The sequence below is a fragment of the Micromonospora sp. NBC_00898 genome, assembly GCF_045207895.1.
Classification (GTDB): Bacteria; Actinomycetota; Actinomycetes; order Mycobacteriales; family Micromonosporaceae; genus Micromonospora.
In genome coordinates this window covers 4,328,438-4,442,053 of record NZ_CP108775.1, presented here as the reverse complement: position 1 = coordinate 4,442,053, position 113,616 = coordinate 4,328,438, and the positions used below count along the sequence as shown (strand labels likewise).

Annotated in this window: 107 protein-coding genes, 3 tRNA genes and 6 pseudogenes (1 of these 116 running past the window's edge); 73 read left to right on the top strand and 43 right to left on the bottom strand. The window is 73.8% G+C overall.

All coding sequences use genetic code 11. From position 1 onward, the window contains the following. The 5 genes from OG799_RS21565 to serA form a co-directional block, all read left to right on the top strand. Positions 1-1,035, top strand: partial view of a putative bifunctional diguanylate cyclase/phosphodiesterase gene (locus tag OG799_RS21565; protein ID WP_406046365.1) — the final stretch only. 1,410 nt of this gene lie to the left of the window's left edge; 1,035 of the gene's 2,445 nt are visible here — the last part of the coding sequence; its start codon lies beyond the left edge, outside the window; its stop codon occupies positions 1,033-1,035. A 188-nt stretch (positions 1,036-1,223) separates the two neighbouring features. Beyond that, positions 1,224-3,158, top strand: coding sequence for an acetolactate synthase large subunit (locus OG799_RS21560; protein ID WP_406036947.1), 1,935 nt, complete (start codon positions 1,224-1,226; stop codon positions 3,156-3,158). An 81-nt stretch (positions 3,159-3,239) separates the two neighbouring features. Continuing rightward, on the top strand, positions 3,240-3,755 hold the full coding sequence (ilvN, locus tag OG799_RS21555) for an acetolactate synthase small subunit (protein ID WP_406036946.1): 516 nt from the start codon (positions 3,240-3,242) through the stop codon (positions 3,753-3,755). Positions 3,756-3,845: 90 nt separating this feature from the next. Next, positions 3,846-4,859, top strand: coding sequence for a ketol-acid reductoisomerase (ilvC, locus tag OG799_RS21550; RefSeq protein ID WP_406036945.1), 1,014 nt, complete (start codon positions 3,846-3,848; stop codon positions 4,857-4,859). 257 nt (positions 4,860-5,116) lie between these two features. Then, on the top strand, positions 5,117-6,715 hold the full coding sequence (serA, locus tag OG799_RS21545) for a phosphoglycerate dehydrogenase (protein WP_406036944.1): 1,599 nt from the start codon (positions 5,117-5,119) through the stop codon (positions 6,713-6,715). Between the two features lie 66 nt (positions 6,716-6,781). Here the strand turns inward: serA and OG799_RS21540 are convergent, their stop codons facing one another. Both OG799_RS21540 and OG799_RS21535 read right to left on the bottom strand, forming a co-directional pair. Beyond that, complete coding sequence (locus OG799_RS21540; protein ID WP_406036943.1) at positions 6,782-7,138, bottom strand: hypothetical protein; 357 nt, start codon at positions 7,136-7,138, stop codon at positions 6,782-6,784. 369 nt (positions 7,139-7,507) lie between these two features. Continuing rightward, complete coding sequence (locus tag OG799_RS21535; protein ID WP_406036942.1) at positions 7,508-8,383, bottom strand: FAD:protein FMN transferase; 876 nt, start codon at positions 8,381-8,383, stop codon at positions 7,508-7,510. A gap of 222 nt (positions 8,384-8,605) precedes the next feature. On the opposite strand from OG799_RS21535, the gene OG799_RS21530 reads away from it, so the two are divergent. Together OG799_RS21530 and OG799_RS21525 are read left to right on the top strand one after the other, a co-directional pair. Then, positions 8,606-9,637 (top strand): 3-isopropylmalate dehydrogenase, encoded by a 1,032-nt coding sequence (locus OG799_RS21530; RefSeq protein WP_406036941.1) that lies wholly within the window; start codon positions 8,606-8,608, stop codon positions 9,635-9,637. 218 nt (positions 9,638-9,855) lie between these two features. Continuing rightward, positions 9,856-10,953 (top strand): branched-chain amino acid aminotransferase, encoded by a 1,098-nt coding sequence (locus OG799_RS21525; protein WP_406036940.1) that lies wholly within the window; start codon positions 9,856-9,858, stop codon positions 10,951-10,953. A 1,010-nt stretch (positions 10,954-11,963) separates the two neighbouring features. Here OG799_RS21525 and OG799_RS21520 read toward each other — a convergent pair. From OG799_RS21520 to OG799_RS21505, 4 genes are all read right to left on the bottom strand, one after another. Beyond that, entirely contained in the window at positions 11,964-12,704 is a 741-nt protein-coding gene (locus OG799_RS21520; protein WP_406036939.1) for a tyrosine-protein phosphatase, read from the bottom strand. Positions 12,705-12,764: 60 nt separating this feature from the next. Beyond that, positions 12,765-13,223: a PRC-barrel domain-containing protein gene (locus OG799_RS21515; RefSeq protein WP_406036938.1), complete on the bottom strand. Its 459-nt coding sequence runs from the start codon at positions 13,221-13,223 to the stop codon at positions 12,765-12,767. A 95-nt stretch (positions 13,224-13,318) separates the two neighbouring features. Beyond that, positions 13,319-13,849, bottom strand: a complete 531-nt coding sequence (locus OG799_RS21510) for a carboxymuconolactone decarboxylase family protein (protein WP_406036937.1) — start codon at positions 13,847-13,849, stop codon at positions 13,319-13,321. A gap of 1 nt (position 13,850) precedes the next feature. Further along, complete coding sequence (locus OG799_RS21505) at positions 13,851-14,411, bottom strand: peroxiredoxin (RefSeq protein ID WP_406036936.1); 561 nt, start codon at positions 14,409-14,411, stop codon at positions 13,851-13,853. A gap of 364 nt (positions 14,412-14,775) precedes the next feature. Here OG799_RS21505 and cimA point away from each other — a divergent pair, with 364 nt between their 5' ends. Continuing rightward, positions 14,776-16,356: a citramalate synthase gene (cimA, locus tag OG799_RS21500; RefSeq protein ID WP_406036935.1), complete on the top strand. Its 1,581-nt coding sequence runs from the start codon at positions 14,776-14,778 to the stop codon at positions 16,354-16,356. 3 nt (positions 16,357-16,359) lie between these two features. Here cimA and OG799_RS21495 read toward each other — a convergent pair whose 3' ends face one another. Further along, complete coding sequence (locus OG799_RS21495; RefSeq protein WP_406036934.1) at positions 16,360-17,352, bottom strand: endonuclease/exonuclease/phosphatase family protein; 993 nt, start codon at positions 17,350-17,352, stop codon at positions 16,360-16,362. Between the two features lie 251 nt (positions 17,353-17,603). On the opposite strand from OG799_RS21495, the gene OG799_RS21490 reads away from it, so the two are divergent. The 7 genes from OG799_RS21490 to OG799_RS21460 all read left to right on the top strand — a co-directional run bounded on the left by OG799_RS21490 (position 17,604) and on the right by OG799_RS21460 (position 23,002). Then, a complete protein-coding gene (locus OG799_RS21490) occupies positions 17,604-18,653 on the top strand; it encodes an AAA family ATPase (protein ID WP_406036933.1) in 1,050 nt (349 codons plus the stop codon). Then, positions 18,650-19,660 carry a DUF58 domain-containing protein gene (locus OG799_RS21485; RefSeq protein WP_406036932.1) on the top strand — a complete coding sequence of 337 codons (1,011 nt, stop codon included), beginning with the start codon at positions 18,650-18,652 and terminating at the stop codon, positions 19,658-19,660. Before OG799_RS21490 ends, OG799_RS21485 begins: the two co-directional genes overlap by 4 nt. Continuing rightward, on the top strand, positions 19,657-20,616 hold the full coding sequence (locus OG799_RS21480) for a VWA domain-containing protein (protein ID WP_406036931.1): 960 nt from the start codon (positions 19,657-19,659) through the stop codon (positions 20,614-20,616). Before OG799_RS21485 ends, OG799_RS21480 begins: the two co-directional genes overlap by 4 nt. A 55-nt stretch (positions 20,617-20,671) precedes the next feature. Next, complete coding sequence (locus OG799_RS21475) at positions 20,672-21,529, top strand: S1C family serine protease (protein WP_406036930.1); 858 nt, start codon at positions 20,672-20,674, stop codon at positions 21,527-21,529. 112 nt (positions 21,530-21,641) lie between these two features. Continuing rightward, a complete protein-coding gene (locus tag OG799_RS21470) occupies positions 21,642-21,944 on the top strand; it encodes a hypothetical protein (RefSeq protein WP_406036929.1) in 303 nt (100 codons plus the stop codon). A gap of 9 nt (positions 21,945-21,953) precedes the next feature. Beyond that, on the top strand, positions 21,954-22,379 hold the full coding sequence (gene arfB, locus OG799_RS21465) for an alternative ribosome rescue aminoacyl-tRNA hydrolase ArfB (protein ID WP_406036928.1): 426 nt from the start codon (positions 21,954-21,956) through the stop codon (positions 22,377-22,379). A 47-nt stretch (positions 22,380-22,426) separates the two neighbouring features. Next, on the top strand, positions 22,427-23,002 hold the full coding sequence (locus OG799_RS21460; protein ID WP_406036927.1) for a GNAT family N-acetyltransferase: 576 nt from the start codon (positions 22,427-22,429) through the stop codon (positions 23,000-23,002). A 220-nt stretch (positions 23,003-23,222) separates the two neighbouring features. On the opposite strand, the pseudogene OG799_RS21455 reads toward OG799_RS21460, so the two are convergent. From OG799_RS21455 to OG799_RS21440, 4 genes and pseudogenes are all read right to left on the bottom strand, one after another. Next, positions 23,223-23,478: pseudogene (locus tag OG799_RS21455) on the bottom strand (3-methyladenine DNA glycosylase); the annotation flags it as partial. Between the two features lie 23 nt (positions 23,479-23,501). After that, positions 23,502-23,966 carry a barstar family protein gene (locus tag OG799_RS21450; protein ID WP_406036926.1) on the bottom strand — a complete coding sequence of 155 codons (465 nt, stop codon included), beginning with the start codon at positions 23,964-23,966 and terminating at the stop codon, positions 23,502-23,504. A gap of 34 nt (positions 23,967-24,000) precedes the next feature. After that, positions 24,001-24,891: a 3-methyladenine DNA glycosylase gene (locus OG799_RS21445; protein ID WP_406036925.1), complete on the bottom strand. Its 891-nt coding sequence runs from the start codon at positions 24,889-24,891 to the stop codon at positions 24,001-24,003. A 34-nt stretch (positions 24,892-24,925) separates the two neighbouring features. Then, positions 24,926-26,286: pseudogene (locus OG799_RS21440) on the bottom strand (hypothetical protein). 182 nt (positions 26,287-26,468) lie between these two features. Between OG799_RS21440 and OG799_RS21435 the strand changes: the two are divergent. The 6 genes from OG799_RS21435 to OG799_RS21410 all read left to right on the top strand — a co-directional run bounded on the left by OG799_RS21435 (position 26,469) and on the right by OG799_RS21410 (position 28,502). Beyond that, the gene (locus OG799_RS21435) at positions 26,469-27,272 is read left to right on the top strand and encodes a fumarylacetoacetate hydrolase family protein (RefSeq protein ID WP_406036924.1); all 804 of its coding nucleotides are present in this window, start codon (positions 26,469-26,471) and stop codon (positions 27,270-27,272) included. A gap of 106 nt (positions 27,273-27,378) precedes the next feature. After that, positions 27,379-27,450, top strand: a tRNA-Gln gene (locus OG799_RS21430). An 88-nt stretch (positions 27,451-27,538) separates the two neighbouring features. Next, positions 27,539-27,611 (top strand) — tRNA-Glu (locus OG799_RS21425). A gap of 233 nt (positions 27,612-27,844) precedes the next feature. Then, positions 27,845-27,920: transfer RNA gene (locus tag OG799_RS21420), tRNA-Glu, on the top strand. A gap of 13 nt (positions 27,921-27,933) precedes the next feature. Next, on the top strand, positions 27,934-28,188 hold the full coding sequence (locus tag OG799_RS21415) for an IS200/IS605 family accessory protein TnpB-related protein (RefSeq protein ID WP_406036923.1): 255 nt from the start codon (positions 27,934-27,936) through the stop codon (positions 28,186-28,188). Further along, positions 28,113-28,502 carry a zinc ribbon domain-containing protein gene (locus tag OG799_RS21410; protein ID WP_406036922.1) on the top strand — a complete coding sequence of 130 codons (390 nt, stop codon included), beginning with the start codon at positions 28,113-28,115 and terminating at the stop codon, positions 28,500-28,502. Before OG799_RS21415 ends, OG799_RS21410 begins: the two co-directional genes overlap by 76 nt. Here OG799_RS21410 and OG799_RS21405 read toward each other — a convergent pair. After that, a complete protein-coding gene (locus OG799_RS21405; RefSeq protein WP_013284529.1) occupies positions 28,471-29,157 on the bottom strand; it encodes an IclR family transcriptional regulator in 687 nt (228 codons plus the stop codon). The two genes, OG799_RS21410 and OG799_RS21405, sit on opposite strands and share 32 nt — an antisense overlap. Before the next feature lie 49 nt (positions 29,158-29,206). Between OG799_RS21405 and leuC the strand changes: the two genes are divergently transcribed. From leuC to OG799_RS21385, 4 genes are all read left to right on the top strand, one after another. After that, positions 29,207-30,649, top strand: a complete 1,443-nt coding sequence (gene leuC / locus OG799_RS21400; RefSeq protein ID WP_406036921.1) for a 3-isopropylmalate dehydratase large subunit — start codon at positions 29,207-29,209, stop codon at positions 30,647-30,649. A gap of 17 nt (positions 30,650-30,666) precedes the next feature. Next, on the top strand, positions 30,667-31,254 hold the full coding sequence (gene leuD, locus OG799_RS21395; RefSeq protein ID WP_406036920.1) for a 3-isopropylmalate dehydratase small subunit: 588 nt from the start codon (positions 30,667-30,669) through the stop codon (positions 31,252-31,254). Between the two features lie 172 nt (positions 31,255-31,426). Further along, positions 31,427-32,104 carry an HU family DNA-binding protein gene (locus OG799_RS21390; protein WP_406036919.1) on the top strand — a complete coding sequence of 226 codons (678 nt, stop codon included), beginning with the start codon at positions 31,427-31,429 and terminating at the stop codon, positions 32,102-32,104. Positions 32,105-32,248: 144 nt separating this feature from the next. Further along, positions 32,249-34,237 carry an endonuclease/exonuclease/phosphatase family protein gene (locus tag OG799_RS21385; RefSeq protein WP_406036918.1) on the top strand — a complete coding sequence of 663 codons (1,989 nt, stop codon included), beginning with the start codon at positions 32,249-32,251 and terminating at the stop codon, positions 34,235-34,237. 134 nt (positions 34,238-34,371) lie between these two features. Here the strand turns inward: OG799_RS21385 and OG799_RS21380 are convergent, their stop codons facing one another. Genes OG799_RS21380 through cofC form a run of 4 tightly spaced genes read right to left on the bottom strand, consistent with a single transcriptional unit; the run spans position 34,372 to position 38,552 of the window. Next, on the bottom strand, positions 34,372-35,253 hold the full coding sequence (locus tag OG799_RS21380; RefSeq protein ID WP_406036917.1) for an NUDIX domain-containing protein: 882 nt from the start codon (positions 35,251-35,253) through the stop codon (positions 34,372-34,374). 40 nt (positions 35,254-35,293) lie between these two features. Continuing rightward, on the bottom strand, positions 35,294-37,630 hold the full coding sequence (locus tag OG799_RS21375) for an RNA degradosome polyphosphate kinase (protein WP_406036916.1): 2,337 nt from the start codon (positions 37,628-37,630) through the stop codon (positions 35,294-35,296). Positions 37,631-37,683: 53 nt separating this feature from the next. After that, positions 37,684-37,881, bottom strand: coding sequence for a cold-shock protein (locus OG799_RS21370; protein ID WP_406036915.1), 198 nt, complete (start codon positions 37,879-37,881; stop codon positions 37,684-37,686). Between the two features lie 23 nt (positions 37,882-37,904). Further along, complete coding sequence (gene cofC, locus OG799_RS21365; RefSeq protein ID WP_406036914.1) at positions 37,905-38,552, bottom strand: 2-phospho-L-lactate guanylyltransferase; 648 nt, start codon at positions 38,550-38,552, stop codon at positions 37,905-37,907. Positions 38,553-38,666: 114 nt separating this feature from the next. Between cofC and OG799_RS21360 the strand changes: the two genes are divergently transcribed. The 4 genes from OG799_RS21360 to OG799_RS21345 all read left to right on the top strand — a co-directional run bounded on the left by OG799_RS21360 (position 38,667) and on the right by OG799_RS21345 (position 42,626). Further along, the gene (locus tag OG799_RS21360; protein ID WP_406036913.1) at positions 38,667-39,392 is read left to right on the top strand and encodes a lysophospholipid acyltransferase family protein; all 726 of its coding nucleotides are present in this window, start codon (positions 38,667-38,669) and stop codon (positions 39,390-39,392) included. 76 nt (positions 39,393-39,468) lie between these two features. Further along, positions 39,469-40,476, top strand: coding sequence for an NAD(P)H-dependent glycerol-3-phosphate dehydrogenase (locus OG799_RS21355; RefSeq protein WP_406036912.1), 1,008 nt, complete (start codon positions 39,469-39,471; stop codon positions 40,474-40,476). A gap of 7 nt (positions 40,477-40,483) precedes the next feature. Next, a complete protein-coding gene (locus tag OG799_RS21350; protein ID WP_406036911.1) occupies positions 40,484-41,599 on the top strand; it encodes a cystathionine gamma-lyase in 1,116 nt (371 codons plus the stop codon). 235 nt (positions 41,600-41,834) lie between these two features. After that, positions 41,835-42,626, top strand: coding sequence for a putative protein N(5)-glutamine methyltransferase (locus tag OG799_RS21345; protein WP_406036910.1), 792 nt, complete (start codon positions 41,835-41,837; stop codon positions 42,624-42,626). A 149-nt stretch (positions 42,627-42,775) separates the two neighbouring features. Here the strand turns inward: OG799_RS21345 and OG799_RS21340 are convergent, their stop codons facing one another. After that, the gene (locus OG799_RS21340; protein ID WP_406036909.1) at positions 42,776-44,128 is read right to left on the bottom strand and encodes an RNA-guided endonuclease InsQ/TnpB family protein; all 1,353 of its coding nucleotides are present in this window, start codon (positions 44,126-44,128) and stop codon (positions 42,776-42,778) included. Positions 44,129-44,310: 182 nt separating this feature from the next. Between OG799_RS21340 and OG799_RS21335 the strand changes: the two genes are divergently transcribed. Continuing rightward, positions 44,311-45,366 carry an ROK family protein gene (locus OG799_RS21335; protein WP_406036908.1) on the top strand — a complete coding sequence of 352 codons (1,056 nt, stop codon included), beginning with the start codon at positions 44,311-44,313 and terminating at the stop codon, positions 45,364-45,366. Positions 45,367-45,412: 46 nt separating this feature from the next. Here OG799_RS21335 and OG799_RS21330 read toward each other — a convergent pair whose 3' ends face one another. The 5 genes and pseudogenes from OG799_RS21330 to OG799_RS21310 form a co-directional block, all read right to left on the bottom strand. Next, the gene (locus tag OG799_RS21330; RefSeq protein ID WP_406036907.1) at positions 45,413-45,598 is read right to left on the bottom strand and encodes a DUF397 domain-containing protein; all 186 of its coding nucleotides are present in this window, start codon (positions 45,596-45,598) and stop codon (positions 45,413-45,415) included. A gap of 5 nt (positions 45,599-45,603) precedes the next feature. Next, a pseudogene (locus OG799_RS21325) lies at positions 45,604-45,903 on the bottom strand (Scr1 family TA system antitoxin-like transcriptional regulator); the annotation flags it as partial. Between the two features lie 23 nt (positions 45,904-45,926). Then, positions 45,927-47,186 carry an ATP-binding protein gene (locus OG799_RS21320; RefSeq protein WP_406036906.1) on the bottom strand — a complete coding sequence of 420 codons (1,260 nt, stop codon included), beginning with the start codon at positions 47,184-47,186 and terminating at the stop codon, positions 45,927-45,929. Between the two features lie 37 nt (positions 47,187-47,223). Then, positions 47,224-48,057, bottom strand: a complete 834-nt coding sequence (locus OG799_RS21315; protein ID WP_406046364.1) for a hypothetical protein — start codon at positions 48,055-48,057, stop codon at positions 47,224-47,226. Positions 48,058-48,201: 144 nt separating this feature from the next. Continuing rightward, positions 48,202-48,351: pseudogene (locus tag OG799_RS21310) on the bottom strand (tetratricopeptide repeat protein); the annotation flags it as partial. A 261-nt stretch (positions 48,352-48,612) separates the two neighbouring features. On the opposite strand from OG799_RS21310, the gene OG799_RS21305 reads away from it, so the two are divergent. Then, entirely contained in the window at positions 48,613-49,713 is a 1,101-nt protein-coding gene (locus OG799_RS21305; RefSeq protein WP_406036905.1) for a D-alanine--D-alanine ligase family protein, read from the top strand. A gap of 41 nt (positions 49,714-49,754) precedes the next feature. Here the strand turns inward: OG799_RS21305 and OG799_RS21300 are convergent, their stop codons facing one another. Together OG799_RS21300 and OG799_RS21295 are read right to left on the bottom strand one after the other, a co-directional pair. Next, on the bottom strand, positions 49,755-50,372 hold the full coding sequence (locus tag OG799_RS21300) for a DUF3515 family protein (RefSeq protein ID WP_406046363.1): 618 nt from the start codon (positions 50,370-50,372) through the stop codon (positions 49,755-49,757). Positions 50,373-50,381: 9 nt separating this feature from the next. After that, the gene (locus OG799_RS21295) at positions 50,382-50,615 is read right to left on the bottom strand and encodes an Lrp/AsnC ligand binding domain-containing protein (RefSeq protein WP_013284547.1); all 234 of its coding nucleotides are present in this window, start codon (positions 50,613-50,615) and stop codon (positions 50,382-50,384) included. Between the two features lie 174 nt (positions 50,616-50,789). Here OG799_RS21295 and OG799_RS21290 point away from each other — a divergent pair, with 174 nt between their 5' ends. Both OG799_RS21290 and OG799_RS21285 read left to right on the top strand, forming a co-directional pair. Continuing rightward, positions 50,790-51,737 (top strand): thiamine-phosphate kinase, encoded by a 948-nt coding sequence (locus OG799_RS21290; protein ID WP_406036904.1) that lies wholly within the window; start codon positions 50,790-50,792, stop codon positions 51,735-51,737. A gap of 61 nt (positions 51,738-51,798) precedes the next feature. Beyond that, positions 51,799-52,266 carry a GNAT family N-acetyltransferase gene (locus OG799_RS21285; protein WP_406036903.1) on the top strand — a complete coding sequence of 156 codons (468 nt, stop codon included), beginning with the start codon at positions 51,799-51,801 and terminating at the stop codon, positions 52,264-52,266. Positions 52,267-52,386: 120 nt separating this feature from the next. On the opposite strand, the gene rpmB is transcribed toward OG799_RS21285, so the two are convergent. Next, positions 52,387-52,578, bottom strand: a complete 192-nt coding sequence (gene rpmB, locus OG799_RS21280; RefSeq protein ID WP_091671657.1) for a 50S ribosomal protein L28 — start codon at positions 52,576-52,578, stop codon at positions 52,387-52,389. A 231-nt stretch (positions 52,579-52,809) separates the two neighbouring features. Between rpmB and OG799_RS21275 the strand changes: the two genes are divergently transcribed. Both OG799_RS21275 and recG read left to right on the top strand, forming a co-directional pair. After that, positions 52,810-54,432 carry a DAK2 domain-containing protein gene (locus tag OG799_RS21275; RefSeq protein ID WP_406036902.1) on the top strand — a complete coding sequence of 541 codons (1,623 nt, stop codon included), beginning with the start codon at positions 52,810-52,812 and terminating at the stop codon, positions 54,430-54,432. Further along, on the top strand, positions 54,432-56,630 hold the full coding sequence (gene recG / locus OG799_RS21270) for an ATP-dependent DNA helicase RecG (protein WP_406036901.1): 2,199 nt from the start codon (positions 54,432-54,434) through the stop codon (positions 56,628-56,630). The genes OG799_RS21275 and recG overlap by 1 nt, the downstream gene beginning before the upstream one ends. A gap of 577 nt (positions 56,631-57,207) precedes the next feature. Here recG and OG799_RS21265 read toward each other — a convergent pair. Then, entirely contained in the window at positions 57,208-58,365 is a 1,158-nt protein-coding gene (locus OG799_RS21265) for an LPXTG cell wall anchor domain-containing protein (protein WP_406036900.1), read from the bottom strand. Between the two features lie 319 nt (positions 58,366-58,684). On the opposite strand from OG799_RS21265, the gene rsmD reads away from it, so the two are divergent. The 9 genes from rsmD to OG799_RS21220 all read left to right on the top strand — a co-directional run bounded on the left by rsmD (position 58,685) and on the right by OG799_RS21220 (position 66,397). Next, positions 58,685-59,248, top strand: a complete 564-nt coding sequence (rsmD, locus tag OG799_RS21260) for a 16S rRNA (guanine(966)-N(2))-methyltransferase RsmD (protein ID WP_406036899.1) — start codon at positions 58,685-58,687, stop codon at positions 59,246-59,248. Further along, positions 59,245-59,733 carry a pantetheine-phosphate adenylyltransferase gene (gene coaD / locus OG799_RS21255; RefSeq protein ID WP_406036898.1) on the top strand — a complete coding sequence of 163 codons (489 nt, stop codon included), beginning with the start codon at positions 59,245-59,247 and terminating at the stop codon, positions 59,731-59,733. The genes rsmD and coaD overlap by 4 nt, the downstream gene beginning before the upstream one ends. Positions 59,734-59,869: 136 nt before the next feature. After that, a complete protein-coding gene (locus tag OG799_RS21250; RefSeq protein ID WP_406036897.1) occupies positions 59,870-60,367 on the top strand; it encodes a hypothetical protein in 498 nt (165 codons plus the stop codon). A 109-nt stretch (positions 60,368-60,476) separates the two neighbouring features. After that, positions 60,477-61,040, top strand: a complete 564-nt coding sequence (locus OG799_RS21245; RefSeq protein ID WP_406036896.1) for a YceD family protein — start codon at positions 60,477-60,479, stop codon at positions 61,038-61,040. A 5-nt stretch (positions 61,041-61,045) separates the two neighbouring features. Further along, the gene (gene rpmF / locus OG799_RS21240; protein WP_088646032.1) at positions 61,046-61,219 is read left to right on the top strand and encodes a 50S ribosomal protein L32; all 174 of its coding nucleotides are present in this window, start codon (positions 61,046-61,048) and stop codon (positions 61,217-61,219) included. Between the two features lie 132 nt (positions 61,220-61,351). Then, positions 61,352-62,302 (top strand): phosphate acyltransferase PlsX, encoded by a 951-nt coding sequence (locus OG799_RS21235; protein ID WP_406046362.1) that lies wholly within the window; start codon positions 61,352-61,354, stop codon positions 62,300-62,302. Beyond that, a complete protein-coding gene (gene rnc, locus OG799_RS21230) occupies positions 62,299-63,093 on the top strand; it encodes a ribonuclease III (RefSeq protein ID WP_406036895.1) in 795 nt (264 codons plus the stop codon). Before OG799_RS21235 ends, rnc begins: the two co-directional genes overlap by 4 nt. Next, positions 63,086-63,943, top strand: coding sequence for a bifunctional DNA-formamidopyrimidine glycosylase/DNA-(apurinic or apyrimidinic site) lyase (gene mutM, locus OG799_RS21225; RefSeq protein WP_406036894.1), 858 nt, complete (start codon positions 63,086-63,088; stop codon positions 63,941-63,943). Before rnc ends, mutM begins: the two co-directional genes overlap by 8 nt. 234 nt (positions 63,944-64,177) lie before the next feature. After that, the gene (locus OG799_RS21220; RefSeq protein WP_406046361.1) at positions 64,178-66,397 is read left to right on the top strand and encodes an MMPL family transporter; all 2,220 of its coding nucleotides are present in this window, start codon (positions 64,178-64,180) and stop codon (positions 66,395-66,397) included. Between the two features lie 125 nt (positions 66,398-66,522). Here the strand turns inward: OG799_RS21220 and OG799_RS21215 are convergent, their stop codons facing one another. Continuing rightward, positions 66,523-67,392, bottom strand: coding sequence for an endo alpha-1,4 polygalactosaminidase (locus OG799_RS21215; protein WP_406036893.1), 870 nt, complete (start codon positions 67,390-67,392; stop codon positions 66,523-66,525). A gap of 140 nt (positions 67,393-67,532) precedes the next feature. Next, positions 67,533-68,663 (bottom strand): CAP domain-containing protein, encoded by a 1,131-nt coding sequence (locus OG799_RS21210; protein WP_406036892.1) that lies wholly within the window; start codon positions 68,661-68,663, stop codon positions 67,533-67,535. A 373-nt stretch (positions 68,664-69,036) separates the two neighbouring features. Here OG799_RS21210 and OG799_RS21205 point away from each other — a divergent pair, with 373 nt between their 5' ends. The 3 genes from OG799_RS21205 (at position 69,037) to OG799_RS21195 (ending at position 73,782) form a co-directional block, all read left to right on the top strand. After that, the gene (locus OG799_RS21205; RefSeq protein ID WP_406046360.1) at positions 69,037-69,231 is read left to right on the top strand and encodes a hypothetical protein; all 195 of its coding nucleotides are present in this window, start codon (positions 69,037-69,039) and stop codon (positions 69,229-69,231) included. 319 nt (positions 69,232-69,550) lie between these two features. After that, on the top strand, positions 69,551-73,162 hold the full coding sequence (smc, locus tag OG799_RS21200; protein ID WP_406036891.1) for a chromosome segregation protein SMC: 3,612 nt from the start codon (positions 69,551-69,553) through the stop codon (positions 73,160-73,162). Beyond that, complete coding sequence (locus OG799_RS21195; RefSeq protein ID WP_406036890.1) at positions 73,162-73,782, top strand: HAD family hydrolase; 621 nt, start codon at positions 73,162-73,164, stop codon at positions 73,780-73,782. Before smc ends, OG799_RS21195 begins: the two co-directional genes overlap by 1 nt. 66 nt (positions 73,783-73,848) lie before the next feature. On the opposite strand, the gene OG799_RS21190 is transcribed toward OG799_RS21195, so the two are convergent. The 6 genes from OG799_RS21190 to OG799_RS21165 all read right to left on the bottom strand — a co-directional run bounded on the left by OG799_RS21190 (position 73,849) and on the right by OG799_RS21165 (position 80,955). Then, on the bottom strand, positions 73,849-74,379 hold the full coding sequence (locus OG799_RS21190; protein WP_406036889.1) for a DinB family protein: 531 nt from the start codon (positions 74,377-74,379) through the stop codon (positions 73,849-73,851). Positions 74,380-74,481: 102 nt separating this feature from the next. Further along, the gene (locus tag OG799_RS21185; protein ID WP_406036888.1) at positions 74,482-74,973 is read right to left on the bottom strand and encodes a universal stress protein; all 492 of its coding nucleotides are present in this window, start codon (positions 74,971-74,973) and stop codon (positions 74,482-74,484) included. Between the two features lie 3 nt (positions 74,974-74,976). Beyond that, the gene (locus tag OG799_RS21180) at positions 74,977-76,596 is read right to left on the bottom strand and encodes an MDR family MFS transporter (protein ID WP_406036887.1); all 1,620 of its coding nucleotides are present in this window, start codon (positions 76,594-76,596) and stop codon (positions 74,977-74,979) included. Positions 76,597-76,716: 120 nt separating this feature from the next. Continuing rightward, entirely contained in the window at positions 76,717-77,154 is a 438-nt protein-coding gene (locus OG799_RS21175; protein WP_406036886.1) for a MarR family winged helix-turn-helix transcriptional regulator, read from the bottom strand. Between the two features lie 14 nt (positions 77,155-77,168). Further along, the gene (locus tag OG799_RS21170; protein ID WP_406036885.1) at positions 77,169-78,881 is read right to left on the bottom strand and encodes an alkaline phosphatase D family protein; all 1,713 of its coding nucleotides are present in this window, start codon (positions 78,879-78,881) and stop codon (positions 77,169-77,171) included. Positions 78,882-78,969: 88 nt separating this feature from the next. Further along, a complete protein-coding gene (locus OG799_RS21165; protein WP_406036884.1) occupies positions 78,970-80,955 on the bottom strand; it encodes a zinc ribbon domain-containing protein in 1,986 nt (661 codons plus the stop codon). Positions 80,956-81,171: 216 nt separating this feature from the next. Here OG799_RS21165 and ftsY point away from each other — a divergent pair, with 216 nt between their 5' ends. From ftsY to OG799_RS21105, 12 genes are all read left to right on the top strand, one after another. Then, entirely contained in the window at positions 81,172-82,362 is a 1,191-nt protein-coding gene (ftsY, locus tag OG799_RS21160) for a signal recognition particle-docking protein FtsY (protein WP_406036883.1), read from the top strand. A 6-nt stretch (positions 82,363-82,368) separates the two neighbouring features. Beyond that, positions 82,369-83,232 (top strand): aminoglycoside phosphotransferase family protein, encoded by an 864-nt coding sequence (locus tag OG799_RS21155; RefSeq protein WP_406036882.1) that lies wholly within the window; start codon positions 82,369-82,371, stop codon positions 83,230-83,232. Between the two features lie 245 nt (positions 83,233-83,477). Beyond that, positions 83,478-84,875 carry an ammonium transporter gene (locus tag OG799_RS21150; RefSeq protein ID WP_406036881.1) on the top strand — a complete coding sequence of 466 codons (1,398 nt, stop codon included), beginning with the start codon at positions 83,478-83,480 and terminating at the stop codon, positions 84,873-84,875. A 25-nt stretch (positions 84,876-84,900) separates the two neighbouring features. Beyond that, positions 84,901-85,239 carry a P-II family nitrogen regulator gene (locus OG799_RS21145; RefSeq protein ID WP_170285500.1) on the top strand — a complete coding sequence of 113 codons (339 nt, stop codon included), beginning with the start codon at positions 84,901-84,903 and terminating at the stop codon, positions 85,237-85,239. Positions 85,240-85,253: 14 nt separating this feature from the next. Then, the gene (locus OG799_RS21140) at positions 85,254-87,530 is read left to right on the top strand and encodes a [protein-PII] uridylyltransferase (protein ID WP_406036880.1); all 2,277 of its coding nucleotides are present in this window, start codon (positions 85,254-85,256) and stop codon (positions 87,528-87,530) included. A 135-nt stretch (positions 87,531-87,665) separates the two neighbouring features. Then, positions 87,666-88,568, top strand: a complete 903-nt coding sequence (locus OG799_RS21135; RefSeq protein WP_406036879.1) for an ABC transporter ATP-binding protein — start codon at positions 87,666-87,668, stop codon at positions 88,566-88,568. Continuing rightward, entirely contained in the window at positions 88,558-89,379 is an 822-nt protein-coding gene (locus OG799_RS21130; protein WP_406036878.1) for an ABC transporter permease subunit, read from the top strand. Before OG799_RS21135 ends, OG799_RS21130 begins: the two co-directional genes overlap by 11 nt. 23 nt (positions 89,380-89,402) lie before the next feature. After that, positions 89,403-90,524: a sensor histidine kinase gene (locus OG799_RS21125; protein WP_406036877.1), complete on the top strand. Its 1,122-nt coding sequence runs from the start codon at positions 89,403-89,405 to the stop codon at positions 90,522-90,524. Beyond that, positions 90,521-91,177, top strand: coding sequence for a response regulator (locus tag OG799_RS21120; protein ID WP_406036876.1), 657 nt, complete (start codon positions 90,521-90,523; stop codon positions 91,175-91,177). The genes OG799_RS21125 and OG799_RS21120 overlap by 4 nt, the downstream gene beginning before the upstream one ends. Before the next feature lie 174 nt (positions 91,178-91,351). Then, entirely contained in the window at positions 91,352-92,908 is a 1,557-nt protein-coding gene (gene ffh, locus OG799_RS21115; RefSeq protein ID WP_406036875.1) for a signal recognition particle protein, read from the top strand. Between the two features lie 67 nt (positions 92,909-92,975). Then, on the top strand, positions 92,976-93,554 hold the full coding sequence (locus OG799_RS21110; protein WP_406036874.1) for a Uma2 family endonuclease: 579 nt from the start codon (positions 92,976-92,978) through the stop codon (positions 93,552-93,554). 18 nt (positions 93,555-93,572) lie between these two features. Beyond that, complete coding sequence (locus OG799_RS21105) at positions 93,573-94,652, top strand: amidohydrolase family protein (RefSeq protein WP_406036873.1); 1,080 nt, start codon at positions 93,573-93,575, stop codon at positions 94,650-94,652. A gap of 12 nt (positions 94,653-94,664) precedes the next feature. On the opposite strand, the gene OG799_RS21100 is transcribed toward OG799_RS21105, so the two are convergent. Both OG799_RS21100 and OG799_RS21095 read right to left on the bottom strand, forming a co-directional pair. Continuing rightward, the gene (locus OG799_RS21100; protein ID WP_406036872.1) at positions 94,665-95,261 is read right to left on the bottom strand and encodes a TetR family transcriptional regulator; all 597 of its coding nucleotides are present in this window, start codon (positions 95,259-95,261) and stop codon (positions 94,665-94,667) included. 32 nt (positions 95,262-95,293) lie between these two features. Then, entirely contained in the window at positions 95,294-95,860 is a 567-nt protein-coding gene (locus OG799_RS21095; protein ID WP_406036871.1) for a hypothetical protein, read from the bottom strand. A gap of 112 nt (positions 95,861-95,972) precedes the next feature. Between OG799_RS21095 and proS the strand changes: the two genes are divergently transcribed. From proS to OG799_RS21035, 12 genes and pseudogenes are all read left to right on the top strand, one after another. Continuing rightward, complete coding sequence (gene proS, locus OG799_RS21090) at positions 95,973-97,379, top strand: proline--tRNA ligase (RefSeq protein WP_406036870.1); 1,407 nt, start codon at positions 95,973-95,975, stop codon at positions 97,377-97,379. A gap of 69 nt (positions 97,380-97,448) precedes the next feature. After that, a complete protein-coding gene (locus OG799_RS21085) occupies positions 97,449-98,096 on the top strand; it encodes a DUF402 domain-containing protein (RefSeq protein WP_406036869.1) in 648 nt (215 codons plus the stop codon). Between the two features lie 243 nt (positions 98,097-98,339). After that, complete coding sequence (gene rpsP / locus OG799_RS21080; RefSeq protein WP_406036868.1) at positions 98,340-98,879, top strand: 30S ribosomal protein S16; 540 nt, start codon at positions 98,340-98,342, stop codon at positions 98,877-98,879. After that, positions 98,854-99,114 carry an RNA-binding protein gene (locus OG799_RS21075; protein ID WP_172836435.1) on the top strand — a complete coding sequence of 87 codons (261 nt, stop codon included), beginning with the start codon at positions 98,854-98,856 and terminating at the stop codon, positions 99,112-99,114. The genes rpsP and OG799_RS21075 overlap by 26 nt, the downstream gene beginning before the upstream one ends. Then, a complete protein-coding gene (gene rimM, locus OG799_RS21070) occupies positions 99,114-99,671 on the top strand; it encodes a ribosome maturation factor RimM (protein WP_406036867.1) in 558 nt (185 codons plus the stop codon). The genes OG799_RS21075 and rimM overlap by 1 nt, the downstream gene beginning before the upstream one ends. 18 nt (positions 99,672-99,689) lie before the next feature. Beyond that, complete coding sequence (gene trmD / locus OG799_RS21065; protein ID WP_406036866.1) at positions 99,690-100,478, top strand: tRNA (guanosine(37)-N1)-methyltransferase TrmD; 789 nt, start codon at positions 99,690-99,692, stop codon at positions 100,476-100,478. A gap of 143 nt (positions 100,479-100,621) precedes the next feature. Beyond that, on the top strand, positions 100,622-100,981 hold the full coding sequence (gene rplS, locus OG799_RS21060; protein ID WP_130332913.1) for a 50S ribosomal protein L19: 360 nt from the start codon (positions 100,622-100,624) through the stop codon (positions 100,979-100,981). Between the two features lie 187 nt (positions 100,982-101,168). Further along, positions 101,169-102,034 (top strand): annotated as a pseudogene (lepB, locus tag OG799_RS21055) (signal peptidase I). A 9-nt stretch (positions 102,035-102,043) separates the two neighbouring features. Next, on the top strand, positions 102,044-102,679 hold the full coding sequence (gene lepB / locus OG799_RS21050) for a signal peptidase I (protein ID WP_406036865.1): 636 nt from the start codon (positions 102,044-102,046) through the stop codon (positions 102,677-102,679). Positions 102,680-102,727: 48 nt separating this feature from the next. Continuing rightward, the gene (locus tag OG799_RS21045; RefSeq protein WP_406036864.1) at positions 102,728-103,213 is read left to right on the top strand and encodes an NUDIX hydrolase; all 486 of its coding nucleotides are present in this window, start codon (positions 102,728-102,730) and stop codon (positions 103,211-103,213) included. After that, positions 103,207-104,019 (top strand): ribonuclease HII, encoded by an 813-nt coding sequence (locus OG799_RS21040; RefSeq protein WP_406036863.1) that lies wholly within the window; start codon positions 103,207-103,209, stop codon positions 104,017-104,019. Before OG799_RS21045 ends, OG799_RS21040 begins: the two co-directional genes overlap by 7 nt. Beyond that, positions 104,016-104,339, top strand: coding sequence for a DUF2469 domain-containing protein (locus OG799_RS21035; protein WP_007075222.1), 324 nt, complete (start codon positions 104,016-104,018; stop codon positions 104,337-104,339). The genes OG799_RS21040 and OG799_RS21035 overlap by 4 nt, the downstream gene beginning before the upstream one ends. Before the next feature lie 60 nt (positions 104,340-104,399). Here the strand turns inward: OG799_RS21035 and OG799_RS21030 are convergent, their stop codons facing one another. Both OG799_RS21030 and OG799_RS21025 read right to left on the bottom strand, forming a co-directional pair. Then, positions 104,400-105,506, bottom strand: coding sequence for a sulfite oxidase (locus OG799_RS21030; protein ID WP_406036862.1), 1,107 nt, complete (start codon positions 105,504-105,506; stop codon positions 104,400-104,402). 34 nt (positions 105,507-105,540) lie between these two features. Beyond that, positions 105,541-106,191 (bottom strand): class I SAM-dependent methyltransferase family protein, encoded by a 651-nt coding sequence (locus OG799_RS21025; RefSeq protein WP_406036861.1) that lies wholly within the window; start codon positions 106,189-106,191, stop codon positions 105,541-105,543. A 151-nt stretch (positions 106,192-106,342) separates the two neighbouring features. Here OG799_RS21025 and OG799_RS21020 point away from each other — a divergent pair. Further along, positions 106,343-106,969: pseudogene (locus tag OG799_RS21020) on the top strand (murein hydrolase activator EnvC family protein); the annotation flags it as partial. A 6-nt stretch (positions 106,970-106,975) separates the two neighbouring features. On the opposite strand, the gene OG799_RS21015 reads toward OG799_RS21020, so the two are convergent. Together OG799_RS21015 and OG799_RS21010 are read right to left on the bottom strand one after the other, a co-directional pair. Then, the gene (locus tag OG799_RS21015; protein WP_406036860.1) at positions 106,976-108,157 is read right to left on the bottom strand and encodes an aminotransferase class V-fold PLP-dependent enzyme; all 1,182 of its coding nucleotides are present in this window, start codon (positions 108,155-108,157) and stop codon (positions 106,976-106,978) included. Between the two features lie 107 nt (positions 108,158-108,264). After that, complete coding sequence (locus tag OG799_RS21010; RefSeq protein ID WP_406046359.1) at positions 108,265-109,326, bottom strand: tyrosine-type recombinase/integrase; 1,062 nt, start codon at positions 109,324-109,326, stop codon at positions 108,265-108,267. Between the two features lie 557 nt (positions 109,327-109,883). On the opposite strand from OG799_RS21010, the gene OG799_RS21005 reads away from it, so the two are divergent. Continuing rightward, a complete protein-coding gene (locus OG799_RS21005; RefSeq protein ID WP_406036859.1) occupies positions 109,884-110,225 on the top strand; it encodes a hypothetical protein in 342 nt (113 codons plus the stop codon). A 177-nt stretch (positions 110,226-110,402) separates the two neighbouring features. Here OG799_RS21005 and OG799_RS21000 read toward each other — a convergent pair whose 3' ends face one another. The 3 genes from OG799_RS21000 to OG799_RS20990 form a co-directional block, all read right to left on the bottom strand. After that, positions 110,403-111,635, bottom strand: coding sequence for a DNA-processing protein DprA (locus tag OG799_RS21000; protein ID WP_406036858.1), 1,233 nt, complete (start codon positions 111,633-111,635; stop codon positions 110,403-110,405). Then, positions 111,632-113,152 (bottom strand): YifB family Mg chelatase-like AAA ATPase, encoded by a 1,521-nt coding sequence (locus OG799_RS20995; RefSeq protein WP_406036857.1) that lies wholly within the window; start codon positions 113,150-113,152, stop codon positions 111,632-111,634. The genes OG799_RS21000 and OG799_RS20995 overlap by 4 nt, the downstream gene beginning before the upstream one ends. Before the next feature lie 95 nt (positions 113,153-113,247). Continuing rightward, positions 113,248-113,607: a YraN family protein gene (locus tag OG799_RS20990; RefSeq protein ID WP_406036856.1), complete on the bottom strand. Its 360-nt coding sequence runs from the start codon at positions 113,605-113,607 to the stop codon at positions 113,248-113,250. Positions 113,608-113,616 lie beyond the last annotated feature (9 nt).

Here is a 113,616-nt window from a genome sequence, read left to right as displayed (position 1 = left end):
AAGCTCGAACACGAGCTGCGCGGGGCGATCGAGCGCGACGAGCTGCGGCTGGCGTTCCAGCCGGTGGCGTCGCTGCCCTCGGTGCGTCCGGTCGGTGCCGAGGCGCTGCTCCGCTGGCACCACCCGGAGCTGGGCAACGTCCGGCCGGACGAGTTCATCCCACTCGCCGAGGAGTGCGGGATGATCGCCAAGCTGGGGGCCTGGGTGCTGCACCAGGCCTGCTACCAGCTCTCCCGCTGGTTGGCCGACGGTCACGACGTCTGGGTCTCGGTGAACGTCTCCCCGCGCGAGCTGCACGCCCCGGAGTACGTCGTCCAGGTCGCCGAGGCGCTGCGCGCGCACCACGTGCCGCCGCAGCGGCTGGTGCTGGAGGTCACCGAGCACGCGGTCGCCACCGACCTGGACGAGTTGATCCGGCGGCTGACCGCGCTGCGCCTGACCGGGGTCCGGATCGCGCTGGACGACTTCGGCGCCGGGTACTCCTCACTGGGGCAGTTGCGCCGGCTGCCGATCGACATCCTCAAGATCGACCACAGCCTGGTCGCCGAGCACGAGCCGGTGCGTCCGGTCGGCCGGGACGGGCCGGCGTTCGCGCCGATGGTCGACATCGTCATGCGCCTCGGTCACCAGCTCGGGCTGGAGGTGATCGCCGAGGGCGTCACCAACCCGACGGAGCTGGCCGCGGTGGTCGCCGCCGGCTGCCGGTTCGGGCAGGGGGCGCTCTTCGGCTGGGGGGTGCCGGCCGAGCACCTGGAGGCGATGCTGGAGGCGGCGACGTCGCCGGGCGCGCGCCCCACGCCGCTGCCCCCCGGTCCGCCGGTCGCCCCGCCCCGTCCCGCCCCTTCGCCGCTGCTGCCGCGCCTGCGGTCGAACCCGCCGGCGTCGCCGCCCGCGGTGCCCGCGCCGCGCCCTCCGCAGGAGGATTTCCCGCAGGTGGGAGGGGCCAGGGATGCCACGTCCGGGTACGACACGCCGACGTCCGTGAACCAAAATGTGGGATCAGTTGACTCATCGCGTGAGATGCGTCAGGCTTAGCCGCATGTCGTCGAACCGGTCGCTGCGAGTACTTACCTGAGCGCACTCTCCCTCATCGAGAGTGCGCTGGCCCCGTGCATCTGCACGAGGGCCGTTTTTATTGCCGTCGGACCCATCGGGAGCGGGCCCCGCCCGCGTAGCCCTTTCTGAACGAGCCTCACCCACTCCAGCCGAAGGCCTGAACCGCCATGACGAGACCCACGCCAGAGACCCTCGCCCACTCCGTCCGGCGAGCCCGCCCGGCCTCCGAGCCGGCGAGCGACGTCGACCACGCCCCCACCCCCCGCACCGGGGCCACCCCGGCCGCCCCGGCGGGTGGTGGCCGGGGCGTCCCGGCCGGCGCGGACGGACGCACCGCGACGGTAGGGCGGCCCGCGCCGGCGCAGGTCTCCGGTGCCGGTTCGCTGGTGCGGTCGCTCGAGGCGCTCGGCGTCGACGTCGTCTTCGGCATCCCGGGTGGCGCGATCCTGCCGGCGTACGACCCGCTCTACGACTCCACCGTCCGGCACATCCTGGTCCGCCACGAGCAGGGCGCCGGGCACGCGGCCACCGGCTACGCGCAGGCCACCGGGAAGGTCGGCGTCTGCATCGCCACCTCCGGCCCGGGCGCGACCAACCTGGTCACGCCGATCGCCGACGCGTACATGGACTCGGTGCCGATGGTGGCGATCACCGGCCAGGTCGCGCGGCCCTCGATCGGCACGGACGCCTTCCAGGAGGCGGACATCCAGGGCATCACCCTGCCGATCACCAAGCACAACTTCCTGGTGCAGACCGCCGAGGAGATCCCGCAGGTCCTGGCCGAGGCGTTCCACCTGGCCTCGACCGGACGGCCCGGCCCGGTGCTGGTGGACATCCCCAAGGACGTCCTGCAGGCGCCGACCACCTTCGCCTGGCCGCCCACCCTCGACCTGCCCGGCTACCGGCCGACCCTGCACCCGCACGGCAAGCAGATCCGTGAGGCGGCCCGCCTGATGACCAACGCCCGCCGCCCGGTGCTCTACGTCGGCGGCGGCGTGCTCAAGGCCGGCGCCACCGACGGGCTGCGCCGGCTGGCGGAGCTGACCGGCATCCCGGTGGTCACCACGCTGATGGCGCTCGGCGCGTTCCCCGACTCGCACCGGCAGCACCTCGGCATGCCGGGCATGCACGGCACCGTCGCCGCGGTCTACGGCCTGCAGAAGGCCGACCTGATCGTGGCGCTGGGGGCCCGCTTCGACGACCGGGTCACCGGCAGGCTGGACTCGTTCGCGCCGGACGCGACCGTGGTGCACGCCGACATCGACCCGGCGGAGATCGGTAAGAACCGGCACGCGGACGTGCCGATCGTCGGCGACGCCCGGCACGTGATCGACGAGCTGATCGCCGCGGTCACCGCCGAGCGGGGCGCCCACCCGGCCAGCGACCTGGGCGACTGGTGGACCCAGCTCGACGACCTGCGCGAGCGCTACCCGCTCGGCTACGAGGAGCCGGCCGACGGCACCCTCTCCCCGCAGTACGTGATCAAGCGGCTGGGCGAGATCGCCGGCCCGGACACGATCTTCGTGGCCGGCGTGGGGCAGCACCAGATGTGGGCCAGCCAGTTCATCTCGTACGAGAAGCCGTACACCTGGCTGAACTCCGGCGGCCTCGGCACGATGGGGTACGCGGTGCCGGCGGCGATGGGCGCCAAGGTCGGCAAGCCGGACACGGTGGTCTGGGCGGTGGACGGCGACGGCTGCTTCCAGATGACCAACCAGGAGCTGGCCACCTGCGCGCTGGAGGGCATCCCGGTCAAGATCGCCGTGATCAACAACGGCAACCTGGGCATGGTCCGGCAGTGGCAGACCCTCTTCTACGGGGAGCGCTACTCCAACACCGAGCTGGGCACCCACAAGCACCGCATCCCGGACTTCGTGAAGCTCGCCGAGGCGCTCGGCTGCGTGGGGCTGCGCTGCGAGAACGCCGCCGACGTGGACAAGACCATCGAGGCGGCCATGGCGATCAACGACGCTCCCGTGGTGATCGACTTCGTGGTCGGCAAGGACGCCATGGTCTGGCCGATGGTCGCCGCCGGCACCAGCAACGACGAGATCATGTTCGCCCGGGGTGTCCGCCCCGCCTTCGACGAGGACGAACTCTGACATGAGCGAGCGCAGCGAGCGAATCATCAAACTCAGCCCCATGTCGCGTCATGGCGCGACCGAGCGAAGCGAGGTCGTGGCATGACTCTGCACACCTTGTCCGTGCTGGTGGAGAACAAGCCGGGTGTCCTGGCCCGGGTCTCCGGCCTGTTCTCCCGCCGCGGCTTCAACATCGACAGCCTCGCTGTCGGCGAGACCGAGAACCCGGACGTCTCCCGGATCACCATCGTGGTCAATGCCGAGTCGTCCCCGCTGGAGCAGGTCACCAAGCAGCTCAACAAGCTGGTCAACGTACTCAAGATCGTGGAGCTGGACCCGCAGGTCTCGGTCGCCCGGGAGCTGCTGCTGGTCAAGGTCCGCGCGGACCGCAACGCCCGCGCGCAGGTGCTGGAGACGGTCAACCTGTTCCGGGCCCGGGTGGTCGACGTCGCGCCGGACACGCTGACCATCGAGGCCACCGGCACCCCCGACAAGCTCGACGCGTTGCTGCGCGACCTGGAGCCCTTCGGCATCAAGGAGATGGTCCAGTCCGGCACGGTGGCGATCGGGCGCGGCTCGCGTTCCATCACCGCCGGGCCGTCACTGCGCGCCGCCTGAACCGCGACCGCGCCGGCGCTGAGCGCCGCCTGAACCGCACCGCACAAGTCCACGACGGGCCGCTCGGACCGCCGTACGAAAGGGAAGTCAATGAGCGTTGAGGTGTACTACGACGACGACGCCGACCTGGGCCTGATCCAGGGCCGCAAGGTCGCCGTGATCGGGTACGGCAGCCAGGGCCACGCCCACGCGCTGTCGCTGCGCGACTCCGGGGTCGACGTGGTGATCGGCCTGCCGGCCGGTTCGAAGAGCCGGCCGAAGGCCGAGGAGCAGGGCCTGCGGGTGCTCACGCCGGCCGAGGCGGCGGCCGAGGCCGACGTGATCATGATCCTGGCGCCGGACACCGCGCAGCGGGCCCTCTACGCCGACTCGATCGCCCCGAACCTGGCCCCCGGGAAGGCCCTCTTCTTCGGCCACGGTTTCAACATCCGGTACGGCCTGATCACCCCACCGGCCGACGTGGACGTGGCGATGGTCGCCCCGAAGGGCCCCGGCCACCTGGTCCGCCGGCAGTACGTCGACGGCAAGGGCGTGCCCTGCCTGGTCGCCATCGAGCAGGACGCCAGCGGCACCGCGTTCCAGCTCGCCCTGTCGTACGCCAAGGGCATCGGTGGCACCCGGGCCGGCGCGATCCGGACCACCTTCACCGAGGAGACCGAGACCGACCTCTTCGGCGAGCAGGCGGTGCTCTGCGGCGGCGCGGCGGCACTGGTGCAGACCGGTTTCGAGGTGCTCACCGAGGCCGGCTACGCCCCCGAGGTGGCCTACTTCGAGTGCCTGCACGAGCTGAAGCTCATCGTCGACCTGATGTACGAGGGCGGCATCGCCCGGATGCGTTACAGCGTCTCCGACACCGCCGAGTACGGCGACCTGTCCCGCGGCCCCCGGGTCATCGACTCCCGGGTCAAGGAGGAGATGCGCAAGATCCTCGGCGAGATCCAGTCCGGCGAGTTCGCCCGGGAGTGGGTGGCCGAGGACGAGGCCGGCCGGCCGAACTTCGCCAAGTGGCGGGCCGAGGGCGCGGCGCACCCGATCGAGGAGACCGGCCAGAAGCTGCGCGCCATGATGAGCTGGGTGGACCGGCCGATCACCGAGACCGCCTGACCCGCACGGCGGCGGGTCCGGCGCTCTCCCCGGCGCCGGGCCCGCCGCCGCCTGCGTTCCGCCCCCGTTCGGCCCCGGGACATGTCGGGTTTGTGAGGGCACTCACCCCGCCGTCCCGGACACGCCGGCCGGCCCGCGCCCTACGATCCCAGGTAGGTGCGTAGCCGGCACCTGACGGCCATGGCACGGCTCACCGCAGGGCGCAGCGCGGCGCCCCCCGCCGCAGCCGACCGCTCTGACGACATCTACGAGGACCGATGAATCCTGTCGTACTGATCGCCGAAGAACTCGCTCCCGCCGCCATCGAGGTGCTCGCGCACGACTTCGACGTCCGCCACGTCGACGGCACCGCCCGCCCGGCCCTGCTCTCCGCCCTCTCCGAGGCCGACGCGGTGATCGTGCGCAGCGCCACCCAGATCGACGCCGAGGCGATCGCCGCCGCGCCGCGCCTGAAGGTGGTCGCCCGGGCCGGCGTCGGCCTGGACAACGTCGAGGTGCCGGCCGCCACCGCGCGGGGCGTCATGGTCGTCAACGCCCCCACCTCCAACATCGTCTCCGCCGCCGAGCAGGCCGTCGCGCTGCTGCTCGCCGTCGCGCGGAACACCGCCGCGGCCAGCGCCGCGCTGAAGGCGGGGGAGTGGAAGCGGTCCAAGTACACCGGCGTCGAGCTCCAGGGCAAGACCGTCGGCGTGGTCGGCCTCGGCCGCATCGGTGTGCTCTTCGCGCAGCGGATCGCCGCGTTCGGCACCCGGCTGATCGCGTACGACCCCTACATCCAGCCGGCCCGCGCCGCGCAGCTCGGCGTCCGCCTGGTCGGGCTGGAGGAGTTGCTGCGGGAGGCCGACTTCATCTCCATCCACCTGCCCAAGACCCCGGAGACCGTGGGTCTGATCGGCGAGAAGGAGCTGGCGATCGTCAAGCCGGGCGTGCGGATCGTCAACGCCGCCCGCGGTGGCCTGGTCGACGAGCAGGCCCTGGCCGACGCGATCGCCGAGGGCCGGGTCGCCGGTGCCGGCGTCGACGTGTACGCCAAGGAGCCCTGCACCTCCTCGCCACTGTTCGCCTTCGACAACGTGGTGGCCACCCCGCACCTGGGCGCCTCCACCCACGAGGCGCAGGACAAGGCCGGCCTGGCCGTCGCCAAGAGCGTCAAGCTGGCGCTCCAGGGCGAGTTCGTGCCGGACGCGGTGAACGTGCAGGCCGGCGGCGTGGTCGCCGAGGACGTCCGCCCGCTGCTGCCGCTGGCCGAGAAGCTCGGCCGGGCGTTCACCGCCGTGGCCGGTGGGGTGGCCGCCAGCGTCACCGTCGAGGTACGCGGCGAGATCGTCAACCACGACGTCTCGGTGCTCAAGCTCGCCGCCACCAAGGGGCTGTTCAGCTCGGTGGTCGAGGAGCAGGTCACCTACGTCAACGCGCCGCACCTGGCCGCCGAGCGCGGCGTCGAGGTCACCCTCGCCACCCTGGCCGAGACGGTCGACCACGCCAACCTGGTGACCGTCCGCGGCGCGCTGCCGGACGGCCGTACGGTCAGCGTCTCCGGCACGGTGACCAGCACCGGCACCCGGGACGTCATCAAGCTGACCGAGGTGGACGGTTTCGACGTGGAGATCGGCGCGGAGGGCATCCTGGTCTTCCTGCGCTACGTCGACCGGCCGGGCGTCGTCGGCACCGTCGGCACCCTGCTCGGCGAGGCCGGGGTCAACATCGCCGCGATGCAGGTCGCCCGCCGGGAGGCCGGCGGCGAGACGCTGATGACCCTCACCGTCGACCAGGCGCTCGGCGCGGACCTGCTCACCTCGGCGGCCGACTCGATCGGCGCGGTCGCGGCCAGCGCCGCCGACCTGCGCGACGAGTAGTCCACGCACGACACATCGGGGGCCCGGCCGACACGGCCGGGCCCCTCGTCGTACCGGGGCCGCAGGTCAGCCGGTGACGCGGGCGGGCGGTGGGTAGACCGAGCCGTCCTGGGCGTCGAAGAGCATCAGGTTGTGCTCGCCGGCCAGCCGCTCGATGTCGAGCAGGACCTGGTCCTCGCACGTCGGGACGAGGTTCAGCTCCACGTGGTCGGCGGCCGCGTGCAGCGGGGTGACCTCCCACGGGCTGCCCGGACCGGCCGGCCGGTCGGGATAGCTGGCGGTGATCGCCCGGTAGAAGCCGACCACCCTGGGATCGGGGTGCCGGTCGCCGTGCCGCCCCTCGCGGCACCGCTGTACCGCTGCCCGCACCTCGGCGGGCGTGGCCCCTTCCAGCAGGGCCCACACGCTCAGATCGAAACTCACGGCGGACAGCGTGCCATCCCCGGTGCCCGCCGTCACCCCTACCCCGCCGCAGGCCAGTGGCGGATCGGTCGATCCGGGGATCGTGACGGTCCGCAGTGGAGACTCTTGCGTCGAGTTGCGTCGATTCGCTAGCGTACCGGTGCGGTCGCTGGCGGAGTCGCGACGTCGGCCCGTCTTCGGGTGGCGTGGTCGGACGTCCGGCCCACCGGTCCGCACCCCTCGATTGCGCGAGCCACGCGCACTCGTCGCTGACCGGCCTCCACGGTCGTTGCCGAGACCGTGGGGGCCGATCGCGGCGCCCCGCCGCCGCCACGGGCGGCCGTGATGCGAGAACGGCCGGCCGATCGGGTGGGAGTGCGCCGCGGACCGTCAGCGGCGGCGGTGGGCGAAGAGCGCCCGGTAGTCCGAGCCGTTACGGAACCAGGCCAGCCCGGTCGGGCCGGCGGCGTAGAGCGCGGTGGCGTAGGCGTCGGCCACGGCGAGGTCCGGGCCGACGACGGTGGCGGCGACCAGTTGGTCGGCCGGCTCGCCGGTGTGCGGATCCACCACGTGGCCCCGGCGGCCGGTGACCCCGGAGGTGCCCACCGCCCCGGCGGTCATCTCCAACACCAGCGGGGCCCGGTGGGCGTCGGTCGGATGGTGCACCGCCACGCGCCAGGGCCCGCCGTGCGCGGCGTTGCCGCGTACCACCAGGTCCGCGCCGCTGAGCACGGCGTAGTCGTGGATGCCGGCGGCGCGCAGCCGGGCCGCGGCCCGCTCCACCGCCCAGCCGCCGAGCAGGCCGCCCGGGTCGAAGCCGCCGGGCACCGCCCAGGCGTCGAACCAGCCGTCAGTGGCCGCGCGCATCGCGGCGCAGCGGTCCACCAGGTCGGCCAGCGGCGGGTACGACTCGGGGCTGATCTCGCCCCGCCGCAGCTTGGAGACCAGGCTGTCCGGCCGGGACGGCCCGTAGGTGAGGTCGATGGCGCGCAGCTCGGCCACGGCGTCCCGGAGCGCCTCCCCGACGATCCGGCGGCCGAGCCAAACGGGGGCGTTGAGCAGCAGGGAGTACTCGGAGGTGGAGGTGCGGACGGTGTGCTGGGCGGTGATCCGGTCGGCGGCCGTCCCGCCGGCCCGATCCAGCCGGTGGCTGCGGGTGCCGAGCCGCAGGTCGGGCCGGCGGCTGCGGAATGCGTCCTGGTCCACCCACCGGGTCCGGGGCTGCTCGTCGACCCATCGGGCCCGTGGCTGCTCGTCGATCCGCATCACACCTGCTCCCTCGCTGACGACGCCGCAGCGCCGCGGCGAAGCCGGTCACGGGCCCCCGTGACCCGTTCCCCACCGACCCTAGGCAGTGGAGATGACCGCACCATGAATGCCACCTGGGAGCCTCCTGAGCATTCCGATTTCCCGCATTCTGGAAGACGCGTACCGGGAGGCGGGACGTCGACGTACCGTTCACGGGGACGACGAGGTGAGGAGCGCCAGGTGGCACGGATCGCGGTGGTGGCCGGGGACGGGATCGGACCCGAGGTGGTCGCGCAGGCCCGCAAGGTCCTCGACGCCGTGCTGGCCGGGGTCGAGGCCACGGAGTACGACCTCGGCGCCGCACGCTACCACCGCACCGGCGAGGTGCTGCCCGACTCCGTGCTGGCCGAGCTGGCCGGGCACGACGCCATCCTGCTGGGCGCGGTCGGCGACCCGACCGTCCCGCCGGGGGTGCTGGAGCGGGGGCTGCTGCTCAAGCTCCGGTTCGCCTTCGACCAGTACGTCAACCTGCGTCCGTCCCGACTCTGGCCGGGGGTGTCCGGGCCGCTGGCCACCGTCAAGCCCGGCGAGGTCGACCTGGTGGTCGTCCGCGAGGGCACCGAGGGTCTGTACGCCGGCGCCGGCGGCTCGCTGCACCGGGACACCCCGGCCGAGGTGGCCACCGAGGAGAGCCTGAACACCCGGCACGGGGTGGAGCGGGTGATCCGGGACGCCTTCGCCCGGGCCCGCCGCCGCGAGCGCCGCAAGGTGACCCTCGTGCACAAGACCAACGTGCTCACTCACGCCGGTTCGCTCTGGGCCCGCGCCTTCGCGGCCGTCGCCGCCGAGCACCCCGACGTGACCACCGAGTACCAGCACGTCGACGCCGCCGCGATGTTCCTGGTCACCCAGCCCCAGCGGTACGACGTGGTGGTCACCGACAACCTCTTCGGCGACATCCTCACCGACATCGCCGCCGCGGTCACCGGCGGCATCGGCCTGGCTGCGAGCGGCTGCATCAACCCCACCGGCAGGTACCCGTCGATGTTCGAGCCGGTGCACGGCTCCGCGCCGGACATCGCCGGCAAGGGCGTCGCCGACCCGGTGGCCGCGGTGCTCTCCGCCGCGCTCCTGCTCGACCAGCTCGGCCACGCCGACGCCGCCGCCCGGGTCACCGCCGCCGTCGCCACCGAGCTGGCCGGCCGCATCCCCGGCGCGCCGCTGCGCACCGAGGAGGTCGGCGACCGGCTCGCCGGGTACGCCGTAGCCTGATCCGGGCCGTCCACCGGCCCGGATCCGGGCCGCCAGACCCGCTCCGGGTCCACCCCGCGACGTCGTCCGTGGTGGCGCGACCGTGATCGTTCCCGCCATTTGGCGCCTTCGATCTGCCGGGGCGGAACTATCCGCTGAACGACCGTTCGGGGTAAGTTTCTGGCACCAGATCCGGCGTGCGGTCCCGCATGTCGTCAACCCGCAGGGAGGTCAGCGCGATGAGCGGTGGTGACAAGCTCGATTTCGAGATCCGTCCGAATCCCGCGCCGGTATCCGCCGCCGATCGGGCCGCCCTGCTGGCCAACCCCGGTTTCGGCCGGGTGTTCACCGACCACATGGTGACGATCCGGTACGCCGACGGCAAGGGCTGGTACGACGCCCGGGTCGAGGCGCGTGGTCCGATCCCGATGGATCCGGCGAGCGCGGTGCTGCACTACGCGCAGGAGATCTTCGAAGGGCTCAAGGCGTACCGGACCGCCGAGGGCGCGGTGACGATGTTCCGGCCAGAGGCCAACGCCGCCCGCTTCGCCGCCTCCGCCCAGCGGCTGGCGATGCCGGAGCTACCGCAGGAGACGTTCGTCGAGTCGCTGCGCCGGCTGGTGGAGATCGACCAGGACTGGATCCCCGACCACGAGGACGCGAGCCTCTACCTGCGGCCGTTCATGTTCGCCAGCGAGGTCTTTCTCGGCGTGCGTCCGGCCAACGAGTACCTCTACGTGGTCATCGCCTCGCCGGCCGGGGCGTACTTCTCCGGCGGGGTCAAGCCGATCACGGTCTGGGTCTCCCCGGACTACACCCGGGCCGCGCCGGGCGGCACCGGCGCCGCGAAGTGCGGCGGCAACTACGCCGCCTCGCTGGTGGCGCAGGCGGAGGCGATCGAGGCGGGCTGCGACCAGGTGGTCTTCCTGGACGCGGTGGAGCGCCGCTTCGTCGACGAGCTGGGCGGCATGAACGTCTTCTTCGTCTACGACGACAACACTCTGGTCACCCCGCCGCTGACCGGCACCATCCTGCCGGGCATCACCCGCGACGCGATCCTCACCCTGGCCGCCGAGGCCGGGCACCGGATCGAGGAACGGCCGATCAGCTTCGCCGACTGGCAGGCCGACGCGGCCAGTGGCCGGCTCCGCGAGGTCTTCGCCTGCGGCACCGCCGCGGTGATCACCCCGATCGGTCAGGTGCGTTTCCCCGACGGGGAGTTCCTCGTCGGCGGGGGCGAGCCGGGTCGGTCCACCATGGCGCTGCGGCAGCAGTTGGTGGACATCCAGCGCGGCCGGGTCGAGGACCGGCACGGCTGGGTGCAGCGGGTGCTCTGACCCGCCCGTCACCTCCCGCGTTCATCGCGCAACGGCCGGCACCGCACGACGGCGCCGGCCGTTCGGCTGTCCGAGGTCACCGCGGCGGTGCCGGGACCGGCTGTGTCGCCGAGCCCCGGACGACGGCCCTGCGGCACGGCGCTTGCGGATCGGGTGCGCCTGCGGCCGTGGGTGCGGTCGGCAGGTTGCTCCTGACTCCCTATGGAGCTGATATCGCAAACGATTCACCCGGCGGCGGACAGCGGCCGACGGTGCCCGGCGGCGCCGCCGAGCCGTGCCGGATCCGCGCCGGTTCCGCCCCGCGCCGTGCCGACTTCGCGCCGGGTCCGCGCCGCGCCGCGCCGTGCCGCGCCGGGTCCGCGCCGTGCCGGCCGGGTCCGCGCCGCGCCGGGTCCGCGCCGTGCCGCGCCGGGTCCGCGCCGCGCCGTGCCGGGTCCGCGCCGTGCCGCGCCGGGTCCGCGCCGCGCCGGCCGGGTCCGCGCCGCGCCGGCCGGGTCCGCGCCGCGCCGGCCGGGTCCGCGCCGCGCCGGCCGGGTCCGCGCCGCGCCGTGCTAGATCAGTGCCGCGCCGTGCTGGATCAGTGCCGGTTTCGCGCCGAGCCGTGCCGGATCCGCGTCGGTTTCGCGCCGCGCCGGGCTCCGTACCGCGCCGCCGGGACGGGTCCGTGCCTGCTGCTCCGCGCCGCATCCTGAATCGTTTACGTCATCAGCTCCATAGGGAGTGCGGGGACCATCCGTTGTCGCCGCTGGGGGCGTCATCCGTCCCGTGAGGGTTGCGCGAGCATCGAAGCGTCACGGCTCAGGCGTCGTCCGCCCCGACCAGGTGTGGTGCCCGCCCGGGCCACCGCCCGAAGCGTCATCGGCTCCGTAGCGAGCGCCATTCACCGCCACCGCCGGCCCGGTGCCGTGGCTGAGGACTGACCGAACCGGTGCAGGCGACCTCGCGGAGGAACGGCGTGGGACAGCACACGGACCGACCCGACGAGCGGCACCGGTGCCCCGGCGGCGCTGTCAGTTGAGCAGGTGGTCGCGGAGGGCGGCGAGCTGCGCCTCGGTGACCCCGGCGTGGCGGAGGTAGCCCTCCGCCGAGCCGTACCCGGCACGCAGCTCGGTGAGGAAGAGCGCCATCGCCTCGGCGGGGGAGGCGAGGAACGGCGGCGGCAGCTCCTCGGCCGCGGGCGTGGTCGCGGCGAGCCAGGCGCTGAACCGCGCCGACGCCTCGGTGCTCAGCGCGTAGTCGGCGGCGATGTCGGCGTCGGCGACGCCGAGCACCGAGAGGGTGAGCGCGCAGACGATGCCGGTGCGGTCCTTGCCGGCGAGGCAGTGCACCACGACCGGCGCGTTGGCGCTGTCGGCGATCAGCCCGACGGCCTCGGCCAACCCGGCGGTGCCGGTCTCGGCCAGGTCGGCGTACCGGTCGGCGAGCCAGCGGGCCAGGCTCTGCGCCGGGTCGTACCGGACCTCGGTCCAGTCCCGGTGCTCCGGGTGGATGTTCCGGTAGGCCAGCCCGTCGTACGCGGGCACCCGGCCGTCGCGCGCCACCTCGGACGAACGGCGCAGGTCGATGACGGTACGGATGCCGAGGGCGGCGAACGCCTCCCGGTCGGCCTCGTCGATCCGGTGCAGCGAGTCGGAGCGGTACAGCCGTCCCCAACGGACGGTCCGCCCGTCGTGGCCCGGATATCCGCCGACATCGCGGAAGTTGAACGTGGCGGAGAGCTGGATCCGGCGACTGGTCTCGATGGCGTCCACCCTGACACGGTAACGGCCGGTGGGGCGATGCCCCACCGGCCGTCGGTGCAGGTTCCTCCGTTACCGGGCGGTACCCGGCGGGATCGACGAGTACGTGTCGTCGTAGTAACCGCCGAGCTTGTCCCGGTAAGCCGGATCCGTGCCGAAGCTCTCGTCGTACTCGGGCGCGGCCTTGATCTGGTCCTTGCTCCGGTCGACGTAGACCTTCCGCTCGTCGTGGTCGACGTGGTTGACGGTCCCGGCAGGCAGCATGACCTTCTTGCCGAAGATCCACGGCCCGGTGTCGACCACGAGGTAACTGGAGTTCACCTCGTGGCTGGCCCGGTCCACCTTGCCGATGCCGCCGTCGCTCGCCTCCACCTTGTAGCCCACCAGGTCGGCGCCGGTAATTACGGCCTCGTCCCGGTAGCTCCACGGATCGAAGCGCCCCGCAGGCGTGTCGCCCGCGAAGGCGCCCTCGCCACCGTTGGTGAGCGGGTCCGGCGTCCCGTGGGTCGTTCGAGGGTCGAGCCGGTCCATGGCTTTCACTCCTCTTCTCGACTTTCTCGGGGGATGTTGCCCTGTCGAGCGGTTTCCTACCCGGTGTGGTGATCCCTACACCACCGTGTCCGAAATCAGCTCAGCGCGGCCTCCGCGTCGAGGGCGACCGCGGCGGCGTGCACGACGCTGGCGATCCGCAGCCCCTCGTGCACCTGCTCCCGGGTGAACCCGGTCCCGCGCAGGGTCTTCTCGTGCGACTCCAGGCAGACCCCGCAGCCGGTGATCGCCGAGACGGCGAGGCACCAGAGCTCGAAGTCGGCCTTCTCCACGCCGGGTCGGGCGATGATCTGCATCCGCAGCCGGGCCGGCATCGAGGCGTACTGCTCGTCGCCGATCAGGTGCTTGGCCCGGTAGTAGATGTTGTTCATCGCCATGATCGTGGCGGCGCCCTTGGCCGCCTCGATCGCCTCCGGAGTGAGGTGACCGGCTGCCTCGGCGGCGATCTCCTTCAGCACCATCGGGTTGCGCGCCGCGACCGCGCAGGCCAGGGCGGTGCCCCAGGCCTGCTCCGGCTTGAGCGTCGAGGTGGCGATGGTGGAGCCGAGGTTGAGCTTGATGTCCTTGGCGTACTCGGGCAGGGCCGCCTTGACCGCGTCCAGACCCATGTCAGGCCCCGGCACCGGCGAGCAGCGCGTTGGCGTCGAGGGTGGCGCCACCCTTGTTCCAGTTGCACGGGCAGAGCTCGTCGGTCTGCAGCGCGTCGAGCACCCGCAGCACCTCGGAGACGTTCCGGCCGACCGAGCCGGCGGTCACCATGGCGAACTGGATCTCGTTGTCCGGGTCGACGATGAAGGTGGCCCGCTGGGCGACGCCGTCCTCGCCGAGCACGCCGCAGGCGGCGGTCAGCTCGCGCTTGATGTCGCTGAGCATCGGGAAGGGCAGCTCGCGCAGGTCCGGGTGGTCCTTGCGCCAGGCGTAGTGGACGAACTCGTTGTCCACCGAGACGCCGAGCACCTGGGCGTCGCGGTCGGCGAACTCGCCGTTGAGGCGGCCGAACTCGGCGATCTCCGTCGGGCAGATGAAGGTGAAGTCCTTCGGCCAGAAGAAGACCACCCGCCACTTGCCCTGGTGGGACTTGTGGTTGATCGTCTCGAACGCCTTGTCGGCGTCGAGCGACACGCAGGCGGTGAGTTCGTACTCAGGGAAGCGGTCACCGACAGTGAGCACGGGTCCTCCTTGACAGCGGCTTGTCAGCGGCGCGAGGCCGATAACTGGATCGGTTCCAGATACTTCCGCAGCGAGGTTTCCGCCTGGTGGCGGCCGGTCGACTTGTGAAGTCGATCACCAGGGGCGGGTTCTGTCCGGATCCCGGCCACCGATCGGGTGACGGCCACCCAGCGTCACCGTCCCGATATGTGGATTCTGCCTCCCAAAACCGGGGCCAGGGTGGCAAAGTACCGATCGTGACCAGCTCCGTCCTGATTATTGGCAGCTAGCGCGCCGGCTTCCCTCTCGCCGAGCGCGCAGACCTCCCGCATCCCGCGGGGGGTCTTTTTGTTGCTCCCCGCCGTGGTTCGAGAAGAGGACTTCCATGACCTTCCAGGTGTACGACACGACGCTGCGCGACGGCGCCCAGCGCGAGGGGCTCACCTACTCGGTGGTCGACAAGCTGGCGGTGGCCCGCCTGCTCGACGACTTCGGGGTCGGCTTCATCGAGGGCGGCTGGCCGGGCGCCGTGCCGAAGGACACCGAGTTCTTCCGCCGGGCGCGTACCGAACTGGAACTGCGGCACGCGATCCTGGTGGCCTTCGGGGCGACCCGCAAGGCCGGCGTCGCCGTCGACGCCGACCCGCAGGTGCGCGGCCTGCTGGACGCGCAGACCCCGGCGGTCGCCCTGGTGGCCAAGGCGGACCTGCGGCACGTCGAGCGGGCGCTGCGCACCACCGCCAAGGAGAACCTGGCGATGATCCACGACACGGTCACCCACCTGGTGGCCGAGGGGCGCCGGGTCTTCGTCGACGGCGAGCACTTCTTCGACGGTTACCGGTACGACCCGGCGTACACCGCCGCGGTGTTGGAGACGGCGCTGGCCGCCGGTGCGGAGCGGTTCGTGCTCTGCGACACCAACGGCGGGATGTTGCCGTCCCAGATCACGGCTGCCATCGCCGACGTCACCGCGCGCACCGGGGTCGCCCCGGAGCTGCTCGGTATCCACTGCCAGAACGACACCGCCTGCGCGGTGGCCAACACCATCGCCGCCGTCGAGGCCGGTGTCCGGCACTTCCAGGGCACCGCCAACGGGTACGGCGAGCGTCCCGGCAACGCCGACATCTTCGCGGTCGTCGCCAACCTTCAGCTCAAGCTCGGGCTGCCCGTCCTCCCCGACGGCTGCCTGGAACAGATGGTGCGGGTCTCGCACGCCATCGCCGAGATCGCCAACATCGCCCCCGACACCCACCAGGCGTACGCCGGGGCCGCCGCCTTCGCCCACAAGGCGGGGCTGCACGCGAGCGCGATCAAGGTCGACCCGTTGCTCTACAACCACGTGGACCCGTCGGTGGTGGGCAACGACATGCGGATCCTGGTGACCGAGATGGCCGGCCGGGCCAGCGTCGAGCTCAAGAGCCGCGAGCTGGGCCTGGACCTGGCCGGCCATCCGGAAGCCTTGTCGAGGGTCACCAACCGGGTCAAGGAGCTGGAGGCGGGCGGCTGGTCGTTCGAGGCCGCCGACGCCTCGTTCGAGCTGCTGGTCCGCTCGGAGCTGCCGGACCGGGCCGTGCCCCGGCCGTTCGCCCTGGAGTCGTACCGGGTGATCGTCGAGCACCGGGAGGATGGCGCGGTCGTCTCCGAGGCCACCGTCAAGATCCGGGTACGCGGCGAGCGGGTGATCGCCACCGCCGAGGGGAACGGCCCGGTCAACGCCCTCGACGAGGCGCTGCGGGTCGGGCTGGCCCGGCACTACCCGGAGCTGCGCGACTTCGAGCTGGCCGACTACAAGGTCCGCATCCTGGAGGGCAGCCACGGCACCGGCGCGGTGACCCGGGTGCTGGTGGAGACCGCCGGCGCCGGCCGGGACTGGACGACGGTGGGCGTGCACCCCAACGTGGTCGAGGCCTCCTGGCACGCCCTGGTCGACGCCCTCACCTACGGCCTGGACCGCGCCCGGGTGTGACGGTCAGCCGGCGGGCAGGCGGAGTTCGGCGAGCACTGCGCGGTGGTCGCTGCCGGGGAGGGCGTGCACGGTGACCGACCGGACGGCGATGCGGCGGTCGGCCAGCACGTGGTCGATGGTGACCGGCGGGATCGGGTCGCCGTCATAGGGGCCCCAGGTGCCGGCCAGGCCGGCGCCGGCCTGCTCGGCAGCGTCGACGTACCCGGTGCGGATCAGGGCGCGCAGCGGGGCGTGGTCGAGGGTGGCGTTGAAGTCCCCGGCCAGGATGCTCAGCCGCCCGTCCGGGGTGGCCGGCGGCTGCGCCCGCAGGTCGGTCCACCAGTCCGGGACCACCTCGACGGCGTACGGGGCGGCCGGGTGCGCCGACTCGACCCGTAGCGGCGGCGCGCCCGGCACGGTGAGGGTCCCGTACGCCTGGGTGAAGAAGAAGCCCTGGTTGCGGCGCACCCCCACCTCGGTGATCGGGAACCGGGCGTAGAGGCCCGAGCCGGTGGTCCCGACCACGGGGTTGAGCTGCCGGTAGGGCAGCAGCTCGGCCAGCCCCGACCGGTCCAGCTCGGCGGCGATCCCCGGGGTGAACTCCTGCACGGTCAGCACGTCCACCCGGTGGGCGCGGACCAGGCCGACCAGGGTGGCCGGGTCGGCGCTGCCCTTGAGCAGGTTGGCGGTGAGCAGCCGCAGGGTGGGCCCGCCGACCGCCGGCTGCCCGGAGGCGACCGCGCGGGGCGCCACCACGCCGATCATCGCCAGGGCCGCGACGGCCGCGACGACCGCGGGCCAGCGGCGTCGCAGGGCGAGCGCCAGCACGAGCGGGGCCAGCGCTCCGACCGCGACGTACGGAGTGAAGGCGACCGCCTGCACCAGCGGTCCCCGTTCCAGTCCGGCGAGCCGGAGCGCCGCCCAGGCCGCCCCGGGCCCGGCGGCGAGCCAGCAGGCCGTCGTCACCGTCCGGTGGCCCCGCCAGCCGACCCGCGTCCGACTCGTCTCCGTGGTCACCGCGTCCACCGTAGTGGTAGGTACGTGACGGCGTTGCCCCAACCGATCGTCATCGCCAACCGAGCGGCGCCTCGCACGTGCTGGCCCCGCCCCGGCGGGGGCCAGTGCCGTTCGGGCCCACCTGCGTCGGGGCGTACCGCACGTGCCGTTGCGGACCGGTCGGGTGAGGTGTCCCGATCCGGGCGGCAAAGGGCCGCCGAGGGGCTGATAATCCGACGTTTGTCCTACCGTCGGCACGGGAAGCAAGCACCGTGACGGACATCTCGGACACCCTGGCCAGCGTGCCCAGCCCGGTCGATGCCGACGCGAGCGGCGTCGAGCTGGAACAGACCCTCTTCGAGGTCAAACGCGTGATCGTCGGGCAGGATCGCCTCGTCGAACGCCTGCTCACGGCCCTGATCGCTCAGGGCCACTGCCTCCTCGAGGGAGTGCCCGGCGTCGCGAAGACGCTCGCCGCCCAGACCCTCGCTCAGGTCGTGGGCGGCACCTTCTCCCGGATCCAGTTCACCCCCGACCTGGTGCCCTCGGACATCGTCGGCACCCGCATCTACCGGGCCTCCACCGAGACCTTCGACGTCGAGCTGGGCCCGATCATGGCCAACCTGTTGCTCGCCGACGAGATCAACCGAGCCCCGGCCAAGGTGCAGTCGGCGCTGCTGGAGGCGATGGCCGAGCGGCAGGTCTCGATCGGTGGCCGGAGCTGGCCGGTGCCCGACCCGTTCCTGGTGCTCGCCACCCAGAACCCGATCGAGTCCGAGGGGGTCTACCAGCTCCCCGAAGCGCAGCGCGACCGGTTCCTGATGAAGGTCGTGGTCGACTACCCGAGCGACGCCGACGAGCTGGCCATCCTCTACCGGATGAGCACCGACCGGCCCAAGCCCCGGCAGGTGCTGGACCCCGCGCGGCTGCGCGAGCTCCAGCGACGGGCCGGCGACATCTTCGTGCACCACGCGCTGGCCGAGTACGTCGTCCGGCTCGTCCTCGCCACCCGGGACCCCGGCCGGTTCGGGCTGCCCGAGCTCGCGCCGCTGCTCGCGTACGGGGCGAGTCCCCGGGCCACCCTCGGGCTGGTCGCCGCCGCCCGGGCCCAGGCCCTGCTCCGCGGCCGGGAGTACGTGCTGCCGGAGGACGTCCGGGAACTGGCGGTGGACGTGCTCGCCCACCGGCTGGTGCTCTCCTTCGACGCGGTCGCCGACGGGGTCGCCGCCGAGTCGGTGGTCCGCCGACTCATCGAGGCGGTGCCACCGCCCCGGATCGTCACCGGCCATCCGGAGGCGGCGCCCGACCTGGCGGCGGCATGAGGCGCCGTGCCGCCCCGCCGTCCCACCAGGACGAACCCGGCCTGGCCGACCTCGCGCCCGACCTGCAGCTGCGCCGGCTGGAACTGATGGTGACCCGGCGGCTCGACGGGCTGCTGCACGGGCAGCACCGGGGCCTGCTGCCCGGTCCGGGCAGCGAGATCGCCGGCAGCCGGGAGTACCGCCCCGGCGAGGACGAGGTACGCCGGATGGACTGGGCGGTCACCGCCCGGACCACCGTCCCGCACGTACGCGAGGTCGACGCCGACCGGGAGCTGACCACCTGGTTGCTGGTCGACGCCAGCCCCAGCATGGAGTACGGCACCGCCACACTGGACAAGCGGGAACTCGCGGTGGCCGCCGTCGCCGCGGTCGGCTTCCTCACCGCCGGCGTCGGCAACCGCCTCGGCGCGCAGGTGCTCGGCCCGGACGGCCTGCGCCGGTTCCCGGCCCGCAGCGGACGTACCCACCTGCTGGGGCTGCTCCGCGCGCTGCTGGGCGCCCCCCGCGCCGGCGGGTACGAGGAGGAGAGCGCCCCGCTCGCCCCGGCCACGCTTTCCGACGGGCTCGAGGGTGTGCAGCGGGTGGGCACCCGGCGCGGCCTGGTCGTGGTGGTCTCCGACTTCCTCGACGGGCTGCCCGACGACCCGGACGGCGCCCCGCCCTGGGAGGCCACCCTGCGCCGGATCTCGGTCCGGCACCAGGTGCTCGCGGTCGAGGTGACCGACCCGCGCGAGCTGGAGCTGCCGGACGTCGGCCTGATCACCCTGGTCGACCCGGAGACCGGCCGGCGGCGCGAGGTGTGGACCGGCGACCGGGCCCTGCGGCAGCGGTACGCCGAGGCCGCCGCCGCCCAGCGCGACCAGGTACGCCGCGCGCTGCGCCGGTCCGGGGCGACCCACCTGGCGCTGCGTACGGACCGGGACTGGAGTGCCGACATCGTCCGGCACGTGCACGCCCAGCGCCGGCTGGCCGCCGCGCCGGCCGCGGCCCGGGGAGGTGCCGCGTGAACTGGCAGTCGCCCGCCCGGCTCTGGCTGCTCCTCGGCGTGCTCGCCCTGGTGGTGGGCTACCTGGCGATGCAGCGCCGGCGCAGCCGGTACGCCGTCCGGTTCACCAACCTGCGGCTGTTGGACCGGGTCGCGCCGCAGCGGCCGGCCTGGCGCCGGCACGTCCCGGCGGGGCTGTTCCTCGCCATGTTGGCGCTGCTGGTGGTCGGCTTCGCCCGGCCCAGCGCCGAGGTACGGGTCCCCCGGGAACGGGCCACGGTGATGGTCGCGGTGGACGTCTCCACCTCGATGCTCGCCAACGACGTCGACCCGGACCGGCTGAGCGCGGCGAAGGAGGCCGCCCGACGCTTCGTCGACGGCCTGCCGGAGGAATTCAACGTGGGGTTGGTCGCGTTCGCCGGCAGCGCGGCGGTGCTGGTGCCGCCGAGCACCGACCGGGAGGCCCTGCACGAGGGGATCGAGCGGCTGAACGAGGGGATCACCGGGGTCCAGGGCACCGCGATCGGCGAGGCGATCACCACCTCGCTGGGGGCGGTGAAGAGCCTGGACGGCAACGCGGCCAAGGATCCGCCGCCGGCCCGGATCATCCTGCTCTCCGACGGGGCGAACACCTCCGGCATGGACCCGATGGAGGCGGCCGCGCAGGCGGTCGCGGTCAAGGTGCCGGTGCACACCATCTCGTTCGGCACCCCGTCCGGCTCCGTTGACCGGGGCGGCCGGGCCATCCAGGTGCCGGTGGACGGGCAGACCCTCAAGGCGGTCGCCGAGGAGACCGGCGGCCGCTTCCATGAGGCGTCCACCACCGGCGAGCTGCAGGCCGTCTACGAGGATATCGGCAGCTCGGTCGGCTATCGCAAGGAGCGGCAGGACATCTCAGCCCGGTTCATCGGCCTGGGACTGGTCTTCGCCATGGGCGTCGCGGCGGGGTCGCTGCGGTGGTTCTCGCGCCTGCCCTGACCGCGGCACGGACACGTGCTGACCGCAAGCCGCACGACACGTGAGGAGCGCACGGATGGCAGTGCAGACCGGACTGGGGGAGCCACGCGGTCCCTGGTTCATCTCCCCGGATCTCGATCCGGACGGGCGCGGAGGCTGGGGCGTACCGGGATCGGACCGGGATCCGGGGCGGCGCCGGCCCGGCCGGTGGCTGACGGCGCTGGCGGTGGCGGCCCTCTCCAGCGTCTCCGGCGCGGCGGCCGGCGGGTGGGTCGCCGGCCGGGACGCGCCCGGGCCCGCCGCGGCCTCGGCGGCGCCGGTCCCGGCGGAGCTGGTCACCGCCGCCCAGAAGACGGTGCCGGGGGTGGTGTCGGTGATGGCCGGGTCGGCCGCCGGGTCGTCCGCCACCGGCTCGGGCTTCGCGATCGACGACCAGCAGCACATCGTCACCAACGACCACATCCTGGCGCGGGGCGGCGGGGGACCGGTGACGGTGGAGCTGCCGGACGGCCGGCGGTTCAGCGCCGAGGTCATCGGGCGGGAGCCGCGCAGCGACCTGGCGGTGCTGAAGGTGCCGGCGTCGGCGGGGCTTCCGCCGCTGCCGCTGGCGAAGCCGAACTCCGTCCGGGTCGGCGAGCCGGTGCTCGCGGTGGGGTCCCCGCTGGGGCTGGCCGGCACGGTGACCGCCGGCATCGTCAGCGCGCTGAACCGGCAGGTGCGGATCGGTTCGGGCCGGCACACCGCGGTGCAGACCGACGCGTCGATCAACCCGGGCAACTCCGGTGGTCCGCTGGTCAACGCCCGCGGCGAGGTGGTCGGGGTGAACACGGCCATCGCCACCATCGACGGCAGCGGCTCGATCGGTATCGGCTTCGCCATCCCGATCGACCAGGTGCAGCAGACCGCCGACACCATCATCGGCAAGGGCGGCTGACCGGCCCGGCGGTCCAGGCGGGCGGAGCCAGACGGATCGGGGAAGTGTCGGATATCCGGCGGGGGGTCATCGGGGCATGGAAATATTACGCTGAGTATGGATACTGGCGTGGGTGGAGCAAGCTGTCATCGCGGCCCTCCTGCTGGTGGGCCTGCTGATCGGGTGCGGAGTCGGCGCGGCGTACGCGCGCGCGAAGCGCGGGTGGTCGGACTACCGAACCATCAAGAACTCGGTGCCGGGCGCCCGTCGGACCGCCTGGCTGGCGATCCGCGCGGTCCTCACCAAGGCCGGGGTGATCGCGCTGCTGCTCATCGGCGCGGCCGCGTACGCGGCGACCAGCTCGGACCACGAACGGGCGGGCCCCGCGCCCACGCCGACCGTGACCCCCGCCCCGACCCGCTCGGCGGGACGTTAGCCTCGGGGAATGGACGACGGACTGCGGGTAACCGACCGGCTGGTGGTCCCCGCCGCCGAGTTGCGGGAGCGGTTCTCCCGCTCGTCCGGCCCGGGCGGGCAGGGCGTCAACACCACCGACTCGCGGGTGGAGCTCAGTTTCGACCTGGCCGCCTCGCCCAGCCTGCCCGAGTCGCTGCGTGCCCGGGCGCTGGAGCGACTGGCCAACCGGCTGGTCGACGGCGTGCTGACCGTCGCCGCCAGCGAGCACCGGGCGCAGCTGGCGAACCGGGAGGCGGCCCGGGAGCGGATGGTCGCCCTGCTGCGGGAGGCGGTCGCCCCGCCGCCGAAGCCGCGCCGGCCCACCCGCCCGTCTCGGGGCGCCAAGGAACGACGCCTGGCCGAGAAGAAGCGCCAGTCCCAGCGCAAACGCGACCGCCGCGTCGACGGCGACTGACCGGAAAACCGCGTGCGGGCGGCCGGGTCGCCACTGACAATCGCCCGGTGTCCGTCGAATTCGCTGTCAAGCCCACCCTCACCGGCGAGCGCGTCCAGTTGCGACCGTTCGTCGACGACGACGTGGCGGCCTTCCAGATCGTTCTCGCTGACCCGGAGGTGGTCCGCCTCACCGGCAGCCCGCCGGATGACGAACTCGACCTCGCACGGCTGCGCGCCTGGTACGGCAGCCGCAACGCGCAGATCGACCGGCTCGATCTGGCGGTGGTGGACCGGGCCACCGGGGCCTGCGTCGGCGAGGTGGTCCTCAACGACTGGGACCCCCGCAGCCGCAGCTGCAACTTCCGCACCCTGATCGGCCCGGCGGGCCGCGACCGGGGGCTCGGCACCGAGGCGGTCCGGCTGATCGTCGGGTACGGCTTCGAACAGCTCGAACTTCACCGGATCTCGCTGGAGGTGTTCGCCTTCAACCCGCGCGCCCGCCGCGCCTACGAGAAGGTCGGTTTCGTCGCGGAGGGCGTGCTGCGGCAGGTGCTGCGCGACGGCGACGGCTGGGTGGATGCCACCGTGATGTCGATCCTCGCCCCCGAGTGGGCGGCACACCGCGGCCACCCGCGCCGCTGACCGGGCGCCGGCACGACGCCCGGCCGTCGCCGACCTCCAGATCGAGCATTCGCTGGTGGCCCGGGGGATCGAGGACGAGATCCTGCCCACCGCGCGGGAGTTGGGCGTTGGCCTCACCGTGTACGGCGTGCTCTCCCGCGGCCTGATCAGCGGCCACTGGTCCGCCGAGGGCCGGCAGCTCAGCCGAGGGCCGGGCAAGCTCAGCCGAGGCCCGGCAAGCTCAGCCGAGCTCGGCCAGCAGCCGGGTCCGCAGCGTGCCGGCCCGCTCGGCGAAACCGCGCTGCGCGACGGCGTACTCGGCCCGCCCCTCCGGGGTCTCCACCCGCACCGGCGGGTACCCCCGGGTCGGCGAGGTCGTACGGGCTGGCCCGCATGTCCAGCGTGCGGATCTCCCGGGCCAGCGCGAAGCAGTCGGCGACCAGCTCGCTCGGCACCAGCGGGGAGAGCTTGTAGGCCCACTTGTAGAGATCCATGTTCCCGGCGTGCGGGTGCACCTCGCTCACGCCGGGCGATCGAAGTCCGGACCAGTCCCGATCACGAACACATCCAGCGACACGGACGACCCGGCGGTCGGATCGACCGCGGGTTGGTAACTGTGGGAGGCCTCCAAGAGTGCCCAGCCGACCTCGGCGGTCGTCGCCGGGGCGGCCATCGCGGCTGCGTCGATGCCGGTCCAGACGATTGCGATCCGGGCCCCGCTGTTCTCGATGACGTAGTCCCCGAAGCAGTCGTTGAACGCGTCCCAGTTCTTGCCGTAGTAACCCGGGAAGCCGAAGGCCCGGCTGAGTTCTGTGTGCGCCCCGATGCGGGAGACCATTCGCCGCCCGTCTAGGTCGACCCGCTGGTACGACCACCGCTGCAGAAACGCATCCAGTGCCGGGACCGCCTCCCGGTGGATACGGAACAGCGGACCCGAACGGATCCAGGGGAGTTCACCGCGCACCCAGGGCCGATCGCCGGTCATGGGTCCGCAGCCTACGCCCGCGCGAAACGTCGGCTCACCGCTCGGACGCGGAGAGAAGCCGGTCGCAGTCCGCGATGAGGCGGGCGCGCAGCGGGGCGGCCCGCTCCGCGAACGAGCGTTGCGCCTGGACGTACTCGTGCCGACCCTCGACGGTCTCAATCCGGACGGGCGGGTAGCCAAGTCTGGAGAGGTCGTACGGCGAGGCCCGCATGTCCAGGGTCCTGATCTCCCTCGCCAGCGCGAAACAGTCCGCAACGAGGTCCGAGGAGACCAGCGGCGAAAGCTTGTAGGCGTGCTTATAGAGGTCCATGTTGGCGTGCAGGCAGCCCGGCTGCTCCAGCGCGTGCTGGCTGTCCCGGGTCGGGGTGAGCAGGTTCAGCGGCCGGGCCGGCGCGGTGAAGAACCGGTACGCGTCGAAGTGGCTGCACCGCACGCCCCGCTCCTCGACCACGGCGGCGGTCGCGGCCGGGCTCAGCCGCAGCGGCCAGGCGTTGTGGCGTACCTCGTCCTGGGTCTGCCGGTAGACCATCGCCCACTCGTGCATGCCGAAGCAGCCGAGCTGGGCCGGGCGGCCGGCGGTCGCCGCGAGCAGCGTACGGATCCACTCGACCGACTCGGCGCGGCGCGCGCGGACCCGGTCGGTGTCGAGGGTGCGACCGGCGGCGGTGGCGTGATAGTCCCGGCCGAACTCGGCCGGGTCCGCGTCGCGCAGCACCACCCCGGCGCCGGGGTGCCAGCGGCGCAGCTGGGCGGGGCGCTGCGAGTAGTAGGTGAAGAGGAAGTCCTCCACCGGGTGCTTGACCCCGGTGCGCCGGCGGGCCAGGTGCGGCGTCAGCCAGGCGTCCACCCGCTGCTCGTGCGCCCGCCGGCGGGCCTGCCAGTCGGCCACGTCCAGCGTGGCGGCAGGGGCGAGGGCGGCGGTCACGGACCCCAGGGTACGACCGCCGCCCGACCGCCGGTCAGGGCACGTCCACCCGGACCCCGGCGGAGAAGACCCCGCTGCGCAGCTCCAACTGCTTCGGCGGTTGGCTGCCGTTGACGGTGAAGACCAGCGGCAGCACCACCCGGGTGCCCGCCGCGACCGGCTGGGCGAACACGTCCCGCCCGAGGTTGGCGACCCGGGTCGCGGTCTCGTCGGTGCTGACCCAGTTGCCGTCCGGCAGGTACGCCCGCTGCAGCTGGCTGTGCCAGGTCTGCTGCTCCGGGGTGAGGTTGCGCACCCCGACGGTGGCCTGGCACTGCCGGCCGCCCGCCGCGCCCGCCACCTGACCGCCGGTCCCGCAGGCGACCCGGTAGACGGTGAACTCGAACGCCGTCTCGCGCAGCGGCACGCCCACCTGACCGGTGACGCTGCGCCCCATCCAGGCGCCGCTGGTCGGCTGTTTGGTCGTGTCGATCGCGGCGACCCGCTGGGTGGCCGTCCAGGCCGCCGCGCCGACCACCCCGGCCAGCACCGCCGCCGCCACCCCGACCAGCAGCCAGACCGGCGGCCTGCGGCGCCGTCCTCCCGCCGCGGGCAGCACCGCCCGCGGGTAGACCGTCCCGCCGCCCGCCGGGCGGCCGGCCCGGGGGCCGCCCCGCCCGTTGCCGCGGCGGAGCCGGTCGGCGCCACCCCGGAGCGCCGGCGGCGGCGCTGCCACCACCACGCGAGCGCGCCGACGGTGACGACCAGGAGCGCGGCCAGCGCCCCGAGCAGCACCGGCGGCCGGCGCCAGGCCGGCGCCGCAGTCACCTTCGCCGCCGGGACCGGGGCCGCGTTCCAGGTGGCGGTGGCGCAGTCGTACGGCCGGGTGCCGTCGGTGCCGTAGGCGCAGGCCGGCGCGGTGACCGGCCGGCCCGGCGGGGTCATGGCCAATGCGGTGTTCAGGGTGGTGGTGCTCCGCGCCGGCAGCCTCAGCCGCCAGGTCACCTCGCTGGCGGACGCCCCCGTCGGTCGGATGGCCCGCCCGCCGGCGGTGACGGTGGTCGCGGACGAACCTGCCGGCAGCTCCTGCCGCACGGTGGTCTCGACCATCGTGTTCCCGGCGTTGCGCACGTGGATCCGGTAGGCCGGCGCCGGCGTGTTGGCCGGGGCCATCGCCACGGTCACCGGTGACGCCGACCGTGGGATCGGCGCCGCGCTGGCGGGCGGCACCGCGGGCGGCGCCGCGGGCATGCCGGTGGCCATCGGGGTGGGCTGCGTGACCGCCCCCGGCGCCGGTCCGGCGGGTGCCGCCGCCGCGCGGGGCGCCGCGGGTGGCAGCGCCGGTACGGCGGCGAGGATGCCGAGGCAGTTCACGATCACTGCGAGGGCTCTGTGGTGTCGTCTCGATGCAGGCATACGAACGAACCTCCGGACCCGAAGCTATGGGGCCGGGACCGCCGTGCGGGTACGAAGTCGGCATTTTCGCCCCGCCGGCCGGCCGAACGCGTACCCTGCCGCCGACCGCTCCGGTCCGGCCCGCGACGTGCCGGTGGTCGCAGGCGGCGTGGATCGGCCGTGGTCGGGGATAGATTGGCCGGGTGCGTATCGCTCGTTTTGCTCATGCCAAGGGAATGTCGTTCGGGGTCGTCGAGGGCGAGCCGGAGGCCGGGCCGCAGGGCCTGACCATCGCCGAGATCGACGGGCACCCGTTCGGCCAGGTCCAGTTCTCCGGCGCCCGGTGGGCGCTCTCCGACGTCCGGCTGCTCTCGCCGATCCTGCCCAGCAAGGTGGTCTGTGTCGGCCGCAACTACGCCGAGCACGCCGCCGAGCACGGCAGCGAGGTGCCCAAGGAGCCGCTGCTCTTCCTGAAGCCCTCCACCTCGGTGATCGGGCCGCGCGACGCGATCCGGCTGCCGATCTTCTCGAAGCAGGTCGAGCACGAGGCGGAGCTGGCCGTGGTGATCGGCGCCCCGGGGGCGCGCCGGGCCGACCGGGCCGCCGCCGAGCGGGCCATCTTCGGCTACACCTGCGCCAACGACGTCACCGCCCGGGACCTGCAGCGCTCGGACGGGCAGTGGACGCGGGCCAAGGGCTTCGACTCGTTCTGCCCGATCGGTCCGTGGATCACCACCGGGTTGGACGTCTCCGACCTGGAGATCCGCTGTGAGGTGGGTCGCAACCCGGAGGAGATGGAGGTACGCCAGCTCGGCCGGACCAAGGACATGGTCTTCGACGTGCCGGCCCTGGTGTCGTACATCTCGCACGTGATGACGCTGCTTCCCGGCGACGTGGTGCTGACCGGCACCCCGGCGGGGGTTAGCCCGCTCACGGAGGGGGATACGGTCACCGTGCGGATCGAGGGGATCGGCGAGCTCACCAACCCGGTGGTCCCGGTCGCCTGATGCGTCCTACGCCTCGTTTCCGCAGCTCAGGTGCGGTTCGGGGGGTTGGATTTGGCCTGTCGGCACCGGGAGGGTAAAGTTCATTCCCGGCGCCGCAAGGGGCCAATGGGGTATGGGGTAATTGGCAGCCCGACTGATTCTGGTTCAGTTAGTCTAGGTTCGAGTCCTGGTACCCCAGCGCAGCCGCGGATTCGCGAGAATCCCGGTCGCTGGACTCTGATAGAGTGCAGCTTCCTCGCCACCAGAGCGGGGAAGCAGGAAGTTCTGGCCCCGTCGTCTAGCGGCCCAGGACGCCGCCCTCTCAAGGCGGTAGCGCCGGTTCGAATCCGGTCGGGGCTACAGCGCTGACAGCCCGTCCCACCTCGGTGGGGCGGGCTTCTTCGTGTCCGAACACCGCCGCGTCCGCCGGGGCTTTCCGCCGGCCCGGCGCTGCTCCGGTTTCCCCGCTCCCCGGCGCGCGCCTCCGGCTGTTCCGTGCTCGGCAGCGCCCACCCCGTCCTCGGTGCCGGGAGCCGGTGTCGCTAGAATAATGCCGCACCGCTCGCCAGGGCGGTGAAGCAGGAAAAGTGCCTGGCCCCGTCGTCTAGCGGCCCAGGACGCCGCCCTCTCAAGGCGGTAGCGCCGGTTCGAATCCGGTCGGGGCTACCACTCGCACGTCCGGGTGGCGAACCTGCGCCGCGACGGCCTGCACAAACTCACTACCCGATTGGCCCGTGAGCATGGCACGGTCGTGGTCGAGGATCTGAACGTGGCCGGGATGCTGCGTAACCGGAGGCTGGCTCGGCGCATCGCCGACGCCGGGTTCGCCGAACTGCGCCGGCAGGTGGCCTACAAGACCGGATGGAACGGCGGCCGGCTCGTCGTGGCCGACCGGTGGTATCCGTCGTCGAAACCTGCTCGGGCTGTGGCGCGGTGAAAACCAAGCTGGCTCTGTCCGAGCGCACCTACACCTGCACCACCTGCGGCCTTGTCCTCGACCGGGACCTCAACGCCGCCCGCAACCTCGCCGCACTCGCGGCTGAGGTCGACACCGCCGGGAGTGGCCCGGTGGCCGGACGTGGAGCCGACCGTAAGACCCGCCACGGCGGGCCGGTGGCCGCGAAACGTCAACCCGGCACCGCTGCGGCGGGTAAGGCCGGGACCGCCCCGCCGCAAGGCAAGGGCTGCGTGAGCGCCTATGAGTGCTCACTTGCAACGGTTAGAGGCCGGAGAGGCGTTGGCCGGCTCTGACCACGGCCATGGCGTGGCGTTCGCCGGGCCGGCGGCCGAGGCGCTCGATGGGGCCGGAGATGCTGATCGCGGCGATCACCCGGCCGGTGCGGTCGCGGATCGGGGCCGAGACGCTCGCCACACCGGCCTCCCGTTCGGCGACGCTCTGCGCCCAGCCACGGCGGCGTACCTCGGCCAGGGTGCGGCCGGTGAACTTCGAGCGGGGCAGCAGTGGCATGACCGCCTCCGGCGGCTCCCAGGCGAGCAGGATCTGCGCCGCGGAGCCCGCCGTCATCGGCAGCACCGAGCCGACCGGCACGGTGTCCCGCAGGCCGCTGGCCCGCTCGGCGGCGGCCACGCAGATCCGCTCGTCGGCGCGGCGCAGGTAGAGCTGCGCGCTCTCGCCGGTGGCGTCGCGCAGCGCGGCCAGTAGCGGCTCGGCCGCGGTCAGCAGCACGTCCGGCGCGGCGTTGGCGAGCTCGCCGAGCCGGGGCCCGGGGCGCCAGCGCCCCTGGGTGTCCCGGACCAGCATCCGGTGGATCTCCAGCGCCTGTGCCAGCCGGTGCGCGGTGGCCCGGGGCAGCTTGGTGCGTTCAACGAGTTCGGCCAGGCTGGCGCCGTCGACACAGGCGGCCAGGATGACCACCGCCTTGTCGAGAACGCCGACACCGCTCATACTGTGTCCCACAAGCCGAAACTTACCTCCCAGAATTTAGGATGTCCAGATGGTGGGAGTCACTCAACCGAGGACCCTGGCCGAGAAGGTCTGGGACGCGCACGTGGTGCGGTCCGTCGAGGGCGAGCCGGATCTGCTCTTCATCGACCTGCACCTGCTGCACGAGGTCACCAGCCCGCAGGCCTTCGACGGGCTGCGGCTGGCCGGCCGCCGGGTCCGCCGTACCGACCTGACGATCGCGACTGAGGACCACAACACCCCGACCGGGTACGCCGACCCCGCGTTCCGCTCCCGGCGCGGCGACCTGCTCACCATCGCGGACCCCACCTCCCGCACCCAGATCGAGACGCTCCGCCGCAACTGCGCCGAGTTCGGCGTACGGCTGCACCCGCTGGGCGACGAGAACCAGGGCATCGTGCACGTCATCGGCCCGCAGCTCGGCCTCACCCAGCCCGGCATGACCATCGTCTGCGGTGACTCGCACACCGCCACCCACGGCGCGTTCGGCGCGCTCGCCTTCGGCATCGGCACCAGCGAGGTCGAGCACGTGCTGGCCACCCAGACGCTGCCGCAGGCCCGCCCGAAGACCATGGCGGTGAACGTCACCGGCCAGCTCGCCCCGGGCGTCACCGCCAAGGACCTGGTGCTCGCGCTGATCGCCCAGGTCGGCACCGGCGGTGGGCGCGGCCACATCGTGGAGTACCGGGGCGAGGCGATCCGGAACCTCTCCATGGAGGGGCGGATGACCATCGCCAACATGTCCATCGAGTGGGGCGCCAAGGCCGGCATGATCGCGCCGGACGAGACCACCTTCGCGTACCTGAAGGGGCGGCCGAACGCGCCGCAGGGCGCGGACTGGGATGCCGCGGTGGCGTACTGGAAGACGCTGCCCACCGACGAGGGGGCGACCTTCGACGCCGAGGTGACCCTCGACGCGAGCTTGATCACCCCGTTCGTCACCTGGGGCACCAACCCCGGTCAGGGCGCCCCGCTGGGCTCGGCCGTGCCGGACCCGGAGGAGTTCGTCACCGAGTCTGAGCGGACCGCCGCCCGACGCGCCCTCGAGTACATGGACCTGACGCCCGGCACGGCGCTGCGCGACCTCGCCGTCGACGTGGTCTTCGTGGGCTCCTGCACCAACGGCCGGCTGGAGGACCTGCGCGCCGCCGCCGACGTGCTGCGCGGCCACCAGGTCGCCGACGGCGTACGGATGCTGGTGGTTCCCGGCTCCGCCGCGGTACGTGAGGCGGCCGAGGCGGAGGGGCTGGACAAGGTCTTCGCCGACGCCGGCGCGGAGTGGCGCTTCGCGGGCTGCTCCATGTGCCTGGGCATGAACCCCGACACGCTCTCCCCGGGCCAGCGCTCGGCCTCCACCTCCAACCGGAACTTCGAGGGCCGTCAGGGCCGGGGCGGGCGTACCCACCTGGTGTCCCCGCCGGTCGCCGCCGCCACCGCCGTGGTCGGCCGGCTGGCCACCCCCGCCGATCTGTAGAAGGGCAGCTGCTCCCGATGGACAAGTTCACCACCCACACCGGCACCGCCGTGCCGCTGCGCCGCTCCAACGTGGACACCGACCAGATCATCCCCGCCGTGTACCTCAAGCGGGTGACCCGGACCGGTTTCGCGGACGGGCTCTTCAACGCGTGGCGGGAGGACCCGGCATTCGTCCTCAACGATCCCGCCCATTCCGGCGCGTCGATTCTCATCGCCGGCCCCGAGTTCGGCACCGGCTCCTCCCGGGAGCACGCGGTCTGGGCGCTGCGGGACTGGGGCTTCCGCGCCGTCATCTCGCCCCGCTTCGGCGACATCTTCCGCGGCAACGCCCTCAAGGAAGGCCTCCTCCCGGTCGAGCTGGAATTGAAAGCCGTCGAGGAACTGTGGGGTCTGGTGGAATCCGACCCGACCACCCCGGTCACCGTCGACCTCACCGCCCGCCAGGTCCGGGCCGGGGACGCCAGCTGGATGTTCCCGCTGGACGACCACAGCCGCTGGCGGCTGATGGAGGGCTTGGATGACATTGGACTCACCCTCCGGCACGCCGCCGAGATCAGCGCCTTCGAGGCGTCCCGGCCGTCGTTCCTGCCGTCGGTCGCATAGCCGTACACCCGAGGACACATCGGTTTTCGCCCCCACCGGCCCGGCCGGTGGGGGCGAATCCGTTACGACACAAGGGCTTTTTTCCATCGAATGTTTGTGTAGCGGCAGCACAGGGCATACCGTGCGCGCAGAATGGCTCGCGTCGAGTCAGTTGCACAATCGGGAGGAAGTCGTGAACAAGGCCGAGCTCATTGAGGCGCTCGCCGTTCGCCTGGGGGACCGGAAGACGGCGACGGCCGCGCTCGACGCGGTCCTCGCTGAGGTCCAGGGGGCGGTTACCAAGGGCGAGAAGGTGGCGATCACCGGATTCGGAGCGTTCGAAAAGCGCGTCCGGGGTGCCCGAACAGCGCGCAACCCGCGGACCGGCGAGGCGGTGAAGGTCAAGAAGACCTCCGTCCCGACCTTCCGTCCGGGCGCCGGTTTCAAGGAGATGGTGGCCAGCGGCAAGGCGCCGAAGGCCACGGCCGCCGCCAAGAAGACCACCACGGCCGCCGCCAGGACCACCGGGGCGAAGGCGGCCGGGGCCAAGGCGGCCGGGGCCAAGGCGGCCGGGGCCAAGGCGGCCGGGGCCAAGGCGGCCGCCGCGAAGAAGACCACCACGGCCGCCGCCAAGAAGACCACCGCGGCAAAGGCCGCCAAGACCACCGCGGCCACCAAGAGGGCCGCCCCGGCGAAGAGGGCCGCCCCGGCGAAGAAGACCACCGCGGCGACCAAGACCGCCGCGGCGAAGAAGACCACCGCGGCCAAGAAGACCACCGCGGCCAAGAAGACCACCGCCGCCAAGAGCACGGCGGCCAAGAAGGCGCCCGCGAAGAAGGCTCCGGCCAAGAAGGCGGCCGCCCGGCGCTGACCGGCCCGACCCGAAAGGGCGCCCACCGTCGTGGTGGGCGCCCTTTTCGCGTACGACCACAGCGTCCCGCCGTTGACCGGCGACCCGGGCCGCACGCACAATCGCCGTGCCGAACACCCCCGTCGGTTCCGAGGAGAGGCGCCGGTGCGCCACCGCCACCTCATCACCGCCACGCTCGCCCTCGGCGTGGTGGTCCTGCTGGACGTGCTGCGGGTCTGGCTGCCGTCGATCATCACCATCTTCGGGCAGGCCGCCGCCACCCCGGCCGAACTGCTCGGGGCCTTCGCCGTCTCCTGGTTCCTGCTCGCCCTCGCCGCGCCCGCCCTGGTACGCCGCCTCGGCGCCCGCCGCGTTGGCCTCGTCGCGGCCGGGGCGCTGGCCGGCGTGCGGCTCGCGCTGACCGCCGCGCCGGGCGGCCAACTCCAGCTCTGGCTGGCCTGCACCGGTCTGCTCGCCGGCCTGCTATGGCTCGCCGCGACCGCCGCCGTCGTGGCCCGGCCCGTACCCGGCCTGGCCCTCGGCCTGGTCGCCGCCGCCGTCGGGCACGCCCTGCTCGGCACGGAGGACCTGGTCTGGCGGGGCGGCTGGCCGGCGTGGACGCTCAGCCCTCTGCTGGCCGCCGCGTTCCTGACCGGGGAGTTCCTGGCCGCGAGGGTGCTGACCGGGAAGGTACTTGCCGGGAAAGCGCTGGCCGCGGCGTTCCTGGTCACGCGGGCACTCGCCACCGGGACGAACCGGGCGGTGGCGTCAGGCGGCGCACGGGGCTGGCTGCTTGCGGGTCCGGCGACGCTGCTGGCCGGTCAACTGGCGCTCCCCCCAGCGGTGTGGAATGCCGCGGCCTCCTACCGCCACGGCTCGCCAGGCCTTGCCGGGCTTGGCGTTCCGGCGGAGCACGTACCGGCCCTGCCGATGCTCGTGGTGGGGCTGTTCCTGGTGGCCACGTTCACCCGCCCGCCGAGGTGGCTCGCCCGGGTGCTCTGGCCGGCCGCGCTGCTGGCGGGGGCGGTGCTCTTCGCCGCCGACCGTCCCGGCTGGCTGGGACCGGCGTTCCTGCTCGCCGCCGCCGGCCTCGGCGGTTGCCTCGCCCTCGCCGACGCGGACTCCGGCCCCGGCTCCGGCCCTGGGACCGGCACGAGCGACGGCTCGGCGATGTCCGGGCGTCGTGGCTACGTCGCCGTCGGCGGGATGCTGGTCTTCGCCGTCGCGTCGATCGCCTACTACGCGGCCTACGACCTCGGCTATCCGAACGGCTGGGTGCCCGTGGCGTTGGCGGTGCTCGTCGCGGTGGTCGCCGTCGCCGGGCCACCCGCCGCCGCGTCCGTCCTCCCGGAAACGGCGCTCGCGTGGACGGTCATCGGGCTCATGCTGCTGACCGGGGTGGCCGGCGGGATCCACCGCCCGGTGCCGGCGACCGGGCCGAGCGCCGCGACACCGGGCAGCGTACGGGTGGTGGCCTACAACATCCGGATGGGTTTCGGGCTGGACGGGCGGTTCGACCTGGACGGCCTGGCCCGGGCGGTCACCGGGAGCCGGCCGGACGTGGTGGTGCTCAGCGAGGTGGACCGCGGCTGGCTGCTCAACGGCGGCCACGACACCCTCGCGCTGCTGGCCCGGCGGCTGCGCATGCCGTACGTCTTCGCGCCGGCCGCCGATCCGGTGTGGGGCGACGCGGTGCTCAGCCGTTGGCCGGCGCGCTCCGGCGAGACCCGTCCGCTGCCGGCCGTCGGGGCACCCACGGGGGCGCAGGTCCTCGGCGTGACGCTCGACCTCGGTGGCGGCGCCCGACTGGCCGTGGTCGCCACCCACCTGCAACCCCCGCCCCGACAGGGCCCGGTGACCCAGGCCCGCGCGGTCGCCGCCTTCGCCACCCGGTACGCCGCCGGCCGTCCGCTGGTGCTGGCCGGCGACCTGAACACCGAGCCGGGCGATCCGGCGTTCGCCGAGTTCACCCGCGCCGGCCTGGTGGACGCGCTGGCGTCCGCCCGGCCGTTGCCGACAGGCCCCGCCGACGAGCCCCGCGAGCAGATCGACCACGTCTTCGTCTCGCCGGGCCTTGGGACGGCCGACGTCGCCGCGCCCCGCGTCACCACCAGCGACCACCTGCCGGTCGCGGTGACCCTCACCCTGCCCTGACCGCGCCGCCCCGGCTGCCGCAGGCACCGGCCGCCCTGACCGGCACCGCCAGTGTCGGCCGCCAGGGGCCGCCGCCGCGTTCGACGTGCCGGCGGCTGCCGCTACCGCCGGCCCTGCGCGGGACCCCCGCGCCGCTACAGCCGGTCGGCGGCGAGCAGCCGGTCGCCGCTGAAGGCGAGCAACCAGCCACCGCCCTTCGGGGTGGTGAAGTCGCCGGCCCGCCCGGCCAGCCGTTCCAGGGCACCCGGCAGCACCTTGCCCTGGCTGCACACCGCCACCCGCTCCCCGGCGGCGCCCAGCGCGGCCAGGTGGGCGGCGGCGGCCAGCGCGCACTCGTCCTGCTGCTGGCCGGGTTTCGGCTCGTCGAAGTCGCCGACCACCTCGATCGGCAGGTCCAGCAGGGCGGCGGCCGGGTCGAGGGTCTGCACGCAGCGGCGGGCCGAGGCGGACAGCAGCCGGGCCGGGCGGACCAGGGCCACCAGCTCGGCCAGCGCCTGCGCCTGCGCCCAGCCGGTGGCGTCCAACGGCCGGCCGGTGTCCGGCCCGGACCAGGTGCCCCGCCTGCCGGCGTGCGCGTGCCGGACCACCAGCACCGTGCCCGTCACCGGCGGCAGCGCCGCGAACGCGGCGAGCACCTCGGCGTCGTGCGGGTAGCTCACCAGGCGTACCGCGTCGTCGGCGGGGAGCCAGCGCACCTCGTCGACCTCGGTGTCCGGCTGGAAACCGCCGTCGGCCACCGCCCGCATCGACCAGTAATCCACCCGCTTCGGGCGGCCCTCGCTGCGGTAGCGGACGGTGGGCAGCCGGACCTGGGGCACCGCCCGGGCGTCGGTCTCCTCGGCCACCTCGCGGACCGCCGCCAGCAGCGGGTGCTCGCCGGACTCCAGCTTGCCCTTGGGCAGCGACCAGTCGCCGTAGCGGGGGCGGTGCACGAGGCAGACCTCGACCCCCCGGGCACCCGGCCGCCAGGCGACCCCACCCGCCGCCCGGATGCCCGGCGGCTCCTCGTCCGTCATCCGCTCACCGTAAGCCCGGCCGGTGCCCGTGGTGGCCCGCTCAGCCGGCCGTCCCGCCGACCCGCCGCAGCAGCAGCTCCTGCAGGTGCGTCAGCGGCGCCTCGTCGGTGCCGGTACGCCGCGTCCAGGTCCCGTCCCCGGCCAGCTCGAACGCGTCCACCTCGGGGCTCATCGCGGCCGTCAGCACGTGGTCCAGCTCGGCCCGGGCGACCGGGTCGCTCACCTGCACCAGCGCCTCCACCCGACGGTCCAGGTTGCGGTGCATCAGGTCGGCCGAGCCCATCCAGAACTCGGCCTCGCCGTTGTTGCCGAACCGGAAGATCCGCGAGTGCTCCAGGAACCGGCCGAGGATCGAGCGGACCCGGATGTTCTCCGACAGCCCCGGCACCGCCGGGCGCAGCGTGCACATGCCCCGGATCAGCAGGTCCACGTGCACGCCGGCCCGCGACGCCCGGTAGAGCGCGTCGGTGATCTCCTCGTCCACCAGCGAGTTCACCTTGAACTGCACCAGCCCCGGCATGCCCAGCCGGACGTGCGCGATCTCCCGCTCGATCCGTTCGACCAGACCGCTGCGGATGCCCTGCGGGGCCACCAGCAGCCGCCGGTACGCGGTCTGCCGGCTGTACCCGGTGAGGACGTTGAACAGGTCGGTTAGGTCGGCGCCGATCTCCGGGTCGGCGGTGAGCATCCCGAAGTCCTCGTAGAGCCGGGCCGTCTTCGGGTGGTAGTTGCCGGTGCCGATGTGGCAGTAGCGGCGGATCTGGTTGCCCTCCTGGCGCACCACCAGGGCGGTCTTGCAGTGCGTCTTGAGCCCGACCAGGCCGTAGACGACGTGGCAGCCGGCGCGTTCCAGGGTCCGGGCCCAGCCGATGTTGGCCACCTCGTCGAAGCGCGCCTTCAGCTCCACCAGCACCACCACCTGCTTGCCGGCGGCGGCCGCGTCGACCAGCGCGTCCACGATCGGGGAGTCGCCGCTGGTGCGGTACAGGGTCTGCTTGATGGCGAGCACGTCCGGGTCGGCGGCGGCCTGCTCGATGAAGCGCTGCACGCTGGTCGCGAACGAGTGGTACGGGTGGTGCACCAGCACGTCCCCGTCCCGCAGCGTGGCGAAGACGCTGCGCGGCACCTCGCCCTCGGCGAGCCGGGGATGGGTGGCCGGCACGAACGGCGGGTCCTTCAGGTCGGGCCGGTCGGCCTCGCCGTACACCTGCCACAGCGCGGAGAGGTCGAGCAGGCCGCGGACCCGCAGCACGTCGTGGCCGTCCATGTCCAGCTCGCGGACCAGCAGCTCCAGCATGTGGTCGGAGATGGAGGCGGCGACCTCCAGGCGTACCGGTGGGCCGAACCGCCGCCGGGCCAGCTCCCGCTCCAAGGCCTGGAGCAGGTCCTCGTCGCGGTCCTCGTCGACCTCCACCTCGGCGTTGCGGGTGACCCGGAACAGGTGGCACTCCACCACCTGCATGCCGGAGAAGAGCTGCCCGAGGTGCACCGAGATCAGGTCCTCGACCGGCAGGAACCGCACGCCCGGCTGGTCGCGGGCCACCCGGACGAACCGGGGCACGTTGTTCGGCACCTTCACCCGGGCGAACAGCTCCGACCCGCCGTCGGGGTCGCGGACCGACACGGCCAGGTTGAGCGACCGCCCCGAGATGTACGGGAACGGGTGCGCCGGGTCGACGGCGAGCGGGGTGAGCACCGGGAAGATGTGCTCCCGGAACCAGGTGCGCAGGCGCTCCCGCTCGGCGTCGTCCAGGTCGCTCCAGCGCAGGATCCGGATGTCCTCGGCGGCCAGCTTCGGCAGCACGTCGTCGACGAAGCAGGCGGCGTGCCGGGCCACCAGGTCGACGGTCCGCTCGGTGATCAGCCCCAACTGGGTCCGCAGCGGCAACCGGTCCCCGCCGCGCACCGGCAGGCCGGCGGAGAGCCGGCGCTTCAGCCCGGCCACCCGCACCATGTAGAACTCGTCCAGGTTGCTGGCGAAGATGGCGAGGAACTTCGCCCGTTCCAGCAGCGGGGTGCGCGGGTCCTCGGCGAGCGCCAGCACCCGGGCGTTGAAGTCGAGCCAGGACAGCTCCCGGTTGAGGAACCGGTCCTCGGGCAGCGGCGCCGCCGCCGGCGGCTCGTCGTCGACGGCGAAGCCGGTCGGCGGGCGGTGCTCCGGCCCGGTGACCGGGTCGAGCACCTCCTCCAGGCCGGCGGAGGCGGCCGCGGCGTCGGCGTCGGCGCCGGGTGACCCCGGATCCCGGGGCGGAGTCTCCTCCGGGGCGCGGACGGTGCGGAAACGGCCGTCAGCGCTGCGGGTGCGGGCGCCGTTGCGGGGCTCGGCCGGGTCGGTGGCGTGCGGCGGGCGGTCGGGGTGCTTGCGAGGGGTGCTCACCTGCTCATAATCACCCGATTCCGGTTAACGCAAAATGAACTTGGCCCGGGTGATCAGGCCATCGTCGGCAACGTCACCCGGACCACGGCGCCCGTCGCATCGACGTCGAGGCGTACCCGCTGGCCGAGTCGGAGCAGGCGCAGCCCGGAGGCGTCGAAGGCGCGGGCCGGGAAGGCCAGCTCGGTGCCGTCGTCGAGGAGCAGCACCCCGCTGCGGGTCGACGCGTCGTAGGTGGCCACCGTGCCCTGCATGCCAGCACCGTACACCGGACGGGTCAGGCGGGGGCCGCGGCGGCGCCGGCCCCGAGCAGCGCCGTGGTCCGCGGGCCGAGACCGATCCGGGCGGCCGCGACCAGGTCGGCCGGGGTGTCCACGTCCCGGCGCAGGCTGGGCCAGTCGCCGGCCAGCGGCAGCGCGCCGCTCGCCGCGTGCGCCGCCGCGGAGCCCACCCCGAACCGGGGCTCCAGCGGCACCCCGGCCGGCGCCGCGAGCAGCACCGTGCCGTCCCCCGGGGCGTCGGCCACGAACCGGCGTACCCCCGACGGGCCGGCCGCGACCACGGACAGCGCCGCCGCCAGCTCGGCCGGGCGCAGCGCCGGCAGGTCGGCGGTGAGGCCGATCACCCGGGCGTGCCGGCCGGCCGTCGCGGCCCCGTGCCGGAAGGCGGCGTTCAGCCCGGCGTCCGGCGCGTCCGGCACGATCCGGGCGCCCGCCGCGGCCAGCTCCGCCGCCACCCGGGCGTCGTCGGTCACCACGAGGACCCCGGCCACCGCCGGGCACGCCAGCACCGCGCGGACCGTGTCGGCCGCCAGGGCCAGCGCCAGTTCCTCATGCGGTACGGCCGGCAGCGCCCCCCGCAGGCGGCTCTTCGCCGCCGGGAGACGCTTCACCGGCACCACCACGGTCCAGGACGGCTCAACCACGTGACAATCCTGCCAGTCGGGCGGCGGTACCCTCACTGGCCGGACCGGGGGCGAGCAGGCATGATTTCGTCGCGGGACGTGGGCGCGCGGGTCGGGGCACGACGAGGAGGCAGGGTGGCACGGCGAAGGCTGGGGTTCTGGCAACGGTTCGCCGTGGTGCTGGTCAAGCCGGTGATGAACGTCTGGACCCGGCGCACCTGGCGGGGGGCGGAGCAGTTGCACCGCCCCGGCGGCATCATCATCGTGCCCAACCACATCTCGCACGCGGACCCGCTGGTGGCTGCGCACTTCATCCACGACGCCGGGCGCTGGCCGCAGTTCCTGGGCAAGGCCAGCGTGTTCCGGGTCCCGGTGATCGGCTGGATCCTGCACCGGTGCCGGCAGATCCCGGTGGAACGCGGCACCGTCGACGCGGTCAAGTCGCTGGACAAGCTGGTGGCCGCGCTGGCCGACGGCGGCGCGGTGGTGATCTACCCGGAGGGGACCACCACCCGCGAGCCCGAGCTGTGGCCGATGAAGGGCAAGACCGGCGCGGCCCGGCTGGCGCTGGCCACCGGCGCGCCGGTGATCCCGCTGGCGATGTGGGGGCCGGAGCAGCTCTTCGACCCGCGGACGACCAGGTTCGGACTGCGGCCCCGGATCCCGGTGACCGTCGTCGCCGGCCCGCCGGTCGACCTCAGCCGGTGGGCGGGGGCCACCCCGACCAGGGCGGTCCTGGACGAGATGACCGACGCCATCATGCTGCGGCTGCGTGACATGGTCGCGGAGATCCGCGGCGGCACACCGCCACCGCTGTGGGCACGTCCCGCCCGTCCGCGCACTCCCGAGGTGACCGAATGACCGAGCGGAGCGAGCGAATCAGCCGGCTCAGTCCGGTGGCGCCGCACGGCGTCGCCGACCGAAGGGAGGCGGCGGCATGAGTGGCCATGTGGCGGTGCTGGGGGCCGGTTCGTGGGGCACGGCGTTCGCCAAGATCCTCGCCGATGCCGGCCGGGACGTGACGATTCTGGCCCGGCGGCGGGCGGTCGCCGACGCGATCCGGTCCCACCGGCACAATCCGGACTACCTGCCGGAGGTGCGGCTGCCCGACCGGGTCACCGCGACCGGGGACGCCGAGGAGGCCATCGCCGGGGCCGAGGTGGTGGTGCTCTCCGTACCGTCGCAGACCCTGCGCGGCAACCTGGCCGAGTGGACCGGCCACCTCGACCCCGACGCCACCCTCGTCTCCCTGATGAAGGGGATCGAGCTGGGCACCACCAAGCGGATGAGCCAGGTGATCACGGAGACCGCCGGGGTGCCCGCCGACCGGGTGGTGGTGGTCTCCGGACCCAACCTGGCCCCCGAGATCGCCGCCGAGCAGCCGGCCGCGACCGTGGTCGCCGGCACCGACGCCCGGCGGACCGCCCTGGTCCAGTCGTCGATCCGGACGCCGTACTTCCGGCCGTACACCAACGACGACGTGATCGGCTGCGAGCTGGGCGGGGCGGTCAAGAACGTGATCGCCCTCGCGTACGGCATCGCCACCGCGATGGGCTTCGGCGACAACACCCGGGCGATGCTGATGACCCGGGGACTGGCCGAGACCGCCCGGCTGGGCGTGGCCCTCGGCGCGGACCCGATCACCTTCGCCGGCCTGGCCGGCATGGGCGACCTGGTCGCCTCCTGCTCGTCGCCGCTGGCCCGCAACCGCACCTTCGGCGAGCACCTCGGCCGGGGCGAGACGCTGGAGCAGGCGCAGGCCGCGACCCGGCAGACCGCCGAGGGCGTGAAGAGCTGTCTGGCCATCCGTGACCTGGCCCGGGCGCACGGGGTGGAGATGCCGATCACCGAGCAGATCGAGCGGATCTGCCACGAGGGGATGGACCCGCGGCTGGCCGTGGACGCCCTGATGAGCCGGACCGCGAAGCCCGAGTCGTACGAGTGAGGCGGCCATGACCGAGTGGGGGGACGGCACCCGTAGCGTGCACGCGGGGCTGCCCGAGCCGCAGCCGGGGCAGCCGTTCCTGCCCGGACCGGTCTTCGCCGCGCCGTACCACCTGGACCCGTGGCGGGGGCCGGCGGCGACGCCGAACGGGTACGGCCGTCCGGACAACCCCACCCGGCGGCTGCTGGAGGCGGCCATCGGGGAGCTGGAGGGCGGGGACTGCCGGGTCTTCGCCAGCGGCCAGGCGGCCATCACCGGGCTGCTGCTGGCCCTGCTGCGCCCCGGCGACACCGTGCTGCTCCCCGCCGACGGCTATTTCCCGGTGCGTGCGTTCGCCACCGCCACCTTGGAGGGCATCGGCGTCCGCGTCGGCTTCGTGCCGACCGCCGGGCCGTACCCCTCGTTCGACGGCGTACGGCTGGTGCTGCTGGAAACCCCGGCGAACCCCGGCCTGGACGTGGCCGACGTGCCGGCGCTGGCCGCCGCGGCGCACGCCGCCGGGGCCCTGGTCGCGGTGGACAACACCACCGCCACCCCGCTGGGGCAGCGCCCCCTGGACCTCGGCGCCGACGTGGTGGTCGCCTCCGGCACCAAGGCACTGACCGGCCACTCCGACCTGCTGCTCGGGTACGTGGCGACCCGCTCCGCCGCGCTGATGGAGCCGGTGACCGCATGGCGGACCACCACCGGCGGGGTGCCCGGGGCGTTCGACTGCTGGCTGGCCCACCGTTCGCTGGCGACCATCGACCTGCGGCTGGCCCGGCAGTCCGCCAACGCCGAGGCGCTCGCCCGGCTGCTGGCCGAGCGCGCCGACGTCACCGGCCTGCGCTGGCCCGGACTGCCCGGGGACCCGGCGTACGCGGTCGCCTCGGTCCAGATGCGACGGATGCCCGGGGTGCTCTCGTTCGACCTGGGCGACGCCGACCGGGTGGCCCGCTTCCTCGACGCGTCCCGCCTCGTGGCCGCCGCCACCTCGTTCGGCGGCCTGCACACCACCGCCGACCGGCGGGCCCAGTGGGGCGACGACACGGCCCCCGGCTTCGTCCGGCTCTCCTGCGGCATCGAGGACCCCGCCGACCTGGTGGCCGACGTCGCCGCCGCGCTCGACGCCAGCCCGGCCTGACCGGCCTGGTCGGCGTCCGGACGGCCGGACACCGGCCCGCCGCCGTGCCCGGGGACGCCGGGACGGATCGACGCCGCCGGCTCCGCTATCGTGACGGGCAGCCACGGCCCGCGTGGGCCCGACCGGAGGAGGTGAGACCGATCCACCAGCAAAGGACCGGCGCTCCCTCCGAGTCCGCGCCGCCCCAGGGTTAGGCGACGCCGGGAGCGCCGACGAGCGTCTCCCGGAGGATCCCATGGCACCAACCCTGTTCTCTCCCGACCGTCCCGCCCTCGTGCAGCGGCTGCGCGCCGCCGGCTGCGTCTACGCCGAGGACGAGGCGGAGCTGCTGATCGCCGCGGCCGACTCGGCCGCGGCGCTGACCGACCTCGTCGACCGCCGGGTCGCCGGCCTGCCGCTGGAACACCTGCTCGGCTGGGCCGAGTTCTGTGGCCTGCGGGTGGCCGTCGACCCCGGCGTCTTCGTGCCGCGCGGGCGGACCGCGCTGCTGGTCGCCGCCGCCGCGGCCCTGGCCGGTCCCGCGCCCGCCGTGCTGGACCTCTGCTGCGGCTCCGGCGCCGCCGCCCTGGTGCTGCACGCCCGGCTCGCGCCCCGCTGGCTGGCCGCCGCCGACGTCGACCCGGCGGCGGTGGCCTGCGCCCGGCGCAACCTCACCCCGCTGGGCGTGCCGGTGTTCGAGGGGGACCTGTTCGCGCCGGTCCCGTCCGAGTGGCGCGGCCGGCTCGACCTCGTGCTGGCGAACGCTCCGTACGTGCCGAGCGCGGCGGTCGCGCTGATGCCGTCGGAGGCGCGGCTGCACGAGGCCCCGGTGGCGCTGGACGGCGGCGTGGACGGGCTGGCCGTGCTGCGCCGGGTGGCCGTCGGTGCGGTGGATTGGCTCGCCCCGGGCGGGCACCTGGTGGTGGAGATCAGCGAGGGACAGGCCGACGCGCTCTGCGCGGCGTACGCCGCCCTCGGCCTGGAGCCGACGGTGGTGCGCGACGACGACCTCGACGCCGCCGCCGTCACCGCCCGCCGACCGGGCTGAGCAGAGCCGCGGCGAGGACTTCCGATCGTGCCGGGCATGCGGCGCCCCGAGCGCTCGGCTCGGGACCCTTCCCGCCGCCCCGGCATCCCGTCGGCCGGGCTCTGTTCGTCCGCCGGTCGGTGGTGAACGTGGAACTAGTGCGGTGTCCTCTAACGTTCACCGGGTAGCCGGTGGGTGTTGTGGATCCTCGCCGTGTGGGCGAGCGACTCCCCACCGGGTGGTGGGGCGGGCCTCCGCGGGCCAACTGATCCTCGCGCCGCCCGTGGTGGGCGGCGGGGATCACGCCGGGACCAGCCGACACCCGGCAGGTGCCGGCCGGCTCGACGGTGCGTGACCACCTCCGGCAGCACGACGGCTGCCGGGGTGGTGGATCCGCCGCCCGGGGTGCGGGTGGCGATGATGGCGGCCGCGACCAGGTCGCGGTGCCCGGAAAATGCGCAGTGCGGGCAGGACAGGGTTCGCCCGCGGGGTTTCGGCACCCGCCTTCCGCAGGCGGGGCAGGTGGAGGAGGTGCCGCGTTCGTCGACCAGGTGGACGGTGATGCCGGCCAGGGTGGCCTTGTCGGTGAGGACCTGCAGGAGCCGGCCGATCTGCCACTGCCGCAACCGCAGGTTGTGCCGCCGCCCCGCCGCAATGTCGAGCACCCCGCGGGGATCACCCACGTGCAGCACACCGACCCGCTGCTCCACCGCCCAGGACACGACGCCGCGGGCGGCTTCGTGCTGGGTTTGACGGACCCTGCGCCTGTGCCGGCCCTCCACCAGGCGTGCCCGGCGCCGGTACTTGCGCCACCGCCGCGACCCCTTCTCACCAGGCTTCGGCGCCCGCCGAGCCACGGCGCGGCGGCGGGTTTTCGTGTCGGCGAGGTGCATGCGGTGCTCGGCGCGGATCGCCCGCCCCGACACCAGCAGCCCCTTCCCGTCGGGTCCGGACAGGGCGTAGGGGTGAATGATCCCGAGGTCGACCCCGGCGACCTTGGCTGAGTCTGGTTGTTCCCCGGGCGGGTAAACGGCCACCGGCACTTCGGCCGTCACGTCGAGGAACAGGCGGCCGCCCTCGCACAGCAGGGTGATCGAGCGGACCTGCTCGGCGGGATACGGCACCTCCCGCGCCAACCGGACCCACAACGGGGCAGCGCCTTTCGCGGTCGGGATCCGCACCCGGCGGCCGTCGAGGGTGAACGTGCCGTGATACCACCGCACCGGCACCAACCCTCGCCGACGACGCGGGAACCGCGCCGACAGGTCACCGTCCTTGCGGCGTTTCGCCGCGCCGAACCAGGCGTCGGAGAACCGCCGCAACACCGACCGCGCACCAACTGAGTTCAGGTCTCCGAACGTGCGTGGCCCCGACGCGGCTAGCTCCCGGCACAACTGCTGATAGCCGGCCAGCGGCGCGTCGTGGCGGCGGCGCCGCCACGTGTTGACCTCCAACACACACGCCCACACATCGGCGGCCGAGCGCAGCAGCCCGAAACACCGCCGCCGCTGGCCCGGCGTCACCCGCACAGCAACCCGGGCTGTGCGATGCACGACCCGCGGCAAGGCGGGATCCCGACGACGAGGCACGAACCGAAGCCAACACCACCCCTACGACACATTCCCCAACCCGACCAACGCGGCGAACGTCTGTGCCAAAGGATTACCCTCACGTCGAGACGGGATCGGCGGGAGGCGGTGGCGGGGTGGGCAGCGCGGGTGTGCCGGTGGTGGTGGGTCTCGACAACGGCGGGAACAGCAACAACGCGACCGTCCTGACGGTCGACGGCCGGTTCCTGGTGGACGGTCTGGTGGAGATACCGAGTGAGGTGCAGGCCGGCCCCGAGGCGGCGATCGAGGCGTTGGCCCGGGCGCTGGACGGGGTGCTGGCGCTGACCGGCGTGCCGCGCGAGCTGGTCCGCGCCGTCGGTCTGGACACCCCGGGTCCGGCGAGCGCCACCGGGGTGATCTCCTCGCGCGGCTCGACTAACTTCGCCCAGCCCGCCTGGCGGGGGTACGACGTGCGCAGCGCGCTGGAGCACCGGCTCGGCCTCCCGGTGATCTACCACAACGACGGCAACGCGGCCGCCCTCTACGCCCACCACGTGCACTTCGGGGCGGACGCGCTGCGCCGCTCCTCGGTCGCCGCCATCGTCGGCACCGGGCTCGGCGGCGGGGTGGTGGAGAGCGGCCGGGTCGTCTCGGGGGCCGCCGGGATGGCGGGGGAGTTCGGGCACGTGCACATCCCGCTGGACGGGGTGCTGGGGCCCGGTCAACCAATGCCGATCTGCGCCTGCGGCTTCCTCGCGGACGCCGAGAGCGTCGCGTCGCTGACCGCGATCGAGCGGAACCTGCTGCCGTACTGGCTGGGCCGGTACCCCGGCCACCCGCTGGCGGCCGAGGAGCCGGGCCGGGCCGCGAAGCTCGTCCGCGGGTACGGCGAGCGCGGCGACGCGCTGGCCCGGGCGGTCTTCACCCAGCAGGCGATGGCACTGGCCCGGCTCTTCACGATCGCGGCCAACTTCACCGACCCGCACGCGTACTTCATCGGGGGTGGGGTGGTGGAGGCGGCGCCGGAGTTCCGCGACTGGTTCCTCGCCACGGTCGCGGAGCACACCGTGCTCCGCGCCGAGCAGGCCGCCGTCGCCACCTTCGAGCTGGTGCCGGACCGGGACATGGCCGGGGCCCGCGGGGTGGCCATCGCGGCGCTGGAGAGCCTGCGCACGGGGTCGCCGGCGGCCGGCCCGGTGGTCGCCGCCTGACCACCGTCGCGGCCGAGCTGGGCGTTACGCCCGCCGCCGGGCGGCGTCAGTCGCGGGGCGGCGCGCCGGTGAAGGCCGCCCAGGCGGCCGGGGAGAAGACCAGCGTGGGGCCGGCGGGGTCCTTGGAGTCGCGGACGGCCACGGCCGCCGGCAGGACGGCCATCTCGACGCAGGCGCCCTCGCCGCCGCTGTGGCTGCTCTTGCGCCAGTGGAGGCTGTTCGTGGAACGCATCGGTTCTACCTTCCCTTGAGGAGTTGGGCCAGCTGCTCCCGGCTGTCCGCCGGGCTCAGCGCCACGGTCCGGAGATGTTCCATGATCTTGGCGCAGGTCCGCAGGTCACCCGGCCGGTCGAGGACCATCTGCCCGGCCACCGTCTCCACGGAGGCGATGATCGGGTCCTCGGGGTCGGCGAACTCCAGGATGTGCAGCGAACCCCGGGTGCCCCGGTGGTAGCCGGCCGCCAGGGGGATCACCTGCACGGTGATGTTCGGCAGCTCCGCCATCTTCAGCAGGTGCCGTAGCTGGCCCTCCATGACGGCTGAGAGCGTCGCCTGACCCGTCAGAGCAGCTTGCGCCGCTTCAGGTACGCCACCAGGTCGTCGTAGACGCCACCCTCGTTGGCGAACATAGCGACGTTGCGAGCGGTCGACAGCCAGGGCCGGGTCGACGGGCGGACCTCCTTCAGCGCCCGGTCCAGGTCCCGCTGCTCGATCATCCGGACCTCGCCGCTGCGTACCGAGTCGGCCATCGCGAACTCGGCGGCGGTCTCGCAGAGGTGGGCCAGGTCGGCGCCGGAGAAGTCCTCGGTCGCGGCGATCACCCGGCGCAGGTCGATGTTCGCGATTGGCCGCTGCCGCAGGTGGTACTCCAGAATCGCCGCCCGGGCCTCGGCGTCCGGCGGCAGCACCAGCACCACCCGGTCCAGCCGGCCCGGCCGGCGCAGCGCCGGGTCCACGTCCCACGGCGTGTTCGTGGCGGCCAGCACGAAGACCCCCTCGTTGCTGCCCTCCATGCCGTCCAGTTCGGCCAGCAGCTGGTTGCCCAGCGTCCGCATCGAACTCGACGAGACCTGGGAGCGCTTGTGGCCCAGGGCGTCGACCTCGTCGAGGAAGAGCACGCAGGGCGCGTTGCGCCGGGCCGCCTCGAACAGCTCGTGCAGGTTCCGCTCCGAGTTGCCGATCCACATGTCGAGCACGTCGACGATGGACAGGGAGAGGAACTTCGCGCCCATCTCGCCGGCCACCGCCCGGGCCAGGAAGGTCTTGCCGCACCCGGGCGGGCCGTAGAGCATCAGCCCGCCGCGCAGGCTCTTGCCGTACATCCGGCGCAGCTCCGGGTTGCGCAGCGGGCCGAGGAAGGCCAGCTCCAGGCGTTCCTTCACGGCCGTCATGCCGCCCACGTCGGCCAGCCGGACCGTGGCGGACTCCACGTCGTACACCCGGTCGGCCTCACCGACGACCGGCTCCGGCTCGTCGCCCGCCCGGGCGAAGCGCGGCGGCACGACGTCGGCCAGCTCCTGCTCGTACGCGGCCAGCGGGTCGTCCCCCGGCGGCGTCGGACCGGCGGGGGCCGGGCGCGGCGCGGGCGGCCGGGCCGGCGCCGCCGCCTCCGGTGCGGGTGCCCCCAGCGCCCGCTGCATCAGGGCCTGCGCCTGGTCGTTGCCCGGATCCCGGGCGAGCGCCTGCCCGACCTGGGCGATCGCCTCCGCGCCCCGGCCGGAGTCCAACAGCAGCCCGGCCAGGTGCAGGCGCAGGGGCAGGTCGTCGGGGCGGGCGTCGAGGGCGGCCAGCAGGCTGTCGATGAGGGGATCGGCGCTCATAGGACGAGGAGCGTAGTGCGCCACCGTCCCGCCCCGCTCACCCTCCGGCCCGGCCCGCCGCTGACCCGTCCGCGCGTCCCCGGGTTCGCGTCCACAGCCGGTGCACGGCCAGCCCGGCCCGGTGGCCCAGCCGGACGAGGGTGACGCGGGCCAGTCGGGCCAGCAGGTTACGGCAGCGGATCGCGAAGGTGCCGAACGTGACCGCCGCCGCGAGCGCACCGACCTGCTCGGCGAAGGAGTCCGGGGGAGGGCGCCAGGCGTGCACGGTCAGCCCGACCGCGGCCGCGACGACCAGCACCGGCCACAGCGCCACCGCCGCCTCCCGGCGTTCCGCGCGCAGCCGCCACCGCACCGCGGCGGGCTGCGCACGCCATTCGCGGAGGGTGAGCCAGCCGAAGGCCGTCAGCAGGAGGGCCGCCGAGGCGAGCGCCACCGCCCGCCGCCACAGGCCCAGCGCCGGCCCCGTCACCTCGAGGACCACCACGTGGACCAGGGTCGCCGCCGCGAGCACGTCGAAGAGCCGCCACAGCACGGCCCGGGAGCTGCGCCCGTGCGCCGTACCGGACAACCGGTTGTCCGGCGCGACAGCCAGCGCGGCGGTGAAGCCCCGCGCCGCGCGGCCCGTCCGCTCGCCCGCGAGCTCCGCCAGCGCCAGGTTGTGCAGGGCGGCCTGGTTCGCCGGGTCGCGCGCCAGGGCCCGCCGGCAGGCCTGCCGGGCGGCGGCGAGGTCGCCGGTCCGCAGGTGGACCTGGGCGTCGACCACGTGCGCCTCCGCCTCCTCCGGCGCCAGCCGCAGCACGGTGTCCGCACTGACCCGGGCCCGGACCGACGCCCAGACGCCCGGCCGTCGGACCAGCACCTCGGCCAGCATCGCGTGGGTCCGCCACTCCTCGGGTGCGACCGCCACGGCGGCCCGGGCGGCGGCCGTGGCGGCCCGCCGGCGCTTCAGCGTCAGCAAGGCGTGGGCGCGCAGCCGCAGCGCCCACTCGTGGTCGGGCGCGACCGCCAGGGCGCGGTCCGCGGCGTCGCGCATCCGGTGGCCGTCGCCGGCCAGGCTGTGGCACTGGGCCAGCAGGCAGAGCGCGTCGACGTCGTCCGGCCGGTCCCGCAGGACGGCGGTCAGCTCGACGATGGCGTCCGCCCAGCGGCCGACCGCCAGCAGCGCCCGCGCGCGCTCGACGCGGCTCTCCTGCGGTCCCGTGGTCCACCTCCGTCGTCCGGCCCATCACCCTAGTGGCGGGCGTGACGGACTGGTGCCCCCGAGCGGCGGGTACTCCCCGTATGCAACGGGTCGACCGGTTGCTCTGCCCCGGCCGGGCTCCCCGGGTATCGGCTTCGGGTTCTCGCCACGCACAGTAAGGTCAATCGGGTGAGCGCCACCGGCGAGCACGGCCAGCCGCAGTCGCGAGCGAAGAGGTGACCTCGAGTGACCACCCCAGGCAAGACCCGTGTGGCGATCGTCTTCGGCGGACGCAGCCCCGAGCACGGCATCTCCTGCGTCAGCGCCGGCAGCGTGCTGGGCGCCCTCGACCCAGACGAGTTCGAGGTGGTGCCGGTCGGCATCACCCGGCAGGGCCAGTGGGTGCTGACCAGCGGCGACCCGAGCCAGCTCGCGATCCAGGCGCGGAAGCTCCCGGAGATCACCGCCGCCGCCGGCGCCGCCCTGGTGCTGCGCGCCGAGCCGACCCCGGGCGGTCTGATGGTGCTCGACCCGACCGAGGGTCCGCGGGCCCTCGCGGACGTGGACGTGGTCTTCCCGGTGCTGCACGGGGCGTACGGCGAGGACGGCACCATCCAGGGGATGCTGGAGATGGCCGACATCCCGTACGTCGGGGCGAACGTCTTCGCCTCCGCCGCCGCGATGGACAAGGAGTTCACCAAGAAGCTCTGCGCCGCCGAGGGTATTCCGGTCGGCCCGTACGCGGTGCTGCGTAACGGGATGACGCTGAGCGAGGCGGACAAGGAGCGGCTGGGGCTGCCGGTCTTCGTCAAGCCGTCCCGCGCCGGCTCGTCGTTCGGCATCACCAAGGTCGACGACTGGGCGCAGCTCGACGCGGCGGTCGCCACGGCCCGGGAGATCGACACCAAGGTGCTGGTCGAGGCCGCGGTCGTCGGCCGGGAGATCGAGTGCGGCGTGCTGGAGGGCGAGGCCGGCGGCGCGCCCGAGGCGTCCGTGCTGGCCGAGGTGCGGATGGTCGGCGACGGCTGGTACGACTTCGAGGCGAAGTACCTCTACGCCGACGAGGTCTGCGAGTACGACGTCCCGGCCAACCTGCCCGAGCGGGTCACCCGGCAGGTCCAGGAGTACGCCACCCGGGCGTTCACCGCGCTGGACTGCTCCGGCCTGGCCCGGGTCGACTTCTTCGTCACCCCCGAGCTGGACGTCTACCTCAACGAGATCAACACGATGCCGGGCTTCACCCCGACGTCGATGTTCCCGCGGATGTGGGCGGCCAGCGGCCTGGAGTACCCGAAGCTGGTCAACCGCCTCATCCGCACCGCCCTGCACCGCAACGCCGGCCGCTGACCGCGCCGGACCGGTCCCGCGGGGAGCCCGCGGAGCGCGGGTCAGGCGGCGCAGCCGGCGGGGGCGGACTTCGCCGAGGGGACCGCGGAGACGATGGCGTCGGAGATCGGGGCGGCCCACTGCAGGGGCTGCTCGTACTGCTTGGGCACGCGCACCCGGACCGGAGTCTCCCGGTCGACGGTGGTCAGCACGGTGGCGTCGGCCTCCTGCACCGCGTGCCAGCAGACCTTGTTGACCGACCACACCTCGTCGGTGGCCGCGACGATCGGCGGGGTGCCGCCGCAGGCGACGGTCAGCGCCGGATCGCCGTAAGCGGCGTTCTGCTCCGGGCCGGCGGTGACCGGTCGCTGGGCGAGGTCGCGCACCCGGGCCGGCAACTGCGACACCAGGGCCCGGCAGACCGTCGCGGGGCGCTCGGCCAGCGCCGGGGCGGGCAGCTCGACCGGCGCGGTGGACTGCGGCCGCGCGGCGGTCGCCGACGGGGCCGGCGCGGCGGCCGGCTCGTCCGGGGCGAGCTTCGCGAAGGTGAAGCCGGCCACCGCCACGGTCACCGGCAGCGCGATGAGCGCGGCCACCAGCGCGGCGCGACGGTTGGTCCGGTCCGGCCGCGGCGTCTCGTCGACCGGGCGGGACTCGTCGGGAACGGGGGAGACAGTGATCTCGTCCACTTACAGCCGCACCACCGAACACGTGAGGGTGCGGGTGATGCCGGGCACCATCTGCACCTTGCTGACGATGAGTTTGCCAAGCTCGTCGACGGTGTTCGCCTCGGTGAGGACGACCACGTCGTACGGCCCGGTGACGGCGTCGACCCGTACCACGCCGGCAAGGTCCGCGATCAGACCGGCCACGTCACGCGCCCGCCCGACCTCGGTCTGGATGAGGATGTACGCCTGTACCACGACTCGACCTCCGTCCGTCGCCGCCGTGGGGCGGCCCGAAGGGTGAAAGTACCTTACGGAGCAGGCCTGATCCCTATCGGTGGCCGGGTGGACGCGGTGAGCGAGGGCACGTCCGCCGGAGAAGACGGTGCGGCGGCCCGGTGTGGGACGAATGGATGCGACGAGGGGACGGCGATGACGGTCGCGGGTGTCGGGGAGTTCGGTTTGATCGATCGGGTCACCGCCCGGTTGACGTACGGGGAGAGCTGCCTGCTCGGCCCGGGTGACGACGGGGCGGTGGTGGCGGCGCCGGACCGGCGGGTGGTGGCCTCGACGGACGTGCTGGTGGAGGGGCGGCACTTCCGCCGGGACTGGTCGACCGCGCGGGACGTGGGGCACCGGGCGGCGGCGGCCAACCTGGCCGACATCGCGGCGATGGGCGCCACCCCGACCGCCCTGCTGGTGGCCCTCTGCATGCCGGCGGACCTGGACACCGCCTGGGCGGAGGAGTTGGCCGACGGCCTCGGCGCGGAGGCGGCCCTGGTCGGCGCGAGCGTGGTCGGCGGCGACATGTCCGCCAGTCCCACGCTGACCATCGCGGTCACCGCCCTCGGCGACCTGGCCGGCCGGGCGCCGGTGGTCCGCTCCGGGGCGCGGCCCGGCGACGTGGTGGCGCTGGCCGGGCGGACCGGCTGGGCGGCGGCCGGGTACACGGTGCTGTCCCGGGGCTTCCGGACGCCCCGGTTGCTGGTGGAGGCGTTCCGGCGGCCCGAGGTGCCGTACCCGGCCGGTCCGGAGGCCGCCGGGCTCGGCGCCACCGCCATGATCGACGTGTCGGACGGGCTGCTGGCCGACCTGGGCCACGTGGCGAATGCCAGCGGCGTGGCCGTTGACCTGCGTCGGGACGCCTTCGAGGTGCCCCGGCAGATGCGGGATGCGGCGCAGGCGCTCGGCGTCGACCCGTACTCCTGGATCCTCGCCGGTGGCGACGACCACGCCCTGGCGGCGACCTTCCCGCCCGAGGTGGCGCCGCCGGAGCGGTGGCGGCCGATCGGGCGGGTGACCGAGGGGGCGGGGGTCACGGTCGACGGGGAGAAGTACGCCGGGCCGGCCGGCTGGGACCACTTCCGCCGGGCCGAGTGATCTGCGACCGAACCGGGCCGGCTGCCCCGGGGCGGGCCGGCGGCGGTCGTACCCTTCAGGCGTGAGTGAGATCGAGATCAGGGCGCAGCGGTTCGACGCGCCCGAGTCGCAGGCGTTGATCCGGGCGGCCCTGGCCGACCTCGGCCAGCGGTACGGCGGCAGCGGCGACGACACCCCGGTGGACGCGGCGGAGTTCGAGCCGCCGGCCGGTGCCTTCCTGGTGGCCTACCTCGGCGGGGAGCCGGTGGGCTGCGGCGGCTGGCGCAGCCACGGCGACGACGGGGAGACGGCGGAGCTGAAGCGGATGTACACCGCGCCCGTGGCCCGGGGGCGGGGCGTGGCCCGCGCGGTGCTGGCCGCGGTCGAGCGGTCGGCCCGGGAGCAGGGCCGCAAGCGGATCGTCCTGGAGTGCGGCGACAAGCAGCCCGAGGCGATCGCCATGTACACCTCGGCCGGGTACGACCGGATCCCGAACTTCGGCTTCTACAAGGACGCCCCCGGCTGCCTCTCCTTCGGCCGCACCCTCTGACCCGGTCCGGCGGGTGCGCGGCGACCCGGTCGGCGTGACCGCACCCGGACACGACAGCACCGGCGGACCGTTACGGCCCGCCGGTGCTGGGTGGTTCAGGAAAGCTGGAGGCTTACCGCGTCAGGCGCGGGTGACCTTGCCGGCCTTGATGCACGAGGTGCAGACCTGCAACTTCTTGGTGTTGCCGCCACCGGCCGGGGTACGCACCGACTGGATGTTCGGGTTCCAGCGGCGGTTGGTCTTCTTCTTGGACCAGGGCACGTTGTGGCCGAAGCCCGGCCCCTTGCCACAGACGTCGCACACGCTAGCCACGGGATACTCCTGGGATTGATACGTTCATGAGGTCGCCGCCAGGCGCTGCCCGGGCAACCTGGTCAGGTTACCCGATGACCCGCCGGTCCGCCCAACCGGCCCGGTCGACCCCGGCACGGGCGCTGCCAGCGTACCGATGGGGACCGGCGACCGGGCAGCGACCCGGTGGACACGCCGGTCGGGGCTGGCCGACCCCGGCGTGTGTCGGTGCGCGCCAGTAGGCTTCCCGACGTGCTGGACACCCTCGACGCCGCCGCGGTACGCCGCTGGTGCGCGAGTGGGCTGGCCGCCCTCCAGCGGCACCAGGGCGAGATCGACGACCTCAACGTCTACCCGGTCCCGGACGGGGACACCGGCACCAACCTGGTGCTCACCCTCACCTCCGCGCAGCAGGCCCTCGCCATGGACCTCGACACCCTCCCCGAGGACGGGCACACCCCGCACGGGCACGCGCTGCGGCTGATGGCCCGGGGGGCGCTGCTCGGCGCCCGGGGCAATTCCGGGGTGATCCTGTCGCAGATCCTGCGCGGCTTCGCCGACGCGCTCGCCGCCGCCCCGGCGGTCCGCGGCCGCCAGCTCGCCGCCGCGCTGCGGGACGCCGCCACCGCCGCGTACGCCGCGGTCGCCCGGCCGGTCGAGGGCACCCTGCTCAGCGTGGTCGCCGCGGCGGCCCGCGCCGCCGAGCAGGCGGACAGCGACGACCTGCGCACCGTCGCCCGGGCGGCGGCCGGCGGGGCGGCCCGGGCGCTCGCCCACACGCCCGAGCAGCTGCCGGCGCTGGCCCGGGCCGGGGTGGTGGACGCCGGTGGGCGAGGGCTCTGCCTGCTGCTGGACGCGCTGGTCGAGGTCGTCACGGGGGAGAGCCCGCGGCACCCGGCGCCCGCCCCGGCCGCGGTGCACCCGCCGGCCACCGCCGTGCGTGAGACCGGCTCCGCGCAGTACGCGTACGAGGTGCAGTACCTGCTCGACGCCGGGGCGGAGGCGGTGGCGCGGCTGCGCACGGAGCTGGACGCGCTGGGCGACTCGCTGGTGATCGTCGGCGACGGCGGCCCGGGCGGCGGCACGTGGAACGTGCACGTGCACGTCAACGACGTCGGCGCGGCGATCGAGGCGGGGGTGGTCGCCGGCCGTCCGCACCGGATCTCGGTGACCCGCTTCGCCGACCAGGTGGCCCCGGCCCCGCCCCCGCCGGCCGTGCTGCCGGACGGCCGGGCCGCCGTGGTGGTGGCGACCGGCGCCGGCATCGCCGAGCTCTTCGGCGCCGGGGGCGCCACGGTCGTCCCGGCCAACCCGTCCACCGGCGAGCTGCTCGACGCCATCCGGGCCACCGGCGCGGCCCGGGTGGTGGTGCTGCCCAACGACCCCAACACCCAGACCGTGGCGAGCGCCGCCGCCCGCGAGGCGCACGGGCTGGGTGTCAAGGTGAGCGTGGTGCCCACCCGGTCCCCGGTGCAGGCGCTGGCCGCCCTCGCCGTGCGGGACCCGGCCCGACGGTTCGAGGACGACGTCATCGCCATGGCCGAGGCGGCCGGCGCCTGCCGGTACGCCGAGGTCTGTCACGCCAGCAGGGAGGCGCTGACCGTGGCCGGCCCGTGCCGCCCGGGTGACGTGCTGGCGCTGGTCGAGGGGGAGGTGCACCTGATCGGCTGCGACCTCCTCGACACCTGCACCGCCGTGGTCGACCGGATGCTCGGCGGCGGCGGTGAGCTGGTCACCCTGCTCTGCGGGGCGGACGCCCCGGAGGGGCTGGCCGACCGGGTGCGCGAGCACGTCGAGCGGACCTGGCCGTTCGTCGAGGTGCAGGCGTACGAGGGCGGGCAGCCGCACTATCCGCTCCTGCTGGGGGTCGAGTGATGCCGGAGCCGTCCACAGTCGACACGCCGCTGAAGAAGCTGGTCGGGGAGAAGACCGCGAAGGCCCTGGCGAGTCACCTCGACCTGCACACCGCCGGCGATCTGATCTACCACTTCCCCCGCCGGTACGACGAGCGCGGCGAGCACACGGACATCCGTTCGCTGGACGTGGGCGAGCAGGTGACCGTGCTGGCCCAGGTCCAGCGGACCGCCGTCCGGCCGATGCGGCAGCGGCGGGGCAACCTGCTGGAGGTGACCGTCGGCGACGGTTCCGGCGGGGTGCTCACCCTCACCTTCTTCGGCAACCAGGCCTGGCGGGAGCGGGAGCTGCGCCCGGGCCGGTGGGGGCTGTTCGCCGGCAAGGTCACCGAGTTCCGGGGCAAGCGGCAGCTCAACGGCCCGGAGTACGTGCTGCTCGGGGAGGGTGGCGACGGCGAGGCGGCGGCCAACGAGGAGGTCGAGGAGTTCGCCGGCGCGCTGATCCCGGTCTACCCGGCCGCCGCTGCGGTGCCGACCTGGGTGATCGCCCGCTGCGTGCGGGTGGTGCTGGACACGTTCACGCCGCCGGAGGATCCGCTCCCGGCCACCGTTCGGGCCGCCCGCAACCTGGTCGGCATCGACGCCGCCCTGCGGGAGATCCACCGGCCGTCGAGCAAGGAGGACCTGTACCGGGCCCGCCGGCGGCTGAAGTGGGACGAGGCGTTCGCCGTTCAGTTGACCCTGGTGCAGCGCAAGCACCGGGCGGCCGACTGGCCGGCGAAGTCCCGGCCGCCGCGGCCCGGCGGGCTGCTCGACGCGTTCGACGCCCGGCTGCCGTACGAGCTGACCCCCGGCCAGCGGGCCGTCGGCGCGGAGATCGCCACCGACCTGACCACCGCGCACCCGATGCACCGGCTGTTGCAGGGCGAGGTCGGCTCGGGCAAGACGGTGGTGGCGCTGCGGGCCATGCTCCAGGTCGTCGACGCCGGCGGTCAGGCGGCGCTGCTCGCCCCGACCGAGGTGCTCGCCGCCCAGCACCACCGGGGCATGCTGGAGCTGCTCGGCCCGCTCGCGCAGGCCGGTGAGCTGGGCGCCGCCGACGGCGCGACCCGGGTGGGGCTGGTCACCGGTTCGCTCGGTGCGGCGGCCCGGCGGCGGGCCCTGGCCGAGGTGGCCGAGGGCCGCGCCGGCATCGTGCTGGGCACCCACGCGCTGCTCTACGAGGGGGTCGACTTCGCCGACCTGGGTCTCGTGGTCGTCGACGAGCAGCACCGCTTCGGCGTGGAGCAGCGGGACGCGCTGCGCGCGAAGGCCGATCAGCCGCCGCACGTGCTGGTGATGACGGCCACCCCGATCCCGCGCACGGTCGCCATGACCGTCTACGGCGATCTGGAGATCTCCACCCTCTCCCAGCTCCCGCAGGGCCGGTCGCCGATCGCCTCGCACGTGGTGCCGGCGGCCGAGAAGCCGGCCTTCCTCGACCGGGCCTGGCGCCGCCTGCGCGAGGAGGTCGCCGCCGGCCACCAGGCGTACGTGGTCTGCCCGCGGATCGGTGACGGCCCCGCGTCGGAGGAGGAACCGCCGCGGGAGGACGACAACGGGCGGCGACCGCCACTCGCGGTGACCGAGGTGGCCCCGCTGCTCGCCGAGGGCCCGCTGCACGGGCTGCGGATCGGCGTGCTGCACGGGAAGCTCCCCGCCGACGAGAAGGACGCGGTGATGCGCTCCTTCGCCGACGGCGCGCTGGATGTGCTGGTCGCCACCACGGTGGTCGAGGTCGGGGTGAACGTGCCGAACGCCACCGTGATGATCGTGCTCGACGCGGACCGGTTCGGCGTCTCCCAGCTCCACCAGCTGCGCGGCCGGGTCGGTCGTGGTTCCGCCGCCGGGCTCTGCCTGCTGGTGAGCGAGGCGGTGGAGGGTTCCTCGGCCCGGGAGCGGCTGGACGCGGTCGCGTCCACCACGGACGGTTTCAAGCTCGCCGAGCTCGACCTGGAGCAGCGCCGGGAGGGCGACGTGCTGGGCGCGACCCAGTCCGGGCGCCGCTCCCACCTGCGGCTGCTCTCGCTGCTGCGGGACACCGGCCTGATCCGGGACGCCCGGGCCGAGGCGATCACCCTGGTCGAGGAGGACCCGGAGCTGGTACGGCATCCGGCGCTCGCCGCCTCGGTCGCCGCCCTGGTCGACGAGGAACGCGCGGAATACCTGGAGAAGGGCTGACGCCCAGCCCGCCGCCGCTCCCACCCGAATCGGCCCCGCGTGGCCCCGCTCGGCCCTGCTCGGCCCCCGCTTGGCCCCGCGAAGATCCACTCCCCAGCTCGGCGAGATGGCGCTGTCCCGGCTGCGGGGACACCGTCAGGTCGGCGACCAGGTCGTGCCGGGTGGAGGGCGGAGGTCGTGCGGGGTGGGCGGCTGAGGTCGTGCGGGTGGGCGGCGCACCGGGTGGGTGTGTCCTCCTGTGGAGCTGATGTCGTAAACGAATCAGGGCCTACCGCGCCGGTGATTCGTTTACGACATCAGCTCCATAGCGGGCGCGACCGTACCCCTTGCCCGGGAAGCGCGGCCGTGGTCGGCGGGCTGACCGGTCGGCTCGGTGGATCGCGGTGGCGCGGTGGTCCGGCGGGCACCGCTGCCGGCCGTGCCGCGCCACAGCCGGCAAGGCGGTCGACAGCATGGCGGCACGGCGGCCGACAGTGTGGCCGGCGGGGCGTTCGCGGGGCGAGCGGATGGCCCTGCCGGGGACAGCACGAGGGCGCGCCGACCGGTCGGTCGACGCGCCCTCGTCAGTTGCGGTGGATCAGGCGGTGAAGCGGACCCGGCGACGTCGCGCCACGACGAAGAGTACGGCGCCGGCTGCCAGCAGAGCGGCCGCGCCACCGGCGATCAGGCCGGCTGGCGCACCGGTCTTCGGCAGGGTCGGCCCACCGGCGCCGCCGCCCGCGGGCGGCGTGCCGGGGCTGGGGTTGGTGCACTCCGCCGGCTTCTTCCAGGCAATCGGCGAGGCGTCGTCCAGGCCTTCGGCCTCGGGGGTGACGGTCAGACCTTCGACGGCCTTGAACGTCGCGGTCCCGGTCTCACCCGGCTTCACGACCAGCGTCTGCGCGTCGCCCTTGTTCGGGGTGAGCGTGACGGTGACGGTCCTGCCGTCCTTCGGGTTCTCGACCTGGAAGATCAGCGCGTCGCAGGTCATCTGGATGCTGCCGGTCGGCTCACCCGGCTCGACGCAGTCCTTGGCCTCGGCGGGCTTGTCGTCGAAGAGGGGCTTCTCCTGACCCGACTCGGTGACCTTGATCCGGGCGGCGTTGCGGGCCGGGACCGTGATCGTGGTGTCCTTGCCGGGCTTGACGCTGGCGGTCTTCGTGAAGCCGTCGGTGCCGCTGACGGTGAACGAGGCGTCCCTGGTGGCCTTGGAGTCGTTCGCCAGTTTGACCGCGACGTCGCCGTCGCAGGCGGCGGCCACGGTGGCCGTCGGGTTGGCCTCGGCCGGCGCCGGGGTCACCACCTTGCCGCAGCGCTCGCTGAACTTGATGGACGCGCCGCTGTCGCTCTGCTCCTCCCACGTGTTGTCCCAGCGCGCCCGGAGGGTCAGCGAGGCCTCGGTGGCGTCGCCGGAGAGGCGGGCGGTGCCGACCACGGGCGCCGACACCTGGTGCGGGAAGACGTCGCCCTGGCTCACCCCGATGCCGGGGATGGTGAACGGGGTGGCCTTCCCGCCCAGGACGTGGGTGGCCTCGACCTTGGTGAACTGGTACCTGTTCACGCCGTAGGGGGCGAAGCTGTTGACGGTCCAGGTCGTGACCCACTCGCCGGCGGCGGTGTCGCACTCCGCGGTGACCTTGACCTCGCTGTGGTGCGCGCTGGCCGGGCTGGCCAGGGTCAGGGCGCCGGCGAGGCCGATCAGCGCGCTTGCGGTCACCGCCATGACATGGCGGTACGGGGATTTGAGACGGTTCACGCCTTCTCCTGACGGGCTGTGTCGGGGTGGTCCGGGAAGCGGAGCGATCGCCACCTGCCGTCCGGCGGGATTGGTTGCGGTGCCCCTCCCGGTGTTGCGGGCCCTAGCCGAGCGCGGGCACGCCGGGGGACTTTATCGATGAGTCGTGAATCCGGGACGACCTCGGAGCGAGTTAACGATGATGTTGCTCATTTGAGATCATTGATGGACGCTCCGTGTCGGGAAGGTCACGACACCCGCTCGCGGTCGTCCGTCATCGTTCGGTGGTTCGCCCCGACAGCCCGTCGCGTAGCGTCAGCAGCATGTGCAGGAGCAGACGGTGACCCGGATCGTGGCCGGGGCGCTCGGCGGCCGACGCATCGCCGCCCCGCCCGGCGCCGGTACCCGCCCCACCTCCGACCGGGTCCGGGAGGCCCTGTTCAGCGCGGTGCAGGCCGAGGTGGACCTGGTCGGGGCCCGCTTCGCCGACCTCTACGCGGGCTCCGGCGCGGTCGGGCTGGAGGCGCTGTCCCGCGGCGCCGAGCACGTGCTGCTGGTCGAGTCCGACCCCCGGGCCGCCCGGGTGGTCCGGGACAACGTCGCCGCGCTGCGGGCCGCCCCGGCCGCCCGCCTGGTCACCGGCAAGGTGGCCACCGTGCTCGCGGCCGGCCCCGACGGTGACCCGTACGACGTGGTCTTCGCCGACCCGCCCTACGCCGTACCGGACGAGGAGATCACCGCGATGCTGGCCGCGCTGGTCGACGGCGGCTGGCTGGCCGCGGACGCCCTGGTGGTGGTGGAGCGGTCCAGCCGCACCGGACCGGTCACCTGGGTGGAGGGCGTCACGCCCGAGCGCAGCCGCCGTTACGGCGAGACCACCCTTTGGTACGGTCGCCGATCATGAGACGTGCGGTCTGTCCCGGCTCGTTCGATCCGGTCACCAACGGACACCTCGACATCATCGGCCGGGCCAGCCGGCTCTTCGACGAGGTGATCGTCGGCGTGCTGGTGAACCAGTCGAAGAGCGGTCTGTTCACCGTCGAGGAGCGGATCGACATGCTCCGTGAGGTGACGGCCTCGTACGACAATGTGCGGGTCGAGTCGTTCCGCGGGCTGCTGGTGGACTTCTGCCGGGCCCAGCAGGCGAGTGTGCTGATCAAGGGCCTGCGGGCGGTCAGCGACTTCGACTACGAACTGCAGATGGCCCAGATGAACATCGGCCTGGCCGGCGTCGAGACGCTCTTCATGCCGACCAACCCGCTCTACTCGTTCCTTTCCTCCAGCCTGGTCAAGGACGTGGCCAAGTGGGGTGGGGACATCTCGTCGCACGTGCCGGACGTGGTCCGCGAGCAGCTGCGCGCCCGGCTGACGCCGCGGCAGCCGGGCTGACCCGGTCCGGCGCGACGCGCCGGGCCGGGGCGGATGGGCCACCTGTCGCCCGCGCACGACATCATTGGTGGAGCGGGAACCCGGCCGTAGCCCGCATCATGTAGGTCGGCCGAAGAACGACAGGAGTGAGGTACCGGTGGACCCGCTCGATCGCATCGACGAACTGATCGCCATGGTGGAGCAGGCCCGCTCCGTCCCGATGTCGCGCAACAACTGCATGGTCGACCGGGGCGAGATGATCGGCGTCCTGGACGAGCTGCGCGCCGAGCTCCCCGCGGACCTGCGCCGGGCCGCCGCGCTGCTGGAGGAGCGCGACAAGATCATGGAGGCCGGCAAGCGGGAGGCCGACCGGATCATCAGCGAGGGTGAGGCGGAACACGCCCGCCTGGTCTCGGTGAACGAGATCACGGTCTCCGCCGAGCACGAGGGCGCCCGGATCATCGCGGAGGCCCGCGCCGAGGCCCAGCGCCTCCGCGAGGAGGTGGACGACTACGTCGACACCGCGCTGGCCAACTTCGAGCAGTTCCTGACCCGGGCGCTGGCCTCGATAGAGCGCGGCCGGGACAAGATGCACGCGCTGCGGGAGATCGGCACCTTCGCTGGGGACGAGGCGGATCGCCCGCTACCCTTCTGAGCGGCACCTCACCAGCCGACAGGCAGGTCGGACGTCGCCCCCGGTTCGACGGTCGGGTGCTCGCCCAGGTAACCTTTTTTGTCGGCCTCTCACCGGCCGGAGTCTAACTATGCCCAAACACTCGCCTTCATCACTCAACCCCAGGTCGCCGCTGGTCCTCGACACGAGGGACCTGCCGCGTCGGCCTGGTGCGTTGCGTACGGTCAAGCGGGTCGTGCCGGCACCGGCGGACCTCGGCGTGGAGTTGATCGGCGTGCCGGAGGGTGCGGATCTCGACCTCGACCTGAGGTTGGAGTCGGTGTCCGAGGGCGTGCTCGTCTCCGGGACCATCAGTGGTCCCGTCAAGGGCGAGTGCGGCCGCTGCCTGCGCGAGATCGACGACTCGATGGTCGTGAACGTCCAGGAGCTGTACGCGTACGAGAACAGCACCACGGACACCACGACCGACGAGGACGAGGTGGGCCGGATGCAGGACGATCTGATCGACCTGGAGCCGGCGCTGCGGGACGCGGTGGTGCTCACACTGCCGACGAACCCGCTCTGCCGGGAGGACTGCCCAGGGTTGTGCCCCGAGTGTGGGGTGCACTGGGACGATCTGCCGGCCGACCACAGCCACCAGCAGATCGACCCGCGTTGGGCGGGCCTGTCGCAACTGACCAGTACAGAGGAGTAAGAACCGTGGCCGTCCCGAAGCGCAAGATGTCGCGCAGCAACACCCGGTCCCGCCGGGCGAACTGGAAGGCGGCCGTGGTCGCGACCGTGGCCTGCCCGCAGTGCAAGTCGCCGAAGCTGCCGCACGCCGCCTGCTCCGTCTGCGGCACCTACAACGGCCGCCAGGTTCTCGAGGTCTGACCTGGACGCCGAGTGACGCCCCCGACCACGGGTCGGGCGGCGCGCGCACCCTGGCAATTCCCCGGTGCCCCGGCTCCCGCCACCGCCGGCCGTGCAGCGGCCGGCGTTCCGGCGGAGCCGGGCACCGCGCGGATCGCCGTTGACCTCCTCGGCGGGGACGACGCTCCCGCCGTCGTGGTTGACGGCGCTCTGCGGGCCGTGCGTGCCGACCCTGACCTGCATCTGCTGCTCGTCGGTCCGACCGAGGTCGCCGACGGGCTGCTCGACGCCCTCGATCCGGCGCAGCGCGCCCGGATCACGGTCCGGCCGGTCCGGACCGCGGTCGGCATGGCCGACCATCCCACCGCCGCCCGCGAGCACGGCACCGTCCGCGCCGCCGTCCACGCGGTACGCGAGGGGCTCGCGGACGCGCTCGTCTCCGCCGGTTCGACCGGCGCCACCGTCACCGCCGCCGCGCTCGGCTTCGGGCGCTGGTCCGACGTCCGCCGGCCGGCCCTGGTGGCCACCCTGCCCGCGGTAGCCGGCCCGGTGGTCCTGCTGGACGTCGGCGGCTCCCTGGAGCCCCGCCCGGCCACCCTCGCCCGGCACGCCGTCCTCGGCGCGGCCTACGCCGCTGTCGCGCACGGCGTCGCCGAGCCCCGGGTCGGCCTGCTCTCGGTCGGCACCGAGGCGGGCAAGGGCGACCGGCTGCGCCGGGCCGCCGACCCCGCGCTGGCCACGGTGCCGCTGCCCTGCGGCGCCCGCTACGTCGGCCTGGTCGAGGGGTACGACGTCGCCCTCGGTGTGCGCGCCGACGTGGTGGTCACCGACGGGTTCACCGGTAACGTGCTGCTCAAGGCGATCGAGGGCGCGTACGCGATGGCCGGCGGTCCTCCCGCCAGCGGCGGCGCCCCCCGGGCGGCCGCGCTGCTCGGCGTGGCCGGCACGGTGGTCGTGTGCCACGGCGCGGCCCGGCCCGACGAGGTCGCCTCCGGCATCGCCCTGGCCGCCCACCTGTGGCGGCGTAACGCCACCGAACTGATCTGCGGCCTGCTCGACGGCATTCCGCAGGATTCCGCACACGGCAACGAGGTAGTGCAATGACCAACGACAGACGGCGGCGGGCTCCCATCGGTCACCTGGAGGCGGCCTTCGGGGTGTCGCTCGACCCGGAGCTGCTGGAGCGCGCGCTGACCCACCGCTCGTACGCGTACGAGAACGGCGGCCTGCCCACCAACGAGCGGCTGGAGTTCCTGGGCGACTCGGTGCTCGGCGTGGTGATCACCACGGCGCTCTTTCAGAACCACCCGGACCTGCCGGAGGGGCAGCTCGCCAAGTTGCGGGCCAGCGTGGTGAACATGCGCGCCCTCGCCGACGTGGCCCGGGGCCTGGGCCCGGACGGGCTCGGCGGGTACCTGCTGCTGGGCAAGGGCGAGGAGAGCACCGGCGGCCGGGACAAGGCGAGCATCCTGGCGGACACCCTGGAGGCGCTGCTCGGCGCGATCTACCTCCAGTACGGCCTGGACACGGCGGCGCTGGTGATCCACCGGCTGTTCGACCCGCTGATGGCCGAGTCGGCCGGCCGGGGCGCGGCCCTGGACTGGAAGACCAGCCTCCAGGAGCTGACGGCCGCGCTGGGGCTGGGCGTGCCGGAGTACCGGATCGAGGGCACCGGCCCGGACCACCTGAAGACCTTCACCGCCTGGGTGGTGGTGGCCGGCAACCGGTACGGCGGCGCGGAGGGCCGGAGCAAGAAGGAGGCCGAGCAGCGGGCCGCCGAATCGGCCTGGCGGATGCTGACCGAGCAGGCCGAGGCGGACGCGGCGGCGGCCGGGGACGGTGCGCCGGGCGATGCCGGGAGCGAGGCCGCCGAGGCGGGCGCCGGCCGTGCCTGAGCTGCCCGAGGTGGAGACGGTCCGGCAGGGGTTGGCCCAGTGGGTGACCGGCCGCCGGATCACCTCGGTGGAGGTGCGCCACCCGCGCGCGGTGCGCCGGCACATGCCCGGCGGCGGGCACTTCGCCGACGTGCTGGCCGGCCGGACGGTGACCGACGTCCGGCGCCGGGGCAAGTACCTGTGGCTGCCGCTGGACAGTGGCGACGCGCTGATCGGCCACCTCGGCATGTCCGGCCAGTTGCTCCTCCAGCCGGTCGGCGCGGCCGACGAGCTGCACCTGCGGGTGCGGTTCCGGTTCGCCGACGACGGCCCGGAGCTGCGCTTCGTCGACCAGCGCACGTTCGGCGGGCTGTCCGTGTCCGAGGGCGGTGCCGAGCTGCCCGCCGAGATCGCACACATCGCCCGGGACCCGATGGACCCGGAGTTCTCCGACGCCGGTTTCGTGGCGGCGCTGCGGCGGCGGCGGACCGAGGTGAAGCGGGCGCTGCTCGACCAGACCCTGATCTCCGGGGTCGGCAACATCTACGCCGACGAGGCGTTGTGGCGGGCGAAGCTGCACGGCGCCCGCCCGACCGACGCGCTGACCGGGCCGGCCGCGCTGCGGCTGCTCGGCCACGTCCGGGACGTGCTCGGTGAGGCGATCAAGCAGGGTGGCACCAGCTTCGACGAGCTGTACGTGAACGTGAACGGCGAGAGCGGCTACTTCGACCGGTCGCTGAACGCGTACGGCCGGGAGGGCGAGCCCTGCCCGCGGTGCGGGACGCCGATCCGGCGGGAGGCGTTCATGAACCGGTCGTCGTACAGCTGCCCGCGTTGCCAGCCCCGCCCCCGGGGTGCTCTCCGGGGTTGACCCGGAGCCGGCTCGGGGTTGCGCCGGTGTGCTTCGTCGGGCCGGTCCCGGCGCGTCCCCGGGTCCCGCCCTGAAAAGCCCCTTCTGTCCGGTTGGTTGACCCGCCCCGGCCCGGCCGGCCGGTGCTTGCCGGATGGGGGACGAGCCGGGGCCGTTCCCCGATGTCCGGGTCCTCTCCGCTGCCTAGCGTCAGCACGGTCGGTACAGGACCGACGCGTGGAGGGGGACCCGGAGATGGGCAGGCGACCGGTGACGGTGCGGTTGGCGAGGTGGAGTGCGGAGCATCCGTGGCGGGCCATCGCGCTGTGGGTGGTCTTCGTGGCGGTGTGCTTCGTCGGCGGCAACGCCGCCGGGCTGACCGAGGCCACCGACAAGGACATGGCGATCGGCGAGGCGGGACGGGCCCAGCTGATCGTCGACGGCGGGAACTTCGACGAGCCCGCGGTGGAGAACGTGCTGATCACGCCCCGCGCCGGGGCGCTCGACCAGACGGCGGCGAAGGCCGCGGCCGACGACGCGGCGGCACAGCTGCGCCAGGTCACCGGCGTCGCCTCGGTGGGTGCGCCGGTGCCGTCCCACGACGGCGGCGCGCTGCTGGTGCCGATCACCATGTCCGGCGACCCGAAGACCGCCTCGGACCGGGTGCAGCCGCTGCGCGACGAGACCGCGAAGGTCCAGCAGGCGCACCCGCAGCTGCGGATCGAGCAGGTCGGCGGACCGTCGATCAACAAGGCGCTGGACGACACCCTGGGCAAGGACTTCAAGCGGGCCGAACTGCTCAGCCTGCCGGTCACCCTGGCCATCCTGATCATCGCGTTCGGCGCGCTGATCGCCGCCGGCGTGCCGGTGCTGCTGGCGCTCTCCTCGGTGGCCGCGGCGATGGGGCTCTCCACCCTCGCCTCGCACCTGGTGCCGGCGACCGACACCACCTCCAGCGTGATCCTGCTGATCGGCATGGCCGTCGGCGTCGACTACTCGCTGTTCTACGTCCGGCGGGAACGGGAGGAACGCGCCAGGGGCCGCTCCGGCCTGGACGCGGTGGAGATCGCGGCGGAGACCTCCGGGCACGCCGTGGTGGTCTCCGGCTTCGCCGTGATCATCTCGATGGCCGGGCTGCTGCTCGCCAACGACGCGGTCTTCTCCTCGCTCGCCGTCGGCTCGATCCTGGTGGTCGCGGTCGCGGTGACCGGCTCGCTGACCGTGCTCCCGGCGCTGCTGGCCAAGCTCGGCCGCTGGGTGGACCGGCCGCGGGTGCCGCTGCTGTGGCGGCTCACCGCGCCGCGTACCGGGCGGCACGGGGAGCGGTCGACGCCCCGCCTCTGGTCGGCGGTGCTGCGCCCGGCGCTGCGGGCGCCGGTGGCCACCCTGGTCGTCTCGGTGGGGCTGCTGCTCGCCCTGGCCGCGCCGGCGCTGGGCATGAAGCTGAAGTTCCCCGGCATGGAGGACCTGCCCCGGACCACGCCGGCCATGCAGGCGTACGACCGGCTCACCACCGCCTTCCCGAGCAACGGCACCAGCCACACGGTGGCGGTGCGGGCGCCGGCCGGGCAGGCCGACCAGGTCCGGGCGGCGCTGACCGATCTGGCCGGGCGGGCCGCCGCCGACCCGCTCTTCGCGCCGGCCGAGGGGGACGGCCCGAAGATCAAGGTGTCGGCGGACCGGCGGGTGTCGGTGCTGGAGGTGGCCACACCGTACGCCAGCCGCACCGACGAGGCGGCCCGGTCGCTGCACGAGCTCCGCGACGACCTGGCGCCGACCGCGCTGCGCGGCATCCCCGGCATCGAGTACGCGATCGGCGGCGGGGTCGCCGACAGCGAGGACTACGCCGCGCACATCCAGGGCAAGCTGCCCCTGGTGATGGCCTTCGTGCTGGCGTTGACCTTCCTGGTGATGGCCTGGACGTTCCGGTCGGTGGTGGTGGCGCTCACCTCCATCGTCCTCAACCTGCTCTCCGCCGGGGCCGCGTACGGGCTGCTGGTCCTGGTGTTCCAGGGTGACTGGGCGGAGGGGCTGCTCGGCTTCACCTCGATGGGGGCGATCGTCTCCTGGCTGCCGCTCTTCCTCTTCGTGGTGCTCTTCGGCCTCTCGATGGACTACCACGTCTTCGTGGTCAGCCGGATCCGCGAGGGCGTCCGCGGCGGCATGTCGAACCGCGACGCGGTGGCGTACGGGATCAGCTCGTCGGCGGGTGTGGTGACCAGCGCCGCGGTCGTGATGGTCGGTGTCTTCGCGATCTTCGCCTCGCTCAGCACGATCGACATGAAGCAGCTCGGCATCGGCCTGGCCGCGGCGATCCTGCTGGACGCCACGATCATCCGGGCGGTGGTGCTGCCGGCTCTGATGACCCTGCTCGGCGACGCGAACTGGTGGGCGCCGCGTTTCCTGCGGGCCCGGGCGGCGACCCCGCCGGCCGACCCGCCCACCCCGGCGCCGGAGCTGGTCGGCGCCCGCTGAGGGTGACGCGCGGAGGGGCCCCGGTCACCGGGGCCCCCTCGTCACGTCCCGGTCCCGCCCGAGGCGGCCGGGGCCGCCGCCGGCTGACCACCAACCGTCACCGGTGCCGCCACCGCCCGGCCGGGTCAGGGCAGCGGGCAGGTCTCCCGCCAGGCGTCGAGGGCGCGGTCCTTGCGGATGGAGGCGAACCCGTACCCGACGGTGGTCACGCAGAACCGGGTCGGGCTGCCGGCGTACTCGACGTGGAAGACCGGCTTGTGGGCGTCGGCGAACGGCAGCAGCTTGGCGCACTCCCCGAGCCGGACGCACTCCTCGTTGACCGCGAAGTCGAAGTCGGGCGCCAGCGCGGCGACCTGCGGCATGTCGTTGACCAGGCCGGGGGAGAGGTCGAGGGACCTGGCGAGCGTGGCCAGCCGTCGGTTGAACAGCAACTGGTCGTCGAAGGCGAGCGGGAAACCGGGCCGGTGCAGGTAGCCGTCGGCGTCGGCGAGCGCCACCGCCCCGAAGCCCTTGCCCCGGCACAGCCGGAACCGGTCGGCGAGCACCGGCTCCAGCGCGTCCCACTGCCGTACGTCCAGCCACCGGCTGCCCGGCCGGCCGGCCACGGCGGCGCCGCGGACGGCCGCCGGGAAGCGGCTGGCGTCCGGGTCCGCGCCGGCGTACGTGCCGACCTGGACCTGGCAGATCAGCCGGCGGTCCCGGGCGCGCAGCGCCTGCGTCTCGGTCGAGGTGGTGCGCACCGGGTCGAGCAGGAAGACGTCCGCCTCGACGGTGACGTCGAGCGGACCACTGAGCTGCCACTGCCACTGCCACCGCCGGGCCGACTCGGTCGGCCAGGGGGTGGGTGCACCGGGCGGCACCAGTTCGGCGCGACAGCCGGGCAGCGGGGCGAGCAGCAGCAGCGGGACGAGCGCCGACAGGGTGCGGCGCAGTCCGCGCCGCAGGGCGCGCGCTGGCCGGACCCACGTCGCCGGCCAGGCCGACCGGATCCGCATCGGCAGCTCCCGGGTCGCGGGCGGCACCCCGCCGCCCCTGCCGGTACGCCGGGTTGCCCCCGGCGTACCTCGGCACGCCGACGTTGGCCCCGGCGTACCTCACCCGGTCAAACGAGCACGGACCCGGTCACGACTCGCGGTCAGCGCGGGGTGCCGAAGTCCTGCGTCCAGTACGGCCCGTTGCTCCGCGCCACACCGACGCCGATCTCGGTGAAGGAGCAGTTCAGGATGTTGGCCCGGTGCCCCGGGCTGTTCATCCAGGCGTCCATGACGGCGGCCGGCGTCTGCTGGTTCCAGGCGACGTTCTCGCCGTACGCCCGCCAGGCGTAGCCGACCCGGTCGAGCCGGTCGCCGACGTCGCTGCCGTCGCTGCCGTCGTGCGACATGGTCTTGTGGTCGGCCTGGTCCTGGCTGTGCGCCTGGGCGGCCTTCATCAGCTTGTCGTCGATGCTGAGCGCCTTGCAGCCGGCCTTGGCCCGTTCCTGGTTGACCAGGTCCACCACCTGCTGGAGCTCGGCGGTGATCCGGCCGGTCGAGGTGGCGGTGGTGCGGCTCGGCGCGGCGGCGCGGTCGAGCTGTCGGGACGGGGCGGTGGTGCGTTTCGGCGTGGCGGTCCGGCTGGCCGACGGGCTGGGCCGGGCGGTGCTCGGCTTGACCGTGGGGGAGGCCGGGGCGAGCGCGTCACCGGGGGCGGCGTCGGTGCCCGGCACGGCGGGGGCGGCGGCCACGGTGTCGTCGACGGCCGTCGGGTCGGTCCGCTGGTCGCCGCCCGGCAGCAGCAGGGCACCCACTCCCAGGCTCACCACCAGGGTCGCCGCGGCGGCGGCCCCACCGATCAGGAGCGGGCGGGGGAAACGCCGGGCCTGCCGGTGTCGTCCCGCGGCGGGGCCGTCGGGGTCCGTGTCCGGGGCGGCCCGGAACGCGGTCAGGTCGGCCGGGGCCGTCCCGTCGAGCCAGGGGTGGCCACCCGGGTGGTGGCCGGCCGGCTCGAACGGGGCGACCCGCGGCAGCTCGCCCGTGCGGTCGGCGGGGAGGGGGTCCGGCCGCTCGAACGGCGCGACCGGGAAGGGGAGTTCACCGGTCTGGTCGGCCTGCCACCGCTGGGTGGGGTGCTCCCGCCAGGCGTTGCCGGGCTCGGCCGGCTCGTCCCCGAAGAGGTACGACGACCGCGGCTCCGGCCGGTCGGTGAGCCACGCCGGGGGGTGGTCGGTCGGCGGCTCGGGACGCCGGTGAGCGTCGTCCGGGTCGGTCGGGTCGGTCCAGCGGTACACGCCTGTCGCCTCCACGGGGTCGGTTGCGGGCCGGGCTGACCGTACGGGCGGGCCACGAGCTGCGGCAACGTGGCTAAGAAAGAGTTAAGGGGAAGCGGACACCAGGGCGGAGGCGTTCCCACAATCCCGGCGTACAGTTAAGTGGTCCGGACAGAGCGTGTCCGCGCCTTGTGGCAGCCCCCCGACAAGTGGACAGGTTGACGTGGAGATGATCTACGGCCTGCGAGAACTTGACGAAGGAGGGGTTTTCGGCTCAATATGTAGGTGTCGCCAGTCGCGCCCGGTCATGCCCACTTATCGGTGGGATGACAGCCGCGAACACCAGGGGCGCGCGTTGGCCGGCCTTTCCGGCAGCGCATATCAAGGAGTCAGCATGGCGAAGGCCCTCTACGGCCACGTAGGTGCAGCGCCCGATCGGCGCCTGCTCGACGAGGTCACCCAACTGCGTGCCAGGGTTCAGGCACTGGAGTTCGAGATCACGCGTCTGCGCGCCGAGAACGATCGGCTTGCGGCGGCTGCGGCGGAGGCGGACGACCTCCTCCGACTGGCCGAACCCGCGCTGACCTGATCTCCGGTTGTCGGAAAACTGAATCGCACCACGCAAAAACGCGCGCCGACACTCCAGTGCCGGCGCGCAGTTCTGTCCGCACCCATTTCCGCGCCGCTTTCTCGATCTTGTGAATGGCCGAGGAATGCGCGACCGGGGCGTGGAACGCGAATAGCGATCTTGTAATTCTCGCCACCGGCGGACACCCCTGCCGGATCGGCGCGTGACCGGCCTGGGTGGGTCGCGTACCCGGGTGCCCCGGCCCCCGGGTTAGTCTGCGGGTTCACCAGGTCCGCGCAGCCGGCGACGGTACGGCGGCCACCGGACGAGGATCGAGAAGGTGCATCTCAAGAGCCTGACGGTGAAGGGCTTCAAGTCCTTCGCCTCCGCGACGACGCTGAAGCTGGAGCCCGGGATCACCTGCGTGGTGGGCCCGAACGGCTCCGGCAAGTCCAACGTCGTCGACGCCATCGCCTGGGTGCTCGGCGAGCAGGGCGCCAAGGCGCTGCGCGGCGGCAAGATGGAGGACGTCATCTTCGCCGGCACCGCCGGCCGGGCGCCGCTGGGCCGGGCCGAGGTCACCCTCACCATCGACAACACCGACGGCGCGCTGCCGATCGAGTACAGCGAGGTCTCCATCACCCGCCGGATGTTCCGCTCCGGCGAGAGCGAGTACGAGATCAACGGCGACTCCTGCCGGCTGCTGGACATTCAGGAGCTGCTGTCGGACTCCGGCATCGGCCGGGAGATGCACATCATCGTCGGGCAGGGCCGGCTCGACGGCATGCTGCACGCCAAGCCGGAGGACCGGCGGGCGTTCATCGAGGAGGCGGCCGGCGTCCTCAAGCACCGCAAGCGCAAGGAGAAGGCGCTGCGGAAGCTCGACGCGATGCAGACCAACCTCAACCGCCTCACCGACCTCACCGCCGAGCTGCGCCGCCAGCTCAAGCCGCTGGGCCGGCAGGCCGAGGTGGCCCGCCGCGCCGCCGCCATCCAGGCCAACCTGCGCGACGCCCGGCTGCGGTTGCTCGCCGACGACCTCGCCACCCTGCGCACCACGCTGGACCGGGAGATCGCCGACGAGACGGCGGTGCGCGAGCGGCGCGAGCGGATCGAGGCGGAGCACACCGAGGTGCAGGCCCGGCTCGGCGAGCTGGAGGCCGCCCTCGCCGAGGACGCGCCGCTGCTCGCCGCCGCCCAGGACACCTGGTACAAGCTCTCCGCCCTGCAGGAACGGTTCCGCTCCATCGAGCAGCTCGCCCGGGAACGGCTGCGTCACCTCAGCGCCACCGGCGACGACGAGCGTCCCGGCCGCGACCCGGACCAGTTGGAGGCCGAGTCGCAGCGGGTCCGCGAGCAGGAGGAGGAGCTGCGCGCGGCGCTCACCGACGACCAGATCCGGCTCGCCGAGGCCGTCGAACACCGGCAGGAGCTGGAACGGCAGCTCGCCGCGGCCGAACGCGAGCTGGTCACCGCCGCCAAGGCCATCGCCGACCGGCGGGAGGGGCTGGCCCGGCTCACCGGTCAGGTGAACTCGGCCCGGGCGCGGACCACCAGCGCCGGCGAGGAGATCGAACGGCTCGCCGCCGCGCACGCCGACGCCCTGTCCCGCGCCGAGAAGGCCCAGGCCGAGCTGGACGCCGTGGAGGAGGTGTCCACCGAGGCGGACCGGGACAACGCCGACCTGGACGCCCGGCACGCCGAGGCGGTGGCCGTCCACGAGCAGGCGCAGGCCGGCGTCCGCTCCCTCGCCGACGCCGAACGCGCCGCGGAGAAGGACGCCGCCACCTGGAAGGCCCGTGAGGAGGCGCTCGCCCTCGGCCTGCGCCGCAAGGACGGCGCGGGCGCGCTGCTGGCCCGCGCCGACCAGGTGCCCGGCCTGCTCGGCAGCCTGGCCGGGCTGCTCACCGTCACCCCGGGCCACGAGGCGGCCCTCGCGGCCGCGCTCGGCGGGCTTGCCGACGCGGTTGCGGTCAGCGGAGTGGACGAGGCCGTCGAGGCGATGCGGCTGTTGAAGATCTCCGACGCCGGGCGGGCCGGACTGCTGGTCGGCAGCCCCGCCGGGCCGGGGATGGCCGGGCCGGCCGACGCGCTGCGCCCCAAGCTGCCCGAGCACGCCCACTGGGCGCCCGACCTGGTGGAGTGCGCCGCCGAGATCCGTCCGGCCGTGCACCGGGCGCTGCGCGACGTGGTGCTGGTCGACGACCTCGCCGCCGCGGCCGAGCTGGTCGCCGGCAACCCGGAGCTGCGCGCGGTCACCACGGACGGCGACGTGGTCGGGGCGTACGCGGCGGCCGGCGGGTCGGCCAAGGCGACCAGCTACATCGAGGTGCAGGCCGCCGTCGAGGAGGCCCGGGCCAACCGGCTCACCGCCGAGCGGACCAGCGCCGAGCTGCGGGAGCAGCTCGTCGACGCGCGCGCCGAGGTGGCCGCCGCGAAGGAGGCCGTCCAGCACGCCGCCGCCGTCAAGCGGGAGGCGGAGAGCCACCGCAACGCCGCCGCCCGGCGCCTCGCCGAGCTGGGCGCCGCCGCCCGCTCGGCGAAGGCCGAGACGGACCGGCTGGGCGAGTCCCGGGCCCGCGCCGAGGCGGCCCGGGAGCGGGACCTGCTGGCCCTGGCCGAGCTGGAGGAGCGGCTGCGGCTGGCCGAGGACACCCCGCTCGACGCCGAACCGTCCACCGAGGAACGCGACCAGCTCGCCGCAATGGTGCCGCAGGCCCGGCAGAACGAGATGGAGGTCCGGCTCGCGGTGCGTACCGCCGAGGAGCGGGTCTCCTCGATCGCCGGGCGGGCCGACTCCCTGGCGCGGCAGGCCACCGCCGAGCGGGCCGCGCGGGAACGCGCGGCGGCCCGGCGGGCGGCCCGCACCCGGGGCGCGGCGATCGCCCGCGCCGTGGTCGGCGGCGCCCGCGAGGCGCTGACCCGGCTCACCGAGTCCATCGCCCGGGCCGAGGAGCACCGCGACGCCGTGGCTCGCGAGCGCGCCGCCCGCGAGGCGGAGCTCCAGGAGGTACGCGGCGCGGCCAAGCGGCTCGGCGCGGAGCTGGAACGGCTGACCAGCCAGGTGCACCGGGACGAGGTGGCCCGCGCCGAGCAGCGGCTGCGCATCGAGCAGTTGGAGGCCAAGGCCGCCGAGGACTTCGGCCTGGACGTGGAGACGCTGGTCGCCGAGTACGGCCCGGCCCAGCTCGTCCCGCCCACCCAGGTGGACGTCGCGGCGGCCGAGCGGGACGGCCTGCCGGTGCCCGAGCCGGTCCGGTACGAGCGCCCGGTGCAGGAGAAGCGGGCCGCCAAGGCGGAACGGGAGCTGGCCCTGCTCGGCAAGGTCAACCCGCTCGCGCTGGAGGAGTTCGCCGCGCTGGAAGAGCGCTACAAGTTCCTCTCCGAGCAGTTGGAGGACCTCAAGGCCACCCGGCGCGACCTGCTCACCGTGGTCAAGGACGTCGACGACCGGATCCTGGAGGTCTTCGCCAGCGCGTTCGCCGACACCGCCCGGGAGTTCGAGCAGGTCTTCACCGTGCTCTTCCCCGGTGGCGAGGGCCGGCTGATCCTCACCGACCCGGAGGACCTGCTCGCCACCGGCGTGGAGGTGGAGGCCCGGCCGCCGGGCAAGAAGATCAAGCGGCTGTCGCTGCTCTCCGGCGGCGAGCGGTCGCTGACCGCGGTGGCGATGTTGGTGGCGATCTTCCGCGCGCGGCCCAGCCCGTTCTACATCATGGACGAGGTGGAGGCGGCGCTCGACGACGTGAACCTGGGCCGCCTGATCACGCTGCTGGCCCAGCTGCGGGAGAAGAGCCAGCTGATCGTGATCACCCACCAGAAGCGGACCATGGAGATCGCCGACGCGCTCTACGGCGTGACCATGCGCAGCGGCGTCACCCAGGTGATCAGCCAACGGCTCAACCGGGCCGAGGACGACGAGCGGCCTGGCCGCGGCGAGGAGAACGACTAGTGGCTCGGGAACGCGCGACGGCGCTCCTGGTGGACTTCGACGGCGTGCTGCGTCACTGGGACCCGGCGGTGGCCGCCGGCGTGGAGCGGGAGTACGGCCTCTCCGAGGGCGTGCTCGGCGAGATCGCCATGCAGTGGGGGCGGCTCCAGCCGGTGCTGACCGGTCGGGTCAGTCACGCCGAGTGGGTGTCCAGCGTGGCCGACGCGCTGGCCGGGTCGGTGGGCGGGCCGGAGCGGGCCCGCGCCGCCGTCGAGGAGTGGCAGCGCTACCGGGGCGAGGTCGACGCGGACGTGCTGGCGTTCGTCCGTGAGGTCCGGGCGGCCGGCGTCCGGGTGGGCCTGGGCACCAACGCGACCGACCTGCTCGACGCCGACCTGGCCGCGCTCGGACTTACCGACGACTTCGACGTGGTGGTGAACTCCTCGGTCATCGGGGTGCACAAGCCGGCGAAGGAGTACTTCCAGGCCGCCTGCGAGGCGCTGGAGACCCCGCCGGCGCGGGTGCTCTTCGTCGACGACGAGGACTGGGCGGTCCGGGGCGCCCGTGCCGCCGGCCTCTCCGCGCACCGCTGGGGCGGCGCCACCGACCTTCGCTACCTGCGGGCGGCGCTGGCGTACTGAGGCCGTCGCGGCGCGTCGCGGTGCCCGGGAGACCGCGACCCGCCGCATCGTGACCGAGTTGAGCCGTCAGTCGCCGGTGACGCCGTCGATCCGTTCGCGGATCAGGTCGGCGTGGCCGTTGTGCCGGGCGTACTCCTCGATCATGTGCACGTACACCCAGCGGACGTTGAACTCGTCGGCGGTGCCGTCGCGGCGCGGGCGCGGGAAGGTCTGGTCCAGCGACAGGCCGGCGGCGGCGGCCCGGGCGGCCTCGACCTCGGCGGCGAAGGTGGCGAAGGCGGCCTCCGGGTCGGCGTCGGCGACGGCGTTGAGGTCGGCGTCCGGGTCCTCCTCGGCTTCGTAGAGGCCGGCGATGTCCTGGCCGGCGGCCCGGATCCGGAACCACCAGCGCTCCACGTCCGCCATGTGCCGGACCAGGCCGAGCAGGGTCAGCCCGGACGGCTCCACGCTGGGCGTCTTCAACTGCTCGGCGGTCAGGCCGGCGCACTTCATCAGCAGGGTCTGCCGGTGGTAGTCGAGCCAGCCTTCCAGCATGGTGCGCTCGTCGCCGACGTACGGTTCGTTGGTCCGGGTGATCTCCGGTGCTCTCCAGGTCATGTCGGCCATCCTGCTGGGCGGGCGCGACAGTCGCGACCGGTATTCGCGAGGAGGGGTCCCCTGTACAACGCCAGGCGTTGACAGGGGACCCCTCCCGACACGTCAGGGAACCACGATGACCGGCCAGCGGCCGGCGCGCACCAGGCGGGTGGCGACCGAGCCGACCAGGCGGTGCCCGGCCTGCTCGGACGACCCCACCACGACCAGGTCCGCGCGGGACTCGTCGGCCGCCTTGCAGAGTTCGGTGTACGCGTCCCCGCGCCGGCAGAGGAAGGTCACCGGCAGGCCCAGCTCCTCGGCCCCCCGCCGGCAGTCCTGGCGCAGCTCGGCCGCGAGCTCGTCGTGGGTCTGCTGGACCGCCCCCGCCACCACCCCGGTCATCAGCCCGGCGTAGGCGGCGGGGGAGCTGACGAAGACCACCACCAGCCCGGCGCCCTGCCGGCGGGCCAGCCCCGCGGCGTAGGACCCGGCCCGCAGCGAGGTCCGGGTGCCGTCCACGCCGACCAGGACCACCCGGGGCCCGTCGGTGCCGCGCTCGAATGGCAGCGGACGGGCCTCCGGGCCGTACTCCTCACGATCGACCGGGGTGCTCATCGGTCAGTCCCGGATGCCGGTCCGTACCACGGCCGCGCCGCCGCCGGCCGCGACGGTCGACTCCTGCTCCACTTCGGCGGCGATGGGTTCGCTGTTGTGCCGGCGCAGCGGCACCTCCTTGATGAAGCAGACCGCGATCAGGGCGATCAGCCCGAACGGGGCGGCGGCCAGGAAGATGTCCCCGGCGCCGTGCCCGTACGCGGACTCGACGACCGCCCGGATCGGGGCGGGCAGGGTGTGGACGTTCGGCAGGGTGCCGCCGCTGCCCGAGCCGGCGGCGTTGATGCCGAGTCCGGCCAGCCCGTCGGCGATGTAGTCCTTGACCTTGTGGCCGAGGATCGCGCCGAGCGCGCTGACGCCGATCGCGCCGCCGAGGCTGCGGAAGAAGGCGACCACCGAGCTGGCCGCGCCGAGCTCGTGCGGGCCGACGGTGTTCTGCACGGCGAGGACGAGGTTCTGCATGGTCATGCCGAGCCCGATGCCGATCAGCGCCATGTAGCCGCTCATCAACCAGTAGTCGGTGTCGGCCCGCAGCGTGCCCATCAGCGCGAAGCCGACGGTCAGCAGGGCCGAGCCGGCGACCAGGTACCGCTTCCAGCGGCCGGTGTTGGTGATGATCCGCCCGACGATCGTGGAGGCGAGCAGCAGGCCGAGGATCATCGGCAGGGTCATCAGGCCGGACATGGTCGGGCTCTCGCCGCGGCTGATCTGGAAGTACTGGCCGAGGAAGACCGAGGCGCCGAACATGCCGACGCCGACCGCGATGCTGGCGATCACGGCGAGGGTGATGGTGCGGTTGCGGAACAGCCGCGGCGGGATCATCGGCTCGCTGGCCCGGTTCTCCACCCGGACGGCGATCGCGCCGAGCAGCAGCGCGCCGACCACCATGACGGCGCTCTGCCAGGAGATCCAGTCGTACTTGTCGCCGGCCAGGGTGACCCAGATGAGCAGCAGCGAGACGGCGGCGGTGATCATGGTGGCGCCCCACCAGTCGATCTTCGCCGCCCGCTTGACCACCGGCAGGTGCAGGGTCTTCTGGAGCACGACCAGGGCGAGGATGGCGAACGGCACGCCGACGTAGAAGCACCAGCGCCAGCCGAGCCAGTCGGTGTCGACGATGACGCCGCCGATCAGCGGCCCGCCGATGGTGCCGACGGCCAGCACGGCGCCGAGGTAGCCGCTGTAGCGACCCCGCTCGCGCGGCGCGATCATCGTCGCCATGATCACCTGGGCGAGCGCGGTGAGACCGCCGGCGCCGACGCCCTGGAGCACCCGGCAGGCGATGAGCTGCCCGGTGGACTGGGAGAGGCCGGCCAGCACCGAGCCCAGCACGAAGACCGTGAGGGCGAGCTGGACCAGGAGCTTCTTGCTGGTCAGGTCGGCGAGCTTGCCCCAGATCGGGGTGGTCGCGGTGGTCGCCAGCAGCGTCGAGGTGACCACCCAGGTGTACGCGGACTGGCCGCCCTTGAGTTCGGTGATGATACGCGGCAGCGCGTTGGAGACGACCGTGGAGGAGAGGATCGCGACGAACATGCCCAGCAGCAGGCCGGAGAGGGCCTCCAGGATCTGCCGGTGGGTCATGTCGACGGCGGTCGCCCGGGTGGGCGCTGTCGCCTGGGTCATCGTGGGGTGCCTCCGGTGCGGAAAGTCGGCGAGAAAGAGTTGCCTCAGGCAACCGTAGGGGTTGGTTGCCTCAAGCAACAACCTGGCGTGGCGCAGGTCTTATTCCCGCCGGGACCGCGTTCAGAAGGTCTCGTTGAACCGGTGCAGCAGCCGGGCGAACTCCTCGACGTCCCGCCTCGGCCAGCTCTCCATCGTGCGCCGGATCTGCCCGAGCCGGGCCGCCCGGGCCGCGTCGAACCGGCGGGTGCCCTCCTCGGTGAGGCTGAGCTGGGCGGCCCGCCGGTCGCCCGGATCCGGGTCCCGCCGGACCAGGCCGAGCGCCTCCAGCCCGTTGATCTGCCGGCTGAGCGTGCCCTTGCCGATGCCGAGCCGGACGGCCAGGTCGGTCAGCCGGGTCGGGCCGCAGCGACGCAACCAGAGCAGCAGGCCGTACGCGTTCGGCTCCAGGTTGGGATGCACCTCCCGGGCGATCTCCCAGGACAGTGCCCGGCCGCGGCGCAGCAACGCGGCCAGCTCGTCCTCCACCGCGCGCAGCGTCTCCGGCAGGTGCTCGTCCACGGCGTGCAGCGTACTCAGGTGGCGTCGGTGAGCGGGCGCTGCGCCACGGTGCGGAGGTGGCCGTCCGCGGTGGTGCCCTCGATCAGGACCTCGGCCGAGCGACCCCGGTGGGTCAGCGTGGCCACCGCGTTGCCGAAGTACGGCCCGGCCAGCTTCCTCCACCGCACCAACGGCCGGCGGACCCCGGCCGAGCGGGCCAGGGCCCGGGTGGCCGCCGCCGGGCCGGGCGACCAGCCCAGCGTCATCAGCGGACGCATCGCGGCCGGCACCTGGTTGTGGATGGGGGAGCAGGTGAGCTGGTGTACCGGGGTGCGGACGGCCGGGTCGGCGAACCGGACCCGGGCCACGTACGAGTGGTGCACGTCACCGCCGAGCACGCTGATCGAGGCCGGTGGGGCGTACGCCGGCCCGGCGCCGACCCGGTCGCCGGACCGCCCCGGCGTGCCGCTGCCGAGCCGAGCGAACAGCTCGCCCAGCGCGTCGAAGCTGCGGCTGAAGGACGCCCAGTGCTCCAGGTCCAGGGCCCGGCGGAGCTGCTCGGCGACCATCGCCACCCAGGGCCGCCGGGAGTCGGCCAGCCGCTCGTTCCAGGCCTCCACGTGGTGGATGCCCGGCGGCAGCAGCCAGGGCAGCGAGGCGCCGACCACCAGGTGGTCGTACACGCCGTGCGCCCGGTCCAGGAACCACGCCCACTCACCCGGCGGCAGCATCGCCCGGTTGCCCGACTCCAGCACCCGGCTGGACCGGTTGTCCAGCATCACCAGGCGGGTGCGGCCCAGGTCCAGCGCGTAGCTCCACTGGTACTGCACGGCCCGCCAGCGTTCGGTGTCGTGGGCGACGTCGGCCTCGGTGTCGACCCGCTCGCCGAACTCGTGCAGCACGCTCGTGGCGTCCTCGGCGGCGGTCACCTTGGCGAAGAGCGGGTCGGCGGCGATCTCGTCCGGGGCGAGGTTGCCCAGGTGCTGGTAGACCCAGTACGAGGCGAGCCCGCTGCGGATCCGCTCGGCCCACCAGGGCTGTTGGCGCATGTCCGCCCGCCAGGCGGCCGAGGTGTTCCAGTCGTCGATCACCTCGTGGTCGTCGAAGATCATCACGCTCGGCACGGTGGAGAGCAGCCAGCGGATCTCCGGATCGCGCCAGGACTCCAGGTAGAGCTTGGTGTACTCGTCGAAGCTCACCACCTGCGTCGCCGGGGCGTCCTTCGGCCGCCGCCGGCGCCGCCTCAGCAGCCGCCGCACGGTCGGCGAGGTGACGTCGGCGTAGACCTGGTCGCCGAGCAGCACCAGCAGATCCGGCAGCGCGGCCGGGTCCGGGTCGGCGATCAACCGCCGGGCGTACGCGTCGAGCGCGTCCGGGGGCAGCTTGCGGGCCGTGGCGTGCTGGGTGGTCTCCCGGCACGAGCCGAAGATCAGGCTGACCGGCTGGTCCCGGTCGTCGGCGGCCCGGGTCCGGATGACGCTGGCCGGGAAGCCGCTCTCCGGCACCGGCCAGGCGACCTCGCCGTCGACCAGCACCTCGTAGGTCGTCGCGCCGTCCGCGGTCAACCCGGTCACCACGACGACCGCGTAGTGATGGTCGTACGCGGAGAAGGTCGGCGCGGTCCCGGAGGCGCCGTCGGCCGTGCGGACGGTGACCACGGCGGGCGCGCTGGTCTCGACCCAGACGGTGGCCCGCGTGCCGACGACCCGCCGCAGCAACGGACCGATGAGCAGGCGCGCGCTGGGCATGGTCGACCTCCGAGGTGAGCGGACTTCATGTTTACTACCCGGCCGGCGGTCGCACCACAGCTGGCTGGCGTCGAGCGTCTCTGGTTTCCTATGTGATCCTCAGCGGGGCGGACATCGTGCCTGTACCGCCGTCCTGGTGGGTGATGGGGGTGGCGTGTACGTGGCGGTGGAAGCCGCGGCCGAGGATTGCCCCGCGGACCCGGTGGGGGTGTCGCCGGGCGGTGGTGGGAACCGTGTGCGGCACCTGGCGGACCGGCCCTGGCGGGTTGGTCTCCTGGGGTGTCCGTCCCGCCGGACGCTTGCCGCCAGTTCCCGGTGGGGGTTCTGTCGGGGCGGGAACCTGCCGTCGCAAGGGCAGCAGGCGTGAGGTTTTGGCACCTGTAGGTCGGGTCTGCTTGCGGGTGGGTGCGGTCTTGCGTCGGTCCCGCACCGGCCTGGTCGTCGCGGCTGGGGTTGATCGACGCGCCCGGCGCCGCACGGGTGTGTCGGTGGCTGCGTGGATCGCGGCCTGGCCGCTACGGTCGGGGCGGGTTTTGGTCTGGTTGGCCAGGCCCCGGGCGGCGATGCGTTGCGCGGCGGCGTGGTCGCGGTCCAGTGACAGGCCACACGAGCAAATCGCCCACCGGTACCCGGCCACGCACCGGTCCGGCGTCTTGACGTGCGTGACCGCGCCGCCGCAGCGGGGACAGCCCGACGACGTGCCACGCGCCGGAACAGTCACGACCGCGATACCGGCTTGCGCGGCGAGGTGAGCGACGGCGGTGAACACCGTGCCGCGTACCGCACCGGACAGTCGCCGGTTGAGGCTGCGTGACCGGCCACCCGCCTCGAGCGTCGCGAGGTTCTCGACGTAGACGACGGTGGCGCCGACCCCGGTCGCGTGGTCGACCAGCCACCGCGCCGCCGACCAGGCAACCGCGTGGTTGAGATGCCGGATCCGGGCGCACACCGCCGCATGCTCGGCCTCCAAGCAGGCAAGCTTGCCGGCCAGGGCCGCCTCGGCGGGGGCGTCGGCGGGCCGGCCGTCCCGCAGCCGGGACAGGTGGTCGGCTTTGGTGTTGAGGTGTTCGCGGTGGCGGCGTAGTCGCACCAGTTTCGCCGACACGCCGGTCGCGTCGAACCGCAACGGACGCCCGTCCACGACGACGCAGCCGCCCTCGAGGTCGGCCACGGTGGCGGTCAGCAGGGTGTTCACCCCCCAGTCGACACCCAGCCCACGCGTGTGCCCGTCCACCGGCGGCGGGGTGTGCGGGGCCTGCCACGGCAGGTCGACCCGAACCCTGCCGTCGCGGGGCCGCACCGTCGGGCTGCACACCTTCACCCCGGCGGGCACGCTCGCCGGCAGCGCCACGTCGAAGGCATGCCACAGCCAGTCACGGTAGGAGACCGGCGCCGCGCATGTCGGAAGCTGCGACCACACCCGGATCATGCGGTCGTCGACCCGGTCGACGACGACCTGTTGCCGATCGGCAGCGGCCAGGCTCACCTGCCGCGCCACAACCGGCGGACCCTCCAACTCACACAACCCCGCCGGCAGCCGCCCATGCACGCCCACGTATGCGGTGATCTGCCGGGTGCGGTTACGGATCGTCGCGGTATCGGTGCCTTCGGGTAGCGCCGCCCGCAACCCCGACCATTCGCCATCGGTACGCGCGAACGGATCGGCCGGCCACGTCGCCAGCAGGGCGGCAACCACCGCACGACGGTGACATCCCAGCCGCAGAGCGCGGGCGGCTTCTTCCTCGGCGATGCGACGAACCCGGTCCGACACCACCACACCCGCCGCCGCCACCGCACCCCAACCGAGCCGGCGCAACGCCATCCACCCACTGGCCGGCAGACGCCTCCCATCAACGCCGACCCCACCAGCAAGCACCGCAAGATCCGCATCCGACCACTGCGCGGCGATCACCTGATCGGCCATGCCCCGCACCAGGTCCGCCAGCCACCCCACCCGCTCGGCAAACACCCGCCCCGCCACCGGCACCCGCACACCCGGCGCGTCGGGCGTACCGCCGCACACCACCCGGTACGCAGTGCACGTCGCCGTCGACGTCAACCACGCGCCAGCCACTACCCCACACCCCTACCCGCAGCTACCAACAGTCGACGCTTCACCATACGGGACCGGATCCCGCAAATCCGGCCGGCGAACATGGCCACCAGCGACCGGACATACATAGGATCGCTAAGCCAACCAGCCAGCGGTGGCACACCCTACCGCCCGCCGCCACCGGCGGCGGGGCGCGGTCGATGAGACGCCGTCGCCGGCATCTGACAGGATTTCGGCATGACGGAATACCTCCTCATCGCGCTCGCCCTGCTCGGGGTGCTGATCCTCGGTGCCCTCGGGCTGGTGGTGCCACGGCTGCGCCGGCGGCCGCAGCCGCCGCTGCCGGAGACGGAGGTCGACACCCGGGCCGAGGAGGACCTGGCCGGTCCGCCGGTCGAAGCGGCGGAGTCCGACCTGTCCACCGGCGTCCTGGTCGAGCCGACACCGGTGATCGAGGCGCCCGCCCCCGCCATCGAGATCCCCGAGCCCACCGCCGGCCGGCTGGTCCGGCTGCGCACCCGGCTGTCCCGCTCGCAGAACGTCTTCGGCAAGAGCCTGCTCGGCCTGCTCAGCCGCGACCACCTGGACGAGGACACCTGGGAGGAGATCGAGGACAGCCTGATCACCGCCGACGTCGGCATCGACGCCACCCGGGAGATCGTCGACCGGCTCCGGGAGCGGACCCGGGTGCTCGGCACCCGCTCCGGCAACGAGCTGCGCGCCCTGCTCGCCGCCGAGCTGGTCAACGCCCTCGATCCGACGCTCGACCGGTCACTGAAGACCGCCCCCAAGGACGGCGTGCCGGCCGTGCTGCTGGTGGTCGGCGTCAACGGCGCCGGCAAGACCACCACCTGCGGCAAGATCGCGCGGGTGCTGATCGCCGACGGCCGCACCGTGCTGCTCGGCGCGGCCGACACCTTCCGGGCCGCCGCCGCCGACCAGTTGGAGACCTGGGGCGGCCGGGTCGGCGCGGAGACCGTCCGCGGGCCCGAGGCCGCCGACCCGGCCAGCGTCGCCTTCGACGCGGTCAAGCGGGGCATCGACACCCGCGTGGACACCGTCCTGATCGACACCGCCGGCCGCCTGCAGAACAAGATCGGCCTGATGGACGAGCTGGGCAAGGTCAAGCGGGTGGTGGAGAAGCACGGCCCGATCGACGAGACGATCCTGATCCTCGACGCCACCACCGGGCAGAACGGCCTGGAGCAGGCCCGGGTCTTCACCGAGGTGGTCAACGTGACCGGCGTGGTGCTGACCAAGCTCGACGGGACGGCCAAGGGCGGCATCGTGATCGCCGTGCAGCGCAAGCTCGGCATCCCGGTCAAGCTGGTCGGCCTCGGCGAGGGCCCGGACGACCTGGCCCCGTTCGACCCGGCGCAGTTCGTCGACGCGCTGCTCGGCACCGAGCCGCTCGCCTGGGACGCGTAACCTCGAGTGACGACTGACGATCGCGCCTACGTGGGGTGGCGCGACCCCAGCCACCCGTCGCCGCGCCTCGGGAGACCGTACGTGACTTCACACGAGATCCCGCTGCACGGCGGGAACGTGAGCACCGTGGTCCGGGTCGGGGACACGGTCCGGCGCAACGCCGGACCGTGGACCCCCTCGGTCCACGCCCTGCTGCGCCACCTGGAGTACGTCGGGTTCACCGGCGCGCCCCGCGCCCTCGGCATGGACGAGCGCAACCGCGAGGTCCTGTCGTACCTGGAGGGGGAGTGCGGGGAATATCCGCTCGCCCCGCACTGGGTCACCGACGAGGCGCTGGTGACCGTGGCGACCATGCTGCGCATGTTCCACGACGCCCAGTACGGCTTCACCCCGCCGCCGGGGGCGGTCTGGCGCTCGTTCGGCCCGCCCCCGCCGGACACCGAGGTGATCTGCCACCACGACGCCGCCCCGCACAACGTGATCTGGCGTCCCGACGGCACCCTCGGCCTGATCGACTTCGACCTGGCCTCGCCCGGCGCGCGGATCTACGACGTGGCGTACGCGGCCTGGACCTGGGTGCCGATCTTCTCCGACCGGGACTCGATCACCCTCGGCTGGAAGCGCCCCGACCGACCGCGCCGGCTGCGGCTCTTCGCCGACGCGTACGGGCTGATCCCCCGGGACCGGCACCGGCTGATCCGGACCATCCGCAAGCGGATCGTCGACCACGTCGAGGGCATCCGCCGGATGGCCGCCGCCGGGGAGCCAGCGTTCGTCCGGATCGTGCACAAGGGTCACCTCCGCCGCCCGATGCGCGACCTGCGGCTGCTCGACTACGAGCGGCACGCCCTGGAGAACGCGCTGCGCTGATCGACCGGAGCGCGGGCGCCGGTGGTCGGCCGGCCATCGACGCCCGCCGTACGGCCGATCCGCCGCCGTCCATCCCGACGGTTGTGCGGGTTTCTTCACACGTACGAAACAAGCCGTCACGGATCGGAAATCGGCCGGGGTCGTTGAGTGAAACAGCCGGCGGCGAAGCTTCCGCGCAACCGGCTGACGGGCGATGCTGCCAGGTCTCAGTCGGAGGGAGGACTTCCACACCGAGAGGAGGCAGCGTGGAGATCAACACCGGCAACACCGCCTGGTTGCTCTTGTCGTCTGCGCTCGTGCTGCTCATGACGCCCGGTCTGGCCCTGTTCTACGGCGGCCTGAACCGGTCCAAGGGCGTACTCAACATGATGATGATGAGCTTCTCCGCGATCGGGCTCATCTCCGTACTCTGGGTCATCTACGGCTTCACCCTGGCGTTCGGCACCAACGACAGCGCCGGGGCCAACAACGTGATCGGCAGCTTCACCCAGTACTTCGGCACGCAGACGAACTTCATCGGCGAGGAGTGGCTCTTCCTCGGCGCGGGGACCGGCATCCCCACGTACGTCTTCATGGTCTTCCAGATGATGTTCGCGGTCATCACCGTGGCCCTGATCTCCGGCGCGGTCTCCGACCGGTTGAAGTTCTCCGGCTGGCTGCTCTTCGCCTTCGCCTGGTTCACGCTGGTCTACGTGCCGGTGGCGCACTGGGTCTGGGGCGGCGGCTTCATCGGCTCCAAGATCAAGGCGCTGGACTTCGCCGGTGGCACCGCGGTCCACATCAACGCCGGCGCCGCCGGCCTCGGCCTGGTGCTGATCCTCGGCAAGCGCATCGGCTGGCCGAAGGAGAGCTTCAAGCCGCACAACGTGCCGTTGGTCGCCCTCGGCGCCGGCCTGCTCTGGTTCGGCTGGTTCGGCTTCAACGCCGGCTCCGAGCTGACCGTCGACGGCACCACCGCGGTGGCCTTCGTCAACACCCAGGTCGCCACCGCCGCCGGCCTGGTCGGCTGGGCGATCGTGGAGTGGCTGCGCAACGGCAGGCCGACCCTGGTCGGCGCCTCCTCCGGCGCCGTCGCCGGCCTGGTCGCCATCACCCCCGCCTGCGGCTTCATCGCCCCGCTCCCGGCGGTGCTGCTCGGCCTCGTCGCCGGTGCGGTCTGCGCGGTCGCGGTCGGCCTGAAGTACCGGCTCGGCTTCGACGACTCGCTCGACGTGGTCGGCGTGCACTTCGTCGCCGGCTGGATCGGTTCGCTGTCCATCGGCTTGTTCGCCACCCTCCAGGTCAACTCGGCCATCGAGGGCCTGGGCGCCAGCGAGGGCCTCTTCTACGGTGGTGGGGTCACCCAGCTCGGCCGGCAGGCGCTGGCCAGCGGCATCGTCTCGGTCTACTCGTTCGGCGTGGCCGCGCTGATCGCCCTCGTCATCAAGAAGACGATCGGCCTGCGGTCCGACGCCGAGGACGAGGTCGCCGGCATCGACGTCGCCGAGCACGCGGAGAGCGCGTACGACCTCTCGCCCACCACGGGCAGCAGCGCGGGCGGCGCGTTCGCCATGGCCGGGATCGGCGCCACCAAGCCGGCCCCGGAGACCGCCGAGCCGGCGGCCGAGCCCGCCGAGCCGGTCAGCGAAAAGGTCGCCGGTTAACGTTCCTGGGATGGAGGGGTTGGACATGAAGCTGGTGACCGCGGTCATCAAGCCGTACCAGCTGGACGCGGTGAAGGAGGCCCTGCACGCCCTCGGCGTGGCCGGGCTGACCGTCAGCGAGGTCCAGGGGTACGGCCGGCAGAAGGGGCACACCGAGGTCTACCGGGGTGCCGAGTACACGGTCGAGTTCCTGCCCAAGATCCGGGTCGAGGTGCTCACCGACGAGATGGACGTCGACAAGATCGTCGACGCGATCGTGGCGGCCGCCCGCACGGGCAAGATCGGCGACGGCAAGGTCTGGGTGACCGGCGTCGAGGAGGTCGTCCGCGTCCGCACCGGCGAACGCGGCCTCGACGCCCTCTGAGGAGCTCCGCACCGATGACCTCGTTGATCAAGAAGGATGCGTCAGGACACCCCGGCGACGGCGACGCGAACCTCTTGATCAACGAGGTCGTCGGCGTTCCCGGGGGGATCGGGGAGGGGCCGCGGGCCGACCGGGCCGCGGCGTTCGATCGGTGGTTGGCCGCGCTGCTTCCGGCGCGGGACGGGATCGCGTTGATCGCGGTGGGTGGGTTGGGGCGGCGGCAGTGTGCGCCGTACGGGGATCTGGACCTGGTGCTGCTGCACGCGGGGGTGGCGGGGACCGACGAGCTGGCGGCGTCGCTGTGGTATCCGATCTGGGACGCGGGGCTGCGGCTGGACCACTCGGTGCGGACCGTCGCCGAGGCGCTGTCGGTGGCCCAGGACGACGTCAAGGTGGCCCTCGGGCTGCTCGACGCCCGCTTCGTCGCCGGCGACCGGGCGCTGGCCGACCAGCTCATCCGCACCGCCACCGACCACTGGCGGCGCACCGCCGTCCGCCAGCTCCCCGGTTTGAAGGAGATCACCAGCGCCCGCTGGGCCACCCATGGCGAACTGGCCTTCCTGCTGGAAGGCGACCTCAAGGAAGCTGCCGGGGGGCTGCGTGACGTCGGCATCCTGCGGGCCATCGCCACCGCCGGCATCACCGACGCGCTGCGCCCCGCCGTCCGCGCCGCCCACCTGCGCCTGCTGGACACCCGCGACGCCCTGCACCAGCAGGTCGGCCGCCGCGTCGACCGGCTCGTCGCCCAGGAACGCGACGGCGTCGCCCGCCTGCTGGATCTGGACGACGGCGACGCGCTGCTGCGCCGGGTCGCCGGGGACGCCCGCACCGTCAGCCACGCCCTCGACGACGCCTGGCGGGCCGCCGACCGGCTCCGCTCCGGCCGCCGCCGCGGCGCCGACGGCCGGCCACTGCGCCGCCCCGTCGCCCGGGACGTCGTCGAACACGACGGCGAGCTGGTGCTCGCCCGCACCGCCATCGGCGCCCGCCCCGACCCCAGCCTGTCGCTGCGGGTCGCCGCCGCCGCGGCCACAACCCGGCTGCCCATCGCCCGGGCCACCTGCGAATGGCTGGCCGCGTACTGCCCGCCGCTGCCCGCGCCCTGGCCGCCGGCCGCCCGGGCCGCGCTGGTCACCCTGCTCGGCGCCGGTCCCGGCCTGGTGCCCGCCTGGGAGACCTGCGACCGGTACGGCCTGATCGACGGCTGGCTGCCCGAGTGGACCCGGCTGCGCAGCCTGCCCCAGCACAACCCGGTGCACCGGTTCACCCTCGACCGGCACCTGGTGCAGACCGCGTACGAGGCGAGCCGGCACACCCGCGAGGTGGACCGCCCCGACCTGCTGCTGCTCGGCGCGTTCCTGCACGACATCGGCAAGGGACTGTCAGGCGACCACAGCACCGTCGGCGCCCCACTCGCCGAGGGGGTGGCCGCCCGGATCGGGCTGCCCGAGCCGGAGGCGAACCTGATCGGCAACCTGGTCCGGCTGCACCTGCTCCTGCCCGACGTGGCCACCCGCCGGGACCTCGCCGACCCGAAGACCATCGCCGACGTGGCCGGCAAGGTCGGCGACCCCACCACCCTCGACCTGCTGCACGCCCTGGTCCGCGCCGACGCCGCGGCCACCGGCCCGGCCGCCTGGTCGGACTGGAAGGGGCGGCTCGTCGCCGAACTGGTCGCCCGGGTGCGCACCGCGCTGGACACCGGCGTGCTGCCCGCGCCCCCGGCCCCCGACCCGGCGCTGCTGGCGGGGCCACTGCCGGTCGTACACCTGGCCGAGGACCGGGTGGCGGTGGCCGCGGCGGACCGGCGCGGCCTGCTCGCGACGGTCGCCGGCTGCCTGGCCCTGCACCGGCTGGAGGTGCTTTCGGCGGACGCCTCCACCGTCGACGGGCGGGCCCTGGTCGAATGCCGGGTCCAACCCCGCTACGGGCTCGCGCCCGACCCGATCGCGCTCAGCGCTGACCTGCGCCGGGCGGTCACCGGCGACGTCTCCGTCACCCAGCGGCTGCGCGGCCGGGCCCTCGCCGCCCGCGGCGAGGGCGCCGCCCCCCGGGTGGTCTGGCACCGCGAGGCGGCCACCGACGCGGTACTGCTCGAACTGCGCGCCGCCGACGCGGCCGGGCTGCTCTACCGGGTCGCCTGCGCCCTCGACGAAGCCGGCGCCCAGGTGCGGGCCGCCCGGATCTCCACCCTCGGCGCCGACGTGGTGGACGCGTTCTACCTGGTCGGCGGTTGGCCCGACGGCACCGAACGGGCCCGCCTCGAGGCGGCCGTCCTGGCCGCCGTGTAAGGAAGGGTCCCTGTCAACGCCGCACGCGGTACCAGGCCCCTGCTTGACACCCGCACCCGCGTACGCCCGGGGGCGTAGGGGAAGGGCCGCCTGTGGGGCGACGTGCGCCGGGCCGCCGGGCGGCACGCTCGGGGCATGAACCTGCCAGTGCAGACCGAAGGGCTCACCAAACGGTACGGCGGCCTGACCGCCGTGCGGGACCTCGACCTGACCGTCCGGGCCGGCGAGGTGTACGGCTTCCTCGGCCCGAACGGCGCCGGCAAGACCACCACGCTGCGGATGCTGCTCGGACTGGTCCGCCCGACCGCCGGCACCGTACGGCTGCTCGGCCGGCCGCCCGGCGCCGGCCGGCTCGGCGGCGTCGGCGCGCTGATCGAGGGGCCGGCCTTCTACCCCTACCTCTCCGGGCGGGACAACCTGCGGGTGCTGGCCCGCTACGCCGGTGTCGGGGCCGATCGGGTGGCCCTGGTGCTGGACCTGGTCGACCTGACCGACCGGGCCGGCGACCGGTACGCCGGCTACTCGTTGGGCATGAAGCAGCGGCTCGGCGTGGCCGCCGCCCTGCTCAAGGACCCCCGCCTGCTGATCCTGGACGAGCCGACCAACGGCCTCGACCCGGCCGGCATGGCGGACATGCGCACGCTGATCCGGCGGCTCGGGGCGAGCGGCTGCACCGTGCTGGTCTCCAGCCACCTGCTCGGCGAGGTCGAGCAGGTCTGCGACCGGGTCGGCGTGATCTCCCGGGGGCGGCTGATCGCCGAGGGCAGCGTCGCCGAGCTGCGCGGGGCGGCCGGCCTGCGGGTACTCGCCGACCCGCTCGACGCGGCCGCCGCCCGGGCCGGAGAGCTGGTCGGACCGGAGCGGGTCCGGGTGGTCGACGGCGGGCTGGAGCTGGCGGTGGAGCCGGAACGCGCCGCCTGGCTCAACGCCGAGCTGGTCGGCGCCGGGGTGGCCGTCCGCGAGCTGCGGCCCCGGGAACGGGACCTGGAGCAGGTGTTCTTCGACCTCATCGAGAAGGGAACGGCCGATGTCGCGTAGCTACCGGGCCGAACTGGCCAAGCTCGTCCGCCGGCCGGCGTCCTGGCTGCTGCTGGCCATCACACTGGTGCTCTCCCTGGTCTTCACCTATGTCTTCCCGTACGCCAGCATCGCCGGCGGGACCGACGGCCCGAACACCGACCGGACCCTGCCGATGCTCCTCCCGGACCACCTGGTCGGGAACTCGCTCGGCGGCCTGCCGGTCTTCCTCGGCGCGATCGTGCTGATCCTCGGCGTCCTCGTCGTCGGCGGTGAGTACGGCTGGGGAACCTGGAAGACCGTCCTGTCCCAGGGCCCCTCCCGGCTGGAGGTGTACGCCGGCAAGCTGCTCGCCCTGGCGGTCGCCGCGCTGGTCGTGGTGCTCTCCGTCTTCGTCCTCGGCGCGGTTGCCGCCGCGCTGATCGCCGCCGCCGAGTCGCAGCCGGTGACCTGGCCCGGCGCCGGCGATCTGCTCACCGGGATCGGGGCGGGGTGGCTCATCGCGACGATGTGGGCCATGCTCGGTGCCGTGCTCGCCGTCGGGCTGCGCGCGGTGGCCCTGCCCGTCGGGCTGGGTCTGGTGTGGATGCTCGCCGTGCAGAACCTGCTCGCCGCGATCGCCGCGCCCCTGCTGGACTGGGTGGCCCAGGTGCAGAAGGGGCTGCCCGGCCCGAACGCCGGGTCGCTGGCGGCGGCGCTCGGCGCGCCCGGGGACACCCCCGGCGTCGCGGCGGCCGGCGGCGGCGGGCAGGCGGCGCTGGTCGTCGCGGCCTACCTGGTCGCCTTCGCGGCGCTGGGCGGGTTGCTGCTGCAGCGCCGGGACATCGGCTAGGCCGGGCGAGGGAGAGGGACGGGGTGGAGCGCAACCGGACCGGGTGGGGCGACACGGTCTTCGACGCCGTCGTCGCCCTGGCGCTGCTCGGGATGGGGCTGGTCGGCACCGGACCGGCCGGCGTGAACGAGGGGATCGGCACCGGGCGGGCGACGTACCCGCTGGTGGCGGTGGCCGCGCTGGCCCTGGCGGCGCGCCGGCGCTGGCCGCTGGCGACCCTGGCGGTGGTCACCGTGGCGACCACGGCGTACCTGGTGCTCGGCTACCCGTACGGGCCGATCCTGCTGTCGTTTCTCATCGCCGTCTACACCGTGGCCGCGTACCTGCCGCTGCGCACCGGGGCGGTGGCCGGCGGGGTGGCCCTCGCCGCGGTGCTGGTGCACGTGGTGGTCGGGGTCCGCCCGCCCGGGCTGCTCGGGGCGATGCCGGCCGCCGCCTGGGTGGTGGTGCCGTTCGCGGTCGGCACCACGGTCCGGCTGGCCCGGGAGAGCGCGGCGCGCGGCCGGGTCGACGAGGCCCGCCGGCTGGCCGACGCCGAGCGGCTGCGCGTCGCCCGGGAGGTGCACGACGTGGTCGGGCACGGTCTCGCCGCCATCCACATGCAGGCGGAGATCGCCCTGCACCTGCTGGCCCGCAAGCCCGAGCAGGCCGAGGCGGCGCTGACCGCGATCAGCCGCACCAGCAAGGAGGCGCTGGACGAGCTGCGGGTCACGCTCACCGTGGTCCGGCGCGACGAGGCGGCCGACGAGCGGGCCCCGACGCCCGGGCTGGCCCAGCTGCCGCTGCTGCGCGACCGGCTGGCCGGCGCCGGGCTGCCGGTCACCGTGGAGGTCAGCGGGGCGGCCCGGACCCTGCCGGTCGCCGTCGACCTGGCCGCGTACCGGGTGGCGCAGGAGTCGTTGACCAACGTGCTGCGGCACGCCGGCCCGGCCGCCGCCACCGTCCGGATCCGGTACGCGCCCACCGAGGTGGCCGTGGCGGTGACCGACACCGGCCGGGGACCGGTCGCCGGCCTGCCGACCGGCTCCGGCCTGGCCGGCATGCGGGAACGGGTGACCGCGCTGGGCGGCACCTTCACCGCCGGCCCGGCGCCCGGTGGGGGGTTCCGGGTGTCCGCGACCCTGCCCGTGGAGGAGGCACAGTGATCACCGTGGTGCTCGCCGACGACCAGGACCTGGTCCGGATCGGGCTGCGCGCCCTCGTGGAGAGCGAGGATGACCTCGCCGTGGTGGGCGAGGCGGCCGATGGGCTGGACGCGGTCGAGACGACCCGGCGGGCCCGTCCCGACGTGGTGCTGATGGACGTCCGGATGCCCGGGATCGACGGCATCGAGGCCACCCGGCGGATCGTCGCCGACCCCGGGCTGGCCGGTACCCGGGTGATCGTGCTGACCACCTTCGAGCTCGACGAGTACGTCTTCGACGCGCTCCGGCACGGGGCCAGCGGCTTCCTCACCAAGGACACCCGGCCGGCGGAGCTGCTGCGGGCGATCCGGCTGGTCGCCGAGGGGGAGGCGCTGCTGTCGCCGTCGGTGACCCGGCGGGTGGTCCGGGAGTTCGCCACCCGGCCGGCCCGGGTGCCCCGGCCGCACCCCCGGCTCGGCGCGCTCACCGACCGGGAGCGGGAGGTCGTGGCGCTGGTCGGGGAGGGGTTGAGCAACGCCGAGATCGCCGACCGGCTGGTGGTCAGCCCGGCCACGGCGCGTACCCACGTCAGCCGGGCCATGGTGAAGCTGGGCGCGCGCGACCGGGCCCAGCTGGTGGTCTTCGCGTACCAGTCGGGGCTGGTCGTTTCGTGATCTTCTGGCTGAACGGCACGCGGCCGTCTCCGTGGGGCGATCTTGACGATGCCGGGGCGGGCCGGGCCGGCGGGAAGCAGTGGCGAGGTGGGACGGTTACCCTTGCGGGTGGCCGGCCTTGTGCGTGCCGGCCGAGTCTGTACCCGCCGGAACACTGACAAACGGGATGTTCGTGTGTTTGACACCTTGAGTGACCGCCTGTCCGGGATCTTCACCAAGCTCCGCGGCAAGGGTCGGCTCACCGACGCCGACATCGACGCCACCGCGCGCGAGATCCGCATGGCGTTGCTGGAGGCCGACGTCGCCCTGCCGGTGGTCAAGGGCTTCATCGCGAACGTCAAGGAGCGGGCGCGGGGCGTCGAGGTCTCCCAGGCGCTCAACCCGGCGCAGATGATCATCAAGATCGTCAACGAGGAGCTGATCAACGTCCTCGGCGGCGAGGGGCGGCGGCTCCAGTTCGCCAAGCACCCGCCGACGGTGATCATGCTGGCCGGCCTCCAGGGTTCCGGTAAGACCACCCTCGCCGGCAAGCTGGCCCGCTGGCTCAAGGCCCAGGGCCACCAGCCGCTGCTGGTCGCCGCCGACCTCCAGCGCCCCAACGCCGTCGGGCAGCTCCAGGTGCTCGGTGGCCGCGCCGGCGTCGAGGTGTACGCCCCGGAGCCCGGCAACGGCGTCGGCGACCCGGTGCAGGTGGCCCGCGCCTCGATCGAGCACGCCAAGCGGGCCGCCCGGGACATCGTCATCGTCGACACCGCCGGCCGCCTCGGCATCGACGCCGAGATGATGCAGCAGGCCGCCGACATCCGCGATGTCGTCCAGCCCGACGAGGTCATCTTCGTCATCGACGCGATGGTCGGTCAGGACGCCGTCCGTACCGCCGAGGCGTTCCGCGACGGCGTCGGCATCACCGGTGTGGTGCTCTCGAAGCTCGACGGCGACGCCCGCGGCGGCGCCGCGCTGTCGGTCCGGGAGGTCACCGGGCAGCCGATCCTCTTCGCCTCCACCGGTGAGAAGCTCGAAGACTTCGACATCTTCTACCCGGACCGGATGGCCAGCCGGATCCTCGGCATGGGCGACGTCCTCACTCTGATCGAGCAGGCCGAGCAGGCCTTCGACGCCGATCAGAAGGAGAAGATGACCGCCAAGCTGATGGGCGGCGAGCAGTTCACCCTGGAGGACTTCCTCGACCAGCTCATCGCGGTCCGCCGGATGGGCCCGATCGCCAACGTGCTGGCCATGATGCCCGGCATGGGGCAGATGAAGGACCAGCTCGCCGAGCTGGACGACAAGCACTTCGACCGGGTCACCGCGATCATCCGGTCGATGACCCCGGGCGAGCGGACCAACCCGAAGATCATCAACGGCTCCCGCCGGGCCCGCATCGCCAGCGGCTCCGGGGTCACCGTGATGGACGTCAACCAGCTGCTCAACCGCTTCACCGACGCGCAGAAGATGATGAAGCAGATGGGCGGCATGATGGGCCTGCCCGGCGGTGGCCGCCGCAAGGCGACCAAGTCGCCGAAGAACAAGCGCAAGGGCACCAAGGGCGGCAACCGGCCGCGTACCGGGGCGGGCGCCGGGCTGCCGGGCGGCTTCCCGGGCGGCATGCCGCAGCTCCCGCCGGGCTTGGACCCGGGCGACCTGGCCGGCGGGCAGGGGCTGCCCCCGGGCTTCAAGCTCCCGAAGATCGACTTCAACAAGCTCGGCAAGGGCGACAACCGCCCCCGGTGAGCGTGTCGGTGACGGAGGGCGACATCATCTGATCGTAGGGTGATGTCGCCCCCTGGAAGGAGATGTCATGACCGCGGCGCCGATCCTGCCCGAACGGCACGAGTGGACGGTCGACGACCTCGGCGACCTGCCGAAGGACCTTCCGTACGAACTGGTCAACGGAAGGTTGATCGTGCCGTCGCCCACCGCCGTGCACCAGGACCTCTGCGTCCGTCTGCTACTCGCTCTCGAAGTCAACTGCCCGCCGGAATACCTGGTCAGTATCGACCTGTCGATGCGGGTCGACCACCGCAACGAGCCGCGCCCCGACGTGGTGGTCATTCGCCGCAAGCACGCCGGCCGGTCACCGGTTCCGGTCGAGGACGCGCTGCTCGCGGTCGAGGTCGTCTCGCCGACCTCCACCTTCCGCGACATGTACGACAAGGCGAAGGTCTACGCGCACGCCGGCGTCCGGTCGTACTGGGTGCTGGACCCGCTCCAGGAGCGCATCACGCTGACCGAGTACGCGCTCGGCGCCGGCCGCGAGTACGAGCAGGTCGCCCACACCGAGGACCGCTTCGTCACCGAGCGGCCGCGGAAGGTCTCGATCGACCTGCCGGCCCTGACCGCCCGGAAGAGCGACCTGCTGGCCCCCGACGGCGAGTGATCCGGTAGGACTGTGCACATGGCTCTGCATGTGCACGGTGTGCTGCTGCCGGACGACGAGGTCCGGGACATCTGGCTGGACGGCGACCGGGTGAGCTTCGCCCCGATACCCGGGGCGGAGACGGTGGCCGACGGTGGCTTCGTGCTGCCCGGCCTGACCGACGCGCACTGCCACATCGGCATCGCCCGGGGCGGCGCCCCGATCACCACCCTCGACCAGGCCCGCGAGCTGGCCCGCACCGACCGGGACGCCGGAGTGCTGGCCATCCGCGACGCCGGCTCGCCGTACCCGTACCCCGAACTCGACGACGAGCCGGAGCTGCCGCGACTGGCCCGCGCCGGCCGGCACGTCGCCCCGCCCAAGCGCTACCTGCGCGACATCGGCGTGGAGGTCGGCGCGGCGGAGGTCGCCGCGACGGTGGCGGCGCAGGCCGCCGCCGGCAACGGTTGGGTCAAGCTGGTCGGCGACTGGATCGACCGCGGCGTGGGCGACCTCGCGCCGGCCTGGGACGCCGACACGATGACCGCGGCCGTCGCGGCCGCGCACGCCGTCGGCGCCCGCGCCGCGGTGCACACCTTCTCCGAGTCGGCGGTGGAGATCATGGTGCGCGCCGGGGTGGACTCGGTCGAGCACGGCACCGGCCTCAGCCTCGACCTGATCGACCTGATGGCCCGGCAGGGCACCGCCCTGGTCCCCACGATGATCAACATTGCGACCTTCGGCGGCATCGCCGACCAGGCGCGCGCCAGGTTCCCCGGGTACGCCGACCACATGATCGCACTGCGGGACCGCTTCCCCGAGGTGGTCCGGGCCGCGTACGAGGCGGGCGTGCCGATCTACGTCGGCACCGACGCGGGCGGTGGGATCGACCACGGCCTGGCCGCCGAGGAGATGCTGCTGCTGCACGAGCAGGCCGGCATGTCCACGCTGGACGTGCTCGCCGCCGCCTCCTGGGGCGCCCGCGCCTGGCTCGGCTTCCCCGGCCTGGTCGAGGGCGGCCTCGCCGACCTGGTCGTCTACCCGGAGGACCCGCGCCGCGACCTCCGCGTGGTCCGCACCCCGTCCCGCATCGTCCTGCGCGGCCGCGTCATCCGCTGACCGGCCCCGGGTTCAGGGGATGGTCGAGGTGAGGAAGAGGTGGAGGGCGAGGTCGGCCAGGGCGCGGGCGGTCTGCTCGGGCGGGGCCTGGGGGAGCACGATGTGGCTCACCACCAGGCGGACGATGGTGTCGGCGGCGAACGCCAGCCGGGCCGGGTCGGTCGCCGGCAGGTGGCTGCTCGCCCATTCCAGCAGCGCCCCGGAGGCCTCGGCCAGCACCAGTTCGGAGCGGGTGGTCAGGTACGGCAGCAGCTCGTCGGAGCCGCCCCGCGCGCTGGTCAGGATCGCCTTGATCAGCGGGTTCCCGGCCGCCTCGGTGAGGGTGTGCGCGATGGCCGCGTACGCGCCGGCCCGGACGTCGGCGCCGTGGTGCGTGAGCGTCGCGCGGACCGCCGAGACGAACCGGTCGACCTCCCGCCGGGCCAGCGCCTCGGCCAGCCCCGCCTTGCTGCCGAACTCGTTGTAGACGGTCTGCCGGCTCACCCCGGCCGCGCCGGCCACCCCACCCATCCGCACGCCGTCCCAGCCGGTGGCGACCGTCTGGGCGCGGGCGGCGTCGACGATGCTGTCCCGCAGGCGTTGGCGGGCCGAGTCCCGGGGTTCGTCCATGGTGCCCGGAATTCTACGGGCGTCCGATCGGCTCAGCTGACGACGAGGCGGTACTGCGCCTCCACCCAGAAGCCGCCGCCGTCGCTGCCGCCGAAGGTCAGCTCGTGGGCGCCGGGGGCCAGCGGCGGGAGGCTGACCCAGAGCCCCCAGACGGTCACCGGCGTCGGGCGGGCCGTCGAGGTGACGCCGTTGCCGAGCGCGCCGCGCACCTCGAACGGCGTCGTCGTGCCGACCGCGGCCAGCGGCAGCGCCACCCCGTTCAGTTGGGCGTGCCCGGTCGCCCGGGACACCACCGGCACCTCGCCCGCCTGAGCCGGGAACTGCCACATGTTGAACGCCGGGAAGAACAGCGGGCGGCCGGCGGGCACCGGGCAGCGCCGGGTCACCGACCCGCCGTAGCTGCCGGCCAGGAACCAGACGTCGTCGGCCTGGTGGTGCCCGGCGTGCTCGCCGGTGGTGTCGCGAACCGGGTTCTTCGCCGGTCCGTGCGCCGCGACCCAGCGCACCCAGCGGGCGGCCAGCCCCTCCGGCGAGGTGGGCGGATACGGCAGCGAGGCCGGCCCGGAGGCGCGGCCGAACAGGGAGCGCAGCGGCGACATGGCCGCAGATGGTAGTCAGCGGGGGTGAGCGTCGCTGTCCCGCGCGCCCGTCGTGCGGCGCTGGTGCGCCCGATCGCGGCGGCCCGGCGGGCGGCGCATAGGATGTGCGGTCATGGCACGCGTGCTCACTCCCCGTGCGGAGGACTTTCCCCGCTGGTACCAGGACCTGATCGCCAAGGCGAAGCTGGCCGACAACGGCCCGGTCCGGGGGACCATGGTGATCCGACCGGCCGGCTACGCCATCTGGGAGCGGATGCAGGCCGAGATGGACGCCCGGATCAAGGCGGCCGGCGCGGAGAACGCGTACTTCCCGCTGTTCATCCCCGAGAGCTACCTCAAGCGGGAGGCCGAGCACGTCGAGGGCTTCTCGCCGGAGCTGGCCGTGGTCACCCACGGTGGTGGCAAGCAGCTCGCCGAGCCGGTCGTGGTGCGCCCCACCAGCGAGACGGTGATCGGCGAGTTCATGGCCAAGTGGATCGACTCGTACCGGGACCTGCCGCTGCTGCTCAACCAGTGGGCGAACGTGGTCCGGTGGGAGCTGCGCCCGCGGATCTTCCTGCGGACCAGCGAGTTCCTCTGGCAGGAGGGGCACACCGCGCACGCGACCCGTGAGGACGCCCGGGCCTACGCCCGCAAGATCCTGCACGAGGCGTACGAGGACCTGATGGTCAACGTGCTCGGCATCCCGGTGGTGGTGGGTCTGAAGACGGCCCGCGAGCGCTTCGCCGGCGCGACCGCCACCTACACCTGCGAAGGCATGATGGGCGACGGCAAGGCGCTCCAGCTGGGCACCAGTCACGAGCTGGGCCAGAACTTCGCCAAGGCGTTCGACATCAGCTACTCGTCGGCCGAGGGCGGCCGGGAGCACGCCTGGACCACCTCCTGGGGCACCTCGACCCGGATGCTCGGCGGTCTGATCATGGCCCACGGTGATGACAACGGCCTGCGCGTGCCGCCGAAGCTGGCGCCGGTCCAGGCGTACGTGATGATCGTCAAGGACGGCGAGGGCGTCGCGGAGGCGGCGGCCAAGCTCCGCGACGGCCTGCGCGACGCCGGCGTCCGGGTCGCGCTGGACGACCGCACGGACACCGCGTTCGGCCGCCGGGCCGTCGACGCCGAGCTGCGCGGCTATCCGGTACGCGTCGAGGTCGGCCCCCGTGATCTGGCCGCCGGCAACGCGGTCGTGGTCCGGCGTACGGACGGCACGAAGTCCCCGACCCCGGTCGCCGACGTGGTCGGCGCGGTCCTGGCGGCCCTGGAGGCCGACCAGCGGGCGCTGCACGACCAGGCCCTGGCGCACCGCGAGTCCCGCACCGTCGAGGTCTCGACCCTCGCGGAGGCGATCGAGGCGGCGGCCACCGGCTGGGCCAAGGTGCCGTGGTCGGCGGTCGGGGTCCAGGGCGAGGCCGAGGCGAACGGCCAGGGCGTCACGGTCCGGTGCCTGCTGCGCGCCGACGGCTCGGTGCCGGACTCGGAGGACGAGCCGGACCTGGTCGCCATCCTCGCCCGCGCCTACTGATGTGCAAGGAAGGGTCCCTTTAACGCCTCCGGTAGAGGAGGGGCCCCTGTCAACCCCTGGGGTGGTGGCGTGCGTTTCGAACCGGGCCGGCTGATCATGCACCGGAACGTGCGGCACGGCCGGATCGGCTGGGTCCGGCCGGCCCGGGTGGTCCTCGACGACGACCGGGGGCTGCTGCTCTGGGTCGCCCGGGACTCGCCCGTGGCGCACGAGGTCACCGAGGCGGGGCTGGGCATGCGGGCGATGCCCTTCGCCGAGTGGATCACCTCGTCGTACCGGCTGGCGCGGAGCCGCTGGAACGGGCCGCCGGTGCTGAAGTTCCTGCCCACCGGGGCGGCCCACTCGGTCTGGTGGTTCCGGGACGCCGAGGGCCATTTCGCCGAGTGGTACGTGAACCTGGAGGAACCGGGCGTCCGCTGGGACGACGGCCCGGTGGCCGGGGTGGACATGGTCGACCAGGACCTGGACGTGGTGGTCCGCCCCGACCACAGCTGGGCGTGGAAGGACGAGGAGGAGTTCGCCGAGCGGCTCGCCTTCCCGGACCACTACTGGGTGACCGACGAGAAGGCGGTCCGGGCCGAGGGGGAGCGGGTGATCCGCGTCGCCGAGGCGGCGGAGTTCCCGTTCGACGGCACCTGGTGCGACTTCACCCCACCGCCGGAGTGGGACGTGCCGGACGGGCTGCCACCCGGCTGGGACCGGCCGCCGGTCCGCTGACCGGGTGCCCTCCGTCACCTCCCGGGCTGACCCGGGTGACCTTTCCCGGGTCCGGTGTGAGAGTTCGGCGCCGGATCTGGCAGAATGGTTCGCTGGTATCCGGCGCGCGTCCGGCGCCCTCTAACCCGGGCGCGTCGCCAGTCCACCGAGCAGTCTCCGGCCCAAACCCCACTGTGCCGGTTGGCGCTCACCCGTGCACCGCCCGTACCGGGCCGGTGAAATCGCAACAGGAGCGAAACAACTGTGGCCGTAAAGATCCGGCTCCTGCGGATGGGCAAGATCCGCAACCCGCAGTACCGCATCGTCGTCGCCGACTCGCGTACCAAGCGTGACGGTCGCGCGATCGAGTTCGTGGGCGTGTACCAGCCGAAGGAGGACCCTTCGGTGATCGAGGTCAAGTCGGAGCGGGTCCAGTACTGGCTCTCCGTCGGCGCGCAGCCGAGCGAGGCGGTGCAGCGTCTGCTGGAGCTGACCGGCGACTGGCAGAAGTTCAAGGGCCTGCCGGCCCCGCCGCCGCTGAAGGTCGCCCCGGAGCGGGCCGACCGCAAGGCGGCGTACGAGGCCGAGGCGAAGGCCGCCGCCGGCCTGGCTCCGGAGACCCCGGCCAAGCCGGCCAAGAAGGCCGCCAAGGCGGAGGCCCCCAAGGCGGAGGCCCCCAAGGCGGAGGCCCCCAAGGCGGAGGCCCCCAAGGCGGAGGCCCCCAAGGCGGAGGCCGCCCCGGCCGAGGCCGAGGCGCCGAAGGCCAAGGAGCAGACCGGTGCCGAGTCCGGCGAGCAGGCCTGACATGGCACTGCGTCCCGCCCTGGAGCATCTGGTCAAGGGGATCGTCGACCACCCGGACGACGTCCGGGTGCGGCTGGTCGATTCCCGTCGGGGTAAGCGGCTCGAGGTCCGCGTGCACCCGGAGGACCTCGGCACAGTGATCGGGCGGTCCGGCCGGACCGCCAAGGCGCTGCGCCAGGTGATCGGCTCCATCGGTGGGCGTGGGGTACGCGTCGACATCGTCGACTCGTACTGATGCTTCTCGTCGTCGGCAGGATCGGCAAGCCGCACGGGATCCGCGGTGAGGTCACCGTGGAGGTGCGGACCGATGAGCCCGAAGCACGCTTCGCCCCCGGTTCGGTGCTGCGCACCGAGCCGGGGGCGAGGCCCCCGGCCAACCCGGCGCCGGGTCCCGGTGTGCCGTTCCAGGTGCCGGCCGAGCTGACCATCGAGTCGGCGCGCTGGCACCAGGGCCGGCTGCTGGTGGCCTTCGAGGGTGTGCTGGAGCGGGACGTCGCCGAGGCGCTGCGCGGGACCCTGCTCACGGTGGACAGCGCCGACGTGGCGCCGCCGCAGGACCCGGAGGAGTTCCACGACCACCAGCTGGTCGGCCTCGCCGTGGTCACCCCGGCCGGCGAGCGGCTGGGCGAGGTGGCCGCGATCGACCACGCGCCCGCGTCAGACCTGCTGGTGCTGCGCCGCCCCGAGGGGCTCACCGCGCTGATCCCGTTCGTCAAGGCGATCGTGCCCGAGGTGGACCTCGCCGGCGGTCGTGTCGTCGTCGACCCGCCGGCCGGTCTGCTCGATCTCTAGACCGCCGGAGCACCCCCCATGCGCGTCGACATCGTGTCGATCTTCCCGGAGTACTTCGCCCCGCTGGACCTGTCGCTGATCGGCAGGGCCCGGGCGAACGGCACGCTGCGGCTGGCCGTACACGATCTGCGGACCTGGACCCACGACGTGCACCGCACGGTCGACGACACCCCCTACGGCGGCGGCCCCGGCATGGTGATGCGGCCGGAGCCGTGGGGTGAGGCGCTGGACGCCCTGGCTCCCGACGAGCTCAGCCCGGACGGCCACACGCTGCCCCGGTTGCTGGTTCCCTCGCCGGCCGGCGCCCCGTTCACCCAGGCCATGGCGCACGAGCTGGCCGCCGAGTCGCACCTGCTCTTCGCCTGCGGCCGGTACGAGGGCATCGACCAGCGGGTCCTCGACCACGCGGCGACCCGGATGCGGGTGACCGAGGTCTCCCTCGGTGACTACGTGCTCTTCGGCGGCGAGGTCGCGGTGCTGGTGATCCTGGAGGCGGTCACCCGGCTGCTGCCCGGGGTGCTCGGCAACGCCGGGTCGCTGGACGAGGAGTCGCACGCCCACGGGCTGCTCGAAGCGCCCATGTACACCAAACCGGCGACCTGGCGCGGGCAGGAGGTGCCGGAGGTGCTCCGCTCCGGTGACCACGGGCGGATCGCCCGCTGGCGGCGGGACGAGGCGCTGACCCGGACGGCCGCGCGCCGCCCCGACATGATCGCCGCGCTGCCCCCGGAGAGCCTGGACAAGCGGGACCGGGCCGCGCTGGACCGGGGTGGATTTCAGTCGCCGCCGGGGGATGTGGCAAAGTAGAGGGGTTGCCGCAGCTGTCCGCGCCCGCGGGCGGCTGCGAGGATCCTCGACCGGGGGCGGCCCGCCGTCCACCACCCGGGGATCAGAATCACCCATCCGCGCACCGAGTGACGGTGCGCCGTGAGCCTCACGAGGACACAGCGATGAACATCCTGGACGCCCTTGACGCCCAGTCGAAGCGGGTCGACCTCCCCGACTTCCGTGCCGGTGACACCGTGAAGGTGCACGCGCGGGTCGTCGAGGGCAACCGGTCCCGTGTCCAGATCTTCCAGGGCGTCGTCATCCGCCGCCAGGGTGACGGTCTGCGCGAGACCTTCTCGGTCCGCAAGGTCAGCTTCGGTGTGGGTGTGGAGCGGACGTACCCGATCAACAGCCCGGCGATCGACCGGATCGAGGTCGTGACCCGCGGTGACGTGCGTCGCGCCAAGCTGTACTACCTGCGCGAGCTGCGGGGCAAGAAGGCCAAGATCAAGGAGCTGCGCGAGAAGCAGCCGACGAGCTGACTTTCCGCTCGCCACGCTGCCCCACCTGCGCGGATGTCGTATCGACCAGATCGCATTACCCTGGTCGTACGGGCGCAGGAGGGCAGCGACGCCGCGTGCATCGCGGCAGAGCGGTCCACCGCCGCCCGTGGGGCCTCACGACGAGGCCCCCGGGCGGTGGTGTCGTTTCTGCGGACCGGAGAGTGGCATGGTGCAGATGCTTGACGAGGACGCCACCGTCGACCCCTGGCGCCGGCGGGCCCGGCGCACCAGGCGGCAGATGCCCCTCTGGCAGGAGCTGCCCCTGCTCCTGGTCGTCGCGTTCTGCCTCGCGGTGCTGATCCGCACCTTCCTGCTCCAGGCGTTCTTCATCCCCTCCGGGTCGATGGAGAACACCCTCCTCATCGGCGACCGGGTGCTGGTCAACAAGGTCGTCTACGACGTCCGGGACCCGGTGCGCGGCGAGGTGGTGGTCTTCCGGGGCACCGACAAATGGGTTGCCCAGGAGACCCCGGCGCCGCCGGCCGGGTTCGCCGGCAAGGTCGGGCGCACCCTCGGCGACCTGGTCGGGGTCAGCCGTCCCGGGGAGAAGGACTTCATCAAGCGGGTGATCGGGGTGCCCGGCGACAAGGTCTGGTGCTGCGACAACGGCCGGGTCGTGGTCAACGGCGTGCCGCTGGACGAGCGAGCGTACGTCTCGGAGGATTCGCCGGCCGACGTGCCGCCGAACCCGAGGGAGTGCCGGTCCCGGCAGTTCACCGAGGTGGTCGTACCGGCCGGGCAGATCTTCGTGATGGGCGACCATCGGCTGGTCTCCCAGGACGCCCGCTGCCAGGGCCCGGTGCCCATCGACAACGTGGTGGGCCGGGCCTTCATGATCGTCTGGCCCTCCGAGCGGTGGACGTCCCTGCCCGTGCCGGAGACCTTCGCCAGCCTGCCGCAGGCGGACGGCGCGCAGCCGCCGACCCCCGTCGATCCCGACCCGGTGGGCGGTGTGGTCCTGGTCCTCCCGGTCACGGCGGCCCTCTCCGTTCTCGCGCGTTCCGGGCGGCCCCCGCGTGCCCGGCGTCGTAGGCTCCTCCCGTGATTGACGAGCAGACCGAAAAGCCCCGCAGTTCCTTCTGGAAGGAGCTGCCCATCCTCCTGGGCGTGGCGATCCTGGTCGCAGTGCTGGTGCGTGCCTTCGTGCTGCAGACCTTCTTCATCCCCTCCCCGTCCATGGAGAACACTCTCAAGATCGACGATCGGGTGCTGGTCAACAAGCTGGTCTACGACTTCCGGTCGCCGCACCGGGGCGAGGTGATCGTCTTCAAGGCGCCCACCGTGTGGAGCGGCAACCCGGACGGTGAGGACTTCATCAAGCGGGTGATCGGCGTCGGCGGCGACCACGTGGTCTGCTGCGACGCGCAGGACCGGTTGGTCATCAACGGCCGTTCGCTGGACGAGCCGTACATCTACTCCGCCAACGGGCAGCAGGACAAGCCCGCCGACCAGGACTTCGACATCACCGTGCCGCGGGGGCGCCTCTGGGTGATGGGTGACCACCGGTCGGCCTCGGGCGACTCGCTGGAGCACTGGCAGCAGTCCGGCCAGGACATCACCGAGGCCACCATCCCGGAGGACCAGGTGGTCGGGCGGGCGTTCACCGTCTTCTGGCCGGTCAACCGGGCGACCTGGCTCACCGTCCCGAAGCAGTTCGACGGGATCCCCAATCCCTGACCCCGGAGGGCGTGGCCGTTCGTCGGAGCCGTCTGGCAGGCTTGGGCGGTGACCGTCTACACCCCCCGACGCGCGGCCCGGGTGCTGCTCGTCGACGCTGCCGGCCGGGTGCTGCTCTTCGCCGGCACCGATCCGGCCCGGCCCGGCCACAGCTACTGGTTCACCCCCGGCGGCGGGCTCCAGCCGGGGGAGAGCCCGGCCGACGGCGCGGCGCGTGAGCTGGCCGAGGAGACCGGGCTGCGGCTCACCCCGGCCGAACTGGGCCCGCCGGTGTGGGCCGAGACGATCGAGTTCCCGTTCGACGGCGTCTGGTACCGGCAGGAGCAGGAGTTCTTCCTGGTCCGCGTTGCGGCCTGGGAGGTGGACACCGCGGGCTTCGACGAGGTCGAGCGGGCCAGCGTCACCGGCCACCGCTGGTGGTCCCCGGACGAACTGGCCGGCACCGACGAGCGCTACTACCCGGCGGACCTGCCGGCGGTGCTGACCCGGGCGCTCGCCGCCCGACCGGCCGCCCACCGGGTTGCGGCGTGCTGACGCCCCCGCGCACCGTGGTGCGCCGCGACGGTGGCCTCTACGCGCTGGAACGCGCCCTGCAACGGCGCGGCTTCCGGCACGTGGCCGGCGCGGACGAGGCCGGGCGGGGCGCCTGCGCCGGGCCGCTCGTCGCCGCCGCCGCGGTGCTGCCCGAGGGGCGGCGCGGCGAGATCGACGGGCTGGCCGACTCCAAGCTGCTCACCCCGGCCAGCCGGGAGCGGATCTACGACGAGGTGGTCGACCGGGCCCTCGCGTACGCGGTGGTGGTGATCCCCGCGGAGGAGGTCGACGCGCGCGGGCTGCACGTGTGCAACCTGGCCGCGATGCGGCGCGCCCTCGCGTCGTTGACCACCCGTCCGGAGTACGTGCTGACCGACGGCTTCGGCGTGGACGGGCTGGACGTGCCGGGGCTGGCGGTGTGGAAGGGCGACCGGGTGGCCGCCTGTGTGGCGGCGGCGAGCGTGCTGGCCAAGGTCACCCGGGACCGGCTGATGGTGGAGCTGGACGGGAAGTTCCCCGGCTACGGGTTCGCCGAGCACAAGGGTTACATCACGCCCGAGCACACCGCGGCGCTGCGGGAGCGGGGGCCGTGCCGGGAGCACCGCTTCTCGTACGTCAACGTGGCCACGATCTCCGGCCGGGACGGGCGCCCGCCCCGGTCCCGTCGGCCGGCGGTGGACGGCCCGGATGAGCCGATGGAGCGCTCCGGCGCGTCAGGGGGTACCGTCGGCGTGGCGTTGGGCGAGCAGCCTCGACCTCCGGCGCCGGTGGGGGAAGATGTGGTCATGGAAGGCGGAGTGCGATGAGCGCGGAAGATCTCGAGAAGTACGAGACCGAGATGGAGCTGCAGCTCTACCGGGAGTACCGCGACATTGTCCGCCAGTTCTCCTACGTGGTGGAGACCGAGCGCCGTTTCTACCTGGCCAACCAGGTCGACCTGCACGTGCGCAACTCGGACGGCGAGGTCTACTTCGAGGTCGAGATGCACGACGCCTGGGTGTGGGACATGTACCGTCCCGCCCGGTTCGTCAAGAATGTCCGGGTAATGACGTTCAAGGACGTCAATGTGGAAGAGCTCGAAAAGCCGGACATCTCCCTTCCCGCAGACTCCGGATTCGGCGGCTGACGGTTTCCGCTCGCGGCGGCTGATCCGCCCCGCCGGGCGGCCCGGCCGCGCCGTGGCGGGTCACTCCGCCAGCACCACCACCTCGACCCGCTGCACCAGGTTGTTGGCGAAACCGCCCCGGTTCCAGGGCTGCTCGACCGGCTGGCTCCGCCCGGAGGCGTCGGTGGCCCGGGCGCCGAGCAGGTAGCGCCCCGGCTCCGGGTCCCACTCGTACCGCCAGCCCCGCCACGCCCACTCCCCGCCGCTCGGCTCGGCCAGCCGGGCCGGCGCCCAGGTCGCGCCCCCGTCGGTGGTCACCTCCACCGCGCTGACCGGTGCGTGTCCCGACCAGGCCCGACCGTCCACCGTGCACGGCCCCGGCCGCAGCACCCGGGTACGCGACATGAAGTCCGGGAAGCCCGGCGGGCGGACCAGGGCGCGCGGCTCGATCCGGGTCACCGGCACCCCCGGGTCGTCGGCGTCGCTGCGCAGCCGGTACGCCACCGCGTTCTGGTAGCCGTCGAACGGCTCGGTCAGCACCCGGATGTTCCGCAGCCACTTCACGTGCGCCATGCCGTACCAGCCGGGCACGATCAGCCGCAGCGGCGACCCGTGCTGCGGCAGCAGGGGAGCGCCGTTCATCTCGTACGCCAGCAGCACCTCCTCGCGCAGCGCGTCCGCGACCGGCAGCGCCCGCTGGTAGTCCTGCTCGACGCCCCGCTCGACGCCGTGGTCCGCGCCGGTGAAGACCACGTCCAGGGCCTCCGGGGAGAGCCCGGCCTCGCGCAGCAGCGGCGCCAGCGGCGTGCCGGTCCACTCGGCGTTGCCGACCGCCTCGACCAGCCACGGCTGGCTGACCGGCCGGGGGTGCAGCAGCGCCCGCCCGTTGCCGGCGCACTCCAGGGTCACCCGGTGGGTGACCCCGGGCCGGTCCCGCAGGGCGGCCAGGTCGAGGCTCAGCGGCCGGTCCACCGCGCCGTCGACGGTCAGCGTGTGCGCCGCCGGGTCGACGTCCGGGATGTCGTAGTGGATGAGCAGGTAGTGCAGCCCGGCCGGGGTGACGTCGTAGCGCAGCGCCTCCAGCGGGATGCCATGGTTGCGGGCGGCGAGCTGCAGCTCCTCCGCGCTGATCGCCTCATCCGGGTCGGCGATCCGGGACGGCCGGCTGACGTCGTCCACAGTGGTCATCGCTGCTCCCGGCGGTCGGCGGGCGGACGCCCGGTCACGGGTGGGTGAGGCGGTCGTAGCCGACGAACTCGAACATCCGCACGCCGGCCGGCAGCGCCCGGGGCCGGCCGGCGAAGCGGTGCACGCCCACCCCCACCCCGTCGGCCGGGCTGCTCACCGCCACCGGGGTGAAGCCCTCCTCGGCGAACCAGTCGCAGATGGTGGGCACCAGGTCCGGCTCGCGGCGGTGCCGGGTCCAGAAGACCGTTCCACCGGCGGCGCAGAGGGCCGCGCAGTGCCCGATCGTGGCCCGGATGTCGCCGTCGACGATGTTGCCGAAAATCCCGCAGACCAGCACCAGCTCCGCCGGGGCGAGATCGGCGTAGTGGTCGGTCAGCGCCGCGTCCCCCACCACCACCTGCACCGCCGACAGGCCGGCCGCCGCCGCGGCCGCCCGGGCCACCTCGGCGTTGCGGGGGTCCAGCTCGACCAGGCGGGCGGTCACGTCATCCCGTCGGGGATGCGTCGCGAGCACCGGGATCAGGTCCCGCCCCTGACCGGCGCAGAGGCTGACCACCCGCAGCGGACCGGGCGGCGCCTGGTCGAGCGCCTCGCGGACGCGCAACCGCAGCTCGGCCAGGCGCCGGGACAGGGCCGAGCCCGGCTGGTCGTAGTCGTCATGCCAGGCGTACCAGTCCCGCGTCATCGGCTCAGCATAGGCGGTGCGGGTCGCCGGCCCGTGCGGTCGCATAGCAGATCGACTCCGCCGCCGGGCGTTCTCCACAGCCGGGTCGCCATCCACAGTCGGCGGTGACCACCGGTGGCGCGGAGACCGCCGTCGGGGCAGGCTGCCGGCCGTGCGAACAGCGTCCGGGCCCGTCACGGCGGCCCTCCTTCTGCTCCCGCTGATCCTCCCGGCGCCGCCCGCCCCGGCGGCCGCCCCGTCGCGCGCCGCCCCCGTGGCCGTTGCCCCGGCGAGCGTGTCCCCGCTGGTCGCCTCCCCACCGGAGGTGTCCCGGGCGGGTGCGTCCGCGGTCGGCTATCCGGCGGGGGGAGGGGCATCCGGGTCCGGGTCACGGTTCCGGTGGCCGCTCGCCGGCACACCCCGGCCGGTGCGCCGGTTCGACCCGCCGCCACAGCCCTGGCTGCCCGGTCACCGGGGCGTCGACCTGGCCGCCGACCCGGGCGTCGAGGTCCGGTCGGCCGGCCCGGGCGTGGTCCTCTTCGCCGGCACGGTGGCCGGGCGCCCGGTGGTCACCGTCGGGCACGGCGGCGGGCTACGGACCACCTACGAGCCGGTACGCCCCGGGCCGGCGGTCGGTGCCCGGGTGGCCGTCGGTACGCCCATCGGCACCCTGCTCGCCGGCCACCCCGGCTGCCCGGCCGCGGCGTGCCTGCACTGGGGGCTGCGCCGGGGCGACGAATACCTCGATCCTTTGGCCCTGCTCGGCCTGGGACGCGTCCGGCTGCTGCCGCTGGACGGCGACGGCTCACCGCTGGGCGAGCAGCGTGGGCAGCTGGACCGCCAACCGGTCGTACTCGTCGGGGGTGTTGTAGACCTGGCCGCACAGCCGCAGCCAGCCCCGGTCGTTCCAGGTCATCACCGCCACCTCGGCGGCGAGCCGGTCCGCGATCCGGGTCCGCAGCGCCTCCGCCGCGTCCTTCGTGGCGGCGACGCCGCGCGGCAGCGGGATGAGCCGCATGGACACCGTCGGTCCGCCGGGCTCCGGCAGGTCGGCCGGCGCCACCCCGAGGGCGTCCCCGACCACCCGCTGCCCGTACGCGGCGAGCGCGGCGTTGTGCGCACGTACCCGGTCGACGCCCAGGCTGCGCAGGGTGAACAGCCCCACCGGCGCGGCCAGCCACGGCGTGTAGTCCAGCGTCGCCTGCCATTCGACCCGGGCGGGGAAGCCGGCCTCCTGCTCCCAGGAGACCACCAGCGGTTCGATCCGCTCCCGCCACGGCTTCGCGACCACCAGCGCGGCGGTCCCGCGCGGCGCGTACGCCCACTTGTGCAGGTTGCCGACCCAGAAATCGGCCCCGACGGAGGCCACGGTGATCGGCAGCATGCCCGGGGCGTGCGCCGCGTCGACCAGCACGGGCACGCCCTGCTCGCGGGCCACCCCGACCACGGCGGCGGCCGGGAAGAGTCGGGCGGTGGCGGAGGTGAGCTGGTCGATCACCACCAGCTTGGTCCGCCCGGGGCGCAGCCCGGAGCGGACGATCTCGACGACCTCCTCGTCGCCGGCGATCAGCGGCACGTGCAGGGTCCGGTGCGTCGCCCCGGTGCGCCGGCACTCCCGCTCCACCGAGAAGCGGACCGCACCGTACCCGTGGTCCGTGGTCAGCACCTCGTCGCCGGGGCGCAGGCCGATCGACTGGAGCGCCACCGCCACCCCGGTGGTCGCGTTGCCCACCAGCGCGGTGCCCTCCGGGTCGGCCCCCAGAAACCCGGCCAGGTGCCGGCGGGTGTGCGCGATCCGATCGACCAGACCCTGGGTGAAGAAGCGCAGCGGGTTCGCCTCCATCTCGTCGCGCAGCCGCTGCTGGGCCCGCTGCACCCCGATCGGAACGGCGCCGAACGAGCCGTGGTTGAGGTGACTGACCGACGGGTCGAGCGAGAAGAGCAGCCGAGCTCCGGGGATCGGCTCGGGCGGCTGCGGGACCGTCATCCGCCGATCGTAGCCCGCCGTCGATCATCAACCGCCGGATCGCCTTCCTCCCGCGGTCACCGCCCTGTGACGGCGCAGCCCTGCGACGGCGCGGGCCGCCGGGTCGGTCAGGCGCGTGGGTGCGCCTGCTGGTACGCCGCCCGCAGCCGCTCGACGGAGACGTGCGTGTAGATCTGGGTGCTGGCCAGCGAGGAGTGCCCGAGCAGCTCCTGCACTGCGCGCAGATCCGCGCCGCCCTCCAGCAGGTGGGTGGCGGCCGAGTGCCGGAGCCCGTGCGGGCTGATCCGGGGCAGGCCGGCCTGCTCGGCGTACCCGGCGACGATCCGGCGCGCGGTGGTCGGGTTCAGCCGCCGGCCCCGGGCGCCCAGCAGCAGCGCACCTCCGGAGCCGGGGCCGGCCAGGGCAGGTCGGCCCCGGCCCAGCCACGCGTCCAGCGCACGCTGCGCCGGCACCCCGTATGGCACGGCGCGCTCACGGCCGCCCTTGCCCAGCACCCGCACCACCCGGCGGCCGTGGTCGACGTCGGCGAGGTCCAGGCCGCACGCCTCGCTGATCCGGATCCCGGTGCCGTAGAGCACCTCCAGCAGCACCCGGTCCCGCAGCAGCACCGGCTCGTCCTCGCCCGCCGCACGTTCGCCGCCTGCCCGGTCGACCGCCTCGGCCGGTGGCACGGCCCGGTCCGTGGCCTTGGGCGATGCGGCGGCCCCGTCCATGAGGCCGGGCGGGGCGGTGGCCGGGTCCGCGGCGTTGGACGGTGCGGCGGTCGGGTCTGCGGCGTCGGGCGGTGCCGCGGTGCGGGAGGGCGCGGTCATCAGGGCGGCGGCCTGGTCGGCGCGGAGCACGGCGGGCAACTCGCGGTGGGCCCTCGGGCTGGACAGCGGGGCGGCCACGTCCGCGGGCAGCAGCCCCGACCGGTGAGCCCAGGCGCTGAAGGTGCGCGCCGACGCGGCGCGACGGGCCAGCGACGTCCGGGCGGCGCCCATCGTCCGCTGCTTCGCCAACCAGCTGCGCAGCACCGTCAGGTCCAGCTCGGCGAGGTCGACGCAGCCCATCCGGACGGCGTGGTCGAGCAGCGAGACCAGATCGGTGACGTACGCCCGCACGGTGTGCGCGGAACGGTTGCGGACCCGAGCCAGGTGGTCGGCGAAGTCGTCCACCGACTCCCGCATCGCCGGTGGCAGTCCCTCATGGGTGGCGCGGGTGCCACGCCCCTCGACGCTCACCGCCCAGCCCTGCCCAGTACGGGCGCCGGCGCGCCGGGCCGGGTCCACCCCTGATCGTCGGCACCGCCGGAGGCCGCGGTGGGACGCGGCCTGATCCTGCTGTCGGCGGACACCACCCCAGCCTACGGCCGTGATCCCACCACGGCAGAGCACCAGCGTCGTCCCGTCGGCGGCGCGTCGACGTCCCGCGTGCGTGCGTCTCCGTCGTTCCGGCTGTCCCCGCCGTCGTGGCCCTGTCCGTCGCGGTGCCGCGTTTCTGCGTGTCGCTGGCGATCTGTCGCGGGTCGGCGCGCCGTCAGGGGTGGCTGACCCGGCCCCGGACAGGGGAAACTGGTCGTACGAAGAGGACGGTCACGGTTGTCGCCGAGCGGCATCGCGGTGCCGGGCCGGGCCGGTGGCGTCACGGGCCGGGCCCGGCCGGTGAGGTGCAGGGGTGATTCGCGAGGCGGAGCAGAGCGGCGTCGATCCGGGAGGGTGACGCCGGCGGGAGGAGGGGACCGATCGTGGGTGTGGATGCCGTCCTCTATCGGCTGGTCCGGGCCGGACCCGGTCGGGGTCGTCCGTCGCACGTCGCGGCCGGCGTGGTCGCCGACCCCGACGACGTCCTGCTCGACCTGTTGAAGCGGGTGCGGGGCGGCGGCCGTACGCCGTTGCTGGACCGCGTCGATCCGCTCGGCGAGCTGGTGGTCAGCGCCGAGGCGGCGCCGCAACTCCTCGCCGAGCTGCGCTGTCTGGCCGAGGTGGCCCGGGCGCCCGCGGAGGTGGACCGGGTCCGCCGGCTCGCGCTGCTCGCCCGGCGCTGCCTGACCAGCCGGGACGTCGAGATCCGCTTCGAGGGCGACTGAGGCCGGCGGCACCGCCGCCCGCTCGGCCCGCCCCGCCCGCCCCGCCCCGCTCGGCCCGCCCCGCTCGGCCCGCCCCGCTCGGCCCGCCCCGCTCGGCCCGCCCCGCTCGGCGGTCCGGCGTGGCTCGCCCCGCTCGGGTCTTCCGGTTCCGACTGGCCGGGCTGCGGCGCGGCCGAGTCAGTCAGGCGGGGGTGGCGCGCCTGCCGGGCTCGCGCCGGCGGTCCGCCGGTCCGTTGGTGGGGCGAGGGCGTACCCGCCGTCCCGCCGGACCACCAGCCCCAACTCTTCCAACAGCGACAGCTTGCGCAACGCGACCCGGACGCCCACCCCCGCCCGGGCGGCCACCGCGTCCGGGCTGCGCGACCCCCGGCGCGGCAGGGACTCCAGGACCATGGCGGCCTCGTCGTCGAGTTCGTCTGCGGGGCGTCGCGGGCCCCGGGCCGGGGGCGCCAGGTCGGCGCCGATCCGCCCCACCTCCTCCAGCACGTGCGCGACCCCGGTGATGATTCGGGCGGCGGGCTGCTCCCGGAGCAGTTCGTGGGCGCCGACCGACATGGCCGAGGTGACCGGGCCGGGCACCACCATCCCCGGTCGGTCGATGGCCAGCGCCCGGCGCATGGTCTGGGTGGCCCCGCTGCGCGCGGACGCCTCCACCAGCACGCTTCCCCGGGTGGCGGCGGCGATCACCCGATTGCGGATCAGGAACCGCGGCCTGAGCGGTTCGGCGCCGGGCATCCATTCGCTGACCAGCAGCCCCGTCTCGGCGATCCGGTCGAAGAGGGCGGCGTTACCCATCGGGTAGGGCCGGTCCACCCCGCAGGCCAGCACCGCCACGGTCATCCCGCCGGCGTTCAACGCGCCCCGGTGCGCGGCGGCGTCGATGCCGAACGCCCCGCCGGAGACCACCGACCAGTCCCGGTCCGCCAGGCCGTAGCCCAGTTCGGTGGCCACGTGCACGCCGTAGGGCGTGGCGGCCCGGGCGCCGACCACGGCCACCGACCGTGCCATCGCCTCGGCCAGCGGCCAGGCGCCGCGTACCCAGAAGCACAGCGGTGGGGCGGTCTCGGTGTCCACCCGGCGGCTGGCCCCGGAGAGGGCGAGCCGGCGCAGGTCGTCGACGCCTGCCGGCCACTCGTCGTCCTCCGGCGTGACGATCCGGGCGCCGAGCCGGTCGGTCCGCTCCAGTGCCCGGGCCGCCGCGACGCGGGGGTCACCGGCGGCGAGCCGGGCCGCCACGGTGGCGTGCAGCTTCTCCTCCGGCGCGCCGCCCTCGCAGAGCAGTGTCAGGGTGGCCGGCGCCCCGAGCCGCTCGACCAGCCGGTGCACCGACCAGGTGCCCGGTTCGGTGAGCCAGGTCAACGCCACCCGGGCCAGCCGGTCCGCCGTCCGGGTCTCCTCGTCGCGGCTCATGCTCCCTCTCCCGTCCGTAGTGCGATCGCCTCCCGTACGTCCTCCCGGTCCGGCCGGTCCCGCCCGTCCAGGTCGGCGACCGTCCACGCCAGCCGGATGATCCGGTCGAAGCCCCGGGCCGAGAGGGAACCGCTGTCCAGCCGGGCGCGCAGCTCGTCGGTGTCATGGCCCGGCAACCGCCAGGGTGACCGGCGCAGCAGCGGGCCGGGTATCTCGGCGTTGAGCCGGCGGCCGATCGGGGCCCAGCGCTCGGCGGCTGCCGCCCGTGCCGCGGCGACCCGGGCGCCGACGGTGGCCGAGGACTCGTGCGCGCCGCCCGTCGCCATCAGCTCGGCCGCCCGCACCGGCAGGAGGGTGACCTGCACGTCGACCCGGTCCAGCAGGGGTCCGGAGAGTCGCCCCAGGTAGCGCCGCCGGGTGAGCGGGCTGCACTCGCACTGCGTGTCGCCGGCCGGTTTCGCGCACGGGCAGGGGTTGGCGGCCAGCACCAGTTGCACCCGCGCCGGGTACTCCGTGCCGCCCCGGGTCCGGGCCAGCCGGATCCAGCCGTGTTCGAGGGGCTGGCGCAACGCCTCCAGGGCGCCCTTGCTGAACTCGGGCGCCTCGTCGAGGAAGAGCACCCCGCGATGGGCCAGCGACACCGCGCCCGGGCGCGCCAGCCCGGCGCCCCCGCCCACCAGCGCCGGCACGGTGGCTGTGTGGTGCGGCGCCTGGAACGGCGGGTGGCGCAGCAGCCGCCCGTCCGACGGGAGCACGCCGGCGATCGAGTGCAGCGCGGTGACCTCCAGCGCGGCGTCGTCGTCCAGCTCGGGCAGGATCGACGGCAGGCGTTCGGCCAGCATGGTCTTGCCGGCGCCGGGTGGCCCCAGCAACGCGAGGTGGTGTCCCCCGGCCGCGGTCACCTCCAACGCCCGCCGGCCCAGTCCCTGGCCGGCGACGTCGGCCAGATCCGGCCCGTCCGGAGGCGGCGTCGGGCCGCTGGCCGAGGGTTCCAGCAGCGGCGTGCCGTCCCGGACGAAACCGACCAGTCGGTGCAGGGTGTCGACCGCGCGGACCCGGACGCCGGGGATCACCGCTGCCTCGGCCGCGTTGTCGACCGGCACGATGACCCGTCCCAGCCCCGCCCTGACCGCGGCGGCCACCATCGGCAGGACGCCGCGCACCGGTCGGACGGTGCCGTCCAGTCCCAGCTCACCCAGGACCACCACCCGGTCCAGCGGCAGCAGTGGCAGCTCCCCGGCGCCGCCGAGCAGGGCGGTGGCGATGGCCAGGTCGAACGCGGAGCCGTACTTGGGCAGGTCGGCGGGGAGCAGGTTGAGGGTGATCCGCCGGTTCGGCCACTTCTCGCCGGAGTTGACGATGGCCGCGCGGACCCGGTCCCGGGCCTCGTGCAGGGCGGTGTCGGGCAGACCGGAGATGACCACCGCGGGCAGCCCCGGCGCCAGGTCGGCCTCCACCTCCACGACGTGCCCGGTCACCCCGACCAGGCCCGCGCCGAGCACCTTGGCGTAGCTCATGCCGGCACCTCGCTTCGCCCGGCGCCGGCCTGAGCCTCGTGCCGCCCTGCCTTGATGATTCGCTCGCTGCGCTCGCTCATGCCCGGCCGCCCATCTCAGAACGCGCCCTTGAGGTGGTCGACCCGGGCCGCGCCCGCCACGGACAGCCGGACCGACAGGACGTCGAAGCGCACCTCGTCCGCGGTGGTTCCGGTCTCGGCCAGCCACCGGGCGGCCAGGCCGCGCAGCCGGCGCGCCTTGGCCGGTACGACCGCCTCGGCCGGGCTGCCGAAGTCGTCCGTACGACGGGTCTTCACCTCGCAGAAGGCGAGCACCCCGCCCTCCCAGGCGATGATGTCGATCTCGCCGTCCGGGCAGCGCCAGTTCCGGGCGACCGGCCGCAGTCCCGCCTCGATCAGGTGTCGGACCGCGCACCGTTCCCCGTACGCGCCGACGGCCTGGTTCCGCTTCGTCATGCGGCCAGG

Coding starts and splice junctions, on each gene's coding strand:
- OG799_RS21560 (WP_406036947.1), top strand. CDS start 1,224: ATGACGAGACCCACGCCAGAGACCCTCGCCCACTCCGTCCGGCGAGCC.
- ilvN (WP_406036946.1), top strand. CDS start 3,240: ATGACTCTGCACACCTTGTCCGTGCTGGTGGAGAACAAGCCGGGTGTC.
- ilvC (WP_406036945.1), top strand. CDS start 3,846: ATGAGCGTTGAGGTGTACTACGACGACGACGCCGACCTGGGCCTGATC.
- serA (WP_406036944.1), top strand. CDS start 5,117: ATGAATCCTGTCGTACTGATCGCCGAAGAACTCGCTCCCGCCGCCATC.
- OG799_RS21535 (WP_406036942.1), bottom strand. CDS start 8,383: ATGCGGATCGACGAGCAGCCACGGGCCCGATGGGTCGACGAGCAGCCC.
- OG799_RS21525 (WP_406036940.1), top strand. CDS start 9,856: ATGAGCGGTGGTGACAAGCTCGATTTCGAGATCCGTCCGAATCCCGCG.
- OG799_RS21515 (WP_406036938.1), bottom strand. CDS start 13,223: ATGGACCGGCTCGACCCTCGAACGACCCACGGGACGCCGGACCCGCTC.
- OG799_RS21510 (WP_406036937.1), bottom strand. CDS start 13,849: ATGGGTCTGGACGCGGTCAAGGCGGCCCTGCCCGAGTACGCCAAGGAC.
- cimA (WP_406036935.1), top strand. CDS start 14,776: ATGACCTTCCAGGTGTACGACACGACGCTGCGCGACGGCGCCCAGCGC.
- OG799_RS21485 (WP_406036932.1), top strand. CDS start 18,650: ATGAGGCGCCGTGCCGCCCCGCCGTCCCACCAGGACGAACCCGGCCTG.
- OG799_RS21475 (WP_406036930.1), top strand. CDS start 20,672: ATGGCAGTGCAGACCGGACTGGGGGAGCCACGCGGTCCCTGGTTCATC.
- arfB (WP_406036928.1), top strand. CDS start 21,954: ATGGACGACGGACTGCGGGTAACCGACCGGCTGGTGGTCCCCGCCGCC.
- OG799_RS21450 (WP_406036926.1), bottom strand. CDS start 23,966: ATGACCGGCGATCGGCCCTGGGTGCGCGGTGAACTCCCCTGGATCCGT.
- OG799_RS21410 (WP_406036922.1), top strand. CDS start 28,113: ATGGAACGGCGGCCGGCTCGTCGTGGCCGACCGGTGGTATCCGTCGTC.
- OG799_RS21405 (WP_013284529.1), bottom strand. CDS start 29,157: ATGAGCGGTGTCGGCGTTCTCGACAAGGCGGTGGTCATCCTGGCCGCC.
- leuC (WP_406036921.1), top strand. CDS start 29,207: ATGGTGGGAGTCACTCAACCGAGGACCCTGGCCGAGAAGGTCTGGGAC.
- leuD (WP_406036920.1), top strand. CDS start 30,667: ATGGACAAGTTCACCACCCACACCGGCACCGCCGTGCCGCTGCGCCGC.
- OG799_RS21380 (WP_406036917.1), bottom strand. CDS start 35,253: ATGACGGACGAGGAGCCGCCGGGCATCCGGGCGGCGGGTGGGGTCGCC.
- OG799_RS21370 (WP_406036915.1), bottom strand. CDS start 37,881: ATGCAGGGCACGGTGGCCACCTACGACGCGTCGACCCGCAGCGGGGTG.
- OG799_RS21355 (WP_406036912.1), top strand. CDS start 39,469: ATGAGTGGCCATGTGGCGGTGCTGGGGGCCGGTTCGTGGGGCACGGCG.
- OG799_RS21350 (WP_406036911.1), top strand. CDS start 40,484: ATGACCGAGTGGGGGGACGGCACCCGTAGCGTGCACGCGGGGCTGCCC.
- OG799_RS21345 (WP_406036910.1), top strand. CDS start 41,835: ATGGCACCAACCCTGTTCTCTCCCGACCGTCCCGCCCTCGTGCAGCGG.
- OG799_RS21330 (WP_406036907.1), bottom strand. CDS start 45,598: ATGCGTTCCACGAACAGCCTCCACTGGCGCAAGAGCAGCCACAGCGGC.
- OG799_RS21320 (WP_406036906.1), bottom strand. CDS start 47,186: ATGAGCGCCGATCCCCTCATCGACAGCCTGCTGGCCGCCCTCGACGCC.
- OG799_RS21315 (WP_406046364.1), bottom strand. CDS start 48,057: ATGCTGGCCGAGGTGCTGGTCCGACGGCCGGGCGTCTGGGCGTCGGTC.
- OG799_RS21290 (WP_406036904.1), top strand. CDS start 50,790: ATGACGGTCGCGGGTGTCGGGGAGTTCGGTTTGATCGATCGGGTCACC.
- recG (WP_406036901.1), top strand. CDS start 54,432: ATGCCGGAGCCGTCCACAGTCGACACGCCGCTGAAGAAGCTGGTCGGG.
- coaD (WP_406036898.1), top strand. CDS start 59,245: ATGAGACGTGCGGTCTGTCCCGGCTCGTTCGATCCGGTCACCAACGGA.
- OG799_RS21245 (WP_406036896.1), top strand. CDS start 60,477: ATGCCCAAACACTCGCCTTCATCACTCAACCCCAGGTCGCCGCTGGTC.
- rnc (WP_406036895.1), top strand. CDS start 62,299: ATGACCAACGACAGACGGCGGCGGGCTCCCATCGGTCACCTGGAGGCG.
- OG799_RS21220 (WP_406046361.1), top strand. CDS start 64,178: ATGGGCAGGCGACCGGTGACGGTGCGGTTGGCGAGGTGGAGTGCGGAG.
- OG799_RS21215 (WP_406036893.1), bottom strand. CDS start 67,392: ATGCGGATCCGGTCGGCCTGGCCGGCGACGTGGGTCCGGCCAGCGCGC.
- OG799_RS21205 (WP_406046360.1), top strand. CDS start 69,037: ATGGCGAAGGCCCTCTACGGCCACGTAGGTGCAGCGCCCGATCGGCGC.
- OG799_RS21190 (WP_406036889.1), bottom strand. CDS start 74,379: ATGACCTGGAGAGCACCGGAGATCACCCGGACCAACGAACCGTACGTC.
- OG799_RS21185 (WP_406036888.1), bottom strand. CDS start 74,973: ATGAGCACCCCGGTCGATCGTGAGGAGTACGGCCCGGAGGCCCGTCCG.
- OG799_RS21180 (WP_406036887.1), bottom strand. CDS start 76,596: ATGACCCAGGCGACAGCGCCCACCCGGGCGACCGCCGTCGACATGACC.
- OG799_RS21170 (WP_406036885.1), bottom strand. CDS start 78,881: ATGCCCAGCGCGCGCCTGCTCATCGGTCCGTTGCTGCGGCGGGTCGTC.
- ftsY (WP_406036883.1), top strand. CDS start 81,172: ATGACGGAATACCTCCTCATCGCGCTCGCCCTGCTCGGGGTGCTGATC.
- OG799_RS21145 (WP_170285500.1), top strand. CDS start 84,901: ATGAAGCTGGTGACCGCGGTCATCAAGCCGTACCAGCTGGACGCGGTG.
- OG799_RS21140 (WP_406036880.1), top strand. CDS start 85,254: ATGACCTCGTTGATCAAGAAGGATGCGTCAGGACACCCCGGCGACGGC.
- OG799_RS21135 (WP_406036879.1), top strand. CDS start 87,666: ATGAACCTGCCAGTGCAGACCGAAGGGCTCACCAAACGGTACGGCGGC.
- OG799_RS21130 (WP_406036878.1), top strand. CDS start 88,558: ATGTCGCGTAGCTACCGGGCCGAACTGGCCAAGCTCGTCCGCCGGCCG.
- OG799_RS21110 (WP_406036874.1), top strand. CDS start 92,976: ATGACCGCGGCGCCGATCCTGCCCGAACGGCACGAGTGGACGGTCGAC.
- OG799_RS21105 (WP_406036873.1), top strand. CDS start 93,573: ATGGCTCTGCATGTGCACGGTGTGCTGCTGCCGGACGACGAGGTCCGG.
- OG799_RS21100 (WP_406036872.1), bottom strand. CDS start 95,261: ATGGACGAACCCCGGGACTCGGCCCGCCAACGCCTGCGGGACAGCATC.
- OG799_RS21095 (WP_406036871.1), bottom strand. CDS start 95,860: ATGTCGCCGCTGCGCTCCCTGTTCGGCCGCGCCTCCGGGCCGGCCTCG.
- proS (WP_406036870.1), top strand. CDS start 95,973: ATGGCACGCGTGCTCACTCCCCGTGCGGAGGACTTTCCCCGCTGGTAC.
- rimM (WP_406036867.1), top strand. CDS start 99,114: ATGCTTCTCGTCGTCGGCAGGATCGGCAAGCCGCACGGGATCCGCGGT.
- trmD (WP_406036866.1), top strand. CDS start 99,690: ATGCGCGTCGACATCGTGTCGATCTTCCCGGAGTACTTCGCCCCGCTG.
- rplS (WP_130332913.1), top strand. CDS start 100,622: ATGAACATCCTGGACGCCCTTGACGCCCAGTCGAAGCGGGTCGACCTC.
- OG799_RS21035 (WP_007075222.1), top strand. CDS start 104,016: ATGAGCGCGGAAGATCTCGAGAAGTACGAGACCGAGATGGAGCTGCAG.
- OG799_RS21030 (WP_406036862.1), bottom strand. CDS start 105,506: ATGACCACTGTGGACGACGTCAGCCGGCCGTCCCGGATCGCCGACCCG.
- OG799_RS21025 (WP_406036861.1), bottom strand. CDS start 106,191: ATGACGCGGGACTGGTACGCCTGGCATGACGACTACGACCAGCCGGGC.
- OG799_RS21015 (WP_406036860.1), bottom strand. CDS start 108,157: ATGACGGTCCCGCAGCCGCCCGAGCCGATCCCCGGAGCTCGGCTGCTC.
- OG799_RS21010 (WP_406046359.1), bottom strand. CDS start 109,326: ATGCGGGAGTCGGTGGACGACTTCGCCGACCACCTGGCTCGGGTCCGC.
- OG799_RS21000 (WP_406036858.1), bottom strand. CDS start 111,635: ATGAGCCGCGACGAGGAGACCCGGACGGCGGACCGGCTGGCCCGGGTG.
- OG799_RS20995 (WP_406036857.1), bottom strand. CDS start 113,152: ATGAGCTACGCCAAGGTGCTCGGCGCGGGCCTGGTCGGGGTGACCGGG.
- OG799_RS20990 (WP_406036856.1), bottom strand. CDS start 113,607: ATGACGAAGCGGAACCAGGCCGTCGGCGCGTACGGGGAACGGTGCGCG.